Annotated in this window: 102 protein-coding genes, 4 tRNA genes and 1 riboswitch (2 of these 107 only partly in view); of the genes, 52 read left to right on the top strand and 54 right to left on the bottom strand. The window is 72.3% G+C overall.

Annotation, left to right across the window (positions count from 1 at the left end; translation table 11 throughout):
- The 11 genes from acs to FHX71_RS25350 form a co-directional block, all read left to right on the top strand.
- Nucleotides 1-593, top strand: the 3' end of a protein-coding gene (gene acs / locus FHX71_RS25400) for an acetate--CoA ligase (RefSeq protein WP_182620296.1). The gene continues 1438 nt to the left of window position 1, outside the view; only the last 593 of its 2031 coding nucleotides appear in the window; its start codon lies off the left edge, out of view; its stop codon occupies nt 591-593.
- 90 nt (nt 594-683) lie between these two features.
- Nucleotides 684-1700, top strand: coding sequence for a mycothiol synthase (gene mshD, locus FHX71_RS25395; RefSeq protein ID WP_182620295.1), 1017 nt, complete (start codon nt 684-686; stop codon nt 1698-1700).
- A gap of 57 nt (nt 1701-1757) precedes the next feature.
- Nucleotides 1758-4286, top strand: a complete 2529-nt coding sequence (locus FHX71_RS25390) for an RNA degradosome polyphosphate kinase (RefSeq protein WP_246403547.1) — start codon at nt 1758-1760, stop codon at nt 4284-4286.
- Nucleotides 4287-4303: 17 nt separating this feature from the next.
- Nucleotides 4304-5317 carry an NUDIX hydrolase gene (locus tag FHX71_RS25385; RefSeq protein ID WP_312877213.1) on the top strand — a complete coding sequence of 338 codons (1014 nt, stop codon included), beginning with the start codon at nt 4304-4306 and terminating at the stop codon, nt 5315-5317.
- Nucleotides 5318-5411: 94 nt separating this feature from the next.
- A complete protein-coding gene (locus FHX71_RS25380; RefSeq protein WP_182620293.1) occupies nt 5412-6011 on the top strand; it encodes a hypothetical protein in 600 nt (199 codons plus the stop codon).
- A 338-nt stretch (nt 6012-6349) separates the two neighbouring features.
- Complete coding sequence (locus FHX71_RS25375; protein ID WP_182620292.1) at nt 6350-6967, top strand: DUF47 domain-containing protein; 618 nt, start codon at nt 6350-6352, stop codon at nt 6965-6967.
- Between the two features lies 1 nt (nt 6968).
- Complete coding sequence (locus FHX71_RS25370; protein WP_182620291.1) at nt 6969-7973, top strand: inorganic phosphate transporter; 1005 nt, start codon at nt 6969-6971, stop codon at nt 7971-7973.
- Between the two features lie 110 nt (nt 7974-8083).
- Nucleotides 8084-9526, top strand: a complete 1443-nt coding sequence (locus tag FHX71_RS25365; protein ID WP_182620290.1) for a sugar porter family MFS transporter — start codon at nt 8084-8086, stop codon at nt 9524-9526.
- Between the two features lie 194 nt (nt 9527-9720).
- A complete protein-coding gene (locus tag FHX71_RS25360; protein WP_182620289.1) occupies nt 9721-10224 on the top strand; it encodes a MarR family winged helix-turn-helix transcriptional regulator in 504 nt (167 codons plus the stop codon).
- Nucleotides 10221-11837 (top strand): MDR family MFS transporter, encoded by a 1617-nt coding sequence (locus FHX71_RS25355; RefSeq protein ID WP_182620288.1) that lies wholly within the window; start codon nt 10221-10223, stop codon nt 11835-11837. The genes FHX71_RS25360 and FHX71_RS25355 overlap by 4 nt, the downstream gene beginning before the upstream one ends.
- Before the next feature lie 69 nt (nt 11838-11906).
- Entirely contained in the window at nt 11907-12455 is a 549-nt protein-coding gene (locus FHX71_RS25350; RefSeq protein WP_182620287.1) for a MarR family winged helix-turn-helix transcriptional regulator, read from the top strand.
- A 42-nt stretch (nt 12456-12497) separates the two neighbouring features.
- On the opposite strand, the gene msrB is transcribed toward FHX71_RS25350, so the two are convergent.
- Together msrB and FHX71_RS25340 are read right to left on the bottom strand one after the other, a co-directional pair.
- Nucleotides 12498-12896 carry a peptide-methionine (R)-S-oxide reductase MsrB gene (msrB, locus tag FHX71_RS25345; protein WP_182620286.1) on the bottom strand — a complete coding sequence of 133 codons (399 nt, stop codon included), beginning with the start codon at nt 12894-12896 and terminating at the stop codon, nt 12498-12500.
- Nucleotides 12897-13033: 137 nt separating this feature from the next.
- The gene (locus FHX71_RS25340; RefSeq protein WP_220490483.1) at nt 13034-14542 is read right to left on the bottom strand and encodes a DEAD/DEAH box helicase; all 1509 of its coding nucleotides are present in this window, start codon (nt 14540-14542) and stop codon (nt 13034-13036) included.
- 186 nt (nt 14543-14728) lie between these two features.
- Here FHX71_RS25340 and FHX71_RS25335 point away from each other — a divergent pair, with 186 nt between their 5' ends.
- Nucleotides 14729-15496 (top strand): M50 family metallopeptidase, encoded by a 768-nt coding sequence (locus tag FHX71_RS25335; protein ID WP_182620285.1) that lies wholly within the window; start codon nt 14729-14731, stop codon nt 15494-15496.
- A 100-nt stretch (nt 15497-15596) separates the two neighbouring features.
- Here the strand turns inward: FHX71_RS25335 and FHX71_RS25330 are convergent, their stop codons facing one another.
- Entirely contained in the window at nt 15597-15881 is a 285-nt protein-coding gene (locus tag FHX71_RS25330; RefSeq protein ID WP_182620284.1) for an iron-sulfur cluster biosynthesis family protein, read from the bottom strand.
- A 222-nt stretch (nt 15882-16103) separates the two neighbouring features.
- On the opposite strand from FHX71_RS25330, the gene FHX71_RS25325 reads away from it, so the two are divergent.
- The 5 genes from FHX71_RS25325 (at nt 16104) to FHX71_RS25305 (ending at nt 18974) form a co-directional block, all read left to right on the top strand.
- Nucleotides 16104-16176, top strand: a tRNA-Lys gene (locus tag FHX71_RS25325).
- 320 nt (nt 16177-16496) lie between these two features.
- On the top strand, nt 16497-16730 hold the full coding sequence (locus FHX71_RS25320; protein WP_182620283.1) for a hypothetical protein: 234 nt from the start codon (nt 16497-16499) through the stop codon (nt 16728-16730).
- Nucleotides 16727-17263 carry a DUF6879 family protein gene (locus FHX71_RS25315; protein ID WP_376770169.1) on the top strand — a complete coding sequence of 179 codons (537 nt, stop codon included), beginning with the start codon at nt 16727-16729 and terminating at the stop codon, nt 17261-17263. Before FHX71_RS25320 ends, FHX71_RS25315 begins: the two co-directional genes overlap by 4 nt.
- Nucleotides 17235-18116 carry a helix-turn-helix domain-containing protein gene (locus FHX71_RS25310; protein ID WP_182620281.1) on the top strand — a complete coding sequence of 294 codons (882 nt, stop codon included), beginning with the start codon at nt 17235-17237 and terminating at the stop codon, nt 18114-18116. Before FHX71_RS25315 ends, FHX71_RS25310 begins: the two co-directional genes overlap by 29 nt.
- A gap of 45 nt (nt 18117-18161) precedes the next feature.
- Entirely contained in the window at nt 18162-18974 is an 813-nt protein-coding gene (locus FHX71_RS25305; protein WP_246403546.1) for an HAD family hydrolase, read from the top strand.
- 87 nt (nt 18975-19061) lie between these two features.
- Here FHX71_RS25305 and FHX71_RS25300 read toward each other — a convergent pair whose 3' ends face one another.
- On the bottom strand, nt 19062-19589 hold the full coding sequence (locus FHX71_RS25300) for a hypothetical protein (RefSeq protein WP_182620280.1): 528 nt from the start codon (nt 19587-19589) through the stop codon (nt 19062-19064).
- 980 nt (nt 19590-20569) lie between these two features.
- Nucleotides 20570-20752 (bottom strand): hypothetical protein, encoded by a 183-nt coding sequence (locus tag FHX71_RS25295; protein WP_182620279.1) that lies wholly within the window; start codon nt 20750-20752, stop codon nt 20570-20572.
- A 153-nt stretch (nt 20753-20905) separates the two neighbouring features.
- On the opposite strand from FHX71_RS25295, the gene FHX71_RS25290 reads away from it, so the two are divergent.
- From FHX71_RS25290 to FHX71_RS25280, 3 genes are all read left to right on the top strand, one after another.
- Nucleotides 20906-21277 (top strand): helix-turn-helix domain-containing protein, encoded by a 372-nt coding sequence (locus tag FHX71_RS25290; protein ID WP_182620278.1) that lies wholly within the window; start codon nt 20906-20908, stop codon nt 21275-21277.
- Nucleotides 21274-21675, top strand: coding sequence for a hypothetical protein (locus FHX71_RS25285; protein ID WP_182620277.1), 402 nt, complete (start codon nt 21274-21276; stop codon nt 21673-21675). Before FHX71_RS25290 ends, FHX71_RS25285 begins: the two co-directional genes overlap by 4 nt.
- Before the next feature lie 596 nt (nt 21676-22271).
- Nucleotides 22272-23720: an FAD-binding protein gene (locus FHX71_RS25280; RefSeq protein WP_182620276.1), complete on the top strand. Its 1449-nt coding sequence runs from the start codon at nt 22272-22274 to the stop codon at nt 23718-23720.
- Here the strand turns inward: FHX71_RS25280 and FHX71_RS25275 are convergent.
- Nucleotides 23695-24168, bottom strand: coding sequence for a hypothetical protein (locus tag FHX71_RS25275; protein WP_182620275.1), 474 nt, complete (start codon nt 24166-24168; stop codon nt 23695-23697). The genes FHX71_RS25280 and FHX71_RS25275 overlap by 26 nt on opposite strands.
- Nucleotides 24169-24358: 190 nt before the next feature.
- Here FHX71_RS25275 and FHX71_RS25270 point away from each other — a divergent pair, with 190 nt between their 5' ends.
- Nucleotides 24359-25207, top strand: a complete 849-nt coding sequence (locus FHX71_RS25270; RefSeq protein ID WP_182620274.1) for a glycerophosphodiester phosphodiesterase — start codon at nt 24359-24361, stop codon at nt 25205-25207.
- Nucleotides 25208-25268: 61 nt separating this feature from the next.
- Here FHX71_RS25270 and FHX71_RS25265 read toward each other — a convergent pair whose 3' ends face one another.
- Entirely contained in the window at nt 25269-25880 is a 612-nt protein-coding gene (locus FHX71_RS25265; protein ID WP_182620273.1) for an antibiotic biosynthesis monooxygenase, read from the bottom strand.
- Between the two features lie 416 nt (nt 25881-26296).
- On the opposite strand from FHX71_RS25265, the gene FHX71_RS25260 reads away from it, so the two are divergent.
- Nucleotides 26297-27760, top strand: coding sequence for a M15 family metallopeptidase (locus tag FHX71_RS25260; RefSeq protein WP_220490482.1), 1464 nt, complete (start codon nt 26297-26299; stop codon nt 27758-27760).
- Nucleotides 27761-27862: 102 nt separating this feature from the next.
- Here the strand turns inward: FHX71_RS25260 and FHX71_RS25255 are convergent, their stop codons facing one another.
- The gene (locus FHX71_RS25255; RefSeq protein ID WP_182620806.1) at nt 27863-28207 is read right to left on the bottom strand and encodes a metallopeptidase family protein; all 345 of its coding nucleotides are present in this window, start codon (nt 28205-28207) and stop codon (nt 27863-27865) included.
- Nucleotides 28208-28307: 100 nt separating this feature from the next.
- On the opposite strand from FHX71_RS25255, the gene FHX71_RS25250 reads away from it, so the two are divergent.
- From FHX71_RS25250 to FHX71_RS25225, 6 genes are all read left to right on the top strand, one after another.
- Nucleotides 28308-28380, top strand: a tRNA-Glu gene (locus FHX71_RS25250).
- 144 nt (nt 28381-28524) lie between these two features.
- Nucleotides 28525-28598, top strand: a tRNA-Asp gene (locus FHX71_RS25245).
- A 51-nt stretch (nt 28599-28649) separates the two neighbouring features.
- A tRNA-Phe gene (locus FHX71_RS25240) sits at nt 28650-28722 on the top strand.
- 109 nt (nt 28723-28831) lie between these two features.
- A complete protein-coding gene (locus FHX71_RS25235; RefSeq protein ID WP_182620272.1) occupies nt 28832-29296 on the top strand; it encodes a hypothetical protein in 465 nt (154 codons plus the stop codon).
- Nucleotides 29297-29549: 253 nt separating this feature from the next.
- Nucleotides 29550-30002: a phage holin family protein gene (locus FHX71_RS25230; RefSeq protein WP_182620271.1), complete on the top strand. Its 453-nt coding sequence runs from the start codon at nt 29550-29552 to the stop codon at nt 30000-30002.
- Nucleotides 29999-30328 carry a DUF3618 domain-containing protein gene (locus tag FHX71_RS25225; protein ID WP_182620270.1) on the top strand — a complete coding sequence of 110 codons (330 nt, stop codon included), beginning with the start codon at nt 29999-30001 and terminating at the stop codon, nt 30326-30328. Before FHX71_RS25230 ends, FHX71_RS25225 begins: the two co-directional genes overlap by 4 nt.
- Before the next feature lie 64 nt (nt 30329-30392).
- Here the strand turns inward: FHX71_RS25225 and FHX71_RS25220 are convergent, their stop codons facing one another.
- Entirely contained in the window at nt 30393-30602 is a 210-nt protein-coding gene (locus tag FHX71_RS25220) for a BldC family transcriptional regulator (protein ID WP_026365760.1), read from the bottom strand.
- A 592-nt stretch (nt 30603-31194) separates the two neighbouring features.
- Here FHX71_RS25220 and FHX71_RS25215 point away from each other — a divergent pair.
- A complete protein-coding gene (locus FHX71_RS25215; protein WP_182620269.1) occupies nt 31195-31407 on the top strand; it encodes a DUF3073 domain-containing protein in 213 nt (70 codons plus the stop codon).
- A 60-nt stretch (nt 31408-31467) separates the two neighbouring features.
- Here FHX71_RS25215 and purM read toward each other — a convergent pair whose 3' ends face one another.
- From purM to FHX71_RS25170, 9 genes are all read right to left on the bottom strand, one after another.
- Nucleotides 31468-32577: a phosphoribosylformylglycinamidine cyclo-ligase gene (gene purM / locus FHX71_RS25210; RefSeq protein WP_182620268.1), complete on the bottom strand. Its 1110-nt coding sequence runs from the start codon at nt 32575-32577 to the stop codon at nt 31468-31470.
- Between the two features lie 38 nt (nt 32578-32615).
- Nucleotides 32616-34163, bottom strand: coding sequence for an amidophosphoribosyltransferase (gene purF, locus FHX71_RS25205; RefSeq protein WP_182620267.1), 1548 nt, complete (start codon nt 34161-34163; stop codon nt 32616-32618).
- Nucleotides 34164-34221: 58 nt separating this feature from the next.
- Nucleotides 34222-34521: a hypothetical protein gene (locus FHX71_RS25200; RefSeq protein WP_182620266.1), complete on the bottom strand. Its 300-nt coding sequence runs from the start codon at nt 34519-34521 to the stop codon at nt 34222-34224.
- A gap of 137 nt (nt 34522-34658) precedes the next feature.
- Nucleotides 34659-39209 (bottom strand): ExeM/NucH family extracellular endonuclease, encoded by a 4551-nt coding sequence (locus FHX71_RS25195; protein ID WP_182620265.1) that lies wholly within the window; start codon nt 39207-39209, stop codon nt 34659-34661.
- Between the two features lie 358 nt (nt 39210-39567).
- Nucleotides 39568-39984 carry a sterol carrier family protein gene (locus tag FHX71_RS25190; RefSeq protein ID WP_182620264.1) on the bottom strand — a complete coding sequence of 139 codons (417 nt, stop codon included), beginning with the start codon at nt 39982-39984 and terminating at the stop codon, nt 39568-39570.
- 99 nt (nt 39985-40083) lie between these two features.
- Entirely contained in the window at nt 40084-42747 is a 2664-nt protein-coding gene (locus FHX71_RS30230) for an RNB domain-containing ribonuclease (RefSeq protein ID WP_312877212.1), read from the bottom strand.
- A gap of 48 nt (nt 42748-42795) precedes the next feature.
- Complete coding sequence (locus FHX71_RS25180) at nt 42796-43761, bottom strand: endonuclease/exonuclease/phosphatase family protein (protein ID WP_182620263.1); 966 nt, start codon at nt 43759-43761, stop codon at nt 42796-42798.
- 83 nt (nt 43762-43844) lie between these two features.
- On the bottom strand, nt 43845-46184 hold the full coding sequence (gene purL, locus FHX71_RS25175) for a phosphoribosylformylglycinamidine synthase subunit PurL (RefSeq protein ID WP_182620262.1): 2340 nt from the start codon (nt 46182-46184) through the stop codon (nt 43845-43847).
- Between the two features lie 131 nt (nt 46185-46315).
- The gene (locus FHX71_RS25170) at nt 46316-47197 is read right to left on the bottom strand and encodes a glycoside hydrolase family 16 protein (protein ID WP_182620261.1); all 882 of its coding nucleotides are present in this window, start codon (nt 47195-47197) and stop codon (nt 46316-46318) included.
- 177 nt (nt 47198-47374) lie between these two features.
- Between FHX71_RS25170 and FHX71_RS25165 the strand changes: the two genes are divergently transcribed.
- Nucleotides 47375-48304, top strand: a complete 930-nt coding sequence (locus FHX71_RS25165) for an EamA family transporter (protein WP_182620260.1) — start codon at nt 47375-47377, stop codon at nt 48302-48304.
- A gap of 3 nt (nt 48305-48307) precedes the next feature.
- On the opposite strand, the gene FHX71_RS25160 is transcribed toward FHX71_RS25165, so the two are convergent.
- Nucleotides 48308-48844: a GNAT family N-acetyltransferase gene (locus tag FHX71_RS25160; RefSeq protein WP_182620259.1), complete on the bottom strand. Its 537-nt coding sequence runs from the start codon at nt 48842-48844 to the stop codon at nt 48308-48310.
- 148 nt (nt 48845-48992) lie between these two features.
- Between FHX71_RS25160 and FHX71_RS25155 the strand changes: the two genes are divergently transcribed.
- The gene (locus FHX71_RS25155) at nt 48993-50360 is read left to right on the top strand and encodes a T6SS immunity protein Tdi1 domain-containing protein (RefSeq protein ID WP_182620258.1); all 1368 of its coding nucleotides are present in this window, start codon (nt 48993-48995) and stop codon (nt 50358-50360) included.
- Here FHX71_RS25155 and FHX71_RS25150 read toward each other — a convergent pair.
- Complete coding sequence (locus FHX71_RS25150) at nt 50326-50979, bottom strand: 13E12 repeat family protein (RefSeq protein WP_182620257.1); 654 nt, start codon at nt 50977-50979, stop codon at nt 50326-50328. The genes FHX71_RS25155 and FHX71_RS25150 overlap by 35 nt on opposite strands.
- Nucleotides 50980-51072: 93 nt before the next feature.
- On the opposite strand from FHX71_RS25150, the gene FHX71_RS25145 reads away from it, so the two are divergent.
- Together FHX71_RS25145 and FHX71_RS25140 are read left to right on the top strand one after the other, a co-directional pair.
- Nucleotides 51073-51930 carry a DUF2599 domain-containing protein gene (locus FHX71_RS25145; protein ID WP_182620256.1) on the top strand — a complete coding sequence of 286 codons (858 nt, stop codon included), beginning with the start codon at nt 51073-51075 and terminating at the stop codon, nt 51928-51930.
- Nucleotides 51931-52281: 351 nt separating this feature from the next.
- Entirely contained in the window at nt 52282-52521 is a 240-nt protein-coding gene (locus FHX71_RS25140) for a hypothetical protein (RefSeq protein ID WP_182620255.1), read from the top strand.
- A 104-nt stretch (nt 52522-52625) separates the two neighbouring features.
- Here FHX71_RS25140 and FHX71_RS25135 read toward each other — a convergent pair whose 3' ends face one another.
- The gene (locus FHX71_RS25135; RefSeq protein WP_182620254.1) at nt 52626-54773 is read right to left on the bottom strand and encodes an acyl-CoA dehydrogenase family protein; all 2148 of its coding nucleotides are present in this window, start codon (nt 54771-54773) and stop codon (nt 52626-52628) included.
- Nucleotides 54774-54834: 61 nt separating this feature from the next.
- The gene (locus tag FHX71_RS25130; RefSeq protein ID WP_182620253.1) at nt 54835-55566 is read right to left on the bottom strand and encodes a TetR/AcrR family transcriptional regulator; all 732 of its coding nucleotides are present in this window, start codon (nt 55564-55566) and stop codon (nt 54835-54837) included.
- 183 nt (nt 55567-55749) lie between these two features.
- Between FHX71_RS25130 and FHX71_RS25125 the strand changes: the two genes are divergently transcribed.
- From FHX71_RS25125 to FHX71_RS25115, 3 genes are read left to right on the top strand one after another with little or no spacing between them, the layout of a single operon-like run.
- Nucleotides 55750-57072: an acetyl-CoA C-acetyltransferase gene (locus FHX71_RS25125; protein WP_182620252.1), complete on the top strand. Its 1323-nt coding sequence runs from the start codon at nt 55750-55752 to the stop codon at nt 57070-57072.
- A gap of 52 nt (nt 57073-57124) precedes the next feature.
- On the top strand, nt 57125-58468 hold the full coding sequence (locus FHX71_RS25120) for a 3-oxoacyl-ACP reductase (protein ID WP_182620251.1): 1344 nt from the start codon (nt 57125-57127) through the stop codon (nt 58466-58468).
- Nucleotides 58465-59439 carry a MaoC/PaaZ C-terminal domain-containing protein gene (locus FHX71_RS25115; RefSeq protein WP_182620250.1) on the top strand — a complete coding sequence of 325 codons (975 nt, stop codon included), beginning with the start codon at nt 58465-58467 and terminating at the stop codon, nt 59437-59439. The genes FHX71_RS25120 and FHX71_RS25115 overlap by 4 nt, the downstream gene beginning before the upstream one ends.
- Before the next feature lie 153 nt (nt 59440-59592).
- Here FHX71_RS25115 and FHX71_RS25110 read toward each other — a convergent pair whose 3' ends face one another.
- Complete coding sequence (locus FHX71_RS25110; protein WP_182620249.1) at nt 59593-60453, bottom strand: alpha/beta hydrolase family protein; 861 nt, start codon at nt 60451-60453, stop codon at nt 59593-59595.
- Between the two features lie 123 nt (nt 60454-60576).
- Between FHX71_RS25110 and FHX71_RS25105 the strand changes: the two genes are divergently transcribed.
- Together FHX71_RS25105 and FHX71_RS25100 are read left to right on the top strand one after the other, a co-directional pair.
- Nucleotides 60577-61572, top strand: a complete 996-nt coding sequence (locus FHX71_RS25105; RefSeq protein WP_182620248.1) for a helix-turn-helix domain-containing protein — start codon at nt 60577-60579, stop codon at nt 61570-61572.
- 27 nt (nt 61573-61599) lie between these two features.
- The gene (locus FHX71_RS25100) at nt 61600-62493 is read left to right on the top strand and encodes an LLM class flavin-dependent oxidoreductase (RefSeq protein WP_182620247.1); all 894 of its coding nucleotides are present in this window, start codon (nt 61600-61602) and stop codon (nt 62491-62493) included.
- 306 nt (nt 62494-62799) lie between these two features.
- Here the strand turns inward: FHX71_RS25100 and FHX71_RS25095 are convergent, their stop codons facing one another.
- Nucleotides 62800-63621 carry a mechanosensitive ion channel family protein gene (locus FHX71_RS25095; RefSeq protein WP_312877211.1) on the bottom strand — a complete coding sequence of 274 codons (822 nt, stop codon included), beginning with the start codon at nt 63619-63621 and terminating at the stop codon, nt 62800-62802.
- Nucleotides 63622-63871: 250 nt separating this feature from the next.
- On the opposite strand from FHX71_RS25095, the gene FHX71_RS25090 reads away from it, so the two are divergent.
- Entirely contained in the window at nt 63872-65386 is a 1515-nt protein-coding gene (locus tag FHX71_RS25090; RefSeq protein WP_182620246.1) for an amidase, read from the top strand.
- A 167-nt stretch (nt 65387-65553) separates the two neighbouring features.
- Entirely contained in the window at nt 65554-66156 is a 603-nt protein-coding gene (locus FHX71_RS25085; RefSeq protein ID WP_182620245.1) for a hypothetical protein, read from the top strand.
- Between the two features lie 45 nt (nt 66157-66201).
- On the opposite strand, the gene FHX71_RS25080 is transcribed toward FHX71_RS25085, so the two are convergent.
- Entirely contained in the window at nt 66202-67620 is a 1419-nt protein-coding gene (locus FHX71_RS25080) for an aminotransferase class V-fold PLP-dependent enzyme (protein WP_182620244.1), read from the bottom strand.
- Between the two features lie 31 nt (nt 67621-67651).
- Nucleotides 67652-67765, bottom strand: a riboswitch (SAM riboswitch).
- A gap of 297 nt (nt 67766-68062) precedes the next feature.
- On the opposite strand from FHX71_RS25080, the gene FHX71_RS25075 reads away from it, so the two are divergent.
- Together FHX71_RS25075 and FHX71_RS25070 are read left to right on the top strand one after the other, a co-directional pair.
- Complete coding sequence (locus FHX71_RS25075) at nt 68063-68512, top strand: rhodanese-like domain-containing protein (RefSeq protein WP_182620243.1); 450 nt, start codon at nt 68063-68065, stop codon at nt 68510-68512.
- Nucleotides 68509-69774: an O-succinylhomoserine sulfhydrylase gene (locus FHX71_RS25070; RefSeq protein ID WP_182620242.1), complete on the top strand. Its 1266-nt coding sequence runs from the start codon at nt 68509-68511 to the stop codon at nt 69772-69774. The genes FHX71_RS25075 and FHX71_RS25070 overlap by 4 nt, the downstream gene beginning before the upstream one ends.
- A 116-nt stretch (nt 69775-69890) precedes the next feature.
- Here the strand turns inward: FHX71_RS25070 and FHX71_RS25065 are convergent, their stop codons facing one another.
- On the bottom strand, nt 69891-72365 hold the full coding sequence (locus FHX71_RS25065) for a glycoside hydrolase family 3 protein (RefSeq protein ID WP_182620241.1): 2475 nt from the start codon (nt 72363-72365) through the stop codon (nt 69891-69893).
- A gap of 151 nt (nt 72366-72516) precedes the next feature.
- On the opposite strand from FHX71_RS25065, the gene FHX71_RS25060 reads away from it, so the two are divergent.
- Nucleotides 72517-73302 (top strand): MBL fold metallo-hydrolase, encoded by a 786-nt coding sequence (locus FHX71_RS25060; RefSeq protein ID WP_182620804.1) that lies wholly within the window; start codon nt 72517-72519, stop codon nt 73300-73302.
- Nucleotides 73303-73451: 149 nt separating this feature from the next.
- Here the strand turns inward: FHX71_RS25060 and FHX71_RS25055 are convergent, their stop codons facing one another.
- Genes FHX71_RS25055 through purS form a run of 3 tightly spaced genes read right to left on the bottom strand, consistent with a single transcriptional unit; the run spans nt 73452 to nt 75742 of the window.
- Nucleotides 73452-74678 (bottom strand): GNAT family N-acetyltransferase, encoded by a 1227-nt coding sequence (locus tag FHX71_RS25055; RefSeq protein ID WP_182620240.1) that lies wholly within the window; start codon nt 74676-74678, stop codon nt 73452-73454.
- A 27-nt stretch (nt 74679-74705) separates the two neighbouring features.
- Nucleotides 74706-75455 (bottom strand): phosphoribosylformylglycinamidine synthase subunit PurQ, encoded by a 750-nt coding sequence (purQ, locus tag FHX71_RS25050; protein ID WP_182620239.1) that lies wholly within the window; start codon nt 75453-75455, stop codon nt 74706-74708.
- Complete coding sequence (gene purS, locus FHX71_RS25045; protein WP_182620238.1) at nt 75455-75742, bottom strand: phosphoribosylformylglycinamidine synthase subunit PurS; 288 nt, start codon at nt 75740-75742, stop codon at nt 75455-75457. The genes purQ and purS overlap by 1 nt, the downstream gene beginning before the upstream one ends.
- A gap of 200 nt (nt 75743-75942) precedes the next feature.
- Between purS and FHX71_RS25040 the strand changes: the two genes are divergently transcribed.
- Nucleotides 75943-76695, top strand: coding sequence for a DUF8692 domain-containing protein (locus FHX71_RS25040; RefSeq protein WP_182620237.1), 753 nt, complete (start codon nt 75943-75945; stop codon nt 76693-76695).
- Here the strand turns inward: FHX71_RS25040 and FHX71_RS25035 are convergent.
- The 3 genes from FHX71_RS25035 to FHX71_RS25025 form a co-directional block, all read right to left on the bottom strand.
- On the bottom strand, nt 76685-77443 hold the full coding sequence (locus FHX71_RS25035) for an alpha/beta hydrolase family protein (RefSeq protein WP_182620236.1): 759 nt from the start codon (nt 77441-77443) through the stop codon (nt 76685-76687). The genes FHX71_RS25040 and FHX71_RS25035 overlap by 11 nt on opposite strands.
- A gap of 178 nt (nt 77444-77621) precedes the next feature.
- Nucleotides 77622-79028, bottom strand: coding sequence for a glycoside hydrolase family 6 protein (locus FHX71_RS25030; protein ID WP_312877209.1), 1407 nt, complete (start codon nt 79026-79028; stop codon nt 77622-77624).
- 144 nt (nt 79029-79172) lie between these two features.
- Nucleotides 79173-80276 (bottom strand): LacI family DNA-binding transcriptional regulator, encoded by a 1104-nt coding sequence (locus tag FHX71_RS25025; RefSeq protein WP_182620234.1) that lies wholly within the window; start codon nt 80274-80276, stop codon nt 79173-79175.
- A gap of 95 nt (nt 80277-80371) precedes the next feature.
- Between FHX71_RS25025 and FHX71_RS25020 the strand changes: the two genes are divergently transcribed.
- Entirely contained in the window at nt 80372-82681 is a 2310-nt protein-coding gene (locus FHX71_RS25020; protein ID WP_182620233.1) for a substrate-binding domain-containing protein, read from the top strand.
- 78 nt (nt 82682-82759) lie between these two features.
- Here the strand turns inward: FHX71_RS25020 and purD are convergent, their stop codons facing one another.
- The 3 genes from purD to FHX71_RS25005 form a co-directional block, all read right to left on the bottom strand.
- Nucleotides 82760-84049: a phosphoribosylamine--glycine ligase gene (gene purD / locus FHX71_RS25015; protein WP_182620232.1), complete on the bottom strand. Its 1290-nt coding sequence runs from the start codon at nt 84047-84049 to the stop codon at nt 82760-82762.
- Nucleotides 84050-84066: 17 nt separating this feature from the next.
- A complete protein-coding gene (locus tag FHX71_RS25010; RefSeq protein ID WP_182620231.1) occupies nt 84067-85359 on the bottom strand; it encodes an adenylosuccinate synthase in 1293 nt (430 codons plus the stop codon).
- A 78-nt stretch (nt 85360-85437) separates the two neighbouring features.
- Nucleotides 85438-85881, bottom strand: coding sequence for a DUF3151 domain-containing protein (locus FHX71_RS25005; protein ID WP_182620230.1), 444 nt, complete (start codon nt 85879-85881; stop codon nt 85438-85440).
- Nucleotides 85882-86042: 161 nt separating this feature from the next.
- On the opposite strand from FHX71_RS25005, the gene FHX71_RS25000 reads away from it, so the two are divergent.
- Complete coding sequence (locus FHX71_RS25000) at nt 86043-86447, top strand: STAS domain-containing protein (protein WP_108495292.1); 405 nt, start codon at nt 86043-86045, stop codon at nt 86445-86447.
- A gap of 143 nt (nt 86448-86590) precedes the next feature.
- On the opposite strand, the gene FHX71_RS24995 is transcribed toward FHX71_RS25000, so the two are convergent.
- A complete protein-coding gene (locus FHX71_RS24995; protein WP_182620229.1) occupies nt 86591-88876 on the bottom strand; it encodes a SpoIIE family protein phosphatase in 2286 nt (761 codons plus the stop codon).
- On the opposite strand from FHX71_RS24995, the gene FHX71_RS24990 reads away from it, so the two are divergent.
- Nucleotides 88854-89072: a hypothetical protein gene (locus FHX71_RS24990; RefSeq protein WP_182620228.1), complete on the top strand. Its 219-nt coding sequence runs from the start codon at nt 88854-88856 to the stop codon at nt 89070-89072. The two genes, FHX71_RS24995 and FHX71_RS24990, sit on opposite strands and share 23 nt — an antisense overlap.
- Nucleotides 89073-89404: 332 nt before the next feature.
- Nucleotides 89405-89776, top strand: a complete 372-nt coding sequence (locus tag FHX71_RS24985; protein WP_312877208.1) for an STAS domain-containing protein — start codon at nt 89405-89407, stop codon at nt 89774-89776.
- Nucleotides 89777-89891: 115 nt separating this feature from the next.
- Here FHX71_RS24985 and fbaA read toward each other — a convergent pair whose 3' ends face one another.
- The 3 genes from fbaA to FHX71_RS24970 all read right to left on the bottom strand — a co-directional run bounded on the left by fbaA (nt 89892) and on the right by FHX71_RS24970 (nt 93018).
- Complete coding sequence (gene fbaA, locus FHX71_RS24980) at nt 89892-90911, bottom strand: class II fructose-bisphosphate aldolase (RefSeq protein WP_020015710.1); 1020 nt, start codon at nt 90909-90911, stop codon at nt 89892-89894.
- Between the two features lie 157 nt (nt 90912-91068).
- On the bottom strand, nt 91069-92301 hold the full coding sequence (locus tag FHX71_RS24975) for an MFS transporter (protein ID WP_182620227.1): 1233 nt from the start codon (nt 92299-92301) through the stop codon (nt 91069-91071).
- 75 nt (nt 92302-92376) lie between these two features.
- The gene (locus FHX71_RS24970) at nt 92377-93018 is read right to left on the bottom strand and encodes a TrmH family RNA methyltransferase (RefSeq protein WP_220490480.1); all 642 of its coding nucleotides are present in this window, start codon (nt 93016-93018) and stop codon (nt 92377-92379) included.
- 190 nt (nt 93019-93208) lie between these two features.
- Between FHX71_RS24970 and FHX71_RS24965 the strand changes: the two genes are divergently transcribed.
- Complete coding sequence (locus FHX71_RS24965; RefSeq protein ID WP_182620225.1) at nt 93209-93985, top strand: HAD-IIA family hydrolase; 777 nt, start codon at nt 93209-93211, stop codon at nt 93983-93985.
- Between the two features lie 50 nt (nt 93986-94035).
- Here the strand turns inward: FHX71_RS24965 and FHX71_RS24960 are convergent, their stop codons facing one another.
- The gene (locus FHX71_RS24960; RefSeq protein ID WP_182620224.1) at nt 94036-94764 is read right to left on the bottom strand and encodes a type III secretion system chaperone family protein; all 729 of its coding nucleotides are present in this window, start codon (nt 94762-94764) and stop codon (nt 94036-94038) included.
- 80 nt (nt 94765-94844) lie between these two features.
- The gene (gene pyrE / locus FHX71_RS24955; protein WP_182620223.1) at nt 94845-95420 is read right to left on the bottom strand and encodes an orotate phosphoribosyltransferase; all 576 of its coding nucleotides are present in this window, start codon (nt 95418-95420) and stop codon (nt 94845-94847) included.
- An 89-nt stretch (nt 95421-95509) separates the two neighbouring features.
- Between pyrE and FHX71_RS24950 the strand changes: the two genes are divergently transcribed.
- Nucleotides 95510-96607: a magnesium and cobalt transport protein CorA gene (locus tag FHX71_RS24950; RefSeq protein ID WP_182620222.1), complete on the top strand. Its 1098-nt coding sequence runs from the start codon at nt 95510-95512 to the stop codon at nt 96605-96607.
- Nucleotides 96608-96626: 19 nt separating this feature from the next.
- Here FHX71_RS24950 and FHX71_RS24945 read toward each other — a convergent pair whose 3' ends face one another.
- Genes FHX71_RS24945 through FHX71_RS24930 form a run of 4 tightly spaced genes read right to left on the bottom strand, consistent with a single transcriptional unit; the run spans nt 96627 to nt 100524 of the window.
- The gene (locus FHX71_RS24945; RefSeq protein WP_182620221.1) at nt 96627-97406 is read right to left on the bottom strand and encodes an SDR family NAD(P)-dependent oxidoreductase; all 780 of its coding nucleotides are present in this window, start codon (nt 97404-97406) and stop codon (nt 96627-96629) included.
- 19 nt (nt 97407-97425) lie between these two features.
- Nucleotides 97426-98928 carry a tripartite tricarboxylate transporter permease gene (locus tag FHX71_RS24940; protein WP_182620220.1) on the bottom strand — a complete coding sequence of 501 codons (1503 nt, stop codon included), beginning with the start codon at nt 98926-98928 and terminating at the stop codon, nt 97426-97428.
- Nucleotides 98921-99526, bottom strand: coding sequence for a tripartite tricarboxylate transporter TctB family protein (locus tag FHX71_RS24935; RefSeq protein ID WP_182620219.1), 606 nt, complete (start codon nt 99524-99526; stop codon nt 98921-98923). The genes FHX71_RS24940 and FHX71_RS24935 overlap by 8 nt, the downstream gene beginning before the upstream one ends.
- Nucleotides 99523-100524, bottom strand: coding sequence for a Bug family tripartite tricarboxylate transporter substrate binding protein (locus tag FHX71_RS24930; RefSeq protein ID WP_182620218.1), 1002 nt, complete (start codon nt 100522-100524; stop codon nt 99523-99525). The genes FHX71_RS24935 and FHX71_RS24930 overlap by 4 nt, the downstream gene beginning before the upstream one ends.
- A gap of 185 nt (nt 100525-100709) precedes the next feature.
- Between FHX71_RS24930 and FHX71_RS24925 the strand changes: the two genes are divergently transcribed.
- Together FHX71_RS24925 and FHX71_RS24920 are read left to right on the top strand one after the other, a co-directional pair.
- The gene (locus FHX71_RS24925; RefSeq protein ID WP_312877207.1) at nt 100710-102011 is read left to right on the top strand and encodes a sensor histidine kinase; all 1302 of its coding nucleotides are present in this window, start codon (nt 100710-100712) and stop codon (nt 102009-102011) included.
- Nucleotides 102008-102733, top strand: coding sequence for a response regulator (locus tag FHX71_RS24920; RefSeq protein WP_182620217.1), 726 nt, complete (start codon nt 102008-102010; stop codon nt 102731-102733). Before FHX71_RS24925 ends, FHX71_RS24920 begins: the two co-directional genes overlap by 4 nt.
- Nucleotides 102734-102973: 240 nt before the next feature.
- Here FHX71_RS24920 and FHX71_RS24915 read toward each other — a convergent pair whose 3' ends face one another.
- The 9 genes from FHX71_RS24915 to FHX71_RS24875 all read right to left on the bottom strand — a co-directional run.
- On the bottom strand, nt 102974-103393 hold the full coding sequence (locus FHX71_RS24915; protein ID WP_182620216.1) for a rhodanese-like domain-containing protein: 420 nt from the start codon (nt 103391-103393) through the stop codon (nt 102974-102976).
- 160 nt (nt 103394-103553) lie between these two features.
- On the bottom strand, nt 103554-104558 hold the full coding sequence (locus FHX71_RS24910) for an isopenicillin N synthase family dioxygenase (protein WP_182620215.1): 1005 nt from the start codon (nt 104556-104558) through the stop codon (nt 103554-103556).
- A 274-nt stretch (nt 104559-104832) separates the two neighbouring features.
- Entirely contained in the window at nt 104833-105513 is a 681-nt protein-coding gene (locus tag FHX71_RS24905) for an alpha/beta fold hydrolase (RefSeq protein WP_182620214.1), read from the bottom strand.
- 153 nt (nt 105514-105666) lie between these two features.
- Nucleotides 105667-106866 (bottom strand): hypothetical protein, encoded by a 1200-nt coding sequence (locus FHX71_RS24900; RefSeq protein WP_182620213.1) that lies wholly within the window; start codon nt 106864-106866, stop codon nt 105667-105669.
- The gene (locus tag FHX71_RS24895) at nt 106863-107477 is read right to left on the bottom strand and encodes an RNA polymerase sigma factor (RefSeq protein WP_182620212.1); all 615 of its coding nucleotides are present in this window, start codon (nt 107475-107477) and stop codon (nt 106863-106865) included. The genes FHX71_RS24900 and FHX71_RS24895 overlap by 4 nt, the downstream gene beginning before the upstream one ends.
- A gap of 131 nt (nt 107478-107608) precedes the next feature.
- On the bottom strand, nt 107609-111049 hold the full coding sequence (locus FHX71_RS24890) for a S8 family peptidase (protein WP_182620211.1): 3441 nt from the start codon (nt 111047-111049) through the stop codon (nt 107609-107611).
- A 118-nt stretch (nt 111050-111167) separates the two neighbouring features.
- Complete coding sequence (locus tag FHX71_RS30225; RefSeq protein ID WP_312877206.1) at nt 111168-113837, bottom strand: dipeptide ABC transporter ATP-binding protein; 2670 nt, start codon at nt 113835-113837, stop codon at nt 111168-111170.
- Nucleotides 113834-114781 carry an ABC transporter permease gene (locus tag FHX71_RS24880; RefSeq protein WP_182620210.1) on the bottom strand — a complete coding sequence of 316 codons (948 nt, stop codon included), beginning with the start codon at nt 114779-114781 and terminating at the stop codon, nt 113834-113836. Before FHX71_RS24880 ends, FHX71_RS30225 begins: the two co-directional genes overlap by 4 nt.
- Before the next feature lie 24 nt (nt 114782-114805).
- Nucleotides 114806-115343 carry the end of an ABC transporter substrate-binding protein gene (locus FHX71_RS24875; RefSeq protein WP_182620209.1) on the bottom strand. 977 nt of this gene lie beyond the right edge of the window, so 538 of the gene's 1515 nt are visible here — the last part of the coding sequence; the start codon falls outside the window, past its right edge — the gene reads right to left on this strand; it ends in the stop codon at nt 114806-114808.

The following is a 115343-nucleotide window of genomic DNA, read 5'->3' as shown; positions in this document are numbered from 1 at the left end:
ACCTCGTGCTCACCGAGCCGTGGCCGTCCATGCTCCGCGGCATCTGGGGCGACCTGGAGCGCTACAAGGAGACGTACTGGTCGCGCTTCGACGGCCTCTACTTCGCGGGCGACGGCGCCAAGAAGGACGCGGACGGCGACATCTGGCTGCTCGGCCGCGTGGACGACGTGATGAACGTGTCCGGCCACCGCCTGTCGACCACCGAGATCGAGTCCGCGCTCGTGTCGCACCCGATCGTGGCGGAGGCGGCCGTCGTCGGCGCCGCCGACGAGACCACCGGCCAGGCCGTCGTCGCGTTCGTGATCCTGCGCGGCAGCCACGCCGGCCGGGCCTCCACGCCGGAGGGCGCCGCCGAGGTGCAGAAGGAGCTGCGCGACCACGTGGGCAAGGAGATCGGCCCGATCGCCAAGCCGAAGAAGATCCTCGTGGTGCCGGAGCTGCCCAAGACCCGGTCGGGCAAGATCATGCGCCGCCTGCTGCGCGACGTCGCCGAGGACCGCGCCGTCGGCGACGCCACGACGCTGGCCGACTCGTCCGTGATGGACCTGATCACGGCGGGCCTGGCAGCGCCGTCGGCCTCCACGGAGGACTGACCGCCTCGCTCGGGCATCCTGCCCGGCCGCAGGTCGAGCTTGTCGAGGCCCCGGTCTCGACAAGCTCGACCGGCGGGAGAAGATGAACGCATGCGTATCGCTGCCCCCATCGAGATCGGCCCGCTCGACGCCGACGCCCAGCAGGCCGTCCGAGACCTGGCCGCGGCCGCGGAGGCGCACGACGGCGTCGCCCCGCTGTCCGAACAGCCCCTGCTCAACCTGGGCACGGACGCGGAGTGGATCACGCACGTCGTGGCGCACACGACGTCGGGCAGCACGGTCGGGTACGTACAGATCGACCGCTCCGGCGAGACCGCGAGCGCCGAGCTGGTGGTGCACCCCGACCACCGCAGGAACGGCCGCGGCCGGGTGCTGCTGCGGACGGCGGAGCGGGACGCCACGCTGCCGTCCCGCTCGGGCGAGCCGGGCCAGCACGGCAAGCAGCTGCGGGTCTGGGCGCACGGCGACCTGGAGATCGCCCGGGAGTTCGCGCGGGCTTCGGGCCTGCGCCCGGTGCGCGAGCTGCTCTTCCTGGCCCGGCCCCTGGCCGCCGACGACGCCGCGGACGGTGGCACGCCCACCGCAGCGTCGCCGCCGGAGGCACCCGCCGGCTACCGCCTGCGCACCTTCCGCCCCGGGGCCGACGACGCGGCCTGGCTCCGCGTCAACGCGCGCGCCTTCGCCACCCACCCGGAGCAGGGCCGGATGTCGCTCGACGACCTGCGCGCCCGGCAGGCCGAGCCGTGGTTCGACCCGGAGGGCTTCTTCCTCCTGGTCCCGGACTCAGCCCCCGACGGGACGCCCGACGTCGCCCCCGAGGGCACAGCGACCGACCCCGACCCCGTCGCGTTCCAGTGGACCAAGACGGAGCCGGGCCAGCCGGACGACGCGCGCGACGGCGAGATCTACGCCCTCGGCGTCGACCCGGACCACCAGGGCGAGGGGTTCGGCCGGCTGATGACGACGGTCGGGCTGGCGCACCTCGCGCAGAACGGAGCCACGCGTGCCGTGCTGTACGTGGAGGGCGACAACACGGCCGCCCTGGCCACGTACGAGCGCGCGGGCTTCACACGGGCTGCTGTACACGTGCAGTACGCCCGCCCGTGACGGGCGCTCTCCGAGAGCGTCACCCACTGTGTACCGAACGGTGACACCATGAACCACATGAAGGACAGCGCTGGGAACGCCATCGCCAGGACCCGGGACAAGAACGGCCGATTCATGAAGCAGAGCCCCCGTACGGCACCCGCGGAGTCGACGAACGGGGAGGCCGATCCCGTGCCCGCCCCGGCGGACAAGGCGACCGACAAGGCGACCGACGGCGTGCCCGCCGTCGTCGAGAGCTCCTCCAAGCCGGCCCCGAAGTCGGTCCCGCAGAAGCCCGCCCTGCCCAAGCCGGCGCTGCCGAAGACTGCCGGGGCCGCCGCGGAGGACATCCTGGCGCCGCACTCGCTGGACCCGAGCCTGGCCGCGCACATCGCGGAGCACATCGCGGAGAACCCCGGCGGCACGAGCGTGCTCGACCCGCTGCTGGGCGAGCCGCTGCCGGTCGACCGGTTCGCGGACCGGGAGCTCAGCTGGCTGGCGTTCAACCAGCGGGTGCTGGAGCTCGCGGAGGACCCCCGCATCCCGCTGCTGGAGCGCGTGCGGTTCCTGGCGATCTTCGCGTCCAACCTGGACGAGTTCTTCATGGTGCGGGTGGCCGGCCTGCAGCGCCGCATCGCGACGGGTATCGCGGTGACGAGCGCCTCGGGGCTCAGCCCGCGCCAGGCGCTGTCCGCGATCTCCGAGGGTGCGCACGACCTGATGACCCGGCACGCGCGCGTGTTCGAGGACGAGGTGCAGCCGGCGCTGGCCTCCGAGGGCATCACGCTGGTGCACTGGGGCGAGCTGGACACCAAGGAGCAGGAGCGGCTGCACAAGTTCTTCCGCAAGCAGATCTTCCCCGTCCTGACGCCGCTGGCCGTGGACCCGGCGCACCCGTTCCCCTACATCTCGGGGCTGTCGCTCAACCTCGCGGTGGTGGTGGCCAACCCGGCGACGGGCAAGGAGCACTTCGCGCGCGTCAAGGTCCCGCCGCTGCTGCCGCGCTTCATCGCGGTGGACGCGTCGGGCAAGCCGCGCCGCCCCGGCACCAAGAAGGCCGACCCGCAGCGGGGCCCGCTCTCGTTCGTGCCGCTGGAGGAGGTCATCGCCCAGCACCTCGACTACCTGTTCCCCGGGATGGAGGTGCGGGACAGCCACACGTTCCGCGTGACCCGCAACGAGGACGTGGACGTGGAGGAGGATGACGCCGAGAACCTGCTCCAGGCGATGGAGAAGGAGCTGCTGCGGCGCCGGTTCGGGCCGCCGGTGCGGCTGGAGATCGCGAAGGACATCAGCCCACGCATCCGGGACCTGATCGTGCGCGAGCTGGGCGTCAAGGAGGAGGAGGTCTACGAACTCCCCGCGCTGCTGGACCTCACGGGCCTCAACCTCATCGCGGACCTCGACCTGACCTCCCTGCACTACCCGCCGTTCGTGCCGTCCACGCACCGGCACCTCGCGGAGGTGGAGAGCTCCAAGCCGACCGACGTCTTCGCCGCGATCCGGCGCCGGGACATCCTGCTGCACCACCCGTACGACAGCTTCTCCACGAGCGTGCAGACGTTCCTGGAGCAGGCGGCGGCCGACCCGAACGTGCTGGCGATCAAGCAGACGCTGTACCGGACGTCGGGCGACTCGCCCATCGTGGACGCGCTGATCGACGCCGCCGAGGCGGGCAAGCAGGTGCTCGCCCTGGTCGAGATCAAGGCGCGGTTCGACGAGGAGGCCAACATCTCCTGGGCGCGCAAGCTCGAGGAGGCGGGCGTGCACGTCGTGTACGGCATCGTGGGCCTCAAGACGCACTGCAAGCTCTCGCTCGTGGTGCGCCAGGAGCCGGACGGCTCCCTGCTGCGCTACTGCCACGTCGGCACGGGCAACTACCACCCCAAGACGGCGCGGCTCTACACGGACCACGGCCTGCTGACCTGCGACCCCGACGTGGGCCAGGACCTGACGCGCCTGTTCAACCAGCTCTCCGGGTACGCCCCGAAGTCGACCTTCCACCGTCTGCTCGTGGCGCCCCGCGCCGTGCGCTCCGGCCTGGTCGAGCGCATCGAGCGCGAGGCGGCCGCCGCCCGCGCCGGGCACGAGGCGTGGGTCAAGATGAAGATCAACTCGGTGGTCGACGAGACCGTCGTCGACGCCCTGTACCGCGCCTCCCAGGCCGGTGTGAAGGTCGACCTCGTGGTGCGCGGCATCTGCGCCATCCGGGTCGGGGTGCCGGGCCTGAGCGAGAACATCCGCGTGCGGTCCATCCTGGGCCGGTTCCTGGAGCACTCGCGCCTCTTCGCGTTCGCCAACTCGGTGGGTCCCGCCCTCGGCGAGGGCCCGGAGTCCGGTCCCGAGGTGTTCATCGGGTCGGCCGACCTGATGCACCGCAACCTCGACCGCCGGGTCGAGACCCTGATCCGGATCTCCGACCCGACCCACGTGGGCGAGATCCTGGGGCTGCTGGACGAGTCGATGGCGGACACGACGGCGTCCTGGCACCTGCTGCCGGACGGCCGGTGGGAGCGCCCGTCGTCGGGCTCGGAGGGCAACGGCCTCCGCGACCTGCAGGCGGTCCTGATCCAGCGGCAGCGGCGCCGGCTCGAGCCCGTCCGGTGACCGGGCGGAGGTCGGTGGTGGGCACCGAGCCGACGACGGCGACCTCGCCGCCGTCGGGCGCGCACACCCCTGTCGTGATGACCGCGGGCGGCGTGGTGTGGCGTCGTCGGGCCGGCAAGGTGCAGGTACAGCTGGTGCACCGGCCCCGCTACGACGACTGGTCCTGGCCCAAGGGCAAGCTCGAGAACGGGGAGACGTTCCAGAACGCCGCGATCCGCGAGGTCGGCGAGGAGACGGGCAAGGAGATCGTGCTCGGCCGCCCCCTGCCCGGCCTGCAGTACCTGACGCCGGAGGGCGGCGTGAAGCGCGTGCACTACTGGGCGTCGCGCCGCGCCCGGCGCGGCCGGGACACGGCCGGGCTCGCGGCGCGGGCGCCCGTGGCCCCGCTCGACCGCGAGGAGGTGGACAGGGTGGAGTGGCTGGACGCGGACGACGCCGTGGCCCGCCTCACCCGGGTCTCCGACCGCGGGCCGCTGAACGCCCTGCTGGCCGCCGAGGCCGAGGGTCTGCTCGACACCCGCACGCTGGTCATCGCCCGGCACGGCCGGGCCGTCTCCCGCACCTCGTGGCACGGCTCGGAGCGCGACCGGCCGCTCACCCCCCTCGGGCACGGGCAGGCCGCCGCGCTGGTGCCGGTGCTGGCCGCGTACGGCGTCGAGCACGTGATCAGCTCGCGGTGGGAACGCTGCGCCACGACCATCGACCCGTACGTGCGGGCGGCGAACCTGCGGCCGAGCTACAGCGAGTACCTCACCGAGGCCCAGCACGAGCGGTCGCCGTCCCGCGTCGCCGCGACGGTGGGCGTGCTCCTGGAGGAGACGTCGGAGTCCTCGGTGATCTGCACCCACCGCCCAGTGCTGCCCACCGTGCTGGACGTGCTGGCGCAGCACGCGACGGCCACGGTGGCCGCGGGCCTGCCCCGCCAGGACCCGTTCCTCGAACCCGGTGAGGCGCTCGTCGCGCACGTCGCGGACACGTCCACGGGCCCGCGGGTCGTGGCCACCGAGAAGGTGAGTCCGCAGGTCTGGTGACGCGATCAACCTGGACCGTGGTGGACACACGTTCCATTTCGGCGCACTATCGGACACCATGAGCAGCGACCAACGACCGCCGAGACGGCCGGCCATGCTGGACCCCCGGGACGCCGACGCGCTTCCCGGAGAGGCCGACCCTGCCCTGCGCGACGAGATCGCGCACGCAACGGCCAGGGCCCTCGTGGACCGTGCCCGGACCACGGAGGACCCCGCCGTCGTGGAGCGGCTCATCCACCTCGTCGAGAACGAGGGCCTCGACACCGTCGCCGGCCTGTGGGCCGACGCCGCACCCGTGTCCCTTCCCGGCGCCCTCTGGCGCCTGTACGTGCTGCGCGAGTGGGTCCGACGGGACCTGCCGACCGTCATGCTCAGGTATCGACTCGGTGTGGAAGCCGCCCCCGTCCAGGAGGCCGTCGCGGGCGTCCCGAGCCCGCCGGAACCCGGTGACCTGCGGATACTGGCCGACGCCGTGCTGTCCGGCGTCTTCACCGGCGACCTCGCCGTCGCGCTCGAACGGGCCGGCGCGTTCTGCCGCATCCTGTCGACCGGGGCGGCGTTCGACGCCGACTCCCGCGAGGTCGCCGACCCCACCGGCGCCACCCGGATGACCCGGGGCGCGAGCTCGTTGCTGCGCACCGCGGAAGAGCTGGAACGGGCCGGTGACCTGTGGAGAACCGGCTCCCTGGAGTAGTCGCCGACGCTGTCAAGCACTTCGCGCGGGTGTGCCCTGTGACGTCCGACCCCCTTGGCAGATCCGCACGCATGACTAGGATGGTGCAGGCGACGCCGGGCTGCGGTAGCCCCGGGCTCCATCTCAAGCCGCTTCGAGCGGCCCCGCGCCGAGAGGCGCTCCCGGTTCGGCGTCGCCTTCTTCTCCCGCTCCCCGGCCGACGACGCGGTCGGCGGCGCCCCCGCTGACGGTCCTGTGCCGTGTGTCACGAGTTGCCAAAGCATGATCTTGCAAATTGGCGATAGTCGGCAACGGCTCTACGCTGAGCAGGTTCCAGAGCCCTCAGAACGGGAGCCTTCGTGCGCCTTACTCCGCGCGACACCACGTACTTCGATCTACTCGCCGCCCTGGCCCAGCACCTCGTCCGGGGCTCGTCCCTGTTGGCGGAGCTGCTCGGAGCGGACAAGGCGGGCCGCGAGAAGCTGGCCGACGAGATGCACGACGTCGAGCACCTCGCCGACGACGCGACGCACTCGATCATGCGGCGCCTCAACCAGACCTTCGTGACCCCGTTCGACCGCGAGGACATCTCCAGCCTGGCCTCGGCGCTGGACGACTGCATGGACGAGATGGACGAGGCCGCCGACCTGATCGTCCTCTACAAGGTCGAGGGCCTGCCGGACCGCGTCTCGGACCAGGTCCAGGTGCTCCAGCGGTGCGCGGAGCTGACGGCGGAAGCCATGCCGCGCCTGCGCTCGATGGACAAGCTCGCCGACTACTGGGTCGAGGTGAACCGCCTGGAGAACCAGGCGGACAAGCTGCACCGCAAGCTCATCGCCCAGCTCTTCGACGACCTCGCCGGCGACCCGGTCCAGCTCATGAAGCTGAAGGAGATCGTGGAGGTCCTCGAGAACGCCGCGGACAGCTTCGAGAAGGTGGCGAACATGGTCGAGACCATCGCCCTCAAGGAGTCCTGAGTTGGAGGTCGCGCTCGTCGTCCTCGTGGTCGCGCTCGCCCTGAGCTTCGACTACACGAACGGCTTCCACGACGCCGCCAACGCGATCGCGACGTCGGTGTCGACCCGGGCGCTGACGCCGCGCGTCGCGCTCCTCATGGCGGCGACCATGAACTTCGCGGGCGCCCTGCTGGGCACCGAGGTCGCGGAGACCATCGCCACCTCGATCGTCGACCTCGCGGGCGCGAGCACGCACGCCGAGCTCGCCGTCGTCCTGTGCGCCCTGCTCGGCGCGATCACGTGGAACCTGATCACCTGGTGGTTCGGGCTGCCGTCGTCGTCCACGCACGCCCTCATCGGCGGGCTGGTCGGGGCGGGGCTCGCGGGCGGCATGAGCGTGTACTGGTCCGCGATCGTGGACAAGGTCGTGCTCCCGATGATCATCTCGCCGCTGGTCGGCTTCGGCCTCGCGTTCGCGGGGATGATCGCGGTGCTGTGGATCTTCAAGAGCGCGGCACCGGCCAAGACGCACCGGCGCTTCCGGATCGCGCAGACCGCCTCGGCCGCCGCGATGGCGCTGGGCCACGGCCTGCAGGACGCGCAGAAGACGATGGGCGTCATCTACCTCGCGCTGCTGACCGTCGGCTGGGCCAACCCGGCCACGGGCATCCCGCTCTGGGTCAAGCTGGCCGCGGCGGCAGCCATCTCCGCGGGCACGTACTCGGGCGGCTGGCGCATCATGCGCACGCTCGGCCGCAAGATCATCGAGCTCGACCCGGCCCGCGGCTTCGTGGCCGAGTCGGTCTCCGCGCTCGTGCTGTACGTGAACGCGTTCGTGCTGCACGCCCCGGTCTCGACCACGCACACGATCACCTCGGCGATCATGGGCGTGGGCGCCACCCGCCGGCTGTCCGCCGTCCGCTGGGGCGTGGCCAAGAACATCGCCATCGCCTGGGTGCTCACCATCCCGGCCGCCGCCCTCGTGGCCGCGCTGGCGACGTGGGCGCTCTGGCCCTTCCTGACCTGACCCGGCCGAGCTGATCGGCGGGCCCTCCGGGGCGGCGCGCGGACCGGGCCGGACGGCCCGGGGAAACTCTCGCCGCGCGACTGCCCCGGGGGGCGACTTAGCATCGCAGCATGAGTACTGGTCAAACGGTCCCGAGCGCTTCCGCGCAATCGGCCCACCGCAAGGCGACGGCGCTTGCCTTCGCCGCGGCGGTGGGCGGCTTCCTGTTCGGCTTCGACAGCTCCGTGATCAACGGGGCCGTGGACGCCATCCAAGGTCAGTTCTCGCTCAACCCCACGATCACCGGGCTCGTGGTCGCCGTCGCGCTGCTCGGCTGCGCGCTCGGCGCCTGGGCCGGCGGGCGGCTGGCCGACCGCTGGGGCCGCACCAACGTCATGGTGCTCGGCGCCGTGCTGTTCTTCGTGTCGTCGATCCTGTCGGCCATCGCGTTCTCCGCGTGGGACCTCGCCGTCTGGCGGTTCATGGCAGGCGTCGGCATCGGCATCGCGTCGGTGATCGCGCCCGCGTACATCGCGGAGATCGCGCCCGCCGCGATGCGCGGGCGCCTGGGCTCGCTGCAGCAGCTCGCGATCACCGTCGGTATCTTCGCCGCCCTGCTCTCCGACCAGATCCTCGCCGAGTCCGCGGGCGGCGCCGCGAACGTCCTCTGGTTCGGCTGGGAGGCCTGGCGCTGGATGTTCCTGGTCGCCGTCGTCCCGGCCGCGGTCTACGGCATCCTGGCGCTACGCATCCCCGAGTCGCCCCGCTACCTCGCCGCCAAGGGGCGTGACGCCGAGGCCCGCGCCGTCCTGGCGAGCGTGCTCGGCCCGGACGAGGACGTCGACGACCGCCTCTCCCAGATCCACCGCAGCATCGCGATCGACGAGGCCAACGCGTCCGAGGGCTCGCTCCGCGGCAGCACCCTGGGCCTCAAGCCGATCGTCTGGGTCGGCATCCTGCTGTCGGTGTTCCAGCAGTTCGTCGGCATCAACGTGATCTTCTACTACTCGAGCACGCTGTGGCAGGCGGTCGGGTTCGACGAGAGCCAGGCCTTCCTGGTCTCCACGATCACCTCGGTCACGAACGTCGCCGTCACGTTCATCGCCATCGCGCTCATCGACAAGGTGGGCCGCCGTCCGCTGCTGCTCATCGGCTCCGCGGGCATGACCGTGTCGCTCGGCCTCATGGCCCTGGCGTTCACGCAGGCGACCGGCACGGGCAGCGACATCTCGCTGAGCGGACCGTGGGGCATCATCGCCCTGATCTGCGCCAACGCGTTCGTCGTCTTCTTCGGCGCCTCGTGGGGCCCGCTCGTGTGGGTGCTGCTGGGCGAGATGTTCCCCAACCGCATCCGTGCCGCCGCCCTCGGCGTCGCGGCGGCCATGCAGTGGATCGCCAACTTCGCGATCACGCTGACGTTCCCGCCGCTGCTGTCCGCGTTCGGTGCCAGCGTGCCGTACCTGATGTACGCGGCCTTCGCGGCGCTGAGCTTCTTCTTCGTGTTCACCAAGGTGCCCGAGACCAAGGGCATGGAGCTCGAGGACATGGGCGACGAGTCCCGCTCCGGCGCCTGACGCCTGCATCTGACACCGGCCACACAACGGCGCCGCTCCCCGCACGGGGAGCGGCGCCGTTCTTCGTGCGCCGGTGTCACGCAGGTCACACGCCCTCACCCGGCCCGGCCACGAAAAGACGCTTGCATTCGGCAACCATCTGGATATAGTTGCTCTAAGCAATCAAACGCCGAGGCAACTACTTCCCGAGGCCCATGACTTCCCACAGCAACCGGACCACGTCCGGCACCGAGGCTCCGGCCGTCGCCCTGATCACCGCGCTCCAGAGTCTTTCCCGCGCCCAGCGGGAGGCGGCGGCACGCATCGCCCACGAGCTCGACTGGCCCAGGGCCGGCGTCGCCGTGGTGCACCTGCTCGCCAAGTGCGGGCCGGCGTCCCTGTCCGACATCGCGGCCCGCCAGCGCGTCGACCTGTCCGTCGCGAGCCGTCAGGTGAGCACGCTGGCCGACGCCGGGTACGTCGTCCGGACCGTCGACGACGAGGACCGCCGGGTCCGCACCGTCGAGCTGACCGAGTCCGGGTGGGCCCTCGCGGCCGAGGCGTCCGAGCAGTACTCGAAGCTCATCGACCAGGCGTTCGCCGCCTGGTCGCCCGAAGACCTCGCCGAGGCGACCCGCACGCTGGACCGCCTCGTCGACACCATCAGTGCGAACACCACGCACCGGAGATCGCCCCAGAACCAGCAGGAGTGTGCATGACCAGCCCCAACACCACGTCCACGGTGGTCGAACCCGATCACCTCCAGGGTGAGCCGCCCGCCATGACGCACACCGAGGTCCTCCGGGCGCTGTCCGGGATCCTCCTCGGCATGTTCGTCTCGGTCCTGGCGATGTCCGTCGTCTCGTCGTCCCTGCCGAAGATCATCACCGACCTGGAGGGCGGCCAGTCGGCGTTCACCTGGGTCGTCACGGCGACGTTGCTGACCTCGACGATCTCGACCCCCATCTGGGGCAAGCTCGCCGACCTCACGAACCGCAAGACCCTGATCCAGATCGCCCTGGTCATCTCGGTGCTGTCGGCCGCGGCCGCCGGCTTCTCGCAGGACGTCGGCCAGCTCATCACGTTCCGCGCCTTCCAGGGCATCGGCGCCGGTGGCCTGCAGTCCCTCGCCGCCGTGCTCATCGCCGACATCATCAGCCCGCGCCAGCGCGGCCGGTACATGGGCCTGATGGGCTCGATCATGGGCATCGGCATGGTGGGCGGCCCGATCCTGGGCGGCTTCCTCACCGACGCCATCAGCTGGCGCTGGAACTTCTTCGTGGGCCTGCCCTTCGCCATCGCCTCGATCATCGTGCTGCAGATGACGCTGAAGCTCCCCAAGCGCCCCCGCGGCTCGGCCCGCATCGACGTCATCGGCGCCACGCTGATCTCCGTCGGCATCGCGACCCTGCTGCTGTGGATCACCTTCGCGGGCAGCGAGTTCGACTGGGTGTCGTGGCAGACGGCCGCGATGGTCGGCGGCTCCCTTGCGGTCCTGGCGATCGCGGTCCTGGTCGAGCTCCGGGTCAAGACCCCGCTCATCCCCATGTACCTGTTCAAGAACCGCACGCTGGTCCTCGCCGTCATCGGCTCGGTCGCCGTGGGCGTCGCGATGTTCGGCTCGTCGGTGTTCCTGAGCCAGTACATGCAGCTCTCGCGCGGCAAGACGCCCACGGAGTCCGGCCTCTACACCATCCCGATGGTGGTCGGCCTGTTCCTGTCGTCCACGATCAGCGGCCAGCTCATCTCCAAGACCGGCCGGTACAAGCCGTACATGGTCACGGGCGGCGTGCTGCTGACCGGCGGCCTGCTGCTCCTGTCGACGCTCGACTACCACACTTCGTTCGTGCTGGTGTCGATCTACCTGTTCGTCCTCGGCGCCGGCGTCGGCATGCTCATGCAGAACATGGTGCTGGCCACGCAGAACACGCTGCACATCAAGGACTCGGGCTCGGGCACGTCCACCGTGACGTTCTTCCGCTCGCTCGGCGGCGCCATCGGCGTCTCCGCGCTCGGCGCGATCCTGGGGCACAGCGTGAAGGAGAACCTGAAGTCGGGCGTCACCGAGATCGCACCGCAGCTCGCCGAGCAGGGGATCGACCCGACGGCACTGTCCGCCGGCGGCGGCACGCTGCCCGACCTCTCGACGCTCCCGGCCCTGCTGGTCGACGTCGTCGAACAGGCCTACGCGAACGGCATCGCGGACATCTTCCTCGCCGCCGTCCCGCTCGCCGTGGTCGCCCTGGTCTGCGTCTCCCTCATCAAGGAGGTGCCGCTGGGACACCGGTCGGGCATCGACCAGCTCCAGGACCTCGAGGCCACCGGGGTATAACGGCAAGCAAGCGGGGGATTTCGTGCCCGCGGGCTGTGATCCCGGCGCTTGACGCGTCATCATGGGCGCATGCTCTCGAGTACAGGCAGCTCCAGCACTGGTACGACCAAGGACGGTGCCGCCGCCGGCAAGGGGGCCGGCGGCGACACCGCCGACGACCGGACGAGCGGTCTCGGTCCGTTCGAGGGGCTGGAGCGTGAGGTGCGCCTGGTGATCCGGCGCGCGCAGTCCAACGGCGCGTCGATCGCCCAGCGGGTCCACCCCGAGCTCGACGCCAGCGCCTATCCGCTGCTGGCGCACATCGCGGAGCGGCCCGGCGCGCGGGGCTCCGACCTCGCGACCTTCTTCGGCGTCGGGCGGGCCACCGTCTCGCGGCAGCTCAGCCGCCTGGTCGAGCTGGGCCTCGTGGAGCGCACCGTCGACCCCGACGACAGCCGCGGCCAGCGCATCACGCTGACGCCCGACGGCGTCGACCGCTTCGAGCGGGCGCGCACCAGCCGGGTCGCCATGCTGGAGGGCGCCCTGGCGACCTGGGAGACGGACGACGTCGCCCAGCTCGCCCGGCTGCTCAACCGCTACTCGGCCGACATCGTGGCCTGGAAGCAGAACCTGCGCTGACCCGGGTCGCCCACGGCGGACGACCCGGCACCGCGTGCGGTGTCAGCTCTCCTCGAACGTGAGGCTCACCGAGTTCATGCAGAACCGGTCGCCCGTCGGGGTCTGGGGCGCGTCGTCGAACACGTGCCCCAGGTGGGAGCCGCAGTTCGCGCAGCGCACCTCGGTGCGCACCATGCCCAGCGAGCGGTCCTCGATCAGCTCGACCGAGTCGCCGGCGAGCGGGCTGTAGAACGACGGCCAGCCGCAGTGCGAGTCGAACTTGGTGTCCGACCGGAACAGCTCAGCGTCGCACGCCCGACAGCGGTAGACGCCGGTGCGCTTCTCGTCGAGGAGCTCACCCGTCCAGGCCCGCTCGGTGCCCGCCTGGCGCAGCACCGCGTACTCCTGGGACGAGAGCTGCTCGCGCCACTCCTGGTCAGACTTCGAAATCTTGTACGTCATCTCGACACCTCCAGCCATGTCAACCTCGCGCCGACCGCGAGTGTTCCCTCCGGCCTCCCCCACAAACGTGTCAGACCCACAGGTCACTCGCGTGACCTGTGGGTCTGACATGTTCGTGGGTCCGACAGCTCAGGGCGTCAGCTCGCGGCGGACGCGCTCTGGTTGCCCGCGCCGCGGCCACGGCCACCGCGCCGACGACGCCGGGGAGCGGCGCCGTCGGGCCGCGGGAAGTGGTCGGCGGCAGTACGCCCGCCGCCCGACGCCGGACGCGCGGCCCCGCGCTGCCCGCTCGCCTGGCCGGAGCCACCGGTGCCCTGGCCGCGTGACTGGCCCTGGCGGCCGCCGGCCTGCGCGCCGCCCTGGCCGGAGCCCTGGCGTCCGCCCTGGGCCGCGCCCTGGCCGGAGCGGCCGCGGCCGCCCTGGCGCTTCGGCTGACCCTGACGGGCCGGCTGCTGCGGGGCCGGCGGCACGTACTCGACGTACGGCGCGACCTCGCCGACCAGGCGGGTCACGGTGGCGTCGCCGGGGGCGACGTCCTGCGGACGAGCGGTGATCTTCGCCTTGCGGGTCAGGTCACGCACGTCCCCGCGCTCCTCGGGGAGCATGAGGGTCACGACGTCGCCGCCGGAGCCCGCACGCGCCGTCCGCCCGGAACGGTGCAGGTAGGCCTTGTGCTCGGCCGGCGGGTCCACGTGGACCACGAGCTCGACGTCGTCGACGTGGATGCCACGCGCGGCGATGTCGGTGGCGACCAGCACCTTGACCTCGCCCGACGAGAACGCGGCGAGGTTGCGCTCGCGCGCGCCCTGGCCGAGGTTGCCGTGCAGGTCGACGGCGGGCACGCCCGCGGCGGTGAGCTGCTTGGCGAGCTTCTTGGCCTGGTGCTTGGTGCGCGTGAACAGCACGCGGCGGCCGGTGCCCTGGGCGAGCTGCTGCACCACGTTCTTCTTCGCGTCCTTGTCGGCCACGGCGAGGATGTGGTGCGTCATCTGCGGGGGCGGCGCCGCGGCGTCGTCCACGGAGTGGGTGACCGGCTGGTGCAGGTAGCGCTTGACCAGCACGTCCACGCCGTTGTCGAGCGTCGCCGAGAAGAGGAGGCGCTGCGTGCGGGCGGGCGTCCGGTCGAGGATGCGCTTCACGCCGGGCAGGAAGCCGAGGTCGGCCATGTGGTCGGCCTCGTCGAGCACGGTGATCTCGATGTCGTCGAGCGTCAGGTGCCGCTGACCCAGCAGGTCCTCGAGGCGGCCGGGGCAGGCGATGACGATGTCGACGCCCGCGTTCAGCGCGGTGACCTGGCGCGACTGCGCCACGCCGCCGAAGATCGTGGTGGTCTTCAGGCCGAGGGCCTGCGCCAGGGGCGCGACCGAGTCGTCGATCTGGTTGGCGAGCTCGCGCGTCGGCGCCAGGATCAGCGCACGGGGCCGGCCGGCCGCGCGGCGGGTCTGGCCCGCGGCGAGGCGCGTCACGACGGGCAGAGCGAAGGCGAGGGTCTTGCCGGAGCCGGTGCGCCCGCGGCCGAGCACGTCGCGCCCGGCGAGGGAGTCCGGCAGGGACGCCGTCTGGATGGGGAACGGCGAGGTGATGCCGCGGTCCGTCAGGACGCGCACTACGGGCGCGGACAGACCGAGGTCGGCAAAGGTAGTCAAGGATGGGCCTCTCGGGCTCGGTGGCGGCGCATGTCGCGCCGGTGGTCCGCCGTGCTCACACCGGCGGGCGGGTTGTTCACCCGGGCCGGGGCCACGACGTCAGGCGGCCATTGCCGCCCACGACCGATCATTCTCGCACGTTCGCCGCCCCGTGACTGCGGCGCACGTCACGTCCGGTGTGGTTCTATGTGGCGCATGATTCCCGCAACGACCAGCTCCGCCGGGCCGTTCGCCGCCATCGGCGACGTGATCGGCACCATCTGGACGAACGCGGTCACACCGGTCGACCCGCCCTCGAACCTCATGGTCCTGGCCATGGCGGCGGTCGCGCTGGTCGTCGTGCTCTTCCGGCCCCTGTGGCACATGGCGCGGCACGTGATCACCATCGCCCACGAGGCGTCGCACGGCCTGGGCGCCCTGGTGACCGGCCGCAAGCTCGAGGGCATCCGGCTGCACTCCGACACCTCCGGCCTGACCGTCTCGCGCGGCAAGCCGCGCGGCCCGGGCATGGTCATCACGGCGTTCGCCGGCTACGTGGGGCCCGGCCTCATCGGCCTCGGCGCGGCGTGGCTCCTCAAGCTCGGCTACGCCGTCGGCCTGTTGTGGCTGCTCGTGGCGCTGCTCGCGCTGCTGCTCCTGCAGATCCGCAACTGGTTCGGCCTCTGGTCGATCCTGGTGAGCGGTACCGCACTCGTGTTCGTCACGTGGTTCCTGGCGCCCGAGGTGCAGAGCGCCGTGGCCTACGCCGTGACGTGGTTCCTGCTGCTCGGGGCGGTGCGCCCCGTGTTCGAGCTCCAGGTGCAGCGCTCGCGCGGGCAGGCCCGGACGTCCGACGCCGACATGCTCGCCCGGCTGACCGGGGTCGGCGGCCTGCTCTGGGTGATGCTGTTCCTGCTCGTCACGCTCGGCGCGCTCGTGCTGGGCGGCTCGTGGATCCTGGGCGTGGCGCTCTGACCCCTCGCTGCTGACACGACGAAGCGCCCCCGGACGGCCACCTGACAGGTGGCCCCGGGGGCGCTCCGCTGTTCGACGCCCCTGTCCAGGGCGTCGGGTGTCACGCCGTGGGCGTGAGAACGAATCCCGGACCCTCGGCACGCGGGTCCGCGTCCAGGGTCAGCGTCTCCAGAGCAGGTGCGGCCTGCGCCTCGACGAACACGTTGGTGGACCCCGAGGCGTCGACGACCTGGTCGTCGGGCTGGGGCGCCGGAACCAGCGCGAGCTCGAAGTTCCCCGGCTGGTCGGAGGCCTGCGCGATGCGCAGACCACCCTCGACCGGCACTCCGGCCTGCTGAGCAAGGTCCTGGACGGCGGTACGAGCGTTGTCAGTCACGGTGAGCACGATGAGCTCCTCACATTGGTTCTTCGTGGTCCAGACCACCGAACCAAGCCCGCTGCCTCATCGCAAGCGTGAGACGCATTTAACCCGATATCTCCCACTGGGTGGGACAGCGCATGACAGGAGCAGCCGGAGCCCCTATCGTGCCCCGCCGGGGCGGTAGGACCAGCAACCGGACACCGACCGGTAGGCTTTCTACTCGCGCCGTCCGGTCGCCGGGCACGCGGGCCTCTAGCTCAACTGGCAGAGCAGCGGACTTTTAATCCGCGGGTTCCGGGTTCGATCCCCGGGGGGCCCACCTCTCTCACCTGCATGTTCTGTTCGACCCGCGGAGCCTGGGCCAGGTGAATGGCGCAGGAATGGCGCAGCCGGGCCCCGATCAGCCCAGGAGTGCGCATCGAAGCCGCACGAGGGTGTGGGACATCTCGGGCCCGGGCGATTCTCGCTGGCGACCGCAGCCGACCTTCCACCAGACGGTGCGCTGCCACTCCGGACCGAAGGGAGCGGGACGCTGTTCGCGTCCTGGTTCACTCCGAGCTCTTGACGCGACGCTTTCTCGGCCAGAGGATGAACCGACCAAGTTTTCACTTGTTTTCGAGCAAAGAGTGAGGCCGGCAGATGCGCGCACGATTTCTCGGCAAGGATCCGAACTCCGAGACGGACAACTCGCCCACCCTGTTCGCGACGGACCGCACCGACCGCAAGACGTTCCTCGTCCAGGGTTGGAAGGTGACCGACGGCGACGCACTGGCCGACGTCGGCACCATCCCGGGCCACGAGGACATCGTCGAAGTGCCGGTGGAGATCCTGGAGATGTACCTCGCGCACAAGGAGCGGGAGGCGCAGTCCTGAGTGAGCTACTGCCGATCGGGCCCGTCTGGCGGGACCTGTTCGCCAACTTCCAGCACACGGCGTACCGCCTCGAGCTCCGAGACCGGTACAGCTCGTCCGACAACCAGAAGCCGCTGCGCGAGTGGGTCGAGACCGGCACCACCGACATGGCCTGGATCGACCCGTGGCTCGCCAAGGTGCGCGCCGCGGCCGACGAGGGCCGCTTCTACCGGCGGGTCCGCGTCGTGTCCCTGCCGCCCACGGACTACACGCGCTACAGCACGTGGGCGGCCCGGCTGAACGTCGAGGCCGGCGAGGACATCCGGTACCTGGACCGCGACCAGGTCCCTGCAGGCCTGCCCGAGTTCGACTACTGGCTGTTCGACTCCCGGACGGCCGCCCGCATGCACTTCGACGACGAGGACGTCCTGCTCGGCTTCGACCTCGTCACCGACCCGGCCGAGCTCGTCGAGCTGAGCTACTGGCGCGACGCCGCCTGGCACCACGCCATCACGAGAGACGACTTTGCCTCGCAACTCCTCGATCAGCGCTGACATCCGCGACGCTCGCAACCAGCTGGGCGCCCGGCTGCGAGACCTGCGGCGAGCTGCCGACCTCACGGGCCAGCAGCTCGCCGACGGTTTGTCCTGGCCGCCGTCGAAGGTCTCCAAGCTGGAACACGGCAGCCAGACACCTTCGGCCGACGACGTGCGGGCCTGGTGCCGCGCGACGGGCAGCGAGCGGGAGACCGAGGGCGTCCTGCTCGCGCTCGACACCCTGCAGACCCGCCACCAGGAGTGGCAGCGGGTCATGCGCGCCGGCCTCGCCCAGGTCCAGGAGTCCGTTGCGCGGCGCGAGATGGACGTTCGGCGGTTCCGGTCCTTCCAGCCGACGTTCGTGCCCGGGCTGCTCCAGACCCCTGACTACGCGCGCACGCGCATGGAGCAAAACGCGCTCATGTGGGGCAAGCGTGCCGACATCGACGAGGGTGTGGTGGCGCGGATGCGGCGCCAGGAGGTGCTGTACGACGGGGCCCGATCGTTCCACTTCGTCCTGACCGAGGCCGTCCTGCTCTACACGGTCTGCCCGCCGGAGGTGATGCTGGCGCAGATCGACCGCCTGCTGTCCCTGTCAATGCTGTCCAACGTTCGGCTCGGGCTGATCCCCTTCGGCAAGCCGTTCACCATCGCACCGGCGCACGGGTTCGCACTGCTCGACGAGCGCCTGGTCACATTCGAGACGCTGTCCGCTGAACTCAACCTGGCGCAGCCGCAGGAGATCGAGCACTACGGGAAAGTGTTCGACGCGATGGCCCTGACGGCCGACTACGACCGGAAACTCCGAGCACACCTGCACCGCGTGGCTGAACAGATCGAGCAAGGCCGACGCGAGTTCGAGAAAGAGTGAGAAAGTAACTCGCACTGTCTATACGGCGTCAATAATCTCCAGCGCATGACCTCAGCAACCCCGCATCGGACCTCGGCTCGCATGGAGCCCACGGGACCAGCGCTCGTCGCGTGCGACATCGACGGCACACTGGCCCGCACCGGGCAGCCCATATCCCCCGAGGTGTGCCGGGCCGCGAGCGCCGTGCGGGCGACGGGACACCACATCGTGCTCGCGACGGGCCGCTCACTGGCTGGTGCGATCCCCATCGCCCACGAGCTGGGCCTGGACGACGTGTGGATCGTCGCCTCCAACGGGGCGGTCACAGCGCACTTGGTCGGCGACTACTACCAGGTCACGGAGCAGCACACCGTCGACGCAGAAGCGGCGATCCGAGCAGCCGTGCGGACGGTACCGGGAATCAGAGTCGCCACCGAGGATGTCGGCGTCGGATACCGAGTCAACATCCCGTTCCCACCTGGCCAGCTCAACGGCCTCCAGCACAGCGTCACGCAGCCCAACGAGCTCTGGGCTCGCCCGACGCCGAGAGTGGCCCTGTACGGGCCCTCCGCCTACCGCCTGGTGTGGGCCCTCCAAGGCCTCGGCCTGACCGCGATCGCGACACGGCCGGACTGGGTAGACGTCACCGCAGGCGGGATCTCGAAGGCAACCGCGCTCGACCGCGTGCGCGCCATCCTCGGCGTCCACCACACTGTCGCGATCGGCGACAGCGAGAACGACGTCGAGATGCTGACCTGGGCGGCTGACGGCATCGCAATGGGCCACGCGGCGGCGTTCGTGATCGCGGCCGCAGATCGGATCACAGGGACCATCGACGACGACGGCGCCGCGAGCGCCTTGTGGTCGCTCTTGCCCTGACTCGCCGTCCTAGTGCCGCTCGATCCCGGCGATGGTGCCCAGCGCCACGCGGACAACGGGTTTTACACCGAACGCCGATAAGCACGATCACGCGCCGCCAGAGAGGGCTATCCGACGCTGCGCGAGCCACCACCGTCGAAGGCTTCGCCTCCGACGCACCCACCGCACCACTCGTACAGGCAACACCGGGGGATCGATCATGTCAGCCACGATCCTCGCCGCTCCATAGACAGAGTCGAAAGCACTAGATAATGCGGCGTCTTGCAACATCGCGCGCTTCTCGCTGGGTCCAATCACCGCACCGACCCCATCCACGTCGTCCACTGCCTTGTCGATCGCGAGGTGAAGCACATGACTGTTTGATGCGTTTGCCAGCCGCCGCAGTGCGTTAGTCACAGCCATCTCGGTCTCGCTGAAAGGTTTGAATCCCTCCTCACCTTCGCCCCAGCGCTCCATCGCGTCATCGAGTTCGGCGACTGCGGAGAGCAAGCGCTCAGCGCGGGAGCTTGCGCGGTGATGACGTGCCGTCATGGCCGGCCCAACGACCGACGTGATCAGCGCCGACACGATCGCGACAGCACCGCCGATGGCAACTCCCCAGAGCGTGTCGTTCACTGTCCACCTCCCTCGACGAGATTGTCTCGCCGGACCAAAATAGGGATGCCCGTGTTCCGTGAGCCGATCACGGGATCGAACAGCCGGATCGTGGGCGACCCGGTGGTCCAGCTTGGCATCAGCGCAAGGCCTTGGAGGACACGACTCCGTCGCAGGGCCTGCCGAGCGCGGGCCTCAGCACCCACGTACTGGGCACACCGTCACAAGCCATCGACGACGAGGTCGGCGCACCGGCGTACCAGGCATGAATGGGCAGTCTCTTGGTTGCTCACCAGCTCGCCGCTGCGGCGGGCTCGTCGAGCTGGCAGTACATATGTCGCCCGGGGCGCGTGGTCTGCTCAGGGTCGCGGTGCCGTTCATGGCACACCCACAGAACACCACCTTCCCTTGCCCGCGACGCAGATCACAGTCTCGACGCCGTAACGGACGACCGGTCGTAGCACTTTCCACGACTTCACCCATCCTTCCGGACCACAAAGCTGCTCCTTCGCTCTCAGAATCACGAGGGAACCTCACGCCCAGGGACAGGCAAAAGCCGCGGTGGCGCGGTAAGCCACCACCGGGCAGCCAGTTCACCTTCACACCGAGCCCTGGCGCCGCGCTCGTCACGGGTTGGAACTCATGGCTGCCCACGATGCGTCCTGGACTGTGAGGCGCCTCGGCTTTTCCATCGTCACGTTCGAACTCACCCCGCAGGCGCAGCCCTCTCGGGCAGCGGTATCTCTTTTCGACAAGGTGAAGTGCGGGTGATCCTCACCCAGATAACTACCCCAGGCACACCCCTCGCCATAGCGTCTACGCACGCCCCGGGCCTGATGAGAGTGCAGGCAACGGGTCGTACAAGACCGCAACGAGGCGAGGAGGCACAACGGGTGAGTCCGACACGCCCGCTGCGATCTATCGGCACTGGGTGCAAGTTCGCGTGGGTCCACCGCGAAGCCCAAGAAGAAGCACGCGATCTGCTGGCCAGCGACAGATACTCACAGGTACAGGTCGCTGTCCTGGTGGATCGACTCGAACGAGGGGCTTTGACCAAAGGGACCGACTACAAGCAGTTGGTCCGCGTCGAGGACGAGCCATTCCTCTATGAGCTCCGAGTGGATCAGGCCCGCCCCAAACTTCGGCTGTACTTCATCGAAGAGAGCCACGACGACGGGGTCCACGCGACTGGGCTCCTTCTCGCTCGGAAGCCGCGCGGCTCGGTCGACGAGCAACGCAGGGCGCAGAACCAAGACATCGACAGGGCGAGCACGCGCCGCGCAGAAGCATGATCTTCATCCTATGCCGGACACCCCATAGGACGATAACCTCAAATCATGGACGCCAACGACCCGCTGTACATGGACCCCGATGACGTGGACATGACGATTGCACGGCAGCAGGCCGAGAACGCCTTCGGACTAGTTGCTCAACTCCGCGAGCGCCGAAAGACCATGGGGCTCCTGCAGAAGGACGTCGCCCAGCGAATGAACCGCGACACCGCGGTTGTCTCCAGGCTAGAGAGGCTCGGATCCGATCCTCGGTGGTCCAGCTTGCAGCGGTATGCGAACGCGCTTGGAGTTGTTCTGAAGTACGACTGGACCACGCGCGAGCAACTCCTACTGGAACGCCTTGGCCACGACACAGCGGATGCCGAGCCGGACGTCGATCCAACAGCTGCCGTTCGTCAGTTCATGGCCGGACGATGAGCGCGCCCACCGTCCGCTGGGAGAGGTTTCTGACGCTCCGCACTTCGCTTCGCTACCAGGCGAATGACGGCAAGGCTGACGTCACGTGGGAACTCACGCCCGAGATCGTGGAGCTTGGGGACCTCACCGCGTTCCTGGTGTCAGGCCGACTCGTGATTCTCGAAGAGAACTACGAGATCACTAACCAGATCTCGCTCATCGCCCGAAGGTTCGAGAACGACGCCGATCTACCTCGGGGCGAGGAAGCCCGTCGCGTGGCTGAAGTGGAGGCGAACACGTTGCTCTGGGAACGTTCCATGCAAGTGGCGTATGCCTCCGCCGGACTCGCTGGCGTCTCGATCTCGCGCCGGTTCGACGCACCGAAGCCCGTAATCGAACTGGACGAGTCGGTGGTCTAGCGGCCTAGACGGTGAAACGCCCGCCGGTAGGTACGTCGGGAATCGCCCTAGCCCCGGACAACGAAAGTCACACGGTACCTGGTGGCCCCATACGCGAACAGGCACGCAGCAACGGAGGCCGAGGCAAAGTCGCGCTCGCTCGGATGGCGCGTGCCGAAAGCGGCCAGCCGCAACTGGGGTGAGTGGTGCGAGCCGCGATGGCCGGGCCGGGGTGTCCAACGTCGACCGACCAGTCCGACGTCAGCCGGCGCGACAAGCACCCATGCCCCACTGGGGCGAGGCAGCTGGCAGGCATCACGACCGGATGCACCCTGCATCGTCGCGTGGTCGACGTCATCGAGGCGATTGGCTCGACGGTCTACAGAGTGCCTCCTCTACCAACGGACAGCAGATCCGGATTATTTACGTCCGCGAGTGGAATCCGCAGCAAGTTCCAGGTTCGATCCCCAGGAAGCCTGCGCTTCCCACCTGCGCGAACGTCCTGAAGCGCACCACCACGCGAAATTTCTCGTGGCACAGCCTCCATAGTTCATCCTTACTACGCGCCTAGGCTGCCTTGTACCGTAGTCGCCCACCCGAACGCCGAGGGGCCCCACATGGCACAGCTAGACCGTCGCAACTTTCTGGCAGGCGCCGCCGTCGTCGCTTTCGACCCGGCCGATTCCCGGTGGCTGAGCAGCCTTCCGGAGAACTCCACAGCGATTCAGCTTCCCCCTCTCGACGGCGAGCTCGTCACGGACGAGGAAGCCCTCACCGAGGCCGCCACCGACTACGGGCACCTGGCGCACCGGCGCCCCCGCGCGGTGCTGCGCCCCGGTTCGGTGGACGACGTCGTGACCCTGGTGCGGTTCGCGAACGAGCACGGGCTCGTCGTCGCCGTCCGCGGCCAGGGCCACTCGACCTTCGGCCAGGCGCAGGCCGACTGCGGTGTCGTCATCGACTCCCGCACCCTCGCCACGATCCACGAGGTCACGCCCGACCGGGCGGTCGTGGACGCCGGCGTCCAGTGGCTGGACCTGGTACGTATCGCGCTCGTCGACGGCGTCGCGCCCCCGGTGAGCACCGACTTCCTGGGCCTCTCGGTCGGCGGCACGCTCTGCGTGGGCGGGATCGGCGGCGCCTCGCAGCACTTCGGGATGCTGGTGGACAACACGCTCGAGCTCCAGGTGGTCACCGGCGACGGCCGCCTGGTCACCTGCTCCGCGGACCACGAGCCCGAGCTGTTCGAGGCGGTGCTCGGCGGCCTGGGCCAGTTCGCGATCATCGTCCGCGCGACGGTGCGCCTGGTGCGCGCGCCCGCCCTGGCCCGCGTCTACACGCTGACGTACCCGCAGGTCACGGACCTGACGGCGGCCCAGCGGACCGCCCTGGCCGACGGCCGTTTCGACTACCTGGAGGGCCAGCTCGTCCCCACGGACGACGACGACTTCACGTTCGTCCTGGAGGGCGGCGCCTGGTACACCACCGAGCCGCCCGACGACGCGGCCCTGCTGGCCGGGCTCGCACCCGCCGGCGTCGACGTCGCGGACGTGCCGTACTTCGAGTGGCTGAACCGGGTCTACGAGACCGTGGAGCAGATCGAGGCGCTGCGGCTGCCCAGTCCGTGGCTCAATGCGTTCATCCCGGACGCCGTCACCGACGAGATCGTCGCCGAGCTCCTCAAGACGCTCACCCCGGCCGACGCCGGCGGCGTCGCCCTGCTCTACCCGACCCGGCGGGCACTCGTCACGCGACCCCAGGTCGTGGTCCCGGACGGCGAGGTGTTCTTCCTCCTCGCGCTGCTGCGCGCGGTGAGCCCGCCCGACGACGCCCACGCCGAGCGCCTCATCGCCGACAACGACGCGCTGTACGCCCGCGTGCTCGCCGCGGGTGGTGCCCAGTACCCGGTCAACGCCCTGCACCTGACCCCGGCCGACTGGCGCACGCACTACGGCGACCGCTGGCCCGTCGTCCTGCGGGACAAGGACCTGTACGACCCGCGCGGGGTGCTCACCCCGGGCCAGGGCATCTTCGAGCCGGTCAGCAGAGCGCCTGGTACTCCTTGAGTCCCTCGACGGTCGAGGCGACGTCGAGCTCCGTCGCCTCCTCCGTCCCGTCGTCGAGGGCCTTCTGCAGCTGCAGGAACGGCACCCGCACCTTCTCCACGGGGCCCTGGAACTCCTCGGGCACGCGCGGCTCGAGCCGCCCGAGCTCCACCGCGATGGCGTGCATCTGGTCCGCCGCCGACACGTCCAGCCCGTCGCTCGCGCCGACCAGGGCGGTGCCGATGCGCTCCTCGAGCGTCTTCTCGCCCGTGACGTACATGGCGGCGCAGGCCTGGTTCGCGTCCAGGGGCGCGTCCCGGTCGGTGCTCGTGGCGGCGGGGGTGCTCGCGCCGCCCGACGGCGTCGCGCTCTCCCCGACGTCGGCTCCCGCGTCCGCGCCGCCCGCGGAGCAGCCGGCAAGAAGAAGGAGCGTCACGGTGGCGACGGCGAGGTGTGCGGGACGGACCATGGCGCACATGAAACCACCCGGCGCTGGGAATCCGCGCATCCGGCGGGTTTCGCCCGGGTAGCCGACGCGGCGCGCCCGGGGCCGGGTGGTGAACGCTCCTGGAACTCTCCCCGAATTCGGACGACGACGTCTGGACTGCCTCCGTGAGCGGCCTAACGTGGCTGACAGAGCCGCAGATCCGGAGGTCAGCATGGCCGCTCGTCCCGCAGTCATCGCCCACCGTGGGTACTCCGCGGTAGCCCCGCAGAACACCCTCGCCGCCATCGAGGCCGCCTGCCACGCGGGCGTGGACCACGTCGAGATCGATCTCCAGCCCACCGCCGACGGCGTGGGCGCGGTGATCCACGACGAGACCGTCGACGCCACCACCGACGGGACCGGCAAGGTCTCCGCCCTCACCGCGGAGGAGGTGCTCGCGCTGGACGCCGGGTCGCACTTCTCGCCGGCGTTCTCCGGGCAGCGCGTCCCCACGCTCGACGCCGTCCTGGCCGTGCTCGCCCGGCACCCCGGCACGGACCTGCTGCTGGAGCTGAAGGGCGCGTGGGACGCGGAGCAGGTGGAGCGCGTGGTGAAGACCATCGACGCCGCGGGCTTCGACGACCGGGTCCTCGTACAGAGCTTCTGGCCCGGCACGGTCGCCACGGTGCGCGACGTCGCCCCGCACCTGCCGGGGGGCCTGCTCGTCTCGTTCGACCCGCCCGGCCTGCTGCGCCTGTGCGAGCGCCTGCGTGTCGTGGCCTGCAACCCGTCGGTCACCACGATCGCGGGCAGCCCGCGGCTGGTGTCCCGCCTGCACGCCGCGGGTCTGCGGGTCATGTCCTGGACGGCGAACGACCCGGACGCGTGGACCACGCTCCTGACCACCGACGGCGGCATCGGCGTGGACGGCATCATCACCGACCGGCCGGAGCGGCTGACCGGCTGGCTCGCGGGCCGCGCCGGCCTGGCCCCGGCCCTGCCGGTGCCCGGCCGGGGCGGTATCCGGCTGCGCGGACGACGCCACGCCCCAGCACAGCCGCTGGCGCTGGGCCGCGCATAACCCTCGACGTGTCAGACGTACAGGTCACCCGGGGGACCTGTACGTCTGACACGGGGGTGGGTCAGGCGCGGTGCAGCCAGCCGTGCAGGCGGCGGGTCACCCACGGCAGCACCCAGTACGCCATGATCGGCGTCAGGATCAGGGTCGAGATCAGCACCTTGAGCACGAGCTGCACGTCGTCCCAGCCGGGCACCAGATAGGTAAACAGGGCGGTGAAGAGCAGGTTCACGGGAAAGAACCCGAGCCAGATGCTCGTCGCCTGCTTCCAGCGCGGCGGCACGACGGCGGCGGCGACATCAGCCGGCTCGTCCACGCGCACAGGGTCCTCGAACCAGCCCTCGATGCCTGTGCGCTGCTGGTAGCGCAGCTCCTCGACCAGCCCCGTGCCCTGCGCGAGCCAGTCCCGGCGCTCCGCGGACTGCTCCCAGGCCGCGAGCCGCTCGGCGTCGGCGAAGCGGTAGAGCATGTGCCAGTCCCGCGACCCCTCGGCGGCGCGGATCCAGCCCGAGCCGAGGAACCCGTCCCAGCGGTTGGCGAGGTTGACACCCGACTGCACCCAGCGGGTGACCTCGGGGACGTGGTCGGGGTGGACGATGCGGTGGATGGACACGGTCACGGGTTGTCCGGCGGGGGTGGGCACGGATCCGTTCGCGGCCTGGTCGTGATGGGCCATGCCCGAAGTCTGATACATGGCCCCGAACGCCTCAATGTGAGGGCGCACACCCCGGGTTGTCCCGCCTTCACGGCTGGGGCACGCTCTCTGCCCGGTTCTTGTGACGCATACCTCCGGTCGGGGGGTTACGCAACTCGTGGGCGGTCGTTCAACATTAAACGTCGTCGCGAGGAACCCATCCCCCTGGGCCTACGGGCCATCGTTCTTCGCGGCGACTGCCATGGCCTGTGCGACTTCCTTGCGCGCCGTGGCCTGTCAGCAGCCGGAGCATTCTTCACCGTCCCCCCGAGGGGAACTCCCCTCACGGTGTTGCCCGTGCCCAGCCGCAGAACGGAAATCAGCGTGCCCCAGGCGCCGAACCCCGTCGCGCACCGCACCGTGTGCCTTGCCCTTGTCCCCGAGCACCGGGACCGCCCTTGAGGCCCGGAGACCACGCCCTCGTCCCCCGTCGCACGCGACGCCCGGGCGCTCAGGGTGCCCACGCCGCCGTCCCCGCCGCGGGGCACTTCGCCCGGCCCGGCCGGATGGTGCGTCGCTCGTCCTTCGCGGTCGCGGCCGCGCTCACCTCGGTCGCACTGACCACCACCGCGGCGGTCAGCCTCGCCGGGAACGACGGCGGTAGCACCGCCTCCGCCGCGACGCCGATCACCCGGCCGGTGTCCGTCACCAGCGCCGCGGCCACCGACCCCGCGGTCCGGACCGCCTCCGAGAAGGCGGACGCCGTACTGGGCGACGCCGATTACGTGACCCGCGAGGGTGACCTCACCGTCAAGGACCGGGCGAAGCTCCGGGAAGCGGCCAAGGAGCTGCGGACCATGCTGCACCAGGCCCGCGACGGCTCGGCCACCGCCCTGGCGATGCGGAAGACCGCAGTCGCCTCCCGGGACGGCGACCGCACTCCCCTCGCCGAGCGCTCGAAGGACGCGACGGCGGACGCCGAGCGTGACGCCGCCGCCGAGGCGGCCGAGCCGACCCCTGCCGCCACCGAGCCGACCAACCTGACCATCGCGTCAGCCGGTGTCAGCCCGATCAGCGAGCACCGGACCGAGAGCCCCCCGGTCCTCGACACCCCGCTCGCGAGCTCGGTCGAGGACATCGCCGCGGCCGAGGCCGCCGCCGAGGCGTCAGCGGGCGCCGAGAAGGGCACGGAGGTCGCGGCCGTCGCGCCGTCGGCCGCCCGCATCGAGAAGGTGACCACGTCGCTCCAGCGGCTCATCAGCCGCACCGGTGGCGACGCCGTCGTGTCGGTCAAGGCGGGCCCCACGCCCGAGGAGATCGCCGTCGCCCGGCGGGAAGCGGTGCTGGACGCACGCGCCTCGCGTGCCGCCAAGCGGGAAGCGGTGCTCGACGCACGCGCAGAGCGCGCGGCCAAGCGGGACGCAGTCCTGGAGGCACGCGCCGAGCGCGCGGCCGAGGCAGCGCGTGAGCGCACCGCGGCCCGGGCCGCGCAGGCCAAGAAGCTGGCCCGGGCCGCCAAGCAGTACGGCAACGGGCAGATCCCGTCGAGCGTGATGTGCGGGCTGAGCTTCGCGTCCGGCGAGAAGCTGCGGTGCGACGCCGCCGCCGCGCTCGAGGACCTGAACGAGGCCTTCCGCTCGGCGTTCGGCCGGAACCTGTCCCTGACCGACGGCTACCGGTCGTACCACGACCAGGTGGCGGTGGCCGCGTCCCGCGGTGCCCTGGCTGCCGTGCCCGGCACGTCGAACCACGGGTGGGGACAGGCGGTCGACCTGGGTGGCGGCATCCAGTCGTTCGGCAGCGCCCAGTTCCGCTGGATGCAGTCCCACGCCGGGAAGTACGGGTGGAAGCACCCGGGCTGGGCACAGGCCGGCGGCAGCAAGCCGGAAGCCTGGCACTGGGAGTACGGCACCTCGTACTGACCCCTCCGCGGCCCCTGGCCCCGGCCAGGGGCCCGACGGACAAAGGACCCAGGACCGCGAAGCGATGCTTCGCGGTCCTGGGTCCTTTGTTCGTGCCAGCGGTCAGCCCCAGCCGAGCTCGTGCAGCCGGTCGTCGTCGATCCCGAAGTGGTGGGCGATCTCGTGCACCACGGTGACGGCGACCTCCTCGACGACGTCCTCACGCGTGTCGCAGATCGCGAGCGTGGGGTTCCGGAAGATGGTGATGCGGTCGGGCAGCGCGCCCGCGGCCCACATGTGGTCGCGCTCGGTGAGCGGCACGCCCTCGTACAGACCCAGGAGTTCGGGGTCCTCCGCGGGCGCGTCGTCCTCGACGAGCACCACGACGTTGTCCATCTGCGCCGCGAGATCGGGCGGCACGAGGTCCAGCCCCTCGCTCACGGCCGTCTCGAAGTCCTCCCGCGTCATCTCCACCACGCACCCATCATCCCTGACGGGAGACACATCCAGGACTCGCCGCCGACCGTGCGGCGAGGCTGCCGAGCGCCTGTAGACTTGCCCGGTCTTGGCCCCCATCGTCTAGCGGCCTAGGACCCCGCCCTTTCACGGCGGTAGCACGGGTTCGAATCCCGTTGGGGGTACGGAACGGCTCGTCAGAGCCGGGTTTCGTAAGCTGTGAGGCAGGTCATCCACCAGGTCTCCGAATCTGATTTCAGGTTCTGGCCCACGGTGGGTTAGGGTACTCACGGCTCGAAACAAGCCCCCCGATCGCGGGTAGCGATCATGGCCCTGTAGCGCAGTTGGTTAGCGCGCCGCCCTGTCACGGCGGAGGTCGCGGGTTCAAGTCCCGTCAGGGTCGCGCGAGAGGCGCCCGGATTGTCGGTCTCGACTGTCCGGGCGTTCGCGCTAGGGCTCTGTAGCTCAGTTGGTAGAGCGTTCGACTGAAAATCGAAAGGTCACCGGATCGACGCCGGTCGGAGCCACAGCGAAGAACCCCCGGAACCCTTGCGGTCCGGGGGTTCTTCTTTTCTCCGATCAGGCAGCCGGGATGACCGGCAGGTCGATCGCGAAGGCCCTGGTAGCTTCCCGCCCATGGCTTCCCACCCCCTCGACATTCCCGGCATCGTCGGACAGGTCGAGCTCGTTCCCGACATCTGGTGGGGGCGCAGCTACCTGACGGTCGACGGCGGCAAGGCGCCGAGCGCCGGCAAGCGGGCCTTCACCCTGCAAGGTGCGGACGGCCGCCCCGTGGTCGCGACACTCGGACGCACCGCCGTGTTCGCGTCGGTGCCGCCCGTCGAGGTGAACGGCGCGACGTATGTCGCGGTCGAGGCGCCTCCCGTCGTCGCGCGCGCCATCGGCGCGCTGCCGATCCTGCTCGTCGCGTTCGGCGGGCTCTTGGGCGCGCTGGTCGCGGTGATCGCGGTCATCGTCAACATCAGGGTCGCCGGGAGCGTCCTCGCGACGGGCGCGAAGACCGGAGTCATGATCGCCGTGGCTGCCGCTGCCTACGTGATCTGGCTGGTGGGCGCGGTCATCATCATGGCGAGCTCCTGATCACCCCGGGCGATCTCGACGTGCACATCAATCCATGCTTCCGGCACCGCGGGTAACAGCCTCTTCCCCGACGCCGTGAACATCCCGTCCAGGCGGCGCCAAGGCAATTCCTTTCAGCATTTTCTCATTGGCGCATGGTCCTCTTCATGCCTTTTCCTGCAAGCCACGCCGCGCCAGGAATTGCCCCATGGGCTCTTGACCTGTTGAGTTGTCTTCAGCGGCGCAGGCCGAAACCGGCGGCACGGGAGGGCAGATGATCGACGACGTGAAGATCGACGGCCAGGCTGGAACACCAGGAAACGGCTCGGACGGCACGCCAGGTCCCGCGAAGCCGGCCTCCCTGGGCAAGCTGGTGGAGCAGGTCTCCGAGCAGGCCTCGCGCCTCGTGCGCGCCGAGATCGAGCTGGCCAAGGCCGAGCTCGCCGAGAAGGCGAAGAAGTCCGGCATCGGCATCGGGCTGCTCGTCGTGGCGCTCGTGATCCTCGCCTACGCGGCCGGCGTGCTGCTCCTGGCCGCCGTGTACGGCCTGGGCACGGTGTGGCCGCTCTGGCTGTCGGCCCTCGCCATCGGCGGCTTCATGGTGCTCGTCGTGATGATCATGGCGCTCGTGGGCGCCCAGCTGCTCAAGAAGGCCACGACCAAGCCCGAGAGCGTCCAGCGCGTCAAGGACGACATCGAGTCGATCAAGGAGGGGATGCAGCGATGAGCACTCCGACACCGCCGCCCACGCCCAGCAGCCGCGAGCTCGAGGCCGAGGTGCTCCGCACCCGTGCCGACCTCGCCGCGACCATCGACGAGCTGACCACGCGGCTGAGCCCGGGCTACCAGGCGTCGCGCATCGCGCAGGAGGCCAAGCAGGCCGCGAGCGACGCCGGGGCCATGGCCTCCGGAGCCTTCGGGCACAAGAACGGCCCGGCGCCAGATCCGCGCCGGGCCCGCAACGCCAAGGTTGTGATCGGTGCCGCGCTAGGGCTCGTGGCCATCGGCACCGCTGTGGTCGTAACCGCTGTGCTCAGGCGCGCGCGGGGCTGAGCTGGGGGGCAGCACCCGGCGCGCCTTCGTCCTACCTGCCGACCAATCCGTCAACGACGCCCGACTAGTTGTCGGTGTCGCCCGAGCTGTCCGCTGCCGCACCGAGCAGCGCCCGAACCTCGGACTCCTTGTAGCGGCGGTGACCGCCAAGTGTCCGGATCGACGAGAGCTTTCCCGCTTTTGCCCAACGCGTTACCGTCTTGGGGTCAACACGGAACAAGCTCGCTACCTCGGCAGGCGTGAGCAGGACCTCGGATTCTCCGTGGATGGACATCCCCGCACCTCCTCCGGAACGGTGCCGGCCTGGCCGTACCAGGCGGTTGACGACACCCGCTCTTGCACCATTGTTAGCAGCAAACGGGATTTAGGCGACTTGGGGACGGGGTTTATTCCCACACTTTCTCCAGCACTCGCCACGCGCGCCCGTTTCGGGCGAGTCTCGGACACGTGCGACACGCCGACGCCCCCATTTGGCAGCACCTCGATACGTCAGGGCGGACGCCGGGACGCGATGTTCGGACGGTCACCGTATGCCACTCAGGAGCGGGCAAAGCACGACGGCGGCAGTTCGGGCCCGGAGTGGCGGCATCTCGCGGCTGAAGCGGGCCACCGCCTCACGGCAGGCAGCCCCGGCACACTTCACCCCAAGCATCGGTCAAGGCGAAGTCATCGAAACGGTATCGACGTCGTGCGCGGGAGCCGGAGAGACTCGAATGTCACATCGGCGGATGGGACGAATCACGTCCACGGACTGGAAGAAACGCCGTACCAGCATGTAACGTTGGAACCTGGACAGACGAAACGCTACGGGGCCGCACGTCCATGCACGGTGCCGCCCCGCTCCTACGTTGAGGGGGGTCGGAGCCATGGGCCGCGGCCGTCAGAAGGCTAAGCAGACCAAGGTTGCTCGCGAGCTGAAGTACTACAGCCCGGACACCAATTATCACGCCCTCGAGCAGGAGCTCAGCGGAGACTCCCGCACGGATGTAGCGACACAGTCGCGGTGGGAGTCCTCGGAGGACGAAGAGTACGACAACAGGTACTCCGACTGGGCAGACCAGGACGGCAATACGCGCTGAGGGTGCCGGCGCGTCAGCGCCGGCCCCCAGGCCCGGTCCTCGGACCGGTCTGCCACCGCCTCAGGGGCGGTAGTCGTTCACCAGTCTGACCGCGCCGCCGGACACACCCTTCGTCCCCGCGACCAGGTCTTCCTGCGTCGTCGAGGCATCCAGGGTCTCCACGCTGCCCAGCGTCCACGCCGGCACGCCCAGTGCTGACAGTCGCGCCAGTGCCGCGTCCGCGCCCTCGGCGCCGACCACGGCCACCATGCCGACGCCCAGGTTGAGCGTGTTCTCCAGGTCGCGCCGCGGCACGCCGCCGAGGCTGCGCACCATCTGGAACACGGCGGGCACGACCCAGGACGCGCGGTCGACCGTCGCCACGAGCCCGGCCGGCAGCACGCGCGCCAGGTTGGCCGCGAGCCCGCCGCCCGTCACGTGCGTGAACGCGTGGACCTGCGCGGCCTCGTCCGCGGCCAGCGCCAGGCAGTCCGAGGCGTAGACGCGCGTGGGCTCCAGCAGCTCCTCGCCCAGGGCACGCCCCAGGTCGTCCACGTGCCGGTCCAGCGACCAGCCCGCGTGCTTGATCACGGCACGCACCAGGGAGTACCCGTTGGAGTGCAGGCCGCTGGAGGCCAGGGCGATGAGCACGTCGCCGGGCTGCACCCGGTCCGGGCCCAGCACCTTGTCTGCCTCCACGATGCCCGTGGCGGCGCCCGCGACGTCGTACTCGTCCGGGTCCAGCAGGCCCGGGTGCTCGGCGGTCTCGCCGCCCACCAGGGCAGTGTCCGCCACCTCGCACGCCTGCGCGATGCCGCGCACGATGTCCGCGATCCGCTCGGGCACGACCTTGCCGGTGGCGATGTAGTCGGTCATGAAGAGCGGCTTGGCCCCCATCACGACGATGTCGTCGACGACCATGCCCACCAGGTCGAACCCGATGGTGTCGTGCTTGTCCATGGCCTGCGCGATCGCGACCTTGGTGCCGACGCCGTCCGTGGACGTCGCCAGCAGGGGCGCGCGGTAGCCCTTGAACGCCGACAGGTCGTACAGGCCGGCGAAGCCGCCCACGCCGCCGAGCACGGCAGGGCCCTGCGTGCGCCGCACGGCGTCCTTCATGAGCTCGACGGCCTTGTCGCCCGCCTCGGTGTCCACGCCTGCGGCGGCGTACGTCAGGCCTTCGGAAGTCACGGGTGCTCCTGCTGCGTCGTTCGGGTGGTGTACGTCGGTCACGGGTGGTCGAGCGCGGTCGAGCCGCCGGTGCTCACGGTGAGCTGCTTGAGCCCGTCCTCCGGCTGGCCGAGCGGGAGCTCCGCCTGCTCGAGGAGGTGCTTGCCGAGCTGGTCGTCCGGGGGCAGCTCGATCGGGTACTTGCCCGTGAAGCAGGCGGCGCAGAGCTGCGAGCTGGGCTGCTCGGTCGCGGCGATCATGCCCTCGGTGGTGATGTAGCCGAGGCTGTCGGCGCCGAGCGACTGGCCGATCTCCTCGACGGCCAGGCCGTTCGCGATGAGCTCGGCGCGCGACGCGAAGTCGATGCCGTAGAAGCAGGGCCACTTGACCGGCGGCGAGGAGATGCGCACGTGCACCTCGGCCGCACCGGCCTCGCGCAGCATGCGGATCAGGGCGCGCTGGGTGTTGCCCCGCACGATCGAGTCGTCCACGACCACCAGGCGCTTGCCCTTGATGACCTCGCGCAGCGGGTTGAGCTTCAGGCGGATGCCGAGCTGTCGCAGCGTGTCGGACGGCTGGATGAACGTGCGGCCGACGTAGGCGTTCTTGGTGAGGCCCTGGCCGAACGGGATGCCCGACTCGGCCGCGTAGCCGACGGCGGCAGGCGTGCCGGACTCCGGCGTCGGGATGACGAGGTCGGCCTCGACGGGGTGCTCGCGCGCCAGGGTGCGGCCCATCGCGACGCGCGCGGCGTGCACCGAGCGCCCGTTGATCGTGTTGTCCGGCCGGGCCAGGTACACGTACTCGAAGACGCAGGCGGCCCGCTCGGCCTGGGCGAAGCGCACGGAGCGCATGCCGTCGGCGTCGATGCAGATGAGCTCGCCGGGCTCGACGTCGCGCACGTAGGAGGCGCCCACGATGTCGAGGGCCGGGGTCTCGCTGGCGACCACCCAGCCGCGGTCGAGGCGGCCGAGCACGAGCGGGCGCACACCCTGGGGGTCGCGCGCCGCGTACAGCGTGCTCTCGTCCATGAAGACCAGGGAGAAGGCGCCGCGCAGACGCGGCAGCACCTCGAGCGCCGTGGCCTCCAGCGTGTGGTCGGCGTCGCCCGCGAAGAGCGCGGTGATCAGGGCCGTGTCCGTGGTGTTGCCGCGGGCGAGCTCGCCCCGGCGCTGCGCGCCGTAGCGCTCCGCGACCAGGTTGACGAGCTCGGCCGAGTTGGTCAGGTTGCCGTTGTGGCCGAGGGCCACCGTGCCCGACGCCGTCGCACCGAGCGTCGGCTGGGCGTTCTCCCAGGTCACCCCACCGGTGGTGGAGTACCGGCAGTGCCCGACGGCGATGTGGCCGGTCAGGGCGTTCAGGGCTGTCTCGTCGAAGACCTGGGAGACGAGTCCCATGTCCTTGTAGACGAGGATCTGCTCACCGTTGCTGGTGGCGATGCCCGCGGACTCCTGTCCGCGGTGCTGGAGGGCGTACAGACCGAAGTACGCGAGCTTGGCGACCTCCTCACCGGGTGCCCAGACCCCGAAGACGCCGCATGCGTCCTGGGGGCCCTTCTCGCCGGGCATGAGGTCGTGGTTGAGTCGGCCATCTCCGCGCAGAGGCATGTTCCGAGTATCCCATGCGGCCGGATCTCCGTGACCGGCCTCGCATGTGACCTCCGCGTCAGCGGCCGCGCAGGCTCCGGCGGTCCGCGATGACGGCGAACAGGCCCGCCAGGAGCGTGGTCACCATGGTGACGAACGCGGTCAGGACCGTGATGTAGACGCCGGGCTTCATCAGGCCCGAGCCCGAGGGCGAGCCCACGAGGTAGAGCGACAGGAGCAGGCCGAGGACGAGGCCCACCAGCGCACCGGTCATGAAGAAGGCCTTGTACCGGGGCGCGCGGCGCACGGTCGCGGGGTCGATGACGTCCCGCACCTCGACGTCGTCGGAGGACTCGCGCTGTGCCTGGGTTTCGCTCACCCGACCAGGGTACGCGCCGCGCCGCGCCGGGACAGAACCGCGGCGGGGCAGAACCCTGGCGAAGCAGAACCGCAGCGCACCCGTGGAGGGGTGCGCTGCGGTTCTATCTCGCTGTGGTTCTACTTCGGCAGAACGGTCTAGCCGATCAGCTTCCAGGGGCTGTGCTTCCCGAAGCCCGGGATCTGGAGGATCGTCAGCCGGGTCGCCTCGTAGACCTTGCCCTTGAAGGAGACCTTGTCACCCCACCAGTAGAGCTTCCACGGCACCCACGCGGGAGCCTGGGGCTCCTCGGGCGTCGTGGCCTCGACGGTGATCGGCAGCCGGGCCGTGGTGGCCGACGGCGCCGCCTGCACCAGGAGCTGGTACTGACCCGCCGCGGTGTTCGCGGGGACCGTGACCGAGGCCGACGTCGCCCCGCCCGTCACCGTGCCGGTGCCGAGCGAGACGCCGTCCGCCGGGGCGCCGCCGACCGGGACGAGGAACGTCTCGACCGCGGTGTTCTGCGGCGCGCCGAGCGACGTCAGGTCCAGGCCGGACAGGCTGACCTGGGTGGACGTCCCCGCCTCGACCGTGCCCGGCAGGGCCGCGGTGACCGTGCGGGTGCGGGCGAAGCTCGGCGTGACCGGGGAGGAGGTCTCGAGGTACGAGATCCACGCGTCACGGTCGACCAGGCCCGAGTCGCGACCGTCCGTGCCCTCGGTGAAGGCCCGGAAGTTGTCGCCGCCCGAGATCAGGAACGAGAACGTGGCGATGCGGTACTCCGCCGCGGGGTCCACCGGCTCGCCGTCGATGGTGATCGACGAGACGTTGTCGCCCGGCGTCGCGTTCGGGTCCGCGGTGCCGACCGTGTACGAGACGTTGTCGGACAGCCCCAGCGCCAGGTACGGGCGCGACGGGCGGTTGCCGTTGGCGTCGGTCTGCCACTGCTCCTCGAGCAGCGTGTCGAGCTGCGCACCGGTCAGCGTGATCGTCCACAGGTTGTTGACGAACGGCAGGACCGCGTTGGCCTCGGCGTAGGTGATGATCCCGTCCTCGCCGAAGTACAGCTCGTTGCGCAGGCCGCCCGGGTTGACGACGCCGATGTCGGCGCCGCCCCGCTCGTCCGAGGCGAGCGAGTCGCGCAGCGAGTTGGCCACGAGGTTGCCGAGCGCCGACTCCGACGCGCGGTCGTCCCGGTTGCCGCCGGCGTAGACGCCGCCGGTGTACGAACCGCCCGAGAACGCGGTGGTGACGTCGGCCGTGACCTCGCCGACCGGCTCGGCGCCGATCTCGTCGGCCCGGGCCAGCGCCGCGTCCACGATCGCGTCCACCTCGGCGACCGCCGGGTAGGTGGCGATCAGCTCGGCGGCCGGGGTCGCGGTGCGCGCCACGTTCTCGACCTTGTAGTCGGTGACGTCGAACGACTCCGTGTCCACGGTCAGGGAGACGTGCCCGAGGAACTCGCCGTAGTTGCCGGTCTGGATGATCGGACGGGTCTCCCCCTCCGCACCCGGGACCGGGGCGTCCCACGCGTACTGCTTGTGCGTGTGGCCGGTGAAGATGGCGGCGACGCGCGGGTCGGTGTTCTGCACGATGTCGGCGAAGGGGCCGCCGGCGGCGAGCTCCTCCTCCAGCGTGGCGCCGTCGGGCGTACCCGCGCTCGCGCCGTCGTGCGCGAGGGCCACGACCACGTCCGCCTCGCCGTTCGCGGCGTCGCCGTCGAGCAGCTCCTCGGTGACGCGGTTGAGCGCCTCGACCGGGTCGCCGAACTCGAGACCCTCGATGCCGGACGGCGTGACCAGCGTGGGCGTCTCCTCGGTGACCACGCCGACGAAGCCGACGTCGACACCGTTCACCGGGACCACCTGGTACTCGGGCAGGGCGGGCTCCCCCGTGGCCTCGTCGTAGACGTTGGCGCCGAGGTAGTCCCAGTCGGCGGCGTCGGTGACGCGGCCGGTGAGGTCGGACATGCCCTGGTCGAACTCGTGGTTGCCGACCGCGGAGGTCTTCAGGCCGAGGGCGTTGAGCACGTCGATCGTGGGCTGGTCCTGCTGCAGCGCGGAGGCGAACAGCGAGGCGCCGATGTTGTCACCCGCGGAGATGAACGCGGTGCCCTCGGGGTTCTCCGCCCGGATCTCCTCGACGGTGCCCGCGAAGTTCACCGTGTTGGCGTCGATGCGCCCGTGGAAGTCGTTGATCGCCACGAGGTCCAGGTCCACGGAGCCGGGCTCCGTGGTCGTGTCGCCCAGGTCGAGGCCGACCAGGACGGGGTCGTGGTCGGACGACCGGAACGGCGTCTCGTCGTAGAGGATCGTCGCGTTGTAGTTGTACCGGCTGTACTCGTTCGCGACCGGCTCGTACGCGTTGATGTTCCAGATGTCCGTGCCGGTCACGGCCGCGGCGGCCGCCGGGGAGGCCAGCACGTGGTCGAGCGAGCCGACCATGCCGTCGAAGTTGTACGAGTACTCGCCCGTGGTGGGGCCGAGGTCGGTGTACCCGGCGTCGGTGAGGACCGCGATCGGGTCCTCCTGCTCGTAGGCGTTGAAGTCGCCGGCCAGCAGGACCTTGTCGGTCCCGGCCGCGGCCGCCTGCTCCTCCGCGAACGTCACGAGGGACGTCGCCTGGCGGGTGCGCGACTCGTTCGAGGCGCCCTGGCCGTCGCCCTGGTCGGCGTCGCCGGGCCACGGGCCCGCGGAGCCCTTCGACTTGAAGTGGTTGGCGATCACGACGACGTCGTCACCGGCGCCGGCGTCGCCGCCCGCGGGCTGGAACGTCTGGGCCAGCGGCTGCCGGGCGTTCTGGAACGCCTCGTCGCCGACCAGGATCGTCGAGTCGCCCACCGGCTCCGCCGTGGCGGTCCGGTAGATGAAGGCGTTGCGGATGACGTCCTCGGCGTCGGGCACCTCGGCCGGGGAGGCCGCGAAGGCCCACGTGCCGGCGCCCTCGGCGGCGTTCAGCGCGTCCACCAGGTCGGACAGCGCCTGGTCACGAGAACCGCCGAGCGCGGCGGTGTTCTCGATCTCCAGCAGCGCGACGACGTCCGCGCCCAGGGCCGAGATCGCGGCGACGATCTTGGTCTGCTGACGCTGGAGGTCCTCCTCCTCGGCCGCGCCGCGGGCGTCGCAGCCGCCCGAGACGGTCACGGGGTCGCCGTCGCGGTCCGTGTAGTAGGTGCAGCCCGTGAGCTCGTCACCCGTGGTGGAGAAGTAGTTCAGCACGTTGAACGTCGCGACCTCGAGGTCGCCGCCCACCTCGGCGGGCGCGTCCTCGCGGGTGTTCTCGAACGTGGCCGGCTGCACGGCGTCGGCGACGTCGGGCGTCAGGTGCGTCAGCGGCTGGAAGCCCCACGCGTCGTAGCGGTAGTCGAGGATCACCGGGGTGGTGAACGTGACGCCGGCACCCACCCGCAGCGGCTCGCCGCCGGTCAGGTACGGCAGCGGCTTCGACTTGTTGGCGGCCGAGTTGTAGTTCGTCGACGAGCCGTCGTCGAGCAGCACCGCACGCGCGGCGTTGTCGGCGACCTGCGCGTCGTACTCGGCCGAGCCGGGGCGGCCCGCCGTGGTGGGCTGCACCAGGGGGCTGTCGCCCGCGGCGAGGCCGACCGTGCCGTAGTAGTTGGTGTCGTAGTTGTCCGTCACCGTGAACTCGCCCTCGGGCGCGAGGAGCATGCCCTCGAGCGCCTCGCGGCCCGCCGCGGTGGCGGGCCAGGCGGTCACGGTCGGCTCGACGGTCGCGGGCGCGTCCAGGACGGTCCAGCCGCCAGCGGCGGGCGTGAGCTCCGTGAGGCCGTTGAACTCCGAGACGACGCCGGTGACCTCGACGTGGTCGCCGGCCGAGAGGTCGGCGGCTGCCGCGGCGGAGAACACGAAGACGGCGTCCGACGCGCCGGGCGTCGGGTCCTCGGTGCCGCCGGTACCGGCGGTCTGGAGGTACAGGCCGTTGAAGCCACCGGTCGGGTAGACGGCGGTGACGACGCCCTGCGTCGTGACGGTGTCGCCGACGAGCGGGCTGGTGTCACCGGTGCCCTGGATCTCGGCGATCGGGGTGACCTCGCCGGGCTCCGTCGGCTCCGACGGCTCGGGCTCGGGCTCCCCGCCCTCGCTGTTCGTGGGGGTCACCTCGTCGCTGAACGCGAAGTCCGCGGAGTTGTCGCCCGCGTCGCCCGTGCGCTCCAGCGAGCCGACGACGCCGGTGCCCTTGCCCGCCGGGCCCTGGGCGGTCTCGAAGGTGTCGGCGGTGCCGTACCCGAGCAGGTCCACGACGCCCGCGGCACCCGCGGCCGGCACGGCGCCCTTGGCGGGCGTGACGGCGGTGCTCTGCGACGCGAGCGCGATCACGCCGGCCGTGCCGCTCAGGTTGAGGCTGCCGACGGCGTCGGGCGTGGGGAGCGCCTCGCCGTTGGCGGCGTTCGAGGCGCCCTGCACCAGGTAGTGGCCGCCGGCGGCGATGGTGCCGCTCAGTGCGGTGATCCCGGAGAACGACGCGCCCGTGGCGGACTTGTACTGGACCGACCAGCCGTCGACGCTGACCGGCTCGTCCGTCGGGTTGTACAGCTCCACGAACTTGTTCCGGTACGGCTGGCCGGAGCTGCCGCCGACCAGGTAGGCCTCGCTGATGACGACGTGCCCGGAGTCCGGGCCGTCCGCGGCCACCGCGGGCACGGCGAGAGCCGCCGTGGCGGGCACGGTGAGGGCTGCGGAAACTGCCACTGCGACGGCGGCTCTCCCACGGGTTCGGGGGTGCGGTCGCGGGGACCGGAGCGTGCTGGGTCTCACGCTGACTCCTTCTGCAATAGCCGACCGGGGCCGGGGTGGAGTGCACTGCTGATGGACGACATGCTCGGCGGCATCGCCGCGGCCGGGCGCGCATCAGTTGCGCAGGCGGTCCGGCACGAGCGGCACCAACCAATCACTGCATCGTGAACCGGCGGTTACGGTCGGACACCCGCCGGGAAAACTGAGGTCCGGTCACCGGGTGAACCTGCCCGCGGCCGAGCCACGAGATCGACGCCGAGGCTAGCGGGTGTCACCGACATCCACGGTGCGGTACACGCCGACGGCGCCCGGTTCACCCCGGAACGACCGGAGCCTTCGGTTCTCCGCCCGAGCCCGACGCCGCCCGGCGCCCGGCCGTCAGCGGCAGCAGGTGCGAGATGTCGGACCGGTCGCCCGAGGCCCGGACCCGCCCGTCCTCGACGACGTCCGCCCAGGCCAGGGCGCCGGTGGCCAGGCCGAGCCAGGTCTCCGGGTCGGTCTCGACCACGTTGGGCGGCGTGCCGCGCGTGTGCCGCGGCCCGGCGACGGCCTGCACGGCACCGGCGGGCGGCACGCGCACCTCCACGGAGTTCCCGGGCGCGACCTCGGCCAGCTCCTCCAGCGTGAACCGCACGGCCGTGGTCACGTCCTTGCGCTCGGCCTCGCCCCGCGCCCAGACGCCGACGGCGGCGCGTCCCACGGCCGGGTCGGTCCGGCGCCGCGGCGGCACTAGGGCGCCCCGTCCGACGACGGGCGGGTGGTCGGCGGCGCCGCGAGGGCGGCACCGGGAACGGCGTCGATCATGGCGCCAGTATCTCCGACCAGGGCCTCAGTACCGGTAGACGTCCGGCGTCGGACCCTCCACCGCGAGCAGGTCCGCCGCGACCACCACGGGCAGCTCGCGCGAGGCCGGGTACCGGGCCACCTGCACGACGTGCGGCAGCCCGCCCGTGTGGACGGCGGGCACGGGCTGCGACAGCGGGTGGCCGCCTGGGGCGCGCCGGGGCCATGGCTCCGACAGGGGCATCTCGTCCCGGACCTGGGGCCGCACCGGGCGGCTCATCGGCGGGTAGTCGGCGCGGCGCGTGCGCCGCGGGACGTCCGGTGTCGCCGGCCGGCCGGGAACCTCCGACGTCACGGGCCGGAACGCGGGCGGCGGCGCCTGCTGCGCCGCGGGGCGAGGCTCCGGCGTCGGGCGAGGCGGGGTCGGGCGGGGCGGCGGCGTCGGGCGCGGCCGGGGAACGGGGCGCGGCTGCGGGCTCGGGCTCGGCTCCGGCTGCTGCCACAGGTCAGGGCTCGCCACAGGTTCCGGCTGCTGCCACAGGTCGGGAACCACCACCGGTTCCGGCTGCCGCTGGTGCTGCGCCCGCGACCGGAGCGGCGGCGCGGGGCGGGGCTCCTCGGCGAGGCGGCGGGGCTCAGGCGACGGCGCGAGCAGCGGCTCCGACGGGTACGCGGCCTCGGGCCGGTAGACGTCGTCGGAACGGGACGCGGCGGCGAGCGCGGCGAGCGTCTCGGAGCCGTAGAGGGGCGCCTCGTGCGGCGGTGTCCCGGGCCCGCGCCAGGACTCGGGCTGGGGCTCCGCCGGTCGCCACGTATCGGGCTGCGGCTCCGGCTGCGACATGCGCTCGGCCCGGCGCGGGAGCTCGGGCCGCGGCCGCGAGAACGGCTCCGGCCCGGCGTCGGCGACCGGACCCGGCTCGGCGGTCCGCCCGGGCTCCGCGACGGGCCCGGGCTCCGCGATCACGCCGTGCGCGGGAACCACACCGGGCGCAGGGACCACGCCGTGCGCGGGGAGCGGGCCGTCGGCCGGCGTCGCGAACGCCGCAGAGACCGGGGTCTGGGCCGCGAACGAGGCCGGTGCGGCGGGTCCGCCGTCCGTCTCCGCGGCGGCGCGCCGGGCGGCGCGGCGTCCGACGCGCTCCGGCGCACCGTCCGACCCACCAGAGCCGTCAGGCCCACCCGACTCGCTCCCAACCCGCCGGTCCGGCTGGCCGGGCGCGCCCTCCGCCCGGCCCGAGAACGGGCCGCCGAGCGTGAACGTGACACGCCGCCCGGCGACGTCGGCCTCGGCGAGCTGGACCCGGACCTCCTCGCCCAGCGGCAGGGCCACGCCCACCACGCGCGCCCGCACCGCGGGATCGCGCAGCACGACCTCGCCGCGCTGGAGCTCCTTGTCGGGCTCGTCGACGTCGACGACCACGCCGTCGAACTCCTCGCCGAGGCGGTCGGCGAGGAGCGAGGCCTCGACGATGTTCACGCACTCGCGCTCGAACGAGGAGGCGCGCCGCCCGGTCTCGGCCATGACGGCGGGCAGGTCCCCGAGCGCCTCCAGCGCCCAGTCGGGCACGGGTCGTCCGGCGGAGACCGCGAGGCAGATCTCGGTCGCGTACCGGTCCACGAGGCGGCGCAGCGGCGCCGTGACGTGGGCGTAGTCGGCGGCGATCGCCGCGTGCCGGGTGTTCTCGGGCGTGGGCACGACGGCGCCGTCGGGCCCCCGCATGCCGAACGCGACGTACCCGGCGCCGCGGAAGAGCGTGGTGGCCTCGTTGAGGAAGGCCGCGTGCTCGGGGACGCGCGAGACGAGCGTCGGGAGCAGCCGCGCGTACGGGAGGCTGTCCGGCCAGTCGATGCCGAGCGCGCGGGCGGTGCGGTGCAGCCGGGCCAGGTCGCGCGGGTCGGCCTCGGGGAGGGTGCGCAGGATGCCCACGCCCGCCTCGCGCATCAGGTGCGCGGCGGCGATGCCCGTGAGCAGCGAGATCTGGGCGTTCCACTCCTCGACCGGCAGGTTGCGGCGGAACGACAGCGTGTACGTGCCGTCCTCGCGCCGCTCCACCTCCTGCTCGGGGACGGAGAGCGAGACGCCGCCGCGCGCCTGCTCGAGCGACTGGCGCAGCCGCCCGACGTCGGCCAGGAGCTGGAGCGACTCGCTCGCGGTGCCCGCGTCGAGGGTCGACTGCACCTCGGCGTACGTGAGCCGCTCGCGGCTGCGCACGAACGCGCGCTCCAGCGAGGCGCCCGTGATGATGCCGCGCGCGTCGAGGGTCACCGTCCAGAGCACGGCCGGACGGTCCTCCTCGGGCAGCAGGCTCGCCGCGCCCTCGGACAGGACCTTGGGGTGCAGCGGCGTCCGGGCGTCGGGGCCGTAGACGGTCATGCCGCGCCGGCGCACCTCGGCGTCGATCGCGCCGCCGGGCGTCACGAACGCGCCGACGTCCGCGATGGCGTAGTGCACCACGTAGCCCTCGCCGGACTGTTCCACGTGGACCGCCTGGTCCAGGTCCTTCGAACCGGGCGGGTCGATGGTCACGAACCCGATGTCGCGACGGTCCGTCCGGCCGGCGGTGAAGTCGTTCTCGACGGCGGCCCGGGCCTCCTCGAGCACGTCCTGCGGGAACATCGCGGGCAGTCCGACCTCGGCGCGGAGAGCCGCGAGGGCACCACTCACTTCGTCGGTCGCGGCGGGCGCGAGGCGCATCTGACGGGTCGGCACAACTGCGAACATAAGCCGGTTCCGCGCTCACCGCGCGGTGTCGCTGTGCTATTCGACGACGACGGTCGCCACCAGCGCCCGGTGGTCGGTCCCCGAGACCTCCATCGAGACGACGTCGGAGACGGGCATGTCCTTCTCCACCACCACGTGGTCCAGCGCGAGGAGCGCGGGGACCTGGCTGCCCTCCGGCCAGGTCACGGCGGGGCCCGCGCCCCACTCACGGCTGGCGTCCAGGAAGCGCGAGCCGAGCAGGTCCCGGAAGCTCGCGTGGTCGTACGTCGCGTTGAAGTCGCCGGCCAGGATCTGCGGGGTGGTGGTGTCCGAGTGGACCCGCTCCGCGAGCTCGGCCAGCTCGGTGTGCCACGTGGTGGTCTCGGCCGGCATCGGCGGGTACGGGTGCACCACGGTGACCCGGACGTCGGTGCCACCGACGTCGACCAGGGCCGACGGCATCGCGAAGGTCGAGCCGCGCTGCTGCTCGACCTCCCGGAGCTCGGTCGTGGACCAGAGCCCGCTGCCCGCCGGGGTGTCCTCGGCGGGGACGGTGAAGCTGTGCGGCAGCAGGTCGTCGAGGCCGGCGTCCGTGAGAGCCTGCGCGAAGTCCGGGGTGAGCTCCTGGACCGACAGCACCTCGACGTTCTGGGAGCCGACGAGGCGGACCACGGTCTCGGCGTCGGCCTGCCCGTACAGCGCGTTCACCGTCATGACCCGCACCGTGCCGGCGTCGGCCGGGTCAGCGGCCGTAGACGTGTCCGGCGGCAGGAAGAAGGGCGCCATCCAGTACAGGAAGCCCGCGAAGGAGACCCCGAGCAGCGAGGTCAGCACCCAGCGGCGCGAGAACAGGGCGACGATCAGCAGCGGCAGTGCCGCGATGGTCGCCCAGGGCGTGAACGCCGCGAGCTGGGGCAAGGGCACCACGTGGTCGAACGGGAGCACCCGGGCCAGCGCGACGAGGAGCACGGGGATCGAGATGACCCAGAGCACGAGGGACAGGACGCCACGGACAAATCGCACCCCCGGACCCTATCGGGTGACGGGAAGGGGCCGGACCACCGGGTCTCCCCGGCCGGTCCGGCCCCTACGGGTCCGCCGACGCGTCAGCCGAAGATGCGCGGGAGGGTCGCCTCGTGCGCCTCGCGGGCCTCGGCCAGCGGGATCTCGAAGTGGCCCTCGACCACCACGGCGTCGCCGCCGGTGGTGCCCAGGCGGAGCACCGGCACGCCGGCGTCCTCGGCCAGGTGGGTCAGCTCGCCCTCGTGCTCCGGGTCGACGGCGACGACGACGCGGCCGGTCGACTCCGAGAACAGCGCCACGAACGGGTCCACCTTGTCGCGGCCCGTCACGCCCTCCAGCGCCACCGAGGCGCCGACGCCGAACCGCAGCGAGGACTCGATCAGCGTCTGGACGAGGCCGCCCTCGGACAGGTCGTGCGCGGCGGCCGCGAGGCCGGTCTTCCGCGCCTCGACGAGCGCCGAGGCCAGCGCCTTCTCGGCGGCCAGGTCCACCCGCGGCGGCACGCCACCGAGGTGCGAGTGAACGACGTCGGCCCAGGCCGAGCCGTCGAGCTCGTCGCGCGTGGTGCCGAGCAGGAGCAGCGAGAGCCCCTCGGTCTGCCAGCCGGAGGACAGCGCGGTGCTCACGTCGTCGAGCACGCCGAGCACGCCCACCACGGGGGTGGGGTGGATCGACGAGTCGATCTGGCCGGGCTCGCCCGTGCCGTTGTACAGCGAGACGTTGCCGCCGGTGACGGGGACGCCGAGCTCCTGGCACGCGTCGGCGAGGCCCTCGATCGCCTCGACGAGCTGCCACATCGAGTCCGGGTGCTCCGGGGAGCCGAAGTTGAGGCAGTCCGTCACCGCGAGCGGCTCGGCGCCGGACGTGGCGACGTTCCGGTACGCCTCCGCGAGCGCCAGCGCGGCACCCGCACGCGGGTCGAGCTTGCCGTACCGGCCGTTGGCGTCGGTCGCGAGCGCGACGCCGAGCCCGGTGGACTCGTCGACGCGGATCACGCCGCCGTCGTCGGGCTGGGCGAGCGCCGTGTTGCCCTGGACGAAGCGGTCGTACTGGTTGGTGACCCACTCCTTGGAGGCGAGGTTGGGCGAGGCCAGGAGCGTGAGCGCGGTCTGGCGCAGCTCCTCGCCGGACGACGGGCGGGCGAGTCCCGCGGCCGTCGTCGAGTCGGCCTGCAGGCCGTCCTGCCACTCGGGACGCGCGTAGGGGCGCTCGTACACGGGCCCCTCGTGCGCGACGGTCTTGGGGTCGACGTCCACGATCCGCTGGCCGTGGTGGTCGATCGTGAGGCGGCCGGAGCCGTTGACCTCGCCGATGACGGCGGTCTCGACCTCCCACTTGCCCGTGATCGCGAGGAACGCGTCGAGCTGGTCGGGCCGGACGACGGCCATCATGCGCTCCTGCGACTCCGACATGAGGATCTCGCCGGCGTTCAGCGTGGGGTCGCGCAGCAGCACGTCGTCGAGGTCGACGTGCATGCCGCCGTCACCGTTGGACGCGAGCTCCGAGGTGGCGCAGGAGATGCCGGCCGCGCCGAGGTCCTGGATTCCCTCGACGACCTTGGCCGAGAACAGCTCCAGGCAGCACTCGATGAGCACCTTCTCCATGAAGGGGTCACCGACCTGCACGCTCGGGCGCTTGGCGGGGACGCCGTCCTCGAAGGTCTCGGAGGCCAGGATCGAGGCGCCGCCGATGCCGTCGCCGCCCGTGCGGGCGCCGAACAGGACGACCTTGTTGCCGAGGCCGGTCGCGTTGGCGAGGTGAATGTCCTCGTGCCGCAGCACGCCCAGGCAGAGGGCGTTGACCAGCGGGTTGCCCTGGTAGGAGCCGTCGAAGACGAGCTCGCCGCCGATGTTCGGCAGGCCGAGGGAGTTGCCGTAGCCGCCCACGCCCGAGACGACGCCGTGCACGACGCGCGCGGTGTCGGGGTGGTCGACGGCGCCGAAGCGCAGCTGGTCCATGACGGCCACGGGGCGCGCGCCCATCGAGATGATGTCGCGGACGATGCCGCCCACACCGGTCGCGGCGCCCTGGTAGGGCTCGACGAACGACGGGTGGTTGTGCGACTCGACCTTGAAGGTGACGGCCCAGCCGTCGCCGATGTCGACGACGCCGGCGTTCTCACCGATGCCGACGAGGAGGTGCTCCTTCATCTCGTCGGTCACCTTCTCGCCGAACTTGCTCAGGTGCACCTTCGACGACTTGTACGAGCAGTGCTCGCTCCACATCACGGAGTACATCGCGAGCTCGGCCGCGGTGGGGCGGCGGCCCAGGATGTCCTTGATGCGCTGGTACTCGTCCTCCTTGAGTCCGAGCTCGCCGTACGGCTGCACCTCGTCGGGTGTGGCGGCGGCGGCCTCGACCGTGTCCAGTGACGGAACGGCGGGAGTCGGGCGGGAGGGTGCCTGGGACGCGGGCGCGGTCATGTAGTTCCTCGCGTGCGGGGTAGGTTTCTGGGCGCCGGAGCGCCCAACCAGTCTACGACGTGGGCCCGCCACCACGTGTCAGACGTACAGGTCCCTCCTGTGACCTGTACGTCTGACACGTGTCGGGGTGGTCAGCCCTGGTCGTAGACGCGGACGTAGTCGACGACCATCTGCTGCGGGAACTGGGTGGTGCCGTCGGGGTAGCCGGGCCAGTTGCCGCCCACCGCGACGTTCAGCAGCATGAAGAACGGCTGGTCGAAGACCCACTGGTTGCCGCCGACGTCGGCGGTGGAGCGGGTCTGGTAGACGTTCCCGTCGACCGACCAGGTGATGCGGCCGGGCTCGCGGTCCACCGCGAACGTGTGGAAGTCGTCGGCGAAGGACCAGCCCTGCGGGTGCGTGTACGAGCCGCCGATCCCGCTGCCCCCGGAGTACCCGGGACCGTGGATGGTGCCGTGCACCATGTGCGGCTCGAAGCCGACGTTCTCCATGATGTCGATCTCGCCGGAGTTCGGCCACGGCACGCCGGAGTCGATCTGACCGCCGAGCATCCAGAAGGCGGGCCAGATGCCCTGCCCGCGCGGGATCTTGATGCGGGCCTCGACGCGGCCGTAGGTGGGCTCCACCTTGCCCGCGGTGGTCAGGCGCGCCGACGTGTAGCCGCCGTTCCCGTCCTGGCGGGCCGTGATGACGAGATTGCCGTTGCCGTCCAGGGCCGAGTTGTCCCGCGAGCTCGTGTAGTTCTGCAGCTCGTTGTTGCCCCAGCCGCCGGCACCCGTCTCCAGGTTCCAGTTGGCCGGGTTGGGGGCGCCGCCCGCGGCGCCGTCGAACTCGTCCGACCAGGTCAGGGCGCCGACGGCGGCGGGCGCGGCGTCCTGCGCGGACGGCGCGGACGCGCCGTCGGGCACCTTCTGCGTCGCGGCGGAGGCGACGAGCGAGGCGGACAGGACGAGCGTCAGGGCGGCGGTCGCCGTGACGGTGGTGCGGATGGTGCGGTTTCTGGTGCTACGCATCGGACGCTCCTTCGCGAACATGTGTCTCCCGTGGCCGTCGACGCTACTTTTCACCCGCTGTGTGGAACAAGATCGTGAAAGTACGTAGTCAGGGGCCCACCACCGTTCAGCGCCACTGAACAATCAGCCAGTGATACGCGATGGACGCACAGCGTCGGCGCGCCCGACCATGACGCCATGCCCCTGCGCCACTCGCTCCTCGCCGTGCTCGTCATGATCATCTGGGGCACCAACTTCCTCGCGATCGACATCGGCGTCGACGACGTGCCGCCGGTGCTCTTCCTAGCGATCCGCTTCGTGGTGGTGCTGGTCCCCGCGATCTTCCTGGTCCCCCGGCCCGCCGCGGCGATGAAGGACGTGCTGGTCGTGGGCCTGTTCCTCAGCCTCGGCCAGTTCGCCCTCATGTACACCGCGATCTGGCTGGACATGCCGCCCGGCCTGGCCTCGCTCGTGCTCCAGGCGCAGGTGGTCCTCACGGTCCTGTTCGCGAGCGTCGCGCTCCGCGAGCGCCCGACGACGCCGCAGCTCGTGGGCGTGCTGCTCGGCGCGGCGGGGCTCGTGATCGTGGGGCTCGGCAGGTCGGCCGCGACCCCGGGCCTCGCGTTCCTGCTCACGCTCGGGGCCGCGGCGTCGTGGGCGACGGGCAACGTGATCGTGCGGCGGCTGGGGTCAGCGGCGCAGGTGACCGGCGCCCGGCCGACGCCGCTGGCCGGGTTGTCCATGACCGTGTGGTCGGCGCTCGTGGTCCCGGTGCCGATGTTCGCGCTCGCGCTGGTGCTCGACGGGCCTGCCGCCGTCGGGTACTCGCTGACGCACCCGACCTGGGCCGCCGTGCTGTCCACGCTCTACACCGCGTGGCTGGCAAGCCTGGTGGGCTACGGCATCTGGAACACGCTGCTCGCCCGGCACCGGGCGAGCGCGGTGGTGCCGTTCACCATGCTGGTGCCGGTGGTCGGCATGACGGCGGCCTGGCTGGCACAGGGCGAGGTGCCGAACGGGGCCGAGGTCGGCGGCGGGCTGCTGCTTCTGCTGGGCGTGGCCGTCACGTCGGGGCTGCTGCGGCGGCCCGGCCGGCCGGGGCGGCCCCGGTTCGGCGCGAGCGCCTAGCCGCTACAGGTCCAGCACGTAGCAGAGCAGGTCCACGCCGGGCACGGGCGTCCAGTCCCGGGCGGGGTCGCGCACGAAGCCGAGACGCTCGTAGAGCCGGTGCGAGCCGTGCGCGATGGTGTTGGTGGAGAGGACGACGCGCCGGGTCCGCGTGCTCGCGGCCGCCCGGCCGCTGCCCGCGGCCGTCCCGCCGTCACGCGCCGCCCGGGCGAGGCACTCGCGCATCAGCGCGGACCCGGCGCCCCGGCCCTGCGCGTCTGGCGCGACGCCGAGCATGCGGATCTCCGCCTCGCCGTCCCCGGCGATGTCGGCCATGGGACCGCCCCGCGGCACGTACGTCACGCCGCCGACCACCACGCCGTCGTCCAGGGCGACGATGATCTCCGCCGCGGCCGCCCGTGCCGCGACGTCGTGCAGCACGTCCCGGTAGGAGACGGAGTCCGGCGCGTCGAGCTGCCCGTCCGCGGCGAACGCCGCCGCGACGATCTTGCCGACGGCGTCGTACTCGGCGGGGACCGCGTCGCGTACCTCGATGCTCATGCGGAAACGGTAGGCCTTCCCCCTGACACTCCCGTTCCGTGCGCGCCAGGGGCCTCACGCGAGCTCTCCGACGCGCTCCCGTTAAGGGTGAAACAAAGATGTCACGTAGGGGTTCCCGACGTTTACCCGAAAGTGGTTTCATTCGGACATGAAGCTGCTCCGGACTTTCCCGAAGGTTGCCTTCGAGTTCGGGCTGGCCTCGTGGCAGTGGATGGGCATCCGTGAGCAGACCCCCCGCTTCGCCACCTGCTTCGGCGACATCTTCCTGGAGTCCCTGGACGGGTGGTGGTTCCTGGACACCGTCGAGGGCACGCTCGAGCTGCGCTGGAACTCCGCCGTCACCATGTACGCGGAGCTGGAGTCCGCCGACGGCCGCTCCACGTACCTCATGGACGACCTGGTCCGGGACGCCCGGAGCCGCGGCCTGGCGCTCGGCGAGGAGGACGTCTACACGTTCAACCCGCACCCCGCCCTCGGCGGCGAGCTGGGCGTGGACGGCCTCGGCACCATGCGCTTCGAGCTCGCCCTGAACTGGGTGGGGCAGATGCACGACCGCGTACGGCACAGCTCGGGCGAGGTCCGCCTGCCCCCGATGCCCGACGGCGGACGACGGGCCGCGCAGGCCCCGGTTGCCGAGCCGTGGGACTCGACGTGGTCGCACGACGAGACCTTCGACGTCCCGTTCGAGCAGTACCTGGCCACCACGACGTTCGCGGCGGTCTCAGCCCGCCGGAACGTCGACGCCTACCCGTCGCTCCCGCCGACACCCGGGCGGGACGACGCGTTCGGCCAGGCTCCGTACACCGCGCCGGCCCATGGGTCGCAAGGGTTCGGTTCGCAGGGACTCGGATCGCAAGGACTCGGGTCACAGGAGTTCGGGTCGCAGGAGTTCGGGTCGCAGGGGTTCCGCGACGCCGCCTACGACGCCCTCGGCCCGGCCGGACGCGGCTACGACAGCCGGCGGGACGACTCCGCCGACGACCGCACGGGGCGCGACCGCGCGGGGCACGAGGCCACAGCGCACGACCGCACAGGGCACGACCGCACGGCGCACGACGGCGCCCAGGCCTATCAGGCACCCAGCGCCCTGGACCGGCCCTGGTCGGACCAGCCCTGGTCGCAGGAGACCCAGGCCGCGCCACCCTGGTCGGGGCAGACGGAGTCCGCCCAGCCCTGGCTGGAACCGCAGCAGCCCGCCCAACAACACCAGGCCGCGCAGCCGCCGACCCCGCCCGGCGGCTACGACGCCCCGTACGACCCGAACTACGGGGCCGCCCCCGAGCCGTACGGCACGAGCGCGACCGAGCAGCCCGGAGCGCAGTACGACCAGCAGCCCTGGGCCCCGTACGAGACCGGGCAGGACGCCGGCCACGCGCAGGAGGCCCAGGCCGCGCCGGTGTGGGACGCCCCCGCCTGGGGTGCGCCGCCCCCGCCACCGCCCCCCGGCAGCCAGCAGCGGGCCCCCCGCTCCGACGACAGCTTCACGGCATGGGACGACCTGTGGGGTAGGCGCTGACGCGCTGCCGCCTGGACCGGTCCGGTGCCGCGACCTGAGGTTCGGTCCGCCGCCCCGGACGCAGCCGCCGCTCACGCTCCGTCCGCGCCACGAGGCTCAGCTCACCGGGTGTCGTGGTGCGCGCGTGCTTGAGCAGGCGAGTCTCCAGCGCCACCCGGTTGCCTCGGCGCAGCCCGTCCGTGTAACCGAGGATCGTCTGCGCGTGCGCGTGCGTGATGTGCCCGCCGCGCAGCGCGGCGAGCGTCCGCGGGTGCTCGTGCACCAGCGCCCGGGACTCCTCGATCAGCGCGACCGCCGAGCCCTCCGGCACCCGGAGCGCCGCGGCCAGCCGCTCGACGAGCTCGGGGGCCAGGCCCGCGAGCTCGTCCGCCTCGACCTCGGGGGCGTCGAACAGGTCGGGCTGGTCGGCCACCCACTCCCGGACCGATTCCATCAGCACGGCACGCGAGGCCGCGAGCGAGGAGAGCAGGGAGTCGACCGCCGCCACGGCGTCGACCGCCTCCGAAAGGTCCGCGAAACCGCTCGCGAACCCCGACTCGCGCGGTGTGGACACACCGCGCGGAGACTGGCCCGGCACGTCGGCCGGACCGCGAGTCACCAGCACCTTGTTCGAACGCATGTTCTAACCATAGGGGGTGAGGTCGGGGCGCGCCACCCGGCGCGCCGACCCGGACCCGTCCACCTGCGGCCCGCCACCCCGCACAATGGGCAGGTGCTGATCCGACGTGCCGTTGCGGCGCCGCTTGCCGCCTGCGCCACCCTTGCCGCCGTCCTCGCCCTGGGCGGGTGCGGCCTCGCCGAGCGCGCGCAGGGGTCGGGCGGAGCCGGCGGCGACCCGACGCCCACAGCATCGCAGCCGACACCGACACCCGAGCAGGGCGGCACCCGGCCCACGACGCAGACCAGCACCGTCACGGCCGGCGACGTCGTCCTGGAGGTCAGCTCGCGGCAGGCCGCGGAGGTGCAGGAGGACACGCTCGGCCCCGGCACGCGGACGGTCACGCTCACCCTCGCGCCCGGACGCACCGCCCGCGTCTCCCTGTCCTCGCCCGGCACGCTCGCGGTGGACTCCGACGGGAGCATCGCGGTGCTCGACGGCAACGGCACGACCGTCGCCGCCATGGGCCCGCCCGCACCGCCGGCCGACGCCGCGGAGGGCGCGCCGCGCATCGACGTCGAGAACATCGACGAGACCCAGGCCCGCATCGAGGTCGACGACCGTTCGGCCGCGGCCCAGGGCGACGGGTCGTCGGCCCGCGCCGAGCCGGTGACCGTCACGTTCGTGGTCGGCACCGAGGCGATCGACGGCATGTCCTGGGGCGAGAACGAGGGCGGCCGGTCGCTCGCCGTCGACCCGGCGGACTGGGCCCGGTACGCGGGAGAGGCCGGCCTCGACCTCATCCGCACCCAGCTCGTGGCCGCCGAGCCCGAGGCGGACAGCGGCACCATGGAGCACCAGCTCGTGTGCCACGCGCTGGGCGCCGTCGACAAGGACACGTGGAACCTGGAGCCCTGGCGGCCCGACGTCGGCCTGATCCTCACCGCCACCGCCCACTGCAACCCGGTGTGACCGCATCGGCCGAAAGCCACCGGCACCCCGGTCGCGAGCCGTGATCCAGTCGTGACCACGGCGGCCGCCGTTCGGCGTGCGGAGCCACGAAGGTTGGGGTTTCCTGGAAAGGCGGCGAGGCAGGCTCGCCAAAAAATCAACTGATGAGCCCCAGCTCAGCCGGGCTCCAGTACATGTTCTTCGTGCGCCCCCGGACGCCCGAGGGGCGTCTGCCGGAGTGCGGCGCCACCAGAGTTCCCCCCTGGGGTCAGGCAATTTCTCCTCGGAGACACCTTGGCAGGGAGGCTCCAGATGACCCGTGTAATCGTCCTCGGATCATCCGTCGCAGTCGGCGGCGGTCTGTTGCTCGGCATGACGCTCGCTTATCAGCTCGTACCACTCGCGGTGCTCGCGGCCCTTCTGGGGCTGGCGGGCATCTTCGCCGTCGTGCGTGCGATACCCGAGCCGGCGCCCGCGATGAACGCTCCGATCATCCTCGGCGGGTCGCTCGCGCGCCCCGCCGACATCGAGGAGCCCGACACCGAGTCCGAGCCGGTCCCGGTGCAGCAGCTCCCGGTCCCGGTCGTGGCCGCGGTGCCGGACGCCGCGTGACCCGCGCGACATAGCCGCGGCGCGAACCCCGAGGGGCCCGCGCCGCGGCTACGGTCGTGGCTCGCCGCCGGCTCGACGCCGCCGGTCGCGCCTCGCCGTCGGCCCTACTTCGACCGCTCGGCCGCCTTGGCCTGCTTGACCTGCTGGGCGTGCTGCTTGCGCAGCTCCTTCTCGCTGATCGGCGCCGTGCCGCTCGCGCGCAGCTCGCGGTAGTAGGCGCGCGCCTCGTCCTGACGCACCTTCTCCGAACCGTCGGCGATCGGCGCGCGCAGGTGCTCCTGCGAGAAGCCCCACGCGTCGATGACGTCGAGCACGTGCGGGCGCAGCACCTTCAGCAGGCGGTCGATCGTCGCGGTGACGGCCTTGGCACGGCCCGTCGAGATGCGGCCGTTGGTTAGGTGCCAGTCCAGGTGGCGCTCGATCGTGGTGAGCCCGTAGATGTCGCGGAGCAGGGTCAGCACCTTGCGGGTGTCGGCGTCGGACACCTTGCCGATCGCCTTCGTGAACGCGTCCCAGCGGACCAGCTCGGCCCACGCGGCGGCGGACCCGATGAGGCTGACCTGGTTGTCGTCGAAGATCTCCTGCGCCTTGACCGGGTCGGCCTTGAGCGCCGGGCGCATGCCCATCGCGGTGGCCGCGACCATGCCCTCGTAGCGGCCCGCGATCAGGCCGCGCTGCACCTCGGCGTCGAGCAGCCGGCCCGCGGAGCGCGCCGCGCCGCCGTCGGCCACCGACTGGCCGAGCCGGCGCAGCGGGGTCCTGTGCAGCACCGCGTCCCTGGCCTGCCCCGCCACGATGCCCGCCATGCCGGCCGGGGACTTCGCCGCCCGCGCCATCCGCTTGCCGTGGTCGCCGACCAGGCGCTTGGCCGCGAGCTGCAGGAGCACGTGGTTGTCGCCCTCGAAGGTGGCGTAGATGTCGAGGTCCGCGCGCAGCCCGGTGAACCGGTTCTCGGAGAGGAAGCCGGCGCCGCCGCAGGCCTCGCGGCACTCCTGCAGGGTGTCGAGCGCGTACCAGGTGGAGGTGGCCTTGAGCGCCGCCGCCGTCGTCTCCAGGTCCTCGCGCTTGGCGGGGGTGTCCTCGCGGCCCGAGAACACGTCGTCGAACAGGTCGAGCAGCTCGTCGTGCGCGAAGTGCATCGCGTACGCCTCGGCGATGGCGGGGAACAGCCGGCGCCGGTGGGTCGCGTAGTCCAGCAGCGTCAGCTCGTCGGCGCCCGTGGCCGGCGAGAACTGGCGGCGCTGCTCGGCGTACTTCGTGGCGATCGCGAGGCCGATCTTCGCGGCGGTGATCGCCGCGCCGTCGAGGGACACGCGGCCCTGCACGAGAGCGCCGAGCATGGTGAAGAAGCGGCGCCCGGGGCTGTCGATCGAGGAGGTGTACGAGCCGTCGGCCGCCACCTGGCCGTACCGGGCCAGGAGGTCGCGGCGCGGCACGCGCACGTCCGTGAAGTGCAGCTTGCCGTTGTCGATGCCGTTCAGGCCACCCTTCTGGCCGTCGTCCTCGCCGCCGACGCCGGGCAGGAACTCCATGGTCTGCGGGTCCCGGATCGGCACGTAGAAGCAGTGCACCCCGTGGTCCACGCCGTTGGTGATGAGCTGCGCGAACACCGTCGCCGCCACACCGTGCTTCGCGGCGTTGCCGAGGTACTGCTTCCACGCCCCGCGGAACGGGGTGTTGATGACGAACTCCTCGGTCTCCGGGTCGTACGTCGCGGTGGTACCGATGGCGGCGACGTCGGATCCGTGGCCCGTCTCGGTCATCGCGAACGCGCCCGGGACGCTCAGGTCCATCGCGCCGGGGAGCAGGCGGTCCTTCTGCTCCTCCGTGCCGAGGTGGTTGATCGCGGAGGCGAAGAGACCCCACTGCACGCCCGACTTGATCTGCAGCGACGGGTCGGCCGCGACGAGCTCCTCGAAGCCCACCAGGTTGGCGCCCGCCTGGTCCCGGCCGCCGAGGCGCTCCGGGAACGCCCGCAGCACCTGGCCGTAGGGGACCATCTGCTTCATCTGCGCGAGGGTGGTCTCCCGGTGCGCCTCCTTGGTGATCCCCTCCTGCTTCCACAGCTCGGGGTGCTCGGCCACCATCCGGCGGGCCTCGGACCGCTCCTCGGGCCACCGGCCCAGCAGCATCTGCTGCAGGGCCGGCACGTCCACACGGGTGCCCGACGTCGGACGCGCCGCCTCGGGCTGGGGCGCCACGGCCTGTGGAGCCGCCGCGGTGGTGGTCACGGGCTCGGAGGTGGTCGTCATCGGTTCTCCTCGGTCTTCGGCCAGGGGGCCGGGTACTGGGTGTCGGGAGGGTGGGTCAGGATCAGGCGGTCGCGGGTGCGGCGCCGGGCCGGTCGTGATGCAGCACGCCCACGGGACCGGTCCAGAGCCAGAGGGTCACTCGCTCGGTGAGCTGTTCACGGGTCAGCGGCGTCGACTCGACGGTGCGGTGGCCGAGCCACCACTCACCCGAGCCGCGCACGAAGCCGACGGCGCCCGCGGCCCAGGCCGCGGCGTCGGCCGGGGGGACGTCGGTGGCCCGCGCGAACGGCTCCGCGACGAGCTCGATCACCGAGTCGAGGTAGGCGCCGAGCGGGTGCAGGTCTGCCGGGGTGGTCGCGCCGGCGTCCTCGGCGGGTGCCGGGGCGCGGCGGCCGCGCCGTCCGCTCTCGACGGGGGCCGGCTCGTTGCCGCCGATGGCGGTCCGGGTGACGAACCAGTAGACGTTGGGCGAGCTCTCGATCATCTCGAGGTAGACGCGCACCATCTCGCGGAGCGCCATCTCAGGGTTGTCCGCCTGCTGCGCGGCGGCGCGCAGCGCGTCGTGCATCTGCATCACCACGGTCTCGGCGACGGCGAGCCGCAGGCCCGCCTTGTCGTCGAAGTACCGGTAGACGATGGACTTGGACGTCCCGGCGGCCGCGGCGATCTCGTCCATCGAGACCGCGGGCCCGAGGCGGTGCACGGCCTTGCGCGCGGCGCGGACGAGCTCGGCCCGACGCGCCGTGCGGTGGTCGTCCCAGCGGGTCGAACGACCGTCGACTCCGATGCTCATCGGTCCGCCTCCCCACCTTGACTCGCTAGAGGTCTTGTGATTCGTCTCACGAGACTGAGAGTATCAGGTACTGTGAGTCCTGGGCACCACCCGGGGCGAACCGGGTCGCGGCCCGGCCTGGTCTCGACAAGGCTCGACCCAACGAAGCCCTCTGCCCGACGACGAACGACAAGGAACAGTGACGTGTCCACTACCCCCGCCCCCGTCCCGTCCACGCGCGAAGCCGTGATCATCGGCGGCAACCGCATCCCGTTCTCCCGCGCCGGCAAGAAGTACGTCCGGACCAGCAACCAGGACATGTTCACCGCGGCCCTCGAGGGGCTCGTCGCCCGCTTCGGCCTGCAGGGCGAGCGCCTGGGCGAGGTCGTCGGCGGCGCCGTGCTGAAGCACAGCAAGAACTTCAACCTCGTCCGCGAGAGCGTGCTGGGCTCGTCCCTCGCGCCCACCACGCCGGCCTACGACGTGCAGCAGGCCTGCGCCACCGGCCTCGAGGCCGCCATCGCGGTGACGAACAAGATCAAGCTCGGCCAGATCGAGTCCGCGATCGCGGGCGGCACCGACACCGTCTCGGACGCGCCGATCGTCGTCAGCGACCGGCTCCGCGCCGCCCTGCTGGACGCGAACCACGCCAAGACCACCGGAGCGAAGGTCAAGGCCCTGCTGCAGATCCGTCCCAAGGACCTGGCCCCGGCCACGCCGAGCACCGGCGAGCCGCGCACCCACCTCTCGATGGGCGAGCACCAGGCCATCACGACGGCGAAGTGGGGCATCTCCCGCGAGGCGCAGGACGAGATCGCGTTCAACTCGCACCAGAACCTCGCCCGCGCCTGGGAGTCCGGCTTCTTCGACGACCTGGTCACGCCGTACAAGGGCCTGACCCGCGACGACAACCTGCGCGCCGACACCTCGCTCGAGAAACTCGCGAAGCTCCGGCCCGTGTTCGGCGCCAAGCTGGACGACGCCGCCACGATGACCGCGGGCAACTCGACGCCGCTGACCGACGGCGCGTCCGCCGTCCTGTTCGCGTCCCGCGAGTGGGCGGAGGAGCGGGAACTCCCGATCCTCGCGAAGTTCGTGGACGCCGAGACGGCGGCCGTCGACTTCGTGCACGGGCACGAGGGCCTGCTCATGGCCCCGGTCGCGGCGGTCCCGCGCCTGCTGGCCCGCCAGGGCCTCACGCTGGAGGACATCGACTTCTTCGAGATCCACGAGGCGTTCGCCTCCACGGTGCTGACCACGCTCGCCGCGTGGGAGGACGAGGAATACTGCCGTACGGAGCTCGGGCTCGACGGCGCGTTCGGCAAGGTGGACCGCAGCCGGCTCAACGTGAACGGCTCCTCGCTCGCGGCGGGCCACCCGTTCGCCGCGACCGGTGGGCGCATCATCGCGACCGCCGCCAAGCTGGTCTCCGCCAAGGCCAGGGAGACCGGGCAGCCCGCTCGCGCGCTGATCTCGGTCTGCGCCGCCGGCGGCCTGGGCGCGGTCGCGCTGGTCGAGTCCGTGTGAGGCTGAGTCTGTCTGCGTCTGCCCGAACCGCCCCGTTATCGAAGAGGACATCGTGACCGACAGCTATCTCAACCTGGCCAACGGGACGCTCAAGCCCGTCTTCAAGAAGCTGGGCCTGCCCCAACCGGCCATCCTCCGGCGCTACCGGCCCGGTAGCCCGCTCACCGTGGGCCCGGTCCTGGTGGTGTCCGACGACGCGTCGGCCGCCGACGCCGACGCCGTCGCCAAGGTCCTGACCGGCTGGGACGTCGACGTGCGCCGCAGCCCGGAGACCGCCGACGGCGAGCGGTTCGGCGCCGTCGTGCTGGTGCTGACCGGTGCCGAGACGCCCGCCGCGGTCTCCGCCCCCGTGCTCACCGTCGCCGGCACGCTGCGGCGCCTGGCGGGCAACGGCCGGGTCGTGACGGTCTCCCGCGCCGTGGCCGACGGCGACGCGCCGGTCCTGGCCGCGACCCGGGGCGGCGTCGAGGGTCTGGTCCGCTCGCTCGGCAAGGAGCTGCGCGGCGGCTCCACGGCCAACGGCATCCAGCTCACGGGCGACGCGGCCGTCGACTCGGCCTCGGCCGTGGCCACGCTGCGCTTCTTCCTGTCCGCGAAGTCGGCGTACGTGGACGGTCAGCTCCTGCCCGTCGGCCCGTCCGACGCCGCCGGGCCGGTCGACTGGGAGGCCCCGCTGGCCGGCCAGGTGGCCGTCGTCACCGGTGCCGCGCGCGGAATCGGCGCGGCGATCGCCCGGACCATGGCCCGCGACGGCGCCAAGGTGGTCGTGATCGACGTGCCGCCCGCCGGCGAGTCGCTCGCGACCGTCGCGAACGAGATCGGCGGCGTCGCGCTCCAGCTCGACATCACCGCCGACGACGCGGCCGACAAGATCCTGGCCGCCACCAAGCCGCTCGGCGGCCTGGACATCCTGGTCCACAACGCCGGCATCACGCGCGACAAGCTGCTCGCCAACATGACGGCGGACAAGTGGGACCCGGTCATCGCGGTGAACCTCACGGCGCAGCTCCAGATCAACGAGCGCCTGCTCGCGGCCGGCGTCGAGGGCCTGCGGATCGTCTCCCTGGCCTCGACCACCGGCCTGGCCGGCAACCGGGGGCAGACCAACTACGGCTACACGAAGGCCGGGGTCATCGCGAACGCCGCCGCGGGCGCTCCCGTGCTCGCGGCGACCGGCGGCACGACGAACGCCGTCGCGCCGGGCTGGATCGAGACCGAGATGACCGCGAAGGTACCCGCGCTCACCCGCACCGTGGCGCGCCGGATGCCGTCGCTGGGCCAGGGCGGCCTGCCTGTGGACATCGCCGAGGCGATCTCCTTCCTCGCGTCCGGCCCGGCCGCCGGGATCAACGGACAGACCCTCCGGGTGTGCGGCCAGCACATGGTGGGCAAGTGACGGGACGGCACGAGGGCGCGCCGACGGCGCCGGAGTCGTACGGCGTGACCGATCTTCCTGCGCTCCCGAAGCTGGGCGGGCTCTTCACGAAGGGCGTCGCCGGGTCCGCCGGCAAGCGCCCGAAGGGCGAGGTCCGGCTGCCCGAGGTGGTCTACCGCGTCGCGCGGGTGGACACCTCGGGCGAGGGGGCGCATCTGGCGGCCTACCTGGACCTGCTGGGCGAGCCGTCGTCCGACGTGCTGCCCGCCGGGTTCCTGCACGTGCTGGCGTTCCCGCTGGCCACGGCCGTGATGGTGCGCGGCGACTTCCCGCTGCCGCTGCTCGGCATGGTGCACCTGAAGAACGTGGCGCGGGTGCTGCGGCCGGTGCGGCTGGGCGAGACGGTCGAGGTGCGGGCGTGGGCGCAGGACGCCCGGGCCCACCGCCGCGGCGTCCAGGTGGACCTGGTCGCCGAGGTGCTCGTGGACGGCGACCTCGCCTACCAGGGCGTCTCGACGTACCTCGCCAAGGGCTTCACGGCGCCCGACGGCGCGGCCCCGGCCCAGGAGTCCCCGCGCGAGGAGTGGACGGCACCCCTGCCGACGGCGCGCTGGAAGCTCGGCGGCGGGACCGGCCGGGCCTACGGTGCGGTGTCCGGCGACCAGAACCCGATCCACACGTCGAGCCTGGGCGCCAAGGCGTTCGGGTTCCCGCGGGCGATCGCGCACGGGATGTACTCCGCGGCGCGTGCGCTGGCCGAGGTCGGGCCCGCGCGGCGCGGCGAGGCGTACGAGTGGACGGTCGAGTTCTTCCGGCCGGTCCTGCTGCCGGGGACGGTCGACGTGGCGATCCGGTACGTGTCCGACGTGGACGCGGTGGGGTCGGGCTCGGCGGGCGTGGCCCGGGAGGGCGCGGCCGGCGGGTTCGTCTACGACGGCTGGCGCTCCGGCAAGGGCACCCGCAACTTCCGGGGCACGGTCCGCCCCCTCTGACGGTCCCCTTCGACGCGACGTCGGGCCCGGTTGTCCGACGTCGGGCCGCGACCGTCCGACGTCGGGCCCGGGACGTAACTCTCCTTCGAGACCTAAGTTTCTTCGCTTTCGGGCGCTCGAGAGCGAAGAAACTTAGGTCTCGAAGGCGAGGCGTCAGGACGCAGTGCGGAGGGCCAGGCGCGGGAGCAGGATCTGCTCCCAGAGGACCGCGCGCTTGGGGCGGAAGAAGCCCGAGTGCCCGATCCGGGTCAGGCCGTGGTCGGCGGCCCGCATCTCGACGAGCTCCACCGCGGTGCCCGGGAACTCGCGGCTCCAGTACCGGATCGACTCGGGGGAGATCAGCTCGTCGTCGGCCGTCCACAGGGCGGTGACCGGCGTCGCGACCTTCGCGAAGCGGTCGCGCAGCTCGGGGTGCTCGCTGAACAGGTAGTCCGGGTGCAGGCACCAGCGGCCCCACTGGCGCATGACGCCGGCGGGCAGGTCGTCGAGGATGCGGAGCCGCCGGCCCGGGTAGTAGCCCGCGACCGCCGTCGCGGCCGGCGCGATGACGCGCCAGAGCAGCGGCGACCAGGTGCGGATCGTCGGCGCGGCCTTGCCCCGCCAGCCGGTCCCCGACGTCACCATGACGCAGCGGTCGACGCCGACGTCGGCCAGGAAGCCCAGGCTCTGGCCCCCGAACGAGTGGCCGACCCAGGTGAGCGGGACGCCGTCGGCGTCGGCCCGGGCGCGCGCGTGTGCCGCGGCGACCTCGGCGTCGTGGTACCAGTCGAGAGCCGTCGCGCGGGAGTCCCGCAGGGGGCCGTAGAGCTCCGGGTCCGAGCCGCGGTAGGAGAAGGTGAGCACCGCGAAGCCACGCTCGGCGAGCCAGGCAGCGGTGTGCCGGTAGAAGCGCATCGGCATGGCCATGGCGGGTGCGATCACCACGACGCCGACGGGGGCGCCGTCGGGCAGGAACCAGCGGCCCGCTACCCGCTCGCCGCCGTCGGCGAGGAAGCTCACGTCTTCGGTGCTCACGTCGGGGAGGCTACCAACCGGACCGCCGGCCGCCGCCCCGAGGTACCCGGACAAAAGCGTCGAAGCGCACCTCTGGCGTATCCTCGCCACGGCGCGGTGAAATTCATCCGGCGGGAGAATGACATGCTCAGTGACGTGCTCGGCCTGACCAAGTCGCAGTCGCTCGCGTATCGGGAGCTCGTGGCCTCCCCTTCGCTCGACGCGGCGGAGCTGGCGCAACGGCTCGGGTGCGACCCGGGCGATGCCCTGGACGTGCTCCGCACCCTGGAGAGCCACGGCCTCGCCGCGCGACAGAGCGCCGACGACTCCCGCTTCCAGGCCGCACCCCCGGAGATCGCGCTCGGCGCGCTCCTCGCCCGGCGCAAGGACGAGATCCGCGCGGCGCAGGTCGAGCTGATCGAGCTCGAAGAGGACTTCCGGCGCTCGTCGGCGCTGCGGCCGGCGACCGACGTGGTCGACGTCGTGCGCGGGGCCGACGCCGTGAAGCACCGCATCATGCAGCTCCAGCTCGGGGCGCGCGAGACGGTCGAGTCGTTCACCAAGCCGCCGGTCTTCGTGATGTCCGCCGAGGACAACACCGCGGAGGACCAGGCCGTGGCACGCGGCGTCCGGTACCGGGTGGTCGTGGACCGCGTGTTCCTCGACACGGGCATGATGCGCGTGGACGACGTCGCCGAGGCGATCGACAACGGCGAGGAGGTGCGGTTCTCCGAGCGGGTGCCTATCAAGCTGTTCATCATCGACCGCCGCCTCGCGTTCGTGCCGATCCAGACCGTGGTCGACGCCGAGGACTCCGACCTGACGCCCGACCTGGTGGGCGCGCTGATCATCCACCCGTCGGGCCTGCTCGACGCCCTGATCGCCCTGTTCGAGGCCGTGTGGCGCGACGCCACGCCGTTCGCGCGGCCGGGCGAGCACGCGGGCGGCTCCGACCTCGACCACCAGGACGTCCGCATCCTGGGGCTGATGCTCGTCGGCCTCACGGACCAGTCGGTCGCCAACCAGCTCGGCCTCTCCCTGCGGACGGTGCAGCGCCGGGTCAAGGTGCTGATGGACGTCGCCGGGGTCTCGACCCGGATCCAGCTCGGCTGGCACGCCGCGCGTAAGGGCTGGATCTGACGGCACGCGGCGTGACAGCGTGAGCCCATGACCACACTGGCGTGCATCATCCGCCCCTCGACCCCGCCGTCCCGCGTGATCCCGCTCGCCCGCGCCGTCGAGGCAGCGGGGATCGAGGAGATCTGGCTCTGGGAGGACTGCTTCCAGACCGGCGGCATCTCCGCCGCGAGCGCGATCCTCGCCGCGACCGAGCGCGTCCGCGTGGGGATCGGCGTGATTCCGACGCCGCTGCGGAACGTCGCCCTCACCGCGATGGAGGTGGCGACCGTCGACGGGATGTTCCCGGGCCGGCTGCTGCCTGGCATCGGGCACGGCGTTCAGTCGTGGATGGGCCAGGTGGGCGCCCGCGCCGCGTCGCCCCTGACCCTCATGCGGGAGTACGCGACGACGCTGCGCGCCCTGCTGGCCGGGGAGAGCGTGACGACGTCGGGCCGGTACGTGAACCTCGACGACGTGAAGCTGGACTGGCCGCCGGCCCGGCCCGTGCGCGTGCCCGTCGCCGCGACGGGGCCCAAGTCGCTGCGCCTCGCGGGCGAGGTGGGCGACGGCGTGGTGCTGGAAGGCTCCGTGGGCCTGGTCGGGCTGCCGGCCGCCCTGGAACTGGTCGCCGAGGGCCGTGCGGCCGCCGGGCGCGAGGGCGACGAGTTCTCCGTGGTGCAGTTCGTCACCGGCGGCACCGGACCCGGCGCCGCCGAGCGGCTGCGCGCCGAGCTGACCGAGTGGGGCCAGGACGTGTCCGACGACGAGAAGCTGGCGGGCTACGCGGTCTGGGGCGACGCCCTGGCGCTGGCCGAGGGCGTGCGCCGGCTCGGTGCGGCCGGGGCGGACACCGTGGCGATCCAGCCGACCGTGGACGACCCGGACCTGGAGCGGCTCGCCGAGGTGCTGGGCGAGGCGCGGGAGCTGCTGAGCCGGGACTGACGGGGGCTGAGTCGGGGCTGACGGGGGCGGAGCCGGCGCTGACGGGGGCGGAGCCGGCGCTGACGGGGCCGGCGGGTGGCCGAGGCCGGTGAGCCGATCTCCTTCGAGACCTAAGTTTCTTCGCTTTCCGGCGTTGGAAAGCGAAGAAACTTAGGTCTCGAAGGAGAGTCGCGGACGGCGGCAGGACGACGCCGGGGTCGCACCGTCTCGTGGACGGCGCGACCCCGGCGTCGTGGTGCGCGAGCTTCAGTGGTGCGCGAGCGTCAGACGTCGCGCGGCTGCACGGCGCGCGTCAGACGTCGAGCGTCAGACGTCGCGGGGCGGCGGGGCGAACGTGCCCGGCGCGCCGGGGGCCGGGGCGGGCCCGCCGTTCGGGTCCGCGGCGGGCGCGGCAGCGGCGCCGGCGCCGTCCGAGAGATTGCCCAGGAAACCCTCGACGCGCGAACGCATGGGGCCGATCAGCGCACCGCCGACACCGACGATGAGAATGCCGGCGATCGTCGCCAGGAATGCCACGAGGACGGGCATTGTCACGGTGGTGCCGATGCCGATCTGGTTCACGGCCGCGATAACACCGAGCGCGATGATGAAGAAGGAGACGGTCTTTGCCACCAGCGGGCCGTAGGAAACACGGCTCATGGTGTTCAGAAGAAGGTCCTTGACGGCATTCGCGATGGCGCCGGCGATCACCACGATGACGATCGCGACGACCAGGCTCGGGAGCCACGCCACGATGTCGTTGACGATGGCGCTCACCGGGTTGGTGGGCCCGAACGCGCTCAGCGCGAGCTGGAGCGTGATGAGCAGGATGAAGTAGTAGATGATCTTCGTGAGCAGCGAGATCGGCTCGATGCCCGACCCGGCGAGGAGCCGGTTGGCGCCAGCCCGCTCGAGCACCCTGTTGAAGCCGATGCGCGTCAGGATCATCCCGACGAACCGGGCGATCGCCTTGGCGATGAAGTAGCCGATGAGGAATACGACCAGAAACACGAGAAGCTTCGGGATGAAGCTCGCGACGGCGCTGAGCGCGTTGGTCAGCGGCGCCAGCCAGTCGACCTGGTCCGGCACGACGAGTGCCGTATTGAAGAATGTCATGGTGCTTTCCCCCTTCGAGATCTTTCCGGTCACCTCGGGCGCGCCGTGACGGCGCGGCGCAAAGGTGCCAGCACTGGACGAACATAAGCCTGAGAAGCGCATTCTGCGCGGCGGGAATTGACGAAATGGACCACCATTTCGCGCCGACGAAGAACGTCACCGCAGGTCACATCGTTGAAGGCCTGCCGCAAGATTCATGCGTCCGGATCATTCCGCCGGCGAGCGCGTGAGACATCAACGACATTCCGGAGCCCGATCGGGCCCGACCGCCTAGCCTGGCGTGATGGATGCCCTGCACGAACGGACCGCCGTCGAGCTCCGCGACCTGCTCGCCGCCGGAGAGCTCACCCCCACCGAGGTCGCCGAGCACTTTCTCGGCCGGATCGAGAGGCTGAACCCCGCGGTCGGCGCCTTCGCCACCGTCACCCCGGAGCTGGCACGCAAGCGCGCGGCCGAGCTCGAGGAGTCGCGGGGCTCCGGCTCCGGCGGGGGCACACCGCCGTCGTCGGGCGCCCTGTGGGGCCTGCCGACCGGGGACAAGGACCTGTGGAACCGCGCGGGCGTGCCCACCGGCTTCGGGTCGCGCGCCTTCGCGGGGCTGCCCCCGGCCCAGGAGAGCGACGAGATCGTGCGGGTGCTCGACGACGCCGGCATCGTCAGCCTCGGCAAGACCGCCGCCCCCGAGCTCGGCTTCCCTGCCTACACCGAGCCCGTCGGCGCCGCGCCCGTGGTCACGCCGTGGGACCTGACCCGCGGCGCGGGCGGCTCCAGCGGCGGTGCGGCCGCGGCGGTGGCTGCGGGCATGCTGCCGTTCGCGCCCGGGTCCGACGGCGGCGGGTCGGTCCGCATCCCGGCGGCGGCCTGCGGCGTCGTCGGCCTCAAGCCCACGCGCGGGCTGCTGCCCGCTGGCAGCGGCGTCGACTCGCTGGGCGGGCTGGTCGTGAACGGGCCGATCGCGCGCACCGTCGCCGACACCGCCCTGCTGCTGGAGGCGATGCTCCCGCGGCGCGCCGGGGGCGGCGTCGCGCACCCGTACACGCTGCGGGCGCCGTCGTCCGCCGCGGGCGCGTACCTCGCGGCCGCGCAGCGGGCGGAGCTGCCCGCGGGCGGCGATGCCGCTCGCACGACCGGTGGTCGCACCGCGCGGATCGGGGTGACCACCTCCTCGGCGTGGGACGGCTTCTACGACATCGCCGTGTCCCTCGAGGCCCGCGCCGGGCTGGACGCCGGGGTACTCGCCCTGGCCGGCCTGGGGCACGAGGTCGACGAGTTCGCGCTGGCCGAGGCGCCCGAGTACGCCCCGGCGTTCCGGACCCTGTGGATGGGCGGCGCCTCGGCGGTGCCGATCGACGACCCGGAGATCCTGGACAAGCTGGAGCCGCTGACGCAGTGGCTCATCCGTACCGGCCGGACGGTCCCCGCCCGGCAGCTCGCGGAGGCGGTGCGGACGCTCACCGGCTACGAGCGCTCGCTCGTCGCGCAGGTCAGCGCGTACGACGCCGTCGTGACGCCCGCCCTCGCGCTCACCCCGCGCCCTGTCGGGTGGTACGACGCCGAGGACCCCGAGCGGAACTTCGAGCAGCAGTGCCAGTACACGCCATTCACGTCGATGCTGAACGTCGCCGGGCTGCCCGCGATCACGGTGCCGACGCACTGGACCGAGCCCACCGCCGACGCGCCCGCGGGGCTGCCCATGGGGGTGCAGATCATCGGCCGGCCGGGCGGCGAGCGCACGCTGCTGGCCCTGGCGGCGCAACTGGAGTCCGTCGTCTCACGCCCGCGCGCGTTCCCCCTCTGACCCCTCCCTCGTGTCAGACGTACAGGTCCCTCGGGGGACCTGTACGTCTGACACGGGGCTTCAGTGGTGGCCGAATGTCGTTCCGTGCCTCGGCGGCCCGTGGTTGGGTACCCCTAGAGGGTATTCATGACGACGGCGGAGCCCGCCGGGACAGGGAGACCGGGACGATGACCGAGACGTTCGAGACGACCGTCCCCGCACGGCCGAGCCGCTGGACCGGGACCTGGCCCGCCAACACCGCGTGGATCGTGGTCGGCGCCCTGACCGGCTTCGGGCTCCTGGTCGGCGGCACGGCGATCGCGGGCGGCACCTGGCAGGACGCCGTGGCCGAGGACCCGACCACCGCCGTCGGCGTGGCGGCCCTCTGCTATCTGGCCGCCGCGGTGGCCGGCGTGCGCTGGACGGCGTGGCTGGTCGCGCTGCTGGCGTCCGTGATCCCCGTCGCGTCGGAGCTGCTGGACACACCCCGCTGGATCGCGTTCGCCCTGGTGGGCCTGGTCCTGACCGGCATCGGGCTGGCCCGCGGACGGCGCGCGACCTGGCCCCAGGCCCTCGCGATGGCCGGCTACTTCGGCGTCGCGACCGCGGCCCTGTTCCTGGAGCCGCGGCTCGGGCTGGCCCTCGCGGGCCTCGCCCTCGCCGCGCACGCCGGGTGGGATGTGGTGCACTACCGCCGCGACGTCGTGGTGAACCGTTCGCTGGCCCTGTGGTGCATCGGCCTGGACCTCACGCTGGGCGGCATCTGCGTGGCGCTGGCGCTGGCGCTGTAGCTGTCAGACGTACAGGTCACCGGGGTGACCTGTACGTCTGACACGTCAGTCCTCGTCGGGGAGGCAGCCGAAGGCCTCGTCGAAGCCCAGGGCGGCCGTCGCGAGCAGGCCCGCCAGGCCGGAGCCCTCGGGCACAGGACGCGGGTCGTCGATCACGACCCACAGCCCGTCGACGACGTCGTACCCGGCCTGCGGGCCGTCCTCGACCAGGCTGCCGACGGCGGCGATCAGGCGCTCGATCTCCTCGCCCGCGGTGCCGACGCCGACCGAGGCACGCACGGCCCCGGCGTCGAAGCCGAGCCGGCCGAGCAGCGGGTGCGCGCAGAAGCGGCCGTCGCGCACGCCGATGCCGTGCTCCGCGGACAGGTAGGCGGCGACGAGGCCCGGGTCGTACCCGGTCACGGTGAAGGTGACGACGCCGACCGGGTCGACGGCGTCGGCCCAGACCCGCACGACCTCGACGCGGTCGATCGCCTCGAGCCCCGACACGAGCCGGCGGCGAAGCGTGTTCTCGTGGGCGACGACCTCGGCCGCGTCCAGCGCGGCCAGCTCCTCGCAGGCCGCGGCGAGCGCGACGGCGCCGATGACGTTGGGCGAGCCGGCCTCGTGGCGGGCGGGCCCCTCGTGCCAGTCGGTGCCGCCGACGCGCACCCGCCGGACGGCGCCGCCGCCCGCGAGGTACGGCGTGCCGGCGTCGAGCCAGTCGCGGCGGCCCACCAGCACGCCGGCGCCGAACGGGGCGTAGGTCTTGTGCCCGGAGAAGGCGAGGTAGTCCACGCCGGTGGACTCCAGGGAGATGCGGCGGTGCGGCACGAGCTGGGCGCCGTCGAGCGCGACGCGCGTCCCGAACTCGTGGGCGACGGCGACGATCTCGCCGATCGGGAGGGACTCCCCCGTCACGTTCGACGCGCCGGTCAGGGCCAGGAGGGCGTACGGCCGGTCCTCCGCGGCGTCGGCCAGCTCCTCCCGGATCTGGGCGACGGTCTCGGCGACGGTCGCGCCGCCGGTCAGCACGGTCGCGCCGGTGGTGCGCTGCCAGGGCAGCAGGTTCGCGTGGTGCTCGACGTCGAGCACCAGCACGCGGCCGGGCTCGCCGTCGGCCTGCGCGGGGACGCAGCCGGCGAGGAGGTTGAGGGAGTCGGTGGTGTTCCGGGTGATGATCGTCAGGTCGTCCTCGCGGGCGCCGACGAAGGCCCCGATGGTGCGCCGGGCGGTCTCGTAGAGCGCCGTGCTCACCTGGGAGAGGTAGCCCGCGCCGCGGTGCACGCTGGCGTACAGGGGCAGCACCTGGGTGACGCGGTCGGCGACGGCCTGCAGGGCCGGGGCGGACGCGGCGACGTCGAGGTTCGCGTACGAGACCTGGGTGCCGTCCACGAGCGGGACGAGCGTGCCGCCGCCGACGACGGGGCGCAGCGGGGCGAGGTCGGTCACCGCGGTGGCACGGCTGAGAGTGGGAGCAGACATGGCGTCCTCCAGCACAGTCCTGGGGGAGGTTCCCCCGCGCTTGCCGCACGCGGGTGCGCACGGCCTGGTCGTCACCCGGGGCACCCCACCGCGGAGGGAGGGTTGCCGGCCAGCGAGCCGGGGCTTGACGCTGGCACTCATGACCTGCGGACATCCTGTGCTGCGGGCAAAACCCCTGTCAACGCATGTCTCAGATGCTGGTCCCACCTGCTGGTCGGGGCCTGGCATCGTCGTCACCGGAGCGAGAACCGGCTTCCCTACCGGATTGGTCGGGTTGCCTGTCGAGACACTGTTCCACCCACCGGACACATGTCGTAGGGTTGTCAGCGACCATCCCGAGCGGCCGAGTGACGTGGCACGACGACGCCGCAGCAACCCAGCGTTCCCCGCAGCAGCGGAGGACGGACGAGGGTGCTACCGCCACGACCGATGGAGGAGCATCATGAGCGACCCCGCGCGCATCGAGGCACGGCCGGCCCAGGGCTACGCCGGTGACATCACGCCCCAGCAGGCCTGGGACCTGCTCGCCGGCGACCCGACGGCCACCCTGGTGGACGTCCGCACCGAGGGCGAGTGGCGCGCGATCGGCATCCCGGACACCGCGTCGCTGGAGAAGCAGCCCGTGTTCGCCGAGTGGGTGCAGGCCGGCGGCGTGCCCAACCCGCGGTTCCTGGAGGAGCTCCGGTCGGCCGGCGTCTCCGACGGGCCCATCGTCTTCCTGTGCCGCTCCGGCCAGCGCTCGATCGCCGCGGCGCGGCTCGCGACGTCGTCCGGCATCGCGCCGTCGTACAACGTGCTGGAGGGCTTCGAGGGCGCGCCCGGCGTGGACGGCGTCCGCGACCAGCAGGGCTGGAAGGTCGCCGGCCTGCCGTGGACGGCGGGCCCCGCGTGACCGTCACCGGTGCGTACCCGCCCGACGCGAACCCGGGCGGTTCCGGCCGCAAGCCCCTGCCCGACGGCGTCCGCCCGGCGACCCTCGCCGTGCGCGGCGGCCACCAGCGCAGCGAGTTCCAGGAGACCAGCGAGGCGCTGTTCCTCACGCAGGGCTACGTCTACGACAACGCCGCCGAGGCCGAGGCCGCCTTCAAGGGCGACGTCGACCGGTTCGTCTACTCGCGCTACGGCAACCCGACGGTGCACACCTTCGAGGAGCGGCTGCGCCAGCTCGAGGGCGCCGACGCCTGCTACGCGACCGCGACCGGCATGTCGGCGGTGTTCACGTCACTGGCCGCGCTCGTCGAGTCGGGCTCGCGGATCGTGGCGGCCCGGGCGCTGTTCGGGTCCAGCGTGGTGATCTTCGAGGAGATCTTCAAGAAGTGGGGCGTGCGCACCGACTACGTGGACGGGCACGTGCTCTCCCAGTGGGAGGAGGCCCTGGCCACGCCCGCGGACGTGGTGTTCTTCGAGACGCCGTCCAACCCGATGCAGGACATCGTGGACGTGCGCGCCGTCGTGGACCTGGCGCACGCCGCCGGGGCGACCGTGGTGCTCGACAACGTGTTCGCGACGCCGCTGCTGCAGAAGCCGCTGGAGCTCGGCGCCGACGTCGTCGTCTACTCGGCGACCAAGCACATCGACGGGCAGGGCCGCGTGCTGGGCGGCGCGATCCTCGGCTCGACCGACTACATCACCGGGCCCGTGCAGACGTTCATCCGCAACACGGGGCCGTCGCTCTCGCCGTTCAACGCGTGGACCCTGCTCAAGGGCCTGGAGACGCTGCCGGTGCGGGTCGCCGCCCAGAGCGCGAGCGCCCTCGCCGTCGCGCACGCCCTGGAGGAGCTCCCCGGGGTGGGCACCGTGCGCTACCCGTTCCTGGACTCCCACCCGCAGGCCGACCTGGCGCGCAGCCAGATGGGCGGCGGCGGCACCGTGGTCACGTTCGACCTGGCGGTCCCCGAGGGCACCGACGACGACGCGGCGAAGCGGCACACGTTCACGTTCCTCGACGCCCTGCGGCTGGTCGACATCTCGAACAACCTCGGCGACGCGAAGTCCCTGGTCACGCACCCGGCGACGACGACGCACCGCAAGCTGGGCGCGCCGGGACGGGCCGCCGTCGGCATCGCGGAGACGACCGTGCGGCTGTCGGTGGGCCTGGAGGACGTCCGGGACATCATCGAGGACGTCGAGCAGGCCCTCGCGGCGACGAGATAGAACCAGGGCGAGATAGAACCAGGGCGAAGTAGAACTCTGGCGAGGTAGAACTGCAGCGAGGTAGAACCGCAGTACATCGCGGTTCTACCTCGCTGCAGTTCTACCTCGCTGGGGTTCTATCTCGGCAGGGCCGCGTTGAGGATGCCGCGCGCCACGCCCGTGCGGCCCTCCAGGAGGGCCACCTCCGACGTCGCGATCGCGCGCGACGCCGCGGGCGGCACGCCGTCCGCCGGGTCGAGCACGGCGTCCTGCAGCGTGAGCCGCTGGTCACCGTGGTGTCCCTTGCCGGTGGTCAGGCCCCAGCCGAACGGGAAGAGCGGGTCGTAGTCCCGGTCGCCCACGTTCACCACCGGGTCGTCCGCGGAGCGCGGCCACGAGACCGGCAGCTTGCCCGTGAACCTCCGGTCGCCGAACAGCACGTCCGCGACGCCGGCGCCCTCCGTGCCGGGCAGCCACGACGCGACGAGCGCGTCGATCGACCCGAGCTGCTCGGTGAGCACCTGCGGCCGCCCCGACACCACAAGGACCACGCAGGTCCTGATCTCGGAGCAGACCTTCTCCACGACCTCGGCGTCGCCGGGCTGCAGGGACATCGACTTCTCCTCGCGGGGCACCCCGCCGTCGGCCGGGTCCCAGGCCCACTCGGGCCCGCCCACGTCGCCGAACCCCTCGGCGTACGGGGTCTCGCCCACGACGACGACGCCGACGTCTGCGCCGTCGGTCGGCGCGGACGCGTCCTCGCTGAACGTGACGTCGTCGGCCGCCGCCTCGATACCCTCCAGGATCGTGGTGCCCGGCGTGACGTCGCCCGAGAAGCCCTGCCACGTGCCGGTCCAGCCGCCGGCCTGGTTGCCCAGGTCGTCGGCGTTGCGGCCCGCGACGTAGATGCTGTCGCGGTCGTCCAGGGGCAGCGCACGGCGGCTGTTCTTCAGCAGCACCTGCGACTTCGCGACCGCCTCGCGGGCGATCGACCGGTGCTGGGCGGAGCCGATCTCGTCGGCGTGCGAGCGGTCCGCGTACGGCTCCTCGAACAGCCCGAGCTCGAACTTGGCGGTCAGGATGCGGGACACGGCGTCGTCGATGCGCCGCTCGCTGACCTGGCCGTCCTGCACCGCCGCGACCAGCCGCGTGTGGAACCGCTCGAACTGCGACGGCTCCATGAACATGTCGATGCCGGCGTTCACGCTGGTGACGATCTGGGCGGTGGTCGGCGAGTCGGCCGCCACCGGCGGGATCTGGTGGATGCCCTGCCAGTCGCTGATCACGAAGCCGTCGAAGCCCTGCTTCTGCTTGAGCCACCCGGTGACCAGCTCGCGGTTCGCGTGCATCTTCACGGGGTTGCCGAGGCCGTCGTCGGTCCAGTCGATGCTGGAGAAGCTCGGCATGACCGAGCCGACGCCGGCCTTCAGCGTCGCGACGTAGGGCGGCAGGTCCACCTTCTCGACGTGGCGCCGGCTCTGCTCGGTGATGCCCTGGTCGATCGTGTAGTCGCCCTCGCCGGTGCCGAAGGTGGTGTCGCCGTCGCCCACGAAGTGCTTGGCGGTGGCGAGCACGGACCGGTTGCTCTCCAGGTCCCTGCCCTGGAACCCGGCGACGGCGGCCGCGCCGAGCACGCTCGCGAGCGCGGGGTGCTCCCCGAACGACTCGTACGTGCGGCCCCAGCGGTCGTCGCGCACCACGCACACGCACGGCGCGAAGGTCCACGGGATGCCGGTCGCGCGCGTCTCGGTCGCGACCATGCGCTCCGCCCGCGTGACCAGCGCCGGGTCGCGCGTGGCGCCGAGCCCGATGTTGTGCGGCAGGATCGTCGCGCCGAACAGGTTGCCGTGGCCGTGCACGGAGTCCACGCCGTAGACCAGCGGGATCTGCAGCCGCGTCGAGAGGGCCTGCGTCTGGAAGCCGTCGATCGCGTCGGCCCAGGCCTCGGGCGTGTTCTCGGCGGGCGTCGAGCCGCCGCCGCTGAGCACCGAGCCGAGGCCCAGCTCGGCGATGGCCGCCGGGTCGCTCGTGACGTTCGCGCGCTCGGCCTGGGTCATCTGCCCGACCTTCTCGGCGAGGGTCATGCGGCCCAGCAGGTCGGCGACGCGCTTCTTGGTCGACAGCCGCGGGTCGAGGTACGGCAGCCCGTGCGCCCGCACGACGACGGCGGGCCGGCCGGAGACCTCCGCGTCCCGCGACCGCAGGGTCACGGGCACGGTCTCCGCCGTCTCCCCCGCGTCGGACGCGCGGGTGGCGATCTGGAAGGTGCGCTGGGTGCCGGACGGCGTGCCCGCGGGGAACTCGACGGTGCCGGAGGCGGCGGCGTAGTCGGCGTCGGCGGTGGCCGTGCCGGAGCCGGTGCTCCAGCCGACGCTGACCGGTGCGGCGAGGGCGGCGCCGTCGGCCGCCTCGACCGTCAGGGTGACCGCGGCGGTGTCGCCGTCGTCCACGAAGGTGACGGAGCCCGCGCGTACGACGGGCTGTTCGGCCGTGGTGGCCCGGGTGGTCTGGGGAAGAGTGAACAGTGTCGTGACGGCGAGCGCCCCCACGGCGATGAGTGCCGGTGTTCTGCGGACGCGGTAGTGCTGCGCCGCGCCTGAGATGGCGGACATCTGAGGTATTCCTCTCTTCTTTGGGAGGTGATTTACCGATCACACACCGCGTTCTCGCAGGACACAACCGGTATTGACCCCTGGATAGGGTGATTCGGTGCACCCCATTGCCCCCTTCGCGTCCGTGCTGCGGGCCGACAACCCCGGCCCGATGACGCTCGACGGAACCCGGTCGTACGTGCTGCGCGCCCCTGGTGCGCCCGGCCGCGTGGTCGTGGACCCCGGCCCGGACCTGGCGCCGCACCTCACCGCACTGGCCGACGCCGGCCCCGTCGACCTGGTGCTCGTGACCCACCGGCACGCCGACCACACCGGCGGTCTGGCGCTGTTCCGGGAGCTCACCGGGGCGCCGTCGCGCGGGGTGTCGGCGGAGTTCTGCGCCCCGGGCGGCGGCGCTGCGGACGGGAGCGGTGCGGGCCCTCTGGTGGACGGCGAGGTGCTGGAGGTGGCGGGCCTGCGTATCGAGGTGCTGGCCACGCCGGGGCACACCGCGGACTCGGCGTGCTTCGTGGTCTCCGTGCCCGGCGACCCGGCGTCGGGCACCGTGGTGCTCACCGGCGACACCGTGCTGGGCCGCGGCACCACCGTGCTCGCCGAGCCGGACGGCTCGCTGCGCGACTACCTGGCCTCGCTGGACCGGCTGAGCTCGCTCGACCTGCCCGACCCGGTGCCCGGTCTGCCGGGCCACGGGCCGGTCCTCCCGGACCTGCGCGCCGCGGTGCACGCGTACCGCGAGCACCGCACGGAGCGCCTGGACCAGGTGCGGTCCGCGCTCACCGCCCTCGGGGTCACGCTGCCCGACGACGAGGGCCCGCTCCCGGACGCCGTGCTGGACGCGGTGACCGGCGCCGTCTACTCCGACGTCGACGCGTCGGTGCTGCCGGCGGCCCGCTCGTCGGTGCGGGCGCAGCTGGAGTATCTGCGCGGGCGGCCCTAGGGAGTTCCGCCGTCCCGGCCGGGGCTCACGCATGGCTCGGGAAGTACGTTGCGCAGCCGAGGGGGTAACGCTGAGCCAGCAGTGCTACCTCTGCGTTACCCCCTCGGCTGCGCACATCTTTCCCCGGCACTGCCTCGTCGCGCCCAGGGTCAGAGCGGCTTGCCCAGGAAGAGGAGCAGCGCGTCGTCCGGGTCGTGCGGCGGGTAGGGCAGCACCGGCCGGTAGCCGAGATTCACGTAGAGCCGCAGCGCCTCCGGCTGCCGGATGCCCGTGCCGAGGTAGAGCGCGAGCCCGCCCCGGCGTCGGGCCTCGGCCTCGATCTGCCGGACCAGGGCCGTCGCCACGCCCGCGCGCCGCGCGGCCGGGTCCACGAACACGTTGCGCATCTCGAAGCCGTGCGACTCCGTCGCCCCGCCGTCCACCGTTCCGGCGAGGGTGGGAACGGCGGGAACGGCAGGCAGCCCGCCGACGCCGCGCAGCGGGTCAGCGGCGAGGTGCTCCGGGCCGATCGGCGCCGCGGCGACCGACGCGCAGCCCACCGGCTTCCCGTCCAGGACCGCGACGAACGTGGCAAGGGCGGCGCGCCCGCGCTCGGCGTCGGCGACCTCGTGGCCGCCGCGCGCCTCGATGTCGCGCGCCATCTGCGGGTAACGCTCCTGGTGGAAGGCCCACATGGCGAGCCGCAGGGCGGCGGCGTCCGGGTCGTCCCAGGGCGCCTCGCGGAGCACCAGGGCGGGCGGGGTCTCGACAAGCTCGACCAGCGAAGGCTCGACCAGCGAAGGCTCGACCGGCGGTGCCACGCCGGCTGGAGCTGCGTCCTGCGGGCCGGCGTCCGGCACCAACCACTTGCCGAAGCAGCGCGAGCCCGGCTCGTCGGAGAACACGCCGAACGACTCGACGGGGTCGTAGCCCAGCCGCAGGTACAGCCCGAGCGACTCGGGCTGCATGAGCCCGGTCTCCAGGACCAGGTGCCGCACGCCGGCGTCGCGGGCGACGTCCTCCGCGGCGCTCATCAGCGTGCGGGAGAGCCCGCGCCCGCGGAAGCCCGGCGCCACGTACACGCGCTTGACCTCGGACGTGCCGTCGGGGTGCAGGCCGCCCCGGTAGTCGTCACGGCCGGACAGGTCGCGCAGCGCGGCGTGCCCGGCCGGTGCGCCGTCGACCCGCAGCAGCAGGGTCGCGAACACGTTCGACGGGTCGACCTGGTCGCGCGCGTCGGGCACGGGGGCGCCGTCGGCATCCGTCGTCGACGGCCGGCCGGGCTGCGTGTAGCGCAGGTCGATCTCGTGCTGCTGCTCGGCGCGCAGGCGGACGGCGTCCGCGTGGTCCCAGCCGACCGTCTCGATGGTGAGACCCGCGAGGACCTCAGCGACCATGACCGCCTGCCGGGACCTGACCCGTGGTCACGCGTGGACCAGGGAGGACAGCACCGACGTGAAGAACGTCAGCCCGTCGACGCCGGCGCGCGGACCCTCGGCGGACGCCGGGCCGAAGCCGGCCTCCACCGCGTGCTCCGGGTGCGGCATGAGCCCCACCACGTTGCCGCGGTCGTTGGTGATGCCCGCGATGTCGCGGCGGGACCCGTTCGGGTTCCAGCCGTCGTAGCGGAAGACGACACGGCCCTCGCCCTCGAGCTCGTCGAGGGTGCGCTCGTCGGCGACGAACTGGCCGTCCTGGTTCTTCAGCGGGATCGTGATCTGCTGACCCCGGCGGAACTCGTTGGTCCAGGCCGTGCGCGCGTTCTCGACGACGAGCGACTGCTCCCGGCACACGAAGTGCAGGTGGTCGTTCTTGACCATCGAGCCCGGCAGCAGGTGGGCCTCGGTGAGGACCTGGAAGCCGTTGCAGATGCCGAGCACCGGCATGCCGCCGTTGGCGGCGTCGACCACGGCGGCCATCGCGGGCGCGAACCGGCTGATCGCACCGGCGCGCAGGTAGTCGCCGTAGGAGAACCCGCCCGGCAGCACCACGGCGTCGACGTCCTGCAGCGACTCGTCGGCGTGCCAGAGCGACACGGCCTCGGCGCCGGCGAGGCGCACGGCCCGCGACGCGTCACGGTCGTCGAGCGTCCCGGGGAACGTGATGACGCCGATGCGGGCGCCGGCCAGCACGGGGGCCGCCACGGCGGCGGGCATCGGCTCGGTGACCGACATCAGGCGCTCACCGGGGTGCCGGTCGCCTCACCCGGGACCGCGGCGGCGTCGACGACCGAGACGACGTCCTCGATCACCGGGTTGGACAGCAGGGTGGCCGCGGCCTCCCGGGCGGCGGCGAGGATCTCCGGCGTGACCTCACCGTCCACCTCGAGCTCGAACCGCTTGCCCTGACGCACACCGGAGAACTGGGTGAAGCCGAGGCGCGGCAGCGCTCCGACCACAGCCTTGCCCTGGGGGTCCAGGATCTCGGGCTTGGGCATGACCTCGACGACGACGCGTCCCACGAAGGCTCCTTGAAGGTGAGGGAATTCCGGGAAGAGTCTACGTGCGCCGCGGGGTGCCCCGCTGTCCGTGGACAGTGACCTGCGCCCACGTCCGCGGCCGGGCGCGATGAGAGCACTCTCATCGCGTTCTCCTCACCGGTTCATCGGGCGGCGGGAGCGTAGGCCGCGTCCACGTCACCGCAGGTCAGAGGAGAACAGCAGTGCACACGCGAGCCGTCGAAGCCCTCGGGCTGCACCACCGTCCGGCCGCCGGGCTCCTCGGGATGCTGGTCACGGTGGCGCTCGGCCTGAACCTGCTCTTCCTCACGCACTCGTTCCTCGGTGTCCCCGAGCACGAGGGCTTCCGCTTCGAGAAGGAGCGGGGTATCCCCGCGGTGGTGGGGTTCGTGTACACCGCGTGGGCGGCGGGGCTCGCCGCCTACCTCGCCGTGACGCACCGGCAGGCCGTGCTGGCGGGGTGGTCCGCCCTGTTCGCGGTGCTGCTGGCCGACGACTTCCTCATGCTGCACGAGCGCATGGCCAAGGTGGTCGCGGCCGCCGTCGACGTCCCGCACCCCTACGGCCAGCCGGTCGGCGAGATCGTCTGGCTCGCGTTCACCGGCTCCGTGCTGCTGGCGGCCATCGCGGTCGGGTACCGGTTCGCGACGCCGGAGTGGCGGGCGGCGTCCCGCGTGCTCCTCGTGCTGCTCGCCCTGCTGGTGCTCTGCGGCGTCGGGCTCGACGCCGTGCACGGGTTCACGACGAACCAGGGACCGTGGCACGTGGTCATGAGCTCGCTGGAGGACGGCGGCGAGGTGCTGCTGCTCGGCGTCGTCGTCACGTTCCTCTACGCGCTCGCGTTCTGCGGGCACCGGTCGACGCCGGAGACGCTGGCGTCGGGCCGGCGGACACGGAGCCGACGGGTACCGGGCCGACGGGCGTTGAGCCGGCGGCCGCGCCACCTCACGCGGTGAGGTACTGGTCCGCCCAGGCGCTGATGATGCGGGCGGCGCGCTTGGCCTGACCGGGCGCGGTGAGCAGGTGGTCCGCGCCCTCCAGCGACACGAACGATCGGGGGTGCCGGGCCTCCCGGAAGATCTCGCCCGCGTTCGAGATGTCCACGGTGCTGTCCGTCGGCGAGTGCATCACCAGCAGCGGCGACCCCAGCTCACGGATCTTGGAGCGCAGCTCGGCCCGCCGCACGTCCTCGACGAAGTGCCGCTTCAGGGTGAGCGCGCGGCCGCCGACCATCCACTGGGCGTGGCCGTCGTCGAACACCCGGCCCAGGACGGCGTCGTAGTTGTGCTCCGCGTGCCGCGGCTGCACGGGGGCGCCGATCGTCGCGACCGCCTGCACGCCCGGGACGTCCGCGCCGGCGGCGATCACGGCGGCCCCGCCGAACGAGTGCCCCACCAGGAGGTGCACCGGCATGTCGTGGTCGGCCATGAACTGGGCGGCCTGCACGGTGTCGGCCACCTTGTGCGTGAACGACCCGTCGCCCCAGTCGCCCTCGGAGTCGCCCAGGCCCAGGTTGTCGAAGCGCAGCATGCCGATGCCCTCGCTCGCGAGCTGCTTGCAGATCCGCGCCGCGGCCGGCGAGTCCTTGCCCAGCGTGAACCCGTGGGAGAACACGCCCCAGCCGCGCACCTCGCCCTCCGGCCGGTCGATGATGCCCGCGAGCCGTGGCCCCGTGGTGCTCTCGAACGTGACGCGCTCAGCCACGACCACTCCCCTTCTCGACGAAGCGGCGATGTTAACGCCACCCGGGTTTCGCGGAGGTGACGCCGACGCGCAGCGAGACGGGGGCGCTCGACCCTCACCTTCGAGACCTAAGTTTCTTCGCTCTCGTCGGGCCGAGAGCGAAGAAACTTAGGTCTCGAAGGGGAGGGGGCAGCCGGGCCTAGCCGATCGCCGGGTACGCGTTGGCGACGAGCATCTCGAACTGCGCCTGGAACCAGTGGCCCGACAGCGGCGCGTCCGCGAGGGCGCCCGTGAACCGGCCGCCCAGCTCGCTCGACTGGTACGTCGGGTCGCACATGCGGTCCAGCCGCTTGCCCTCGTCGTTCGGGATCTCCGTGGACGACCCGTCCGACTCGCCCGGCGGCTTGACCCACACGTAGGCGTCGAGGTGCGACTCGGCGTGGCCCGACGGCGCGACGGTCGGCCGCTCCCCGATGCCGGCGCCCGCCGGGTTGCACCACGCGCCGCGGTGGTTGCGGCGGTCCACCTTGGACTGGTTGACGTAGGTGTTCAGGTCGGTCGACGTGCTCACCGCCGTCGGACGGGCCGCCCCGCCCCAGCCGTTGCGGCTGGTGTCGACGAGCATGCCGATGCTCGACGGCGCACCCTGCGCGACCATCAGGTCGTAGAGGTTCGCGGTCCAGTCGATCTCGTCGAAGTCCGGGTTCCACTCGAACCAGCCCGCGGACTTCACCTGGCCGCCGCCGACCTGGAGGTCGGGGTTGGTCAGGAACGGCTCCTCCAGCGGCGTGGTGTTCGCCGTGTTGGTGACGAACCCGGACACGGCGGCCCACCCGTAGGTGCTGCCCTCGATGACGTTCGCGAACTCCTGGGCCGCACCGCTGGAGTTGTTGGGCCAGCCGAGCCAGCCCGAGTGCGCCGCGTCGATGTAGGAGTACACGTTGCCGACCTCGTACAGCTCGGAGATCGCGTACTGCACGCCCTCGCGGTAGTACGGCGCCGCGGCGACGCAGTCGGCGTCGGACTGGTTGGTCACCAGGTTGGGCAGGGAGTCGGGCTCGATCGTGGCGACGATCCGCAGGTTCTCGTACTCGGGCCGGTCCAGCAGCGCGACGATCGGGTCGATGTACTCGGTCTTGTACCGCGTCATCCCGGCCGCCGTGGCGGGCAGCTCACCGTTCGAGGCGAGCGCGTGGCAGTCGCGCCCGGGCAGGTCGTAGATCACCACGTTGAACACCAGGGGCGAGCCGCCCGACTGCTCCACCGCCTGGTCGAGGTGCCACTCGAGACCGTTCTGCCGCTCGGTCCCCTCGATCGCGGCGATGCGGTCCATCCAGACCGACGTCGGCTCGTCGGCGATGGCGCGCATGTCGGCCGCGAGGCCGGCGTCGCCCACCTCGTCGGCCGCCGTCTCGACCAGGGCCGACCAGTCCGGGTTGACGTACTGCGCGGCCCCGACGAACGGGTTGTCCTCCAGCGCGACGGCGGGTGCGCTGGAGACGGCGACGAGCGCGGGAGCCGCGAGGAGAGCGCCCACCGCCGCTGCCGCGACGCTGCGGGACCTACGTGGGGACGTGCCGCGGGTGCGGCGGGGTGCTGTGGACACGGTGACCTCCGTTGGCCGGACCGGGCGCGTACCGTGCCGGCCCCGGTTGGCCCGACGACGGTCCGCGCACCGCGGCGGCTCGTTCCGCCGCGGCATGGCGCAACCTTGCCTACCGTTTGACCTCGGCAGAACCGTCTTAAACGTTTAGTCGCCGGGCGGCGGCGCCGTCGAGCCACGGACGACGAGCCGCCCCACCGGCACGGTGCGCGGCGGTTCCACCCCCACGGACGGGGCCGCGCCCGACGACGTCCCGGCGCCCGGCGAGGGCCCCGCACCCGACACCGGCCCCGCCCCGAGCGCCGTGCGCAGCGCCCGGCCCGTCGCCCGGCCGAGCTCCTCGACCGGGTACGGCACGGCGGTCAGCGACGGCGCGGTCAGGTAGCACGCCGGCGAGTCCGTGCCGGCGACCACGGACAGGTCCCACGGCACGCCGAGGCCGAGCCTCCGGGCGACGTCGAGCACGAGGCCGGCGGTGGCGTCGTCGTCGGTCACGACCGCCGTGGGACGGTCGGCGGCGGCGAGCAGCGGCAGCAGCGCCGCCGCCGCGCGCTCGGGCCCGTCGCCCGCGACGGTGCGCAGCTCGATGCCGTGCCCCGCCAGCGCGGACCCCAGGGCGGCGGCCCGGCGGACGGGCGCCACGAGGCGCTCCGACCCGGCGACCATCGCGACCCGCCGGTGGCCGAGCTCCGCCAGGAAGGCGCCGACCTGGGCGAACGCGGCGCCGTCGTCGAGCACCACGTGCTGCCAGGTCGCGGGCCCGCCGTCGGGCGCGGTGCCCACCACGACGGCCGGCGCGGGCAGGGAGCGCAGGGCGGCGAGGCGCGCGTCGTCGACCCGCACCCCGGTGACGACGAACGCGCCGTAGCGCCGCTCGGTCCACCAGCGGTCCATGAGCCGCGCGGCGTCGGCGGGCGAACCCGCGACGTGCACGGCGAGCGTGAGGGTGTCCGGGCCGATGGTCTGGAGCGCGCCGGTGACGAGGTCGAGCGGGAACGCGGCCCGGGTGCCGAACGGCTGGTCGTGCACGACGACGAGCGCGGCGGCCGCCGGACCGCTGCGCAGCGAGCGGGCCGCGCTGGCCGGGCGCCAGCCGAGCTCGTCGGCCGCGCGGAGCACCCGCTCGCGCGTCGCCGCCGAGACCCCGCGGCGCCCGTTGAGCGTGTACGACACGACGGCGGTCGAGACGCCGGCGGCGCGCGCGACGTCGACGATGGTCGGCCGTCGCGCAGGGGACGAATAATCGGGCACTTCTGGATGTTTCGGTCGCGACGGTGGGACCATAACCACGTAGCATGCACCCTTGGGTGAATTTTGCACAGCGTCAACGAAGACGGGGTGTAAGCATGCTGGGTGGAAAGCGCAGGTATGTCATCGGGGTGCTGTCCCCGGTGGTCGGGGGCTACTACTTCGGGCGGGTGCTCGCCGGCATCGCGCGTACCGTCCGTCCCGAGGGGCACCGGGTCGTGGCGGTGCAGACCTATCCGGCGGACCTGGAGCGGGCGCAGTTCCCGGACCGCCCGCCGGGCACCGCAGCGGTGAGCCTCGGGCGGCTGGACGGCGTCATCGTCATCACGTCGGCCGTCGACGAGGCCACGCTGCTCCGGATCGAGGCGGACGGGACGCCGGTCGTGCTGGTCAGCGAGCGCGCGGCCGGCATCGACGCCCCGGTCGTCACGCCCGACAACGAGGGCGGTACCCGGGCCGCGGTCGAGCACCTCATCGCGCACGGGCACCGCGAGATCGGGTTCCTCGGCAGCCTGCGGCAGGCCGACATCGTCGAGCGGCACGCCGCCTACCTGGCGACGCTCGCCGCCCACGGCATCACGCCCCGGCCCGAGTGGCTCTACCGCACGAGCGACAACCAGGAGGCGAGCGCGGCGGCCGTGGCGCGGGCCCTCGTGGCCGGCCCCGGCCTGCCGACGACGGCGACCGTCGCGGCGACCGACCGCAACGCGATCGGGTTCTCGCGGGTGCTGCGGGCCGAGGGACTGTCGCTGCCGCGCGACCAGGCGGTCGTCGGCTTCGACCACTCGGAGGCGGGCTCGCGCGTGCGCCCCCGGCTCGCGACCGTGGACCCGCACCACGACCAGGTCGGCGAGCTGGCCGTGTCCCTGCTCCTGTCCCGGATCCGGGGCGAGCGGGTGGCGGGTCAGCACCTGTCGCGCTCCACGCTGGTGACCCGCGAGTCGTGCGGCTGCCTCGACGCGCGGGCGGGCGCCCTCCTGGAGGGCCTGCCTGCCCAGGAGGGTTCGACGGCGTGGCGCCGGTTCGGCGAGGTGGCGCGCGCGACGTTCGACGGCGCCGAGGCGCGCCTGGGGACCGGCGCCGACCTGGAGTCGTGGATGCGCGGCGTGCAGCGGGTGTTCCGGGGCGCCGCGGCGCTGGGCCAGCCGCCCACGCAGGCGACGCTCGCGAGCCTCGCCGAGAGCACGCGCGTGCTGCGGCCCCACCCCGAGGCGCTGGAGCAGCTCATCCCCGCGCTGCGGGCGGTCGAGGAGGAGTTCCGGGAGCAGGTACGGAACGGGCAGGCGGCGACGGGTGCAGGGACGGGCGCGGAGCCTGCGCCGTCGGGCAGGAGCGGGGCAGGAACCGGGAGCGGGACCGGGGGCACGACGACGGGGGCGCCCCGCGCCCCGAGCCGCGCCGCCCGGGCCCGCGCCGTCACCCGGACGGCGACGGACGTGCTCGTGGCGCTGAGCGCCGGGTGCACCCAGACGCTGCTGGCCCGGTCCGGGCAGCTCGAACGGACCATCACCGACCAGTACGAGCTCGACCTCGACCTGCTGCACGCCGACGGCCGAGCCATCCGCGCACTGACCTGGCTGCCGCGCGGGCACCGCAGCCCGGCGACGCTCGCCCTGTGGACGGATGCCGAGGACCCTGTGGACAGGGCTGTGGACGACCCCGTGGCCGGGGCGCGGACCCTGGAGATCGTCGGCACCACCGCCACGTCCCGCCAGGCGACGGCGCTCGTGGGCAAACGCATGCCGGTGGGCCGGTTCCCGCCGCCCGCGTTGTCCGGCGACGGCGTCGTCTTCGTGGTGCCGGTGACGTTCGGGCAGAGCGACTGGGGCATGCTTGCGATCGCAGGCGGGGTGGACACGCGCGCCACGAGCTCCCGGGACAAGTACGACCACTGGGCCGCGATGGTCGCCGTCGCGCTGGACCGGGAGGACCGGCTGACGTCGCTGCAACGCCAGCGGGCCGCCCTCGCGGAGGCCGCGGACCGGGAGCGGGCGCTCGTGCTGGACCTGCGCACCGAGGTCGAGCGCAGCGCGCTGGTCCAGGACGTCGCCCTGGAGGGCACCTGGGACTGGGACATCGCGAGCGGGCAGGTGTTCTACTCGCGCACCTGGCGCGCCCTGGTCGGCCTGCCCGACGACGCCCCGTGCACCGGCATCGAGGAGTGGACCGGGCGCGTGCACCCCGACGACGTGCGGGCGGTGCAGATCGCGATCGCCCGGCAGCTCGCGGGCGCCGCGGACCCGCTCGACCTGGAGCACCGCCTGGTCGCGGCGGACGGACGCGAGATGTGGGTGCGCTGCCGCGCCACGACCGTCACCGACGACGCGGGTGTCCGGGCCCGCATGATCGGCGTGCTGATGGACGTCACCGGGATGCCGGCGCGGGAGCGGCGGGGTGTGGCGCGCTGACGGCGCGGCACCCGACGGAACGGCGACGGCGCGCCACCCGGCGGGGGCGGCGCGCCGTCGTCGGGCAGGGAGGCCGTGCTACGGGACGGTGACCTCGCCGCGCTCCGCCTTCAGCGCGATGTCGGTGCGGTGGTGCGAACCCTTGAGCTCGATGCGCGCCACGCCCTCGTAGGCCCGCGCCCGGGCGTCGGCCAGGTCGGTGCCCAGCGCGACGACGGACAGCACGCGCCCGCCGGCGCTGATCAGGTCGCCCGTCTCGGAGAGCCCGGTGCCGGCGTGCAGCACGTGCACCCCGGCGAGGATCTGGGCGTCCTCGATACCCGTGATCGGGTCGCCGGACCGGGCCGACGCCGGGTAGCCCTCGGACGCCACGACCACCGTCACGGAGGCCTCGGGGCGCCAGCGCAGCGGCTCCAGCTCGCCGAGGTTGCCGCGGGCCGCCGCGAGCATCACGTCGGACAGCGGCGTCGCGAGCCGGGCCAGCACGGACTGCGTCTCCGGGTCCCCGAAGCGCGCGTTGAACTCCACCACGCGGGTGCCGCGGCTGGTGAGCGCGAGCCCGACGTAGAGCACGCCGGAGAACGGCGTGCCGCGGCGGGCCATCTCGTCGACGGTGGGCTGGGCGATGCGGGCGACCACCTCGTCCACCAGGCCCGACGGCGCCCAGTCCAGCGGGGTGTACGCGCCCATGCCGCCGGTGTTGGGGCCCTCGTCGTCGTTCCCGACGCGCTTGAAGTCCTGCGCGGGGACCAGGGGCACCACGGTCGTGCCGTCGCACACGCAGAACAGCGAGACCTCGGGGCCGTCGAGGTACTCCTCGACCACCACGCGGCCGTTCTCGCCCGCGAGGCACGCCGCGCCGTGGACGAGCGCCGCCGCGCGGTCGTCGGTGACGACCACGCCCTTGCCGGCCGCGAGGCCGTCGTCCTTGACCACGTACGGGGCGCCGAAGGCGTCCAGCGCGGCCTCCAGCTCGTCCACGTCGGTGCAGACGTGCGCCATCGCGGTCGGCACGCCGGCGGCGGCCATGACCTCCTTGGCGAACGACTTGGAGCCCTCGAGCCGGGCCGCCTCGCCGGACGGGCCGAACACCGGGATGCCCGCGGCCCGGACCGAGTCGGCGACGCCCGCGACCAGGGGCGCCTCCGGGCCGACGACGACCAGTTCCGCCCCGATCCGCTGCGCCAGCTCCGCCACGGCGGCCCCGTCGAGCGCGTCGACCGGGTGCAGCGTGGCCGCTCCCGCGATGCCCGGGTTGCCGGGCGCGGCGTGCAGCTCGTGGGAGGCGACGCCGGAGACGTTCTCCCGGTCGAGCGAGTGGACGATGGCGTGCTCGCGGGCACCGGTCCCGATGACGAGGATCTTCACTGTGGCAGAGGTCCTTCTCAGCGCTGGTGGATGAGGTCGTGGACGGGGATGATCTCGTCACGCTTGGGGCCCACCCCGATGGCGGAGATCCGGGTCCCGGACATCTCCTCGAGCGCCTTCACGTAGTTCTGCGCGTTCTTCGGCAGGTCGTCGAACGAGCGCGCCTGGGAGATGTCCTCCCACCAGCCGTCGAGCTGCTCGTAGACCGGCTTCGCGTGGTGGAACGCCGTCTGGTCCGTCGGCATCTCGTCGTGGCGGACGCCGTCGACGTCGTACGCCACGCAGACCGGGACCTTCTCCATGCCGGTGAGCACGTCGAGCTTGGTGAGCACGATGTCGGTGAGCCCGTTGATCCGGGTCGCGTAGCGCGCGATGACGGAGTCGTACCAGCCGGTGCGCCGGGCGCGGCCCGTGGTGACGCCGTACTCGCCGCCGGTCTTGCGGAGGAACTCGCCCTTGTCGTCGAACAGCTCCGTGGGGAACGGCCCCTCGCCCACGCGCGTCGTGTACGCCTTGATGACGCCGATGACGGAGTCGATCCGGGTGGGCCCGACGCCGGAGCCGGTCACCGCGCCGCCCGCCGTCGCGCTCGACGACGTGACGAACGGGTAGGTGCCGTGGTCGATGTCGAGCATCGTCGCCTGGCCGGCCTCGAACAGCACGTTCTTGCCGTCGTCGAGCGCCTTGTTGAGCTCGACGGCGGTGTCCGTGACCATGGGCCGCAGGCGGTCGGCGTGCTGCAGCAGCTCGTCGAGCGTCTCGTCGACCGTGATGGCGCGCCGGTTGTAGACCTTCACGAGCAGGTGGTTCTTCTGGTCCAGCGAGCCCTCGATCTTGGCGCGCAGGATCTTCTCGTCGAACAGGTCCCACATGCGGATGCCGACGCGGTTCGTCTTGTCGGCGTACGCCGGGCCGATCCCCCGGCCCGTGGTGCCGATGCGGCGCTTGCCGAGGAACCGCTCCGTCACCTTGTCGATGGTGCGGTGGTACGGAGCGATGATGTGCGCGCTGCCCGACACGAGCAGGCGGGACACGTCCACGCCGCGCGCGATCAGCGCGTCGAGCTCCTCGAACAGCACCTCGATGTCGACCACCACGCCGTTGGCGATGACCGGCACCACGCCGGGCGACAGGATGCCCGACGGCAGCAGGTGCAGGGCGTACTTCTCGTCGTCGATGACGACCGTGTGCCCCGCGTTGTTACCACCGTTGAACTTGACCACGTAGTCGACGCGGGAGCCCAGGAGGTCCGTCGCCTTTCCCTTGCCCTCATCGCCCCACTGGGCCCCGACGAGCACGACGCCTGGCATGGATCTCCACCTTCTCAAATTCCTAGGGTTGCTCCGCACGGGTGCGCATCGAGAGGCGCCGGCGGGCCGCGCCCGAGTCTACTTCGTGGTGGGCACCAGGGCGCGAACCTCGTCCACGGACGTGCCGGAGTCGCCCAGGAACGTGGCGCAGCGCTCGGCCTCGGCCTCCTCGCCGATGCGGTGCGCGGCCTCCGAGAGCGCGAGGAGCGCGCGGAGGAAGCCCTGGTTCGGCACGTGGGCGGCCGGGATCGGGCCCTGCCCGCGCCAGCCCGACCGGCGGAGCGCGTCGAGCCCGCGGTGGTAGCCGGTGCGCGCGTAGGCGTACGCCTCGACGTCGCCCGCGGGGGTGCCCGCCGTGAGCGCGCCCTCGGCCAGGACCGCCCACACCAGGGACGACGCCGGGTCCTGCGCCGCGACCTCGACGGGGTCGACGCCGTCGGCCAGCCGCTCACGGGCGGTCGGGTGGTCGTCGGCCAGCAGCGTGGGGGCCGGACCCTGCAGCAGGTTCTCGTGGGAGCTCATGCTCGAATTCTCACACCTCGGGAACATCCGGGGAGCACCGACCACATGGTAGGGACAACACGGGACAAAGAGGTCGCACAGGATTGCCCATACCGCCACTGGTGACGGTGAATTTTGCCTTTCATCCGGTGCGATCGAGCAACAGTCGTTACGCTCGACACATGATCGAGATCGCGACGTCTCCCACGACGACGACGCTCGTGATCGCCGGCGACCTTGACCTTGCCGAACGAGACCAGTTCCCGGAGATCGCGGCGCGCGTGGTCGGCCTGCGCCGACAGCTGCTCGTCATCGACATGTGCCGGGTCACCTTCATGGACTCGACCGGCGCGGCGTTCCTCATCTCCCTGGCCGACGCCGGCCGCAAGCGCGGCGGGGCCACCGTGATCCGCGGGGCCGACGAGCGCGACCTGTTCGTGCTCGAGGTGTGCGGCGCCATGGAGCTCTTCCGGGTGGACGACGAGCACTCGTGCGAGCCGGCCGCCCCCGACTCGGGGTTCGCGGTGATGACCTCCCGGGACGACGACACGTCTCCGTTATCCCACCGCGACGTGTCCACGGCGTAAAACGTTATCCAACCCCTCCGCCGAGATAGAACTCTGGCGAGGTAGGACCGCAGCGAAGTAGAACCCTGGCGAAGTAGAACCGCAGCGCACCCCGTCCGGTGCGCTGCGGTTCTACTTCGCCAGGGTTCTATCTCGCCAGGGTTCTACTTCGGCGGGGTGGGCTGGCGGCGCAGCTTCGCCCAGACCAGCTTGCCGCTGCCCGACGGGCGCCAGCCCCACTCGGCCAGCCGGTCCACGATCTGCATGCCGAACCCGCCCAGGCGGTTCGGGTGACCGTCGGTCGCGACGGGCGGGGCGGGGTTGTTGTCCTCGACCTCGATGCGCAGCCCGTCGCCCGTGTCGTACAGACGCAGCGCGATGTGGCCCCAGCCGTGCAGCACGCCGTTCGCCACCAGCTCGGACACGACCAGCTCGGCCTGCGCGGACTCCTCGATGCCCCACGCCTGGCAGGTGCGCAGCACGGCGTGCCGGGCGCGGCCGATCGACGACGGCTCGCTCGGGAGCATCCAGCGCCGCCAGCGCGGCGACAGGGCCGTCTCCGTGGCGTCGCCCGCCGGGTCGGGGATGCGCACGACGACGATCGCGACGTCGTCCTCCGGCGCGTCGGCCAGACGGGACAGGAGCTCCTCGCCCACGCCCGCGGCGTCGCGGGCCGTGATCGCCGACGCCGTCTCCAGCAGGGCCTCCAGGCCCAGCCGCAGCGACCGGTCGCGGCGCTCGATGAGGCCGTCGGTGTAGAAGAGCAGCGTGTCGCCAGGCTGCAGCCGGGCCTCGCCCGTCGTCCGCTCCCGGGAGCCGAAGCCGACGAGCGCGCCCCCGCCGTCGTCCAGCTTGATGACCTCGCCGCCGCGCAGCAGGAGCGGCGGCAGGTGGCCCGCGCGCGAGTAGCCGACCGTCCAGACGTCCGGCTCCTCCTCGCGCTGCAGGGAGGCGTACACCATGCTCGCCGAGCGCGGGATGCCCATGCCGGCGACGAGCTGGTCGACGCGCTCCAGCACCCGGCTCGGCGTGGACAGCTCGAACGCGTACGAGCGCACGACCGAGCGAAGCTGGCCCATGGTGGCGGCGGCCTCGACGTCGTGCCCGACGACGTCGCCGATCACCAGGCCGACCAGCTCCGGCGAGATCTGCAGCACGTCGTACCAGTCGCCGCCCACCTGCGCGTGCTCGGCGTTCGGGGCGTAGTAGGTCCAGACGTCCAGGCCGGCGACGTCGGCCTGCTCGGGGAGCATCGCGCGCTGCAGGGTCTCGGCCAGGCGGTGCTCGCGCGCGTACATCCGCGCGTTGTCGATGGCGCTGCCCGCGCGGCGCGCCACGACCTCGATCACGGTGCGCAGAGTGTCGGGCTCCTCGGACTCGACGTAGTCGCCCGGCTCCTCCTCGTCCGGCACGATCACCACGAGGCCGAGCACGTCCCGCCGTCCGGCGACGGGGTGCACCACCACGGAGTCGGGGGCCTTGCCCAGCTCGTCCGCGAGCCGGAGCGTCAGGTCGCGCTGCAGCCAGCCCGACGCCGAGTGCGGCGCGTGCGGGATGTCGAGGTGCAGCGTGACGGGGCCGTCGAGCACGCCGTCGAGCACGTCCTGCACCGAGTCCACGACCTCGAGGATCGGCATGGGGCCCGTGGTCACGGAGTCGCCGAGGGCATCGGTCTGCGGACGGCGGCGCTGCGTCTTGTCCGCGATGTTGTCGCCCTCGATGTACCGCGCGTGCCGGCGGCCACGGCCGCTCGGCGGGGCGGCGACGTCGACGCCGGCCGCGTGCTTGAGGCCGTCGTCGTTCACGTAGAAGCCGGCCCAGCGCACCATCGTCTGGAGCAGCTCGGCGATGTCCCGCAGGGCGTAGGGGTACTCGAGGTCGGTGAGGATCTCGGTCGTCTGTGCGATGAGGTCGAGGTCCTCGCGCTGCTGGCGCTCGATCTCCAGGCTCGCGACCTGCGCGGCGTGCCGCTCCACGTGGTCGGTGACGTCCACGCTGAACCCGACCCAGTGGGTGATGCGGTCGTCGTGGCCCGCGCGGGCCGGGGTGAGCGTGAGCTGCGCCCAGCCCTGCGTGCCGCCCCGCAGGTGCGACCGCACCGTCGCGTGCACCTCCTGGCCCGCGTTCACGAGCTCGGTCATCCGCTCCAGGTCCTGCGGCTCGACGAGCATCTCGCCGAGCCGGCGCACCGTGTAACCGGCGAAGTCGCTGAACCGCACGCCCGCGTAGCGCTCGAACGCCTGGTTGGCCCACAGCATGGGCATGCCGTCCTCGGTGGGGCCGGTCAGGAACACGGGGATGCCGACGGACACCGCGGCGCGCAGCACCACGTCGCCGACCGACGGCGGCAGGGTGCGCGGGATGCCCGTCCCCGAGACGCGCGAGCGCGGCTCGGAGCCCGGCACCCGGTAGGTGCCGCCCGGGGGCGTGGGCGGGATGCTCGGCGGCACGCCGGCGGGTGAGGGCGGGGGCCGGCGGCCGCCGCAGCCGTTCCCGTTCGCGCCGTCGTCCGACGCGTCGTTCGTCGGCGCGTTCACCGGCGTGTCGGAAGGTGCGTTCGATGATGCGTTCGAGGGTGCGTTCCGGGATGCGTTCGGCGCGTCGCCGGACGTTCCTTCGCTGATGCCGTTCGATATTCCGTCCTGAGTCGGACCAAGGCCGAAAACGGAAAGGCCGGGGTGCCGCGGCGGCGGAGAGGACGGTGACAGACCGGATGAATCGGTCAAAATGCCCTCCCTACGGTATCTATTGCTCGAGGTGCTGTTCCAGCAGGACATTCAACCGTAGATTGGGACAGTCCGAGATCTGAAGCACAACCTCTATCATCGGACCGATACAGCGTCACGACCACTGCTCCCGGAAGGAGAACCGTGCAGGACGGAACCTATGACCCGCCGCGCGGTCCGCAGGGCGGGAGCCCCCAGGACCCCGGACATCAGACTCCAGAGATCGGCGATCCTGCGAGCATCCACGTCATCGTGGGTCGTTCGCGCGCACGGATCGTTCTCTCCGGCGAGATCGACGCCGACATCGGCGGCGACCTCCACGAGGCGACGGCCGCGGCCGAGGAGTCGCGTCTGCCCGTCGAGATCGACGCCCACCACGTGACCTTCATGGACTCGTCCGGCGTCGCGTTCCTCGCGCGTCTCGCGAGCCGGAGCCCGCACCGCGTGCGCGTGCTGCGCGCGCCCCCGACCGTGCGCTTCCTGCTGGAGGTCACCCGGATCGGCGACCTCCTGGACATCGTGGACGAGGACCCGGGCTTCGAGCTGGACGACGACGGCCCCTCGGGCCCGCCGTCGGGCACCACCCCGGCCCCGGCCGGCGTAGGCGGCCCGCCGGCTTCCTGAGCCCGCGCCCGCTGGGTGGGTGGCGTGACAAACCGAATGATCGGCAAAAGGTCAGGTGGTCGGCAGCTCGAGCTGCCGACCACCTGACCTTTTGCCGATCAAGCGAGCGGGATGCTCACATCTTGTGGCCGGCCGAGCGGAGCTGCTGGCAGGCCTCGACGATGCGGGCGGCCATGCCGGCCTCCGCCGTCTTGCCCCAGGCGCGCGGGTCGTAGGCCTTCTTGTTGCCGACCTCGCCGTCCACCTTCAGAACACCGTCGTAGTTCTTGAAGAAGTGGTCGGCCACCGGACGCGAGAACGCGTACTGGGTGTCGGTGTCGATGTTCATCTTGATGACGCCGTTGTCGACGGCCGCGGAGATCTCCTCCGCCGTCGAGCCCGAACCACCGTGGAAGACGAGGTCGAACGGCATCTCCTTGCCGATCTCGGCGCCCACGGCCTTCTGGATGTCGAGCAGGATCTCCGGACGCAGCTTGACGGCGCCCGGCTTGTACACGCCGTGCACGTTGCCGAAGGTCAGGGCCGTGAGGTAGCGGCCGCGCTCGCCGGCGCCGAGGGCCTTGATCGTGGCCAGGCCGTCCTCGGGCGTCGTGTACAGCTTGTCGTTGATCTCGGCGGTGTGGCCGTCCTCCTCGCCACCCACGACGCCGATCTCGATCTCGAGGATCGTGCGCGCGGCCTGCGAGAGCTCGAGCAGCTCGGCGGCGATCACGAGGTTCTCCTCGATCGGCACGGTGGAGCCGTCGAACATGTGCGACTGGAACGTCGGGAGGCCGCCGTTCTTGACCTGCTCCGCCTCGATGGCGAGCAGCGGCTTGACCCAGGAGTCGAGCTTGTCGGCCGTGCAGTGGTCCGTGTGGATGGCGATGTTGACGCCGTAGCCCTTGGCGACCTCGGTGGCGTAGGCCGCCAGCGCGAGAGAGCCCGAGACGCGGTCCTTCACCGTCGAGCCCGAGGCGTACTCGGCGCCGCCCACGGAGACCTGGATGATGCCGTCCGACTCCGCCTCGGCAAAGCCCTGAAGTGCGGCAGTAACGGTCTGCGACGAGGTGATGTTGACCGCGGGGTAGGCGAACTTGCCGGCCTTCGCCCGGTCGATCATCTCGGCGTAGACCTCAGGGGTTGCGATGGGCATCTGCGAAACTCCAAACGAATGGTGAGGTGGGCGGTCGCAAGTGTGTCCAAGGCCGCCCGGGGATGCACCATCGATCTTGCCACGATCCACCAGTGGTCGTGTGCGGTCGTTCGACAGTCGAACGGCCGAAACGCTGTGGTTTTCGTCTTTCCGATACTTACCCGGCCGGCCGCCCCTCCGGGTTGCGGCCGCGGATCGGGGTGAAGAACGCGACGGCGACCACGCCCAGGTAGATCGTCGCGACGGCGAGCAGCGGCCGCGCGGCGCCGAACCGGTCCGCCGCGGCGGTCAGCGCGGCGGCGCCGAGGGGCGCGAGGCTGTAGTGGATGGTCCAGAAGGCGGCGGTGACCCGCCCGAGCAGCGGATCGGGCGTGACCGTCTGGCGCAGCGACATCGAGGAGACCGCCGCGAGCATCAGCCCGAACCAGAACCCGAGCACGGCGGCACCGAGGACGAGCACGTCCTGGCTCAGGGCCAGCACGGCCGCGGCAACGCCGCACAGGGTCATCGCGCCGAGCCAGAGGGCGCCGAACCCGAGCTTCCGGCGCAGCCAGGCGGACAGGGCCGCCGCGACGCACGTGCCGACGCCGGCCGCGGCCATCACGTACCCGACGACGTTCTCACCCTGCTCCAGGCCGTACCGCACCTGGTAGATGATCACGTCGGTCATGCCGTAGGTGACGAAGGTCGTGATCGTCAGGAAGACGGTCAGCACCCGGAGCACGGGGTGGCGCCACAGGAAACGGGCACCCGTGACGAACCCGGTCCGCAGGTCGCGGCCGAGGCCGGCCCTGTCCGACGCCGCAGGCGCCACCCGGTCGAGCCGGACGGCGAGGAGACCGAGCGCCGAGATGCCGAAGGTCGCCGCGTCGATCGCGATCGCCGCCGTGACCCCGAGCGCCGCCGCGACGAGCCCGGCGAGCGCCGGCCCGCCGATGCTGGCCAGCGAGGCCGTGGCCTGGAGCCTGCCGTTGGCCTCGGCCACCCGGTCGCGGCCGACGATGTTCGGCACGGCCGTGATGTAGGTGATCTGAAAGAGCTGCCCGAACACGGACGCCACACCTGCGACGACGAAGAGCAGCCACGTCTGCGGTTCGATCGCCCAGCACACGGGCACGGCCGCGAACAGGAGCAGGCGCGCCACGTCGCACACGATGAGGAGCCGCCGCCGGTCGAACCGGTCGACGATCGCCCCGCCGACGAGGCCCATCGAGAGCGACCCGGCCGCCATGACGCTCGTGAGCAGGCCCATCTGTACCAGCGACCCGGTCGCCTCCAGCATGAGCAGCGGGAAGGCGATCACCGAGAACGAGTCGCCGAGCACCGAGAACGTCTGGGTGCCCCAGAAGAGGAGGAAGTTCCGGTCGCGCGCGAGGGATCGCCGGTTCACCTGACGATCCTGTCGGAGCCGCGAGCCCCGGGCAACGATTTTCCGCCGCTGTCCCGGGCGGCGGCGCGGGGCGGGTCAGGCGTGCTGCTGCATCCAGGCGTGCATGGCGATGGCGGCCGCCGCGCCCGCGTTGATCGAGCGGGTCGACCCGTACTGGGTGATGTGCAGCACGACGTCGCACGCCGCCTGGGCCTCCGCCGTCAGGCCCGTGGACTCCTGGCCGAACAGCAGCACGCACTCGCGCGGCAGCGCGTGCCCCTCGATCGGCACCGACCCGGGCACGTTGTCGATGCCGATGATCGGCAGGCCCCCGGCCCACCCGGCCAGCGCCTCCGCGTCCGGGTGGTGCGTCACGTGCAGGTAGCGGTCGGTGACCATCGCGCCCCGTCGGTTCCAGCGGCGTCGGCCCACGATGTGCACGCCCGCCGCGTTGAACGCGTTGGCCGTGCGGACCACCGAGCCGATGTTCAGGTCGTGCGCCCAGTTCTCGATCGCCACGTGGAACGGGTGCCGGCGCGTGTCCAGGTCCGCGACGATCGCCTCGACGGTCCAGTACCGGTAGTGGTCGGCCACGTTCCGGCGGTCGCCGTCGGCGAGCAGCTCGGGGTCGTAGCGGGGGTCGTCGGGCAGGATGCCCGGCCAGGGTCCGACGCCGACCTGCGGCTCGTCCACGGTCGAGGCGGCGGTCTCGGCGGGCTCGCTGGTCATGCCTGTCATTGTGCCCCGCCAGGCTCGGACCGCGCCGTCGGCCTCCATCCCGTAAGCGGCCTGCCGCTCCGGCTCCCGGGGAGACTGCTGCTCCCAGGGGTGTGTTGCGGAGAGTAGACGACGTCTACCGAAAGCAACGTAGCCCCAGCACCTGGTCTCTCCGCCGGGGTCCGCGCAGCGAGACACTAGGCTGGCGCCCATGATCGAGCGGACCACCGAAGCCTGGCTCACGGACATGGACGGCGTGCTGGTGCACGAGGGGACGGCCCTGCCCGGCGGCCCCGAGTTCATCAAGGCCCTGCGGGACAAGGACCTGCCGTTCCTCGTCCTGACGAACAACTCGATCTTCACGCCGCGCGACCTGCGCGCCCGGCTCGCGTACAGCGGGATCGACGTGCCGGAGCACAACCTCTGGACGTCCGCCCTGGCCACGGCGCAGTTCGTCGCCGACCAGATCCCGAACGGCAGCGCGTACGCCATCGGCGAGGCGGGCCTGACGACGGCGCTGCACCAGGCGGGCTACACGCTCACCGAGTCCGACCCCGACTACGTGGTGCTCGGCGAGACCCGGACGTACTCGTTCGAGGCGATCACCAAGGCCATCCGCCTGATCGTCGACGGCGCCCGGTTCATCTGCACCAACCCGGACGTGACCGGCCCGTCCCAGGACGGCCTGCTGCCCGCCGCGGGCTCGGTCGCCGCGATGATCACGGCCGCGACCGGCCGGCAGCCGTACTACGTGGGCAAGCCCAACCCGGTGCTGTTCCGGTCGGCGCTCAACCTGATCGGCGCGCACTCGGAGTCGACCGCCATGGTCGGCGACCGCATGGACACGGACATCCTGGGCGGCATGGAGGCCGGCCTGGAGACGTTCCTGGTGCTCACCGGCTCGACGTCGATCGAAGAGGTCGAGAAGTACCCGTTCCGGCCGAGCCACGTGAAGAACTCGATCGCGGACCTGGTCGACCTGGTCTGACGACGGGGCCTGGCGGGCCCGACGCACCCGGCCCAACCCGGCCGGGAAGGTCAGGTCAGACCGGGGATGCCGAACCCGTCGATCGTGCCGCCCGACTCGAAGCGCGGACCGCCCTTCTCCATGGGCAGCACGATGCGCGCGACGTCGGCGACCCGCTTGGCCCGCTCGGTCAGCGACGTCACGTCCGTGCGGCCCGGACGCCACAGGAGCACCGACGGGCCCTCGATCCGCAGCCGGGAGCCGTGGAAGTCGGGCAGCATGACGATGTTCGCGAGGCGGGCGTCGAGCGCGCGTCGCGCGAAGAACTCGTCGGAGGCCCGCACGAGCCACTGTCCGTCGAACGCCGGGTTGTCGATCTGGACGTCCTGCGCGCCGAACAGCTTCTGCCACTTCTCGCGGAGGCCCTCCGGCGACAGGTCGACCACGGGCTCGCCCGGGATCGCGTCGAGCGCCACCACGTGGGCGCTGCGACGCAGGCCCAGCTTGCGGGTGTCACCCTCGGCCGCGCCGGAGCGCCAGGTGTAGGTGAACGAGACCATGTCGAAGCCGTCCACGTTGCCGCGGACCACGTCGCGCGCCGTGCGGTCCAGGCCGATGCCGAACGGCCGGCCGCTCCACCGCTGGGCGAGCACCGGGTCGGTGCCGACGTACTCCCAGCCGTTCGCCTCGGCCCAGCGCTCGACGTCCTGCGTACGCCCACGGCCCATGTACCGCGACGCGACGAACGTGAAGATCACGACGCCGGCGACGAGCAGGACTAATGCGACAAATGGCCCCATGAACTTAAAGATACCGTAGGGCTAGGCAAAAGTCTCCACGACGGAGTGATATGGAGACGGCCAGTTTACGGTATGAGGCCTCAGGCGAGGCCGAGGTCCTCGAGGCCGTACAGGTAGTGGTACGGCACCCCGAGCGCCTCGATCTTCTCGCCCGCGCCCGTGGCCCGGTCGACGATCGTGGCGACGCCCAGCACCTCGGCGCCGGCGGCACGGGCGGCCTCGATCGCCGCGATCGGCGACCCGCCCGTCGTCGTCGTGTCCTCGACGACGACGACCTTGCGGCCCGCGATGTCCGGGCCCTCGATCTGGCGCTGCATGCCGTGCGCCTTCGCCGCCTTGCGCACGACGAACGCGTCCAGGTCCTGCCCGCGCGACGCCGCGGCGTGCAGCAGGGCGTCCGCGATGGGGTCCGCGCCCAGGGTCAGGCCGCCGACGGCGTCGATCTCGGCGGTGCCGAGCCCGACCTCCTCGAGGTGGTCCAGCAGCACGTGCCCCACGAGCGGCGCGGCCCGGTGGTGCAGCGTGATGCGGCGCAGGTCGACGTAGTAGTCGGCCTCCTTGCCGGAGGACAGGGTCACCTTGCCGTGCACCACGGCAAGCTCCTTGATGAGCTCGGCGAGCTGCTCGCGCGGGGTCGGGGAGAAGTCAGCGTTCACGGTGCAAGGGTACGTCGGGCGTGCCGCCCGCAGCCGCGGGCCACCGGACCGCGGCACGGGTTGCCGTCCGGCTCTGGGAAGGTTCTGCTGTGAGCATCATGGACAACGCGGTGTACGTGGACGGCAGGCGCACGGCCAACCCGGTCAGCATCGAGGAGACCTGCGAGACGACCCGCGAGCGCGGCGGCATCGCCTGGGTGGACCTGGCCTGGCCGGCGCCGGCGGAGATCGAGGCCGTCGCCGCGGAGTTCGACCTGCACCCGCTGGCGGTCGAGGACGCGATCAACGCGCACCAGCGCCCCAAGGTCGAGCACTACGACGACGTGCTGTTCGTGGTGCTGCACCCCGCGCGCAGCGTGGACGACGACGGCGACGGGCACGTGGACCGCGTCGAGTTCGGCGAGGTGCACGCGTGGGTGGGCCCGGACTTCGTCGTCACGATCCGGCGGTCCGTCACCCCCGACCTGGACGCGATGCGCGGCCGGCTGGAGCAGGACCCGGACCTGCTGCGCCTCGGGCCGGTCGCGATCCTCGCGGCGCTGCTCGACGAGGTCGTGGACACCTACCGGCCCGTGGTCTCGCGCCTGCGCGGCGACATCGACCAGATCGAGGACCAGCTCTTCTCCCGCGACCCCGAGGTGTCGTTCCGCATCTACGAGGCGACGCGCGAGGTGATCGGCCTGCAGCGCGCCACGGGCCCGCTGGTCGAGATGCTCCAGGACCTGTACGACGCCAAGCGGGAGTACGCCGACGAGCAGTCCGTCGCCGCGCACCCGGACGACACCGCGCGGCCCGACGCCGACGCGCAGGACCACCGCTGGGTCGAGCTGCTGCGGAGCCTGCGCAACGTGCTCGACCACGCGATCAAGCACGCCGAGACCGCGGAGACGTTCCGGTCGCTGCTGACCAACGCCCTGAACGTGCACTCGACGCTCGTGACGCAGGAGCAGAACGAGGAGTCGCGCCGGATGACGGAGATCAGCCTCAAGCAGGACGAGCAGATGAAGAAGATCTCGGCCTGGGCGGCCATCCTCTTCGCGCCCACGCTGGTCGGCACGATCTACGGCATGAACTTCGACCACATGCCCGAGCTGCACTGGACCTTCGGGTACCCGCTCGCGATCGGCGGGATGATCGGCCTGGGCGGCATCTTCTACGGGCTCTTCAAGCGGGTCGGCTGGCTCTGACGTCAGCGGTAGCTGGACGTCAGCGGTAGCTGCCGACCGCCCGGACGGCCCAGCGAGGCATGACCCGCAGGGCGGCGGAGGCGGCCTTGTAACGCAGCGAGGGGGTGGACAGGACGACGCCGCGGCGCACGTCCGCGAGCGCCGCCCGCACCACGTCCTCGGCCTCCAGCCAGCCCCACTCGGGGACGATCGACGATTCGGTGATGCCCGCCCGCGCGTGGAACTCGGTGTGCGTGAAGCCGGGGGCCACCACGGTGGCCGTGACGCCGGTGCCCTTGAGCTCGGCGGCCAGCGACTCGGTGAAGGTGCGCACGTAGGCCTTCGCGGCGGCGTACGTGCCGCCGGCGGTGAGGGCGGCGACGGAGCCGACGTTGAGGACGGCGCCACGCCCGCGTTCGCGCATCTGCCCGACGGCGGCGTGGGTGAGCTCGACGACGGCCTTGACCATGACATCGATGCCGCGGCGCTCGGTGGTGACCCGGCCCGCCGAGAACGGCGAGCTCGTGGCGAACCCGGCGTTGTTGACGAGCAGCCCGACGGGGCGCAGGTCGCCGTCGTCGGGCCGGCCGCCGACGACGGCGAGCCGCCGGGCGACCCGCGCGACGTCGTCGGGCACGGAGAGGTCCGCCGGCAGCACCTCGACCGCCACACCGGTGGCGGTGCGGAGCTGCGCGGCGACCTCCTCGAGCCGTTGCTCGTCCCGTGCCACGAGGACCAGGTCGTGCCCGGCGGCCGCGAGCTGTCGCGCGAACTCGAGACCCAGGCCGGCGGACCCGCCGGTGATCAGTGCTGTGCCCATGGGGGCACCCTAGGCCTCCTCAGACCTCCTCGGCCCGCTCCCGGCGCTTGAGCCAGATGCCGACGACCAGGAGCACCACGATGGCGATGTACGCGGTCGCGGCGAACGGGCTGGTCACCAGGTAGGTCAGGTCGCCCTGGCTGATCGCGAGGGAGCGGCGCAGCCGGTCCTCCGCCATCGGGCCGAGGATCATGCCGACCACCAGGGGCGCCACGGGGTACCCGTACCGGCGCATGAAGAACCCCGCCAGGCCGATGAGCACCAGGATCAGCACGTCCACGGGCGAGAAGTTCAGCGCGTAGGAGCCCAGCGCGCCGAACAGGAGGATGCCCGCGTACAGGTAGTGCCGCGGGATGCGCAGCACCTTGACCCACATGCCCACGAGCGGGAGGTTCAGCACCACCAGCATGATGTTGCCGATGTAGAGGCTGGCGATGAGTGCCCACACCAGCGCCGACTGGTTCTGCAGGAGCAGCGGACCGGGCTGGATGCCGTAGGACTGGAACGCGACGATGATGATCGCCGCGGTCGCCGTCGTGGGCAGGCCGAGGGTGAGCAGCGGGACCAGCACGCCCGACGCCGCGGCGTTGTTCGCGGCCTCGGGTCCGGCCACGCCCTCGATGGCGCCCTTGCCGAACTGCTTGCGCCGCGGGCCGGCGAGCCGGCGCTCGGTGGCGTAGGAGAGGAAGGTCGCGACGTCGGCGCCGCCGGCCGGGATGGTGCCGACGGGGAACCCGATGGCGGCGCCGCGCAGCCACGGCTTCCAGGAGCGGCGCCAGTCGTCGGGCTTCATCCAGGTGCGCCAGCCCTTCTCGACCGGGATGATCCGGACCGGTCCATGCCGCATCCGCGAGCCCACGTACAGGGCCTCGCCGACGGCGAAGAGGCCGACGGCGACGATGACGACGTCGATGCCGTCCGCGAGGTTGGGCACGCCGAACGTGAACCGCTGCTGGCCGGTGAGGGTGTCCGTGCCGACCAGGCCGAGGAACAGGCCGAGGGCGAGCGCGGCGAGGCCGCGCGGCACGGAGGACCCGAGCAGCGCGCCCACGGTGACGAAGGCGACCACCATGAGGGCGAAGTAGTCGGGTTCGCTGAGCTGCACCGCCCAGCGCGCGATCACCGGCGCCAGGAACGTCAGCGCCACGGTGGCGAGCGAGCCGGCCACGAACGAGCCGATGGCAGCCGTCGCCAGCGCAGCGGCCCCGCGCCCGGCGCGCGCCATCTTGTTGCCCTCGATCGCCGTGACGATCGAGGCGGACTCACCGGGTGTGTTGAGCAGGATCGACGTCGTCGACCCGCCGTACATGCCGCCGTAGTAGATGCCGGCGAAGACGATGATCGCCGCCGTCGGGTCCAGCGAGTACGTGAGCGGCAGGAGCAGGGCGATCGCCATGGCCGGGCCGATGCCCGGCAGCACACCCACCGCCGTGCCGACGAACACGCCGAACAGCGCGTACAGCAGGTACATCGGATGCAGGACGGTGGCGAACCCGTCCATCAGCGCCGAGAAGTTATCCACGGAGGAAAGACACCCCTTCGAGCAGCGGGCCGGCCGGGAGCGACAGCCCCAGCATCCCGCCGAAGATCACCTGGATCACCAGGCCCAGTACGAGACCCACCAGGGCGGCGCGCCACCACGGGCGCGCGCCCAGCACCACCGCGGCGCCCGCGAACAGGAGCGCGGCGGCGAACGGCCAGCCCACGACGTTGATCGCGAACACGTGCACCACGAGGACGACCGCGAGAAGCGCGACCGTCAGCCAGTCGGTACGGATGGTGGGGTCGACGTCCTCGCCGCCCTCCTCCTGCCCGCCCCGGCCGGTCAGGACGAGCGCGACCAGCACGAGGCCCGCGGCGACGAGCATGCCGCCCACCAGGTACGGGAAGGCCCGCGGGCCCAGCGTGTTGGTCGAGCCCGGGACGATGATGCTCCCGGCCGCGACCAGCACGTACGCGCCCAGCGCGGTCGTGGCCAGGGCGAGCACGAGCTCGCCCCACCGACGGCGCGGCGGCTCGGCCGGCACCGGTTCCGGGACGCCCGGCGGCGGAGGGCCGGCCTCCGCCGTCGGCGTGTCCGGGAGGTCGGGCGCCGCGGGCGCCGCGCCGTCGGCGCTCAACGGATGAGCCCGATGTCCTTGAGGACGGTCTGCGACTCGGCGATGTTGCCCTCGAGGTACGTGTCGAACTCCTCGCCGGCCAGGAACGCGTCGTCCCAGCCCTTCTCCTCCAGGGTCGCCTGCCACGTCTCGGACGCGACGAGGTCGGTGACCGCGGTGGTCAGCGTCTCGCGCTGGGCGTCGTCGATGTTGCCGGGGGCGACCACGCCGCGCCAGTTGGTCAGCACGACGTCGTAGCCGGCCTCGGTGAGGGTGGGCGTGTCGGGCAGGGCCTCGACGCGCTCCGCGCCGGAGACGGCGAGCGCCCGCAGCTCACCCGCGTTGACCTGTTCCGCGTACTCGCTGACGCCCGAGATGCCCGCGTTCACGTTGTTGCCCAGCAGCGCCGCCAGGGACTCGCCGCCCCCGGAGTAGGCGATGTAGTTCAGCTTGTTCGCGATGAGGCCCGACTCCACGCCACCGGCCTGGAGCAGCATCCCGGCGAGGATGTGGTCGGTACCGCCGGCCGAGCCGCCGGTGATCGAGACCTTCTTGCCGTTCGCGTCGATGTCCGCGACGAGGTCGTCGATGGTCTCGTACGGCGACTCCTTCGGGACCACGATCACCTCCTGCTCCTCCGTGAGGCGCGCGATCGGGGTGGTGTGCTCGATCCGGGCCTGGGACTCGTTGGTCTCGACGGCCCCCACCATGACCAGGCCCATCACGAGCAGGGTGTTCGGGTTGGTCGCGTTGGCGATGTTCGCCAGGCCGACGGTGCCGCCCGCGCCGTCGACGTTGGTGACGGTCGCCGAGCCGACCAGGCCCTCCGACTGCAGGCCGGCCTGCATCTCACGGCCGGTCGTGTCCCAGCCGCCGCCGGGTCCCGCGGGGACGACGATGCTGAGCTCGTCGATCGCGGTGTCGTCACCGCCACCGCCGGACTCCAGCAGCGAACAGCCCGCGAGGGCCAGGGCCAGGACGATTCCTACCGGGACGGCCCCGGTACGGATATTGCGCATTTCTCCTCCTTGAGCGGATGCGTGTACTCGTCAGCCGGCCGCTTCGGCGGCTCCCGGTCCACTTCGGCGAGAGCGTAGGGACGACGGGTGGCGCGGCCCGGGTTCTGGTCGCAAGGAAGGTTGTGGTCGTTTCGGTCATACCCGCAACTACCGCGCGGGGTGTGACCCGGTGCACACTTGCGTCCGTGAGAAGAGCGATGACGCTCCGGGCGCAGCTGCTGGTGCTGCAGGTCGTCATCGTGCTCGTGCTCGTGTGCACGACCGGGCTGGTGGCCTCCGCCCTTCAGGAGCGGCAGCTTCGTGAGGCCTACGTCGACCGGATGTCCGGGGTGGCGCAGTCCGTCGCGCGCCTGCCCGTCATCCTCGACGCGTTCGACGACGAGGACCCGTCCGCGACGATCCAGCCGATCGCCGAGGTGATCCGCGAGGCCTCCGAGGTCACGTACGTGGTGGTCACCGACGAGAACGGCGTCCGCTACTCCCACCCCGACCCGGAGCAGATCGGACGGCGGGTCTCCACCGACCCGTCGGTGCCGCTGTCCGGGCAGGTCTGGACCGGCACGCAGACCGGCACGCTCGGCACGTCGTGGCGGGTCAAGGTGCCCGTCTTCGGCTCCGCCGCCGACGACTCCTCCCCCGCCCCCGTCATCGGCACCGCCAGCGTCGGCATCCTGGAGTCCGAGCTGCGCGCCGATCTGACCGACGAACGGGGCTGGCTGCTGGGGACGCTCGCCGCCGCGACGGTGGTCGGGGTGGTCTGCGCGGCGTGGGTGACCCGGCTGGTCCGCCGTCGGATCTACCTGCTCGAACCCGACGACATCGCGACCCTGCTGGAGACCCGCGGGCTCACGGACGCCCTGCGCTCCCAGTCGCACGAGTTCGCCAACACCGTGCACGTCATCTCCGGCCTCCTGGAGCTGGGCCGCACCGAGGAGGCGGTCGCGTTCATCGAGCGTTCGGGCTACGGCGGGCTACTCAGCACGTCCGCCGTCGCGCCGGGCGTGCGCTCCCCCGAGATCGCCGCGCTGCTCCTGGTCAAGACCATCACCGCGCGCGAGCGGGGCGCGACGCTCGACGTCGCCGAGGAGACCACGCTGGACGCGCCGACGACGCCGGACGCCTCCGCCCTGCACACCGACGCCCTCGTCGTGCTGGGCAACCTGATCGACAACGCGGTCGACGCCGCGGGGCCCGACGGCCGGGTCCGCGTGCTGCTCCGGGCCGACGGGGACCGGCTGCACCTCCAGGTCGACGACGACGGCCCCGGCATCCCGGCGTCGCTGCACCACCAGGTGTTCAAGGCCGGGTTCTCCACCAAGGTGCCCGGCGACCGGGAGCACAGCCGCGGCATCGGCCTCGCCCTCGTCCGACGGGTCGTGGACCGACGGGACGGCGAGGTGGAGCTCGGGACGGGCGACCTGGGCGGGGCGTGCGTGCGCGTCGAGCTGCCCCTGCCCGTGCCGGTGCCCGTGGGGGCGGACGCGTGACCGGACAGGCGCGGACCCTCGTCGTCGAGGACGACCCCGTGGTCGCGACCGTGCACCGGGGCTTCGTGGAGAGCCACCCGCGGTTCGTCGTCGTCGGCGAGGCGCGCACCGGATCGGACGCCCTGCGCCTGGCCTCCGCGCTGCGCCCCGACCTCGTGCTGCTGGACCTGCACCTGCCCGACATCGGCGGGCTCGACGTGCTGCAGCGGCTGCGGATGCTGCCCGGCCCGCCCGTCGACGTCGTCGCCACGACGGCGGTGCGCGAGCTCGACAGCGTGCGGCAGGCCATGGCCGGCGGGGTGGTCGCCTACCTGGTCAAGCCCTTCACGTCCGCCGCGCTGCGCGCCCGGCTCGACGAGGTGTGGCAGCGCCGCGAGGACGTGCGCCGGGCCCAGGACACCCTCGACCAGGACGAGGTGGACCAGCTCCTGGCCGGCCCGCGCGCCGCCGACCGGCTGCCCAAGGGACTCTCCGGCCGCAGCCGCGACCTGGTCCGGGAGGCGCTGGCGCGGTTGTGCGGGGCGGTGGCTTCGTCCGGGTCTGGGGTGGGCGGGCCCGGGGCGGCCCGGGATGCCTCCGCGGCCGAGGTCGCCGAGGTGGTCGGGATGTCGCGGGTCAGCGCCCGCCGCTACCTGGAGCACCTGGTCGCCGAGGGGTACGCGCAGGTCGCGCCGCGGTACGGCGCGACGGGCCGCCCGGAGAACCGCTACCGCCCGGCGTAACGACCCCGCCGTCGGGCGTAATGACTGGTTAGGCGGGGGACCAGTCATTGTGCCGGGATCTGGGGGTGGAAACGGGCACAATCGCTGGTTCGCGAGGGACCAGTCATTGTGCCCGGCCGTGGAGCTGCCGCCCGGCGTAATCGCTGGTTAGCGCGGAACCAGTCATTGTGCCCGGATCTGGGGGTGGAAACGGGCACAATCGCTGGGTAGATCAACGCGGTCGGACAGGGTCAGACAGGGTCAGACCGGCGCCGTCAGCGGGTCCGTCTTCGGCTGGACCGGGCCCGTCGCCGTCTCGTAGGCGAAGCCCTCCCGGACCCAGTACTCGAACCCGCCGATCATCTCCTTGACCTGGTACCCCAGCTTGGCGAACTCCAGCGCCGCCTTCGTCGCCCCGTTGCAGGCCGGGCCCCAGCAGTAGACGACGACGGGCAGGTCGCGGTCGACGGTCTGCACCGCGCGCAGGCGCACCTTGCCGCCCGGCAGGTGCACGGCGCCGGGGATGTGCCCCTGGTCCCAGCAGGCCGGGGAGCGGACGTCGACCAGTGTGAACGGGCTGCCCGCGGCGAGCGCCGCGTGCACGTCGCTGACGTCGGTCTCGAAGGCGAGGCGCCCGGCGAAGTGGGCGACGGCGGCGGAGGTGTCCGGGGTGATCGTCATGGCCAGAGTGTGCGGACGCCGTCGTCCCGGGGACAAGAGCCCGGGCGCGCACTGTTTCTGAAGGGTCCGTCAGTCGCGCTGATCCGAGCGCCGGCCACGTGTCAGACCCACAGGTCACCCGAGGGACCTGTGGGTCTGACACGCGGACACGCCGGGACGCTCACGCCGACTGCAGCAGGTTCGGGTGCTGCGCCTGGACCACGTTCGGGTGGGCGCGGACCCGGCTCTTGAGCCAGTTGTCGCCGAACACCGCGTGCAGCGGGTTGGCCGGGTCGAGCGTGACGCCCGCCGCGGCGGCGCGGATCTCCGGCGGCAGCTCGATGTCCGGGATGGTCGCATCGAGCGCGGGCCCGTGGAAGTACGGGATCGAGATCCGCTCGGTCCCGGCCGCCGGGGAGACCACGCGGTGCAGGGTCGCCTTGAGGTAGCCGTCCGTCGCGATCTCCAGCAGCTCGCCGATGTTGACGACGAACGCGCCGTCGGGCGGCACGACGTCGAGCCACTCGCCGTCCTTCTCGACCTGGAGGCCCGCCTTGCCGTCCTCGACAGAGAGGAGCGTGAGCACGCCGAGGTCCTTGTGCGCGCCGACGCCCTGGGCTGGCGCGGCGGACTCGACCCCCGGGTAGCGCGCGATCTTCAGGTGCGGCGAGGGCCGCTCGAACACGGCGTCGAACGTGTCCGACGGCGCACCGAGCGACTCGGCCCACGCCCGGAGCAGGCGCGTCGCGACGCCGTCGAGCCGGCTGAGCCACTCCTCGGCGACCTCGCGCAGGGCGGGCAGGGACTCCGGCCACAGGTTCGGGCCCTCCAGGACCCAGAAGTCGGGGACGCCGGGACCGGCGGGCACCGCCGGCCGTTCGGCGCCGATGTCGATCTGCTCGCGCTGGTCGACGCGGCCGAGCGTGCGCTCGCCGCCCATCCGCGTCCAGCCGCGGAAGTGGGGGCTGTGCACGTTCTCGATCGCGCGCTTCTGCTCCTCGGGGAGCGCGAAGAACTCGCGGGCGGTGGCGTACGCGCTGTCGATCAGGTCGCGCGGGACGCCGTGGCCGACCAGGGAGAAGAAGCCGACCTCGTGGGTGGCGCGCCGCAGCTCGTCGCGGAAACGGGCCTGGTCGTCGGGGCCGCCGTCGAGCAGCGAGAGGTCCAGGACGGGGATGCCGGACATGGGAGGTTCCTTTCGGGGGTGCCGGGTGGGTGCGCCGACGGCGACCGCCCCGGCATCCGCCGATACCTCACCCCGGGAATGTCCGCACCACCCGGAAAACGGGATGGGGGAACCGGCGCGTGCACGTGGATGCGATGTGAGCAGGAGCTGCTGTCGGCGGCGCGAGGGATCGCGCCAGGCGGTCGCCCGGTGGGCGACCGCTCAGCGGCGACAGCAGGTACAGAGGAAAGTGCTCACGATGTGAGAAACGGTAGCACCACGACGGCGGGGTGTGTCAGTCCGTCGCGACCTCGCGCAGGAACCGCACGACCCGCCGGGCCCGGAACATCAGCGCGTACCCGATGGCGATCACGTGGCCCACCACGCGCATCGTCTCGTTGACGGCTCCTTCGAGCAGGGTGTCGTCGTCGTCGACGACGCCGTCCCGGGCCGAGCGGAGGCTCAGGATGCGTGCCCGGTCCTCAGGGCCCAGCTCCTCCAGGAGCTTCGGCACGGTCGACAGCGACTCCGCGAAGGGGGCGTTGCGCTCCAGGACGGGCTTGATGATGTCGTCGGGTTCGAGGAACTTCCCGGCGATGATGATGACGGCGACGATCGAACGGCGTCGGGCGTACTCCGCGAGGACGGCGCCCGCGCCGGCGGACGCGCCCATGAGCGCCACCCGCTCGCCCCGCTCCTCGAACTGCTCGACCAGGGCGTCGAGGCGGTCCAGCCGCTCCTGGAACGACGCGTCGGACGACCAGCGGACCCGGAACATCGTGGTGCGCACGCCGAGGGCGCGCCAGCTGCGCAGCGCCTCGCGCTGGAGGTGCACCAGCGGCGGCATCCGGTCGCCCAGCCCGGGCACGTAGATCAGCCGGATCGGCGGCTTCCGGGTACGCGCGACCCGGGCTCCCGGGAGGCTCTCGGCGGGCGCGGGAAGGTCGCTGTCGTCGCTTATCACGTGCTCGCTCATCTCGCGCAGGAGATTACACGGCGCGGGTGCCGACGCGCCCGCGCGCACGTGTCAGACGCTCGCGCACCTGTCAGACCCACAGGTCACCCGGGGGACCTGTGGGTCTGACACGTGCCCCAGCGTCTGACAGGTGCGCGTCGGTGGACCGGCAGATCAGTCGCGCATGAACGGCACCAGCCGCGGGTCGTCGAGGTCGAGGGGCCGGACCGACCGGGCGCGCTGCTTGAGCGTCTCGAGGTCCGCGTCGGCGTCCAGGAGCCAGAAGCGGGCACCGTTCCTGTCCCACTTGAGGCTCGGCGGGTTGGACGGTCCCCCGAGCAGGCTCTCGTCGTACAGGGCGACGCCGCCGTCGAACTCGACCGCCTCGAAACCACGCCCGTCGGCGAGGCCGGCCTCGATCGGCGTCGTGACGGGCCACCTCACCCAGAGGTAAGAGCTGACCTCGTCGTGCCACATCTGCCAGAGGTAGAGCGTGGTGCCGGGTTCCACCTCCTCCGGCACCTCGACCTGCTCGAAGCCGTCCGGGACGGGACCCGTCACGGAACCGTCGGGACCGTAGGTGAGGGACTCCAGGATCGCCCGGAACTCCCCGGCCGAGATGCCACCGGCCTCGGCGTACCAGAGCTGGCCGTCCTCGTCGGCCCACTCCACGTAGTGGTCCCCTGATCCGCCGGTCCCCACCTCGGCCTCGTGCAGTGACGCGACGGGTATGGGAAGGGCCCGGTACATCGGCTTTCTCCCCGTGTACATGACGACGGCGCGGCTGTCCGCCAGGTCGGCGAAGGCCGCTGCGGCGACCTCCCCCGCGCACTCCATCGGCGAGCCGTGCAGCCTCGGCGAGGCCGTCACGGGCACGTCCGGCAGCGTCCAGCCGTGGTCCATGAGACCGGGCCACTCCGACGGCGGGAGCTCCGGGGCGCCATCGAGACTGGAGTTGAGGTCGTCACACTGCGCCACCGTTCCGTCGTCGGCCGTGGACAAGGGCGTAGGGGTCGGGCCCGTCGGGGGGTCCGGCGACACCGCCGTGTCCGGCTGCTCCACCGTGTCCGGCGCCTCCACCCGCGGACCGACGTCCGCCGGCTGCGCCGCGTCATCGATCAGGACCGCCCCGACGGCCCCGACACCGAGCAGCAGCAGGCAAGCGGTCAGGAGGACGAGCACCCGGCCCGCGCTCCCGCCGCGGCGTGGGCCCGGCGTGAGCGAACCACCCCGGCCACCCACCGTGAGCAGACCGTGGGCCTGCTCCTCCTGGCGCCCTCGCTCGAAGGCCGCGCGTGCGACCTCCAGACCGGTGTCATCCACGGCCTGGGCCGGCGCGAGCTCGTGCAGGTCGTCGTACCTCGTGCGGTTCATCGTGCCCTCCTCGCGGCCGGGTCGGTCACGGCGCCGGCGGGGCCGGCACCAGGGTTCGGGCGGCGCTCGCGGGTCGCGGACGACGTCGGCAGCTCAGCGCTCTCGGCCTCGAGCCGGCGGCGGGCCCGCGACAGCCGCATCTTGAACGCGGCGACGGAGCACCCGGCCACCCGCGCGGCGTCGGCGGGCGCGAGCCCGTCCCACCCGGTGAGCAGCAGGGCCTCGCGCTCCTTCGGCGCGAGCCGGAGGAGCGCCGCGAACATCGAGTCGCGGCGGCTCACGGTCACCACGGTGTCCTCCGCCGCCCGGGCGACGCGCGCCAGGCGGACGAGCTCCCCCTCGGCCGCGCTGCGCCGTCGGGCCGCGCGGCGCTGGTTGCGCACCACGTTGCGCGCCACGACCAGCAGCCAGGGCAGCGGGTCGCCCGGCATGCTCGCCATCCGCCGCCACGCGACGAGAAAGGTCTCGGACACCACCTCCTGGGCGTCGTGCGGCTCGACGTGGCGCAGGGCATAGGCCTGGACGCGCCACGCGTACGCGCGCCAGAGCTCGGTGATCCGGTCCTCGTCCGACGGGGGATCACCGTCGGGCAGGCTTCGTAAGGTCGTCACGTCTTGAGATGTCCGCTCGCGCGCCGGGGTAACAGTCTCACCGAGAGACGCACGTGTCAGACGTACAGGTCCCCCCAGGGACCTGTACGTCTGACACGTGCGCTTCGGTGGAGCGGGAGTGGGGCGGTGGGTCAGCGGACGGCGTATGCGCGGGTCACCGTCTGCTTCACCGTGCCGCCCGACGCGTCGCGGGCCTCGACCCGGAGCGACACGTGCTCCGTGCCGCGCGGCACCCGGACCGTCCCGGTGAACGTCCCCGGCCGCCGGTCGGCGAGGGACGCGGCGAGGGACGCGGCGTGCCAGGTGGCGCCGTCGTCGGCGGACCACCACAGGCGCGCGGACGTGACCCGGCTCTTCGCGGGCCGGCCGTCCGGGCCACCCGCCGCAGGCCCGACCGTGAGCGTGACCCGCGTGCCGCGGGGTGCCTCGTTCCGCGCGTCGAGGCCCTTGACGGCGTAGCCGACGTCGAGCACGGCCGGAGCGGCGGAACCCGGCGCCGCGCGGAACCTCCACTCGGTGCGCGTCCGCGTGGACCGCTCCCACCAGGACGCCTCCTCCTGGCGCGCGTCGAGGACCACGCGGTGGGCGGCGCCGCCCGCGGGAAGCGCCACCTCGGCCGACGGCCACGTCTGGTCAGCCACGGCCTCGCCGTCCTGCCAGGCCCGCAGGCGCGTGCCCTGGCCGTTGAAGCCCCCGAACGGGTGCCCCTCCGCGTCGCTCCACGGCACGAGGCGGACACCGAGCGTGTCGTCCGAGACCGTGAACGCGCCGGCTCCCGCCCGCGTGCTCAGGACGGCGCCGCCCACCGTGGTCCGGGCCTTCTCCCGGGGCGCGTAGGTGCGCGCCTCGGAGTCGAAGTACCCCTGCTGCGGGTCGTCGGCCGAGCCCGAGTAGACCTGGTGGCCCCAGTCGACGCCGTTCGCGCTCAGGTACTCGGTGCGCTTGCCGGGTACCGCGACCGGGGTCCCGACGGCCGAGCCCCACAGGTGGTCCGGCGCGGTGCCGACCCGGGCGCTCTCGGCGTAGTGGTCGGCGCCGAGGGCCGCGTACGTGGTCGTGACGGCGGCCGTGTTCCGGGCCGTCGCCCGGAACCGGAACGTGTCCACGACGTCCTGCGTGTACAGCAGGTCGTAGGTGTACGACGGCGCCCGGCCGGCCGCCACCGGCTGCTCCAGGACGAAGTGGGTCTGCAGGTCGTAGGTGCCGACCGTGACGGGCTCGTCCGTTGGCGTCGCGTACGCCTTCGCGCCCGCCCCGACGACGGTGCCGAACCCGTACGGGTCGTCGCCCGCCGCCGTCGTCCGGGTGTCGTCCAGCGCGATCCACCGGACGGCGGACGGCCGGTGGGTGGACGCGGTGAGCTCGCGCGCCTCGCGGGCGTCGAGCACGATCGTGGTGTCGTCGGCGACGGTCACCTCGGGCCGGAGCACCGCGGAGACCTCGGAGACGACGTACTCCTCGTCGGCGGTCCACAGGAAGCCTGTGATCGAGTACCGGCCCGGCGGGACCCGCAGGTCCAGCCCCTCGGGGCCGATCTCCCCGTGCTTGTCGAACAGCGTCGGGTCGTCCACGTTCACGACACGCACGCTCGACGACCCGGTGTGCGGCTCGCCGTCGCGCCCGAGGGTCCGGACGTCCAGGTCGGCGAGGTCGGGCTCCTTGTAGTAACCGAGCGGCGTGCGGACCTCGCTGCCCTCGGCGTCCGTGGCCGTGACCGCACCCGAGTAACGGCGCTCGACGGCGCCGACCGTGCTGTCGATGCCGACCTCGACAGCCGCCGTCCCACCGGCGGGCACCGTCAGGGAGGTGGCGTCGAGCGTGACGGCGTCGGCGGGCAGCGGCTCGCCGTCCTGGTCCGACGCCTCGACCGCCAGGTCCAGTGTGACCGCCGCATCGCCGGGGTTCTCGTAGGTGAGGGTCCGCGTCGCGGTGCCCTCCTGCGGGTACTCGAAGGCGCCGAACGACAGCGAGGCGGGCGTCGGCATGACGGGCAGGTCGAGCGCGGCGGGGACGAGGAGGCGTCCGGCACCCTCGTCGAACGCGCCGCCGCTGGTGTGCACGGCCGAGCCCATGAGGACGGACTTGAGCTGCGGGCCCGTCAGCTCGGGACGGGCCTGCTTGAGCACGGCCGCCGCGCCGGCCACGTGCGGCGCGGCCATGGAGGTGCCGCTCCAGGCCGTGTAGGGGCCGTCGCTCTCCCACTCGTTGGTGCCGTCGGCGCGTGCCGCGACGATCTCGACGCCCGGCGCCGTGATGTCCGGCTTGATGGCGTAGTCCCGCACCCGCGGTCCGCGGCTGGAGAAGTACGCGACCTGGTCGTCGTCGTCGACGGCGCCCACCGTCAGCGCCGAGTTCGCCGCCCCCGGCGGGACGACGGCGCCGTACAGGCCCTCGTTGCCCACGGCCACGACGAAGAGCGTCCCGTAGCGGGCGCTCAGCGTGTCGACGGCGGTCGAGAACGGGTCCGTGCCGTCGGTGTACCGCTCGGCCTCGCCGAGGCTCATGTTCACCACGTCGGCGCCGGCCTCCGCGATCCACTCCATGCCGTCGATGATCGACGACGACTCACCGCCGCCGAAGTCGTCGAGCACCTTGCCGACCAGCAGGTCCGCGCCGTAGGCCACGCCGCGGTTGTCGCCGTCCGACGCCTCGCCCGAGCCCAGGGCGATCGAGGCCACGTGCGTGCCGTGGCCGTACCGGTCCACGGTGTCGCCGGCGCCGGTGAAGTCGCGCGCCCCGACCAGCACGTCGTCGAGGTCGGGGTGGGTGGTGTCGATGCCGGAGTCCAGCACGCCGACGGTCACCCCGTCGCCGGTGTACCCGGCGTCCCAGGCGGCCGGCGCGCCGATCTGCGGCATCGAGCCCGTGTCGAGCGCCTCGACGTGGCCGTCCAGCCAGACCTTCACGTCCGGTACAGCCCGGGCGCCCGGCCCTGCCGAGCGGGCTGACGGCGCCGGGTCCAGCGTCGCGAGCAGGTCGTCGGCCGCGGCCCGGTCCAGGTCGGCCGAGACGGCGCCGACCGACGGCAGGTTCCGCTCGGGTTCGAGGCCGAGCGCCGCCCAGTCGAGCTCGTCGGGCTGCGTCCGGCGCGCCGAGGCCGCGGACCCGACCGTGCGGGCGGCCGCGTCCGCCACGGCGGCCTCAGCCACCGCCGCGTCCTGCACGATGACGGGGACCGTGTCCCGGTGCGCGTCGTCGTACCCGGCGGCGACGAGCCCCGTGACATCGAAGAGCGCCGGGTCCAGCCGGTCCGGCACGAGGCGTGCGACGTCGCCGGGGATCACCCGCACGCGGTCGCCCTCGACGATCTTCTGGAAGGCGATCCCCTCGCGGCCCGCCGCGGGACGCACCGTGACCGACCTGCGGCCGTCGGGGTACCGCCCGACGTCGACCTGGTCGCCCGTGATCAGCGTGACCGTCGCGGGCGACGCGGCCGCGGCCGCCGTCCCGCCCGCCGCGCCGGCTTGCTCCCCACCGGGACCCGTCGTCCCGGACGACCACGCCGGTACCCCACTACCCAGCGCGACCGCCACCGCGATCGCGGCTGCCGCTGCACCCGTTCTGGCGCGCATCTACCCGTCTCCTTCGTGAGGACGTCGGCGGCCGAATACCGCCTTCACGAGGGCTGACGCCGCGTACGCCCGGATCGTTGGGGTGGAATGTCCGGGTCGTTGCGGGTGTCGACGCAGGTCAGCGCAGCAGCGGGGTCGCCGCACGCAGACGGCGCGTGTACTCGTGCGCCGGGTCGTCGTAGACCTGGGCGGTGGGGCCCTGCTCGACGATCAGGCCGTCGTGCATGACGGCGACGTGGTCGGCGACGTGCCGCACGACGCCGAGGTCGTGCGACACGAGCAGCAGCGTCAGCGCGTGCTCGTCCGCGAGGCGCGCGAGCAGGTCCAGCACCTGCCTCCGGACGGACACGTCGAGCGCGCTGACCGGCTCGTCCGCCACGAGGATGCGCGGGCGGCACACCAAAGCGCGCGCGATCGCGATGCGCTGCCGCTGCCCGCCGGAGAACTGGTGCGGGTACCGCTCGGTCGCGTCGAGCGGCAGGCCGACGGCGTCCAGCATCTCGCGGACGGCGTCGCGCCGGGCGGCGGCGGTGCGCGGGCCGCCGTCCCGGACGTTCGCCGGGTTCAGGAGCGGCTCCGCGACGATGTCGCCGACGGTCATCCGGGGGTCCAGCGAGCCGTACGGGTCCTGGAACACGAACTGCAGGGCGGCGCGCAGGTCGCCGAGGTCGCGCGGCGCGGTCGGCCCGCTCTCCGAGCGCGCTCCGCCCGACGGCGCGGGGCTGAGGTCGACGCCCGCGCTGGTGACGCGGCCCGACGTCGCGCGGTCCAACCCCGCGATGATGCGCAGCAGCGTCGACTTGCCCGACCCGGACTCGCCCACGATGCCGAACCGCTGCCCCTCCGGGACCGCCAGGGAGACGCCCCGCAGCGCCGGCACCGCCTGGCCCCGGTTCGTGTAGGTGCGGGTCACGTCCTCGACGCGGATCAGGGCGGGTTCGAGGGCGGGGGTCTCGACAGGCTCGACCAACGTGGAGGGCTCGACCAGCGTGGCGGGCTCGACCAGCGTGGGGCGCTCGACCGGCGTCGTCGCCCGGGGTTCGAGGGTCGACGCCGCCAGCAGCCGCCGCGTGTACTCGTGCCGGGGGTTGGCGAACACCTCGGCGACCGGCCCCTCCTCGACGACGACGCCGTCGAGCAGCACCACCACGCGCTCGCACACCTGGGACACGACGGCCAGGTCGTGCGTGATGAACAGCAGCCCGGCGCCCCGGTCGCTGACCAGGCGTGTCATGAGGTCGAGCACCTGGCGCTGGACGGTGACGTCGAGGGCCGTCGTCGGCTCGTCCGCCACGAGCACGGCCGGGTCGTTCGCGAGCGCCATCGCGAGCACCACGCGCTGCCGCTGTCCGCCGGACAGCTCGTGCGGGTACCGCCGTGCGGCGCCGTCGGGCAGGCCGACCTCGGCGAGCAGGGCGGCAGCCCGGCGCGACGCCGCCCCGGCCGCGACGCCGTGCACCGTCATCGTCTCCGCGACCTGGCGGCCCACGCGCATCAGCGGGTTGAGCGCCGTCATCGGCTCCTGGAAGACCATCGAGATCTCCCGGCCGCGCAGCCGCGCCAGGGCCCGCTCGCCCCGGTCCAGGAGGTTGCCGTCCACGCCGGCGAGGCCGACGTGCCCGGTCGCGGAGACGCCGTCGGGCAGCAGGCCGAGCGCGGCGAGCGCCGTCATCGTCTTGCCGGAGCCGGACTCGCCGATCAGCCCGACGCGCTCGCCCGCGGCGACCCGCAGGGAGACGTCGGTGAGCAGCGGGCGCCCGCTCCGGGTCCGGACGGTGAGGTGGCGGAGGTCGAGGGCGGGGGTCTCGACAGGCTCGACCGGCGAAGGGGTCTCGACAGGCTCGACCAGCGAGGTGGCGGCGGTCCCGACCGGCCCGACCGCCGGTGTCGCGGCGTTCTCCAGCCGCGGGTCGAGCACGTCGCGGAGCCCGTCGCCCAGGAGGTTGAAGCCGAGCACGGCGACGGCGATCGCCACCCCGGGCACGATCGCGAGGTGGTCAGCCAGCCCGAGGAACTGCTGGGACTCCTGCAGCATGCGGCCCCACGACGGCGTCGGCGGGGGCGTGCCGAGGCCGAGGAAGGACAGCCCGGCCTCCGCGAGCACCGCGATCGCGAAGTTCACGGAGCACTGCACCAGCACCGTGCCGGCGATGTTGGGCAGCACGTGCCGCGCCGCGATGGCGACCTCGCCACGGTTCGCGGCCCGGGCGGCGAGCACGTAGTCGGACCGCACGACCTGCAGGGTCCCGCTGCGTGCGACGCGCGCGAAGGCGGGGATGGAGCCGATGCCGAGCGCGACCATCGCGGTGACCGTGCCCGCGCCGTAGACGGCGCCCAGCACGATCGCGAGCAGGAGCCCGGGGAACGCGAGCAGGATGTCGGTGCCGCGCATGAGCACCGTGGCCGGCTTGCCGCGGCCCGAGCCCTGGAGCATCCCCGCGAGCACACCGAGCGGCACGCCCACCAGCGCGGCGATCCCGACGGCGACCACCCCGACCAGCAGCGTGATCTGCGCACCGGCCATGACCTGCGAGAACACGTCGCGGCCGAACCGGTCGGTGCCGAACCAGTGCTCGGCCCCCGGCGGCAGCAGGCGCTCGGCGCCCGCGTGCTCGGGGTCGTACGGGGTCCAGACGAGCGAGACGAGGGCCGTGACCAGCACGAGCCCCACCAGCACGGCGCCGATGACGAGCTGGGGGTGCACGCCGGGACGGCGGCGGGTCTCGACAGGCTCGACCCCCGGGATGACAGGCTCGGCCGACGGGGGCCGGCGGGCCGCGCCCCTCATGCCGCCCTCCGCAGGCGGGGGTCCAGCAGGGTGTAGGCCAGGTCGACCAGGAAGTTCAGGAGCACCACGAGCACGACGAGCACCGCCACGATCGACTGGACGGCCAGCAGGTCGCGGTTGCCCACCGAGTCCAGCAGCAGGCTGCCGAGGCCCGGCACGGCGAAGACCCGCTCGATCACGACGGCTCCGATCAGCATGGACGCGATCTGCACGCCCACGACGGTCACGATGGGCACGCCCGCGTTCCGCAGCCCGTGCCGCACGAGCGCGCCGGTGAAGGTGAGCCCCTTGGCGCGGGCGGTACGCAGGAAGTCCTCGCGCATGATCTCCAGCACGGCGCTGCGCACGTACCGGGTGATGATCGCGGCCTGCACGGAGCCCAGCGCGACCGCGGGCAGCAGCACGTGCCGCCAGAACTCGCCGAACCCGTCGGCGGGCGCCGTCCACCCGCCCGAGGGCAGCCAGCTCAGCCGCACCGCGAAGACGGAGACGAGCAGCACGCCCACCAGGAAGTTGGGCACGGCCACCCCGACCTGGCTCACGGCCGACAGGGTCACGCCGCCCGCGTTCCGGTGCCAGACGGCGGCCAGCGTGCCCACCGGCACCGCCACCACCAGGGCGATCAGCATGCCGAGCAGCACCAGGATGCCCGTGACCTGCACCCGGTCCGCGACCAGCGGCGTCAGGTCCTGCGACGTCACGTAGCTGGTGCCGAGGTCACCGGTCAGCAGCCCGCCCACCCACTGCAGGTACTGGACCACCAGCGGCCCGTCCGTGCCGTGCTCGGCGCGCCAGGCCGCGAGCGCCTCCGGGGACGCCTCGATCCCGAGCGCGACGACGGCGGGGTCGCCGGGCAGCACCCGCAGCAGCACGAAGATCGCCGCCGTCGCCACGAGGAGCGTGACGACGAGCTGTGCGGCGTGCGAGGCGAGGTGTCTGGCCACGGGGGTGTCCGGCGTCGGGCCGGATCAGCTGTCCGACCAGCGCAGGCCGGTCAGGTCCATGGACTCCGTGGTGGCGTTCGCGGCGATGCCCGCGAGGACGGCGTCCGCCACGACCGTGTTGGGGAAGAGGAACAGGGGGTCGCTCGCGGCGTCGTCGACGATCATCCGGGCCACCTCCTGCATGCCCGCGACGTACTGGTCGGGGCTGCCCTCGTCGGCCTGCTCGGCGACCTGCGCGAGGCGCGGGTTGTCGTAGCCGACGTAGTAGTCGGGGTCGCCGAAGATCGTGAGCATGTCGCGCGCCTCGGTGTGCAGGATCACGGACATCTCGTAGTCGTGCTCGGTGAACACCTTGTCGAGCCAGACGGCGGGGAACTCCGCCGGGACGATCCTCGCGTCGATGCCGACGTCCTTGAGCTGGGAGACGACCACCTGGGCGACGGCCTCCGCGTAGGGGCGGGTCGGGACGTCGAACGTGATGCTCAGGTCCTCGGCGCCGGCCTCGGCCAGCAGCTCCCGCGCCCGGTCGGGGTCGTACGGGTAGGCGCTCGTCAGGTCCTGG

It is taken from the genome of Promicromonospora sukumoe, from assembly GCF_014137995.1.
GTDB lineage: Bacteria > Actinomycetota > Actinomycetes > Actinomycetales > Cellulomonadaceae > Promicromonospora > Promicromonospora sukumoe.
Note: the sequence above shows the minus strand (reverse complement) of the source record. Positions and strands in the feature narration are given on the sequence as shown.

Bases quoted from the DNA above. Each gene is read 5' to 3' on its own strand.
- FHX71_RS25005 (WP_182620230.1), bottom strand. From the start codon at position 85,881: ATGAGCTCCCACGAGAACCTGCTGCAGGGTCCGGCCCCCACGCTGCTG.
- FHX71_RS25270 (WP_182620274.1), top strand. From the start codon at position 24,359: ATGGCCGCTCGTCCCGCAGTCATCGCCCACCGTGGGTACTCCGCGGTA.
- FHX71_RS25075 (WP_182620243.1), top strand. From the start codon at position 68,063: ATGAGCGACCCCGCGCGCATCGAGGCACGGCCGGCCCAGGGCTACGCC.
- fbaA (WP_020015710.1), bottom strand. From the start codon at position 90,911: ATGCCCATCGCAACCCCTGAGGTCTACGCCGAGATGATCGACCGGGCG.
- FHX71_RS25165 (WP_182620260.1), top strand. From the start codon at position 47,375: ATGCCCCTGCGCCACTCGCTCCTCGCCGTGCTCGTCATGATCATCTGG.
- FHX71_RS24900 (WP_182620213.1), bottom strand. From the start codon at position 106,866: ATGAACCGCACGAGGTACGACGACCTGCACGAGCTCGCGCCGGCCCAG.
- FHX71_RS25010 (WP_182620231.1), bottom strand. From the start codon at position 85,359: ATGCCAGGCGTCGTGCTCGTCGGGGCCCAGTGGGGCGATGAGGGCAAG.
- purQ (WP_182620239.1), bottom strand. From the start codon at position 75,455: ATGTCGGTCACCGAGCCGATGCCCGCCGCCGTGGCGGCCCCCGTGCTG.
- FHX71_RS24930 (WP_182620218.1), bottom strand. From the start codon at position 100,524: ATGCGCAATATCCGTACCGGGGCCGTCCCGGTAGGAATCGTCCTGGCC.
- FHX71_RS25150 (WP_182620257.1), bottom strand. From the start codon at position 50,979: ATGCGTTCGAACAAGGTGCTGGTGACTCGCGGTCCGGCCGACGTGCCG.
- FHX71_RS25090 (WP_182620246.1), top strand. From the start codon at position 63,872: ATGGATGCCCTGCACGAACGGACCGCCGTCGAGCTCCGCGACCTGCTC.
- FHX71_RS25265 (WP_182620273.1), bottom strand. From the start codon at position 25,880: ATGGCCCATCACGACCAGGCCGCGAACGGATCCGTGCCCACCCCCGCC.
- FHX71_RS25140 (WP_182620255.1), top strand. From the start codon at position 52,282: ATGACGCTCGCTTATCAGCTCGTACCACTCGCGGTGCTCGCGGCCCTT.
- FHX71_RS30225 (WP_312877206.1), bottom strand. From the start codon at position 113,837: ATGAGGGGCGCGGCCCGCCGGCCCCCGTCGGCCGAGCCTGTCATCCCG.
- FHX71_RS24965 (WP_182620225.1), top strand. From the start codon at position 93,209: ATGATCGAGCGGACCACCGAAGCCTGGCTCACGGACATGGACGGCGTG.
- FHX71_RS24945 (WP_182620221.1), bottom strand. From the start codon at position 97,406: ATGGGCACAGCACTGATCACCGGCGGGTCCGCCGGCCTGGGTCTCGAG.
- FHX71_RS25220 (WP_026365760.1), bottom strand. From the start codon at position 30,602: ATGTCCATCCACGGAGAATCCGAGGTCCTGCTCACGCCTGCCGAGGTA.
- FHX71_RS25105 (WP_182620248.1), top strand. From the start codon at position 60,577: ATGCTCAGTGACGTGCTCGGCCTGACCAAGTCGCAGTCGCTCGCGTAT.
- FHX71_RS25365 (WP_182620290.1), top strand. From the start codon at position 8,084: ATGAGTACTGGTCAAACGGTCCCGAGCGCTTCCGCGCAATCGGCCCAC.
- FHX71_RS25320 (WP_182620283.1), top strand. From the start codon at position 16,497: ATGCGCGCACGATTTCTCGGCAAGGATCCGAACTCCGAGACGGACAAC.
- msrB (WP_182620286.1), bottom strand. From the start codon at position 12,896: ATGACGTACAAGATTTCGAAGTCTGACCAGGAGTGGCGCGAGCAGCTC.
- FHX71_RS25290 (WP_182620278.1), top strand. From the start codon at position 20,906: ATGGACGCCAACGACCCGCTGTACATGGACCCCGATGACGTGGACATG.
- FHX71_RS25285 (WP_182620277.1), top strand. From the start codon at position 21,274: ATGAGCGCGCCCACCGTCCGCTGGGAGAGGTTTCTGACGCTCCGCACT.
- FHX71_RS25160 (WP_182620259.1), bottom strand. From the start codon at position 48,844: ATGAGCATCGAGGTACGCGACGCGGTCCCCGCCGAGTACGACGCCGTC.
- FHX71_RS25130 (WP_182620253.1), bottom strand. From the start codon at position 55,566: ATGAGCATCGGAGTCGACGGTCGTTCGACCCGCTGGGACGACCACCGC.
- FHX71_RS24915 (WP_182620216.1), bottom strand. From the start codon at position 103,393: ATGACGATCACCCCGGACACCTCCGCCGCCGTCGCCCACTTCGCCGGG.
- FHX71_RS25000 (WP_108495292.1), top strand. From the start codon at position 86,043: ATGATCGAGATCGCGACGTCTCCCACGACGACGACGCTCGTGATCGCC.
- FHX71_RS25380 (WP_182620293.1), top strand. From the start codon at position 5,412: ATGCTGGACCCCCGGGACGCCGACGCGCTTCCCGGAGAGGCCGACCCT.
- FHX71_RS25080 (WP_182620244.1), bottom strand. From the start codon at position 67,620: ATGTCTGCTCCCACTCTCAGCCGTGCCACCGCGGTGACCGACCTCGCC.
- FHX71_RS25065 (WP_182620241.1), bottom strand. From the start codon at position 72,365: ATGTCCGCCATCTCAGGCGCGGCGCAGCACTACCGCGTCCGCAGAACA.
- FHX71_RS25225 (WP_182620270.1), top strand. From the start codon at position 29,999: ATGAGCACTCCGACACCGCCGCCCACGCCCAGCAGCCGCGAGCTCGAG.
- FHX71_RS25335 (WP_182620285.1), top strand. From the start codon at position 14,729: ATGTGGCGCATGATTCCCGCAACGACCAGCTCCGCCGGGCCGTTCGCC.
- FHX71_RS25390 (WP_246403547.1), top strand. From the start codon at position 1,758: ATGAAGGACAGCGCTGGGAACGCCATCGCCAGGACCCGGGACAAGAAC.
- FHX71_RS25060 (WP_182620804.1), top strand. From the start codon at position 72,517: ATGACGCTCGACGGAACCCGGTCGTACGTGCTGCGCGCCCCTGGTGCG.
- FHX71_RS25055 (WP_182620240.1), bottom strand. From the start codon at position 74,678: ATGGTCGCTGAGGTCCTCGCGGGTCTCACCATCGAGACGGTCGGCTGG.
- FHX71_RS24960 (WP_182620224.1), bottom strand. From the start codon at position 94,764: ATGGGGCCATTTGTCGCATTAGTCCTGCTCGTCGCCGGCGTCGTGATC.
- FHX71_RS25355 (WP_182620288.1), top strand. From the start codon at position 10,221: ATGACCAGCCCCAACACCACGTCCACGGTGGTCGAACCCGATCACCTC.
- FHX71_RS24910 (WP_182620215.1), bottom strand. From the start codon at position 104,558: ATGTCCGGCATCCCCGTCCTGGACCTCTCGCTGCTCGACGGCGGCCCC.
- FHX71_RS25135 (WP_182620254.1), bottom strand. From the start codon at position 54,773: ATGACGACCACCTCCGAGCCCGTGACCACCACCGCGGCGGCTCCACAG.
- FHX71_RS25020 (WP_182620233.1), top strand. From the start codon at position 80,372: ATGCTGGGTGGAAAGCGCAGGTATGTCATCGGGGTGCTGTCCCCGGTG.
- purL (WP_182620262.1), bottom strand. From the start codon at position 46,184: ATGACCGCGCCCGCGTCCCAGGCACCCTCCCGCCCGACTCCCGCCGTT.
- FHX71_RS25235 (WP_182620272.1), top strand. From the start codon at position 28,832: ATGGCTTCCCACCCCCTCGACATTCCCGGCATCGTCGGACAGGTCGAG.
- FHX71_RS24970 (WP_220490480.1), bottom strand. From the start codon at position 93,018: ATGACAGGCATGACCAGCGAGCCCGCCGAGACCGCCGCCTCGACCGTG.
- FHX71_RS25275 (WP_182620275.1), bottom strand. From the start codon at position 24,168: ATGGTCCGTCCCGCACACCTCGCCGTCGCCACCGTGACGCTCCTTCTT.
- FHX71_RS25155 (WP_182620258.1), top strand. From the start codon at position 48,993: ATGAAGCTGCTCCGGACTTTCCCGAAGGTTGCCTTCGAGTTCGGGCTG.
- FHX71_RS25170 (WP_182620261.1), bottom strand. From the start codon at position 47,197: ATGCGTAGCACCAGAAACCGCACCATCCGCACCACCGTCACGGCGACC.
- purF (WP_182620267.1), bottom strand. From the start codon at position 34,163: ATGCCTCTGCGCGGAGATGGCCGACTCAACCACGACCTCATGCCCGGC.
- mshD (WP_182620295.1), top strand. From the start codon at position 684: ATGCGTATCGCTGCCCCCATCGAGATCGGCCCGCTCGACGCCGACGCC.
- FHX71_RS25305 (WP_246403546.1), top strand. From the start codon at position 18,162: ATGACCTCAGCAACCCCGCATCGGACCTCGGCTCGCATGGAGCCCACG.
- FHX71_RS25100 (WP_182620247.1), top strand. From the start codon at position 61,600: ATGACCACACTGGCGTGCATCATCCGCCCCTCGACCCCGCCGTCCCGC.
- FHX71_RS25360 (WP_182620289.1), top strand. From the start codon at position 9,721: ATGACTTCCCACAGCAACCGGACCACGTCCGGCACCGAGGCTCCGGCC.
- FHX71_RS24905 (WP_182620214.1), bottom strand. From the start codon at position 105,513: ATGAGCGAGCACGTGATAAGCGACGACAGCGACCTTCCCGCGCCCGCC.
- FHX71_RS25230 (WP_182620271.1), top strand. From the start codon at position 29,550: ATGATCGACGACGTGAAGATCGACGGCCAGGCTGGAACACCAGGAAAC.
- FHX71_RS25085 (WP_182620245.1), top strand. From the start codon at position 65,554: ATGACCGAGACGTTCGAGACGACCGTCCCCGCACGGCCGAGCCGCTGG.
- FHX71_RS25215 (WP_182620269.1), top strand. From the start codon at position 31,195: ATGGGCCGCGGCCGTCAGAAGGCTAAGCAGACCAAGGTTGCTCGCGAG.
- FHX71_RS25255 (WP_182620806.1), bottom strand. From the start codon at position 28,207: ATGACGCGGGAGGACTTCGAGACGGCCGTGAGCGAGGGGCTGGACCTC.
- FHX71_RS24890 (WP_182620211.1), bottom strand. From the start codon at position 111,049: ATGCGCGCCAGAACGGGTGCAGCGGCAGCCGCGATCGCGGTGGCGGTC.
- FHX71_RS25350 (WP_182620287.1), top strand. From the start codon at position 11,907: ATGCTCTCGAGTACAGGCAGCTCCAGCACTGGTACGACCAAGGACGGT.
- FHX71_RS25280 (WP_182620276.1), top strand. From the start codon at position 22,272: ATGGCACAGCTAGACCGTCGCAACTTTCTGGCAGGCGCCGCCGTCGTC.